The sequence below is a fragment of the Streptomyces yongxingensis genome (genome assembly GCF_055597465.1).
Genome location: NZ_CM145717.1, coordinates 4,590,736 through 4,703,697, shown reverse-complemented (window position 1 = coordinate 4,703,697; position 112,962 = coordinate 4,590,736). Strand labels below are relative to the sequence as shown.

The following is a 112,962-nucleotide window of genomic DNA, read 5'->3' as shown; positions in this document are numbered from 1 at the left end:
GCGGCAACCCCTCGTGTTCCCATTCCACCGGCCGTGGCACCAACGCCACACAGCGCAAGCACCCCAGTCTGGAATATCCCGCGTCCACCGCGCACCGGGGCGGCGATCCTCGCACCTGCCTACGATGCGGAGCCGTCCGCGAAGACCGGCAATACGGTCTGGAAACCACCCCGGAAGACTACGTCGATCACCTGCGGGCCGTCTTCGCCGAATTGCGCCGTGTGGTGGCCGCGACCGGAACGGTATGGCTGAACCTGGGCGACTCCTACAGCTCCACCCCGCCCGGGCACACCGACAACCCCATGGGCAAAAGCACCCTGGACGGTCGTCCCGCTGGCGCGCGGCTGCGGGACGCCGTCCAGCGCGCGGACGTGGACCGCACCGGCGTGATACCCCGGAAGAATCTCTTCGGTATGCCGTGGCGGGTCGCCTTCGCGTTGCAAGCCGACGGGTGGATCCTGCGCAACGCGATCATCTGGCACAAACCCAACGCCATGCCGGAATCGGTGCGGGATCGGCTGTCCAACCGCTACGAGATGCTGTTCCTCCTGGTGCAGCAGCCCCGCTACTTCTTCGACCTGGACCCGATCCGCGAACCACTCGCCCGGCCCGAAGCGCTCGGAGAAGGCATCGTGATCGGCGGGGCGAACAAGGGCCGCCGCGGCGGTATCGACGCCACCGCCCGCCGCCGCGGCAGCAGCACTTACGGACATGGCAAATACACCGACACAAGCCCCTTCCCCGGAGTCCCGCCTGGCGCCGCGTTGCGCCCCACCGGACGACAGCACACCGCTGCCCATCGGAAGGGGAAGAACCCGGGCGATGTATGGACGCTGGCCACTCGTCCGCTCCGAGCTGCACACTTCGCCACCTTTCCCATCGATATTCCGCTGCGGTGCATCGCTGCCGGATGCCCGCCCGGCGGGCAGGTGCTGGACCCGTTCAGCGGCGCCGCGACCACCGGACTGGCCGCACGCCAACTGGAACGTTCCTATCTCGGCATCGACCTCCGAACCACCTTCCACGACATCGGCCTGGACCGGCTTGGGTTGCCACGACCTGACCGCGATCCCCACGATCAGAGGGCAGCATGAACCGGCATCACCGCACTGTCGGCGCCCCACAGACACAGAGCGCCGCAGGATCCGTGGGCGCCGAATACGCCCCGGCAGCGACTGCCAAGCACCCCTGTCGCGGTGTCACCCTGCTGACTGGTGAGGCAGCCGAGGTCCTGAGGACTCTGCCCGCTGCTTCGGCGGACTGCGTCGTGACCTCCCCGCCGTACTGGCGGCTGCGCGACTACGAGACCGGCATCTGGACCGGAGGCAGCCCGCTCTGCGCCCACCCCGACGCTCCCGCCGCGAACAGCACCCCCGATCCGGCGAACAAAGCACACCATTGTCGGCGCTGCGGAGCTCGGTGGACCGATGAGCAGTACGGGCTGGAGCCCACGCCAGATCTGTATGTCAAGCACCTGCGGCAGGTATTCGCCGAACTGCGACGCGTCCTCGCACCAACGGGGACGGCCTGGCTCAACCTCGGCGACAGCTACGCCGCCAACAGCGACGGCTACTGGTGTACGCGTCCCGGCCAGTACCGCCAGCCCAGGATCCGGGCCACAGCCGACCTGCCGCACGAGAATCTGCTCGGCATGCCCTGGCGGGTGGCCCTCGCGTTACAGGCTGACGGGTGGATCCTGCGCAACGCGATCATCTGGCACAAGGCCAACGCGGCCCCCTTCCCCGTCCGCGACCGCCTCAGCTGCCACTACGAGTGGCTGTTCCTGCTGGTGAAACAGCCCCGGTACCACTTCGACCTTGATCCGATCCGCCAGGCCTACACCGGCGACCGATCCCTGCCCCGGCGCGCACACCGCTCCGCCACCAAGCCCCACACCGCCCGCGGCATCTGGCCCCCACCCCACGACTCCGGCCAAGACGGCATGCCCCGCGGACGCAACCCCGGCGACGTGTGGACGATCCCGGTAACCCCGCGACACCAGGCCGAACATCCTGCCGCCTTCCCCCTGGAACTCCCGCTGCGCTGCATCGCCGCCGGATGCCCACCCCACAGGGCCGTGCTCGACCCCTTCAGCGGCACCGGCACCACCGGGCAGGCCGCACGCCAATTGGGCCGCTCCTATCTCGGAATCGACCTTAACCCGGCCTTCCACACCGTCGCCGCAGCGCGACTACAGCGCATGACGCGACAACTTGCCGACACAGAAGATCCCGTCGACGAGCAACCGGAGTCAGCGTGAAACCGGCCGTTCCCCCTGTGGGTGCCGACCGCATTTCGTGTATCCAATCGGGGCCTCCATTTTTGTCCGGCCGGCGATACACTCCCAGGCCCGGCGTTGGGTCTGGCCAGATGTTTTGGGACTGCTCCGCCCCTGCGACGGACGGGTGCCAAATCTATGGAGAGGAGGTGGGGAAGGCCACACATGGTCCTTGCCCGGATGCGGAACGACGGGTGGGCATACCAGTGGGCTGTGCCCTCTCAGAAGCTGGGGTTTGCCCGCCTCTCCAGACAGTCACCCGTCACCGAATCAGCAGACGACACTCCTCGCTCTCGGCACTACTTCTCAGTGGCGTTGCGGGTGGTAGGTGCGGGATCACATCGCTCACTTCGCCATTTTTGTCTTGTCTCACCGGACTTGCCGTCCCTCACTGGGCTCGAGCCGATTGCCGCACACGGGTGGTCGACCGGGGGAGGCATAGCCGTGATTGACGATGCTGACCGGTCGGCGGAACACGCCCACCCCCCAGGGAGCCCTGAGTCTCTCCCGATGGAGTTTGAGGTCCGTTGCGTCGAGGGCGAGGAAGGCAGGCGGCTTCAACTGGAGCAGGCCCAGGTGATACGTGAGGTGGTGGAATGGGTAGTCCAGAGGCGATCCGGGCCTGGGCGGAAGAACGACGCCTAAACCGCAGCGCGCACTCCAGTGACCTCAGCGGAGACGTCCCGGAGGAGCCACGGCTGGTGCGGTTGGCCTTCGCTGGCCGCACATCCACCCGTGATAGGCAAGACCCCACACTGTCTGTGCCTCGCCAACTGCGGGCCTGCCAGGGAGCACTGCCCGAGGATGCGGTGATCGTCGCCCATTTCTACGACGTGGAGTCTGGGCGCACCGCACTTTCTGAACGCGGCCGCGGGAGTGCACACGAGCAGTTCCGAATCCCCGTTCCCAGGGACGGAGGTATCCAAGACCTACTGGATGAGTCCGAACGCCCGGACCGCCGCTTCGACGCAGTGATCTGCGACGCGATCGATCGAATTGCTCGGAACACCTATTTCGGCACCAAGATCGAGTACAAGCTGGAACAAGCTGGTGTTCCTTTGCTCGCTGCCGATGAACCGATCTACCTGGACGCCAGCGCCCGTAAGGCCAAAGCCGCCACCCAGGTCCTCACCCGCAGGGTTAAACAGGGCGTGGCCGAGTGGTACGTCACCGAAATGCTGGAGAAGTCCTGGGCAGGCTCCGAGATTCACACCGAGCACGGTTACAACATAGGAAAGCCCTGCTATGGATACCGCGCCCACCACGTACCACACCCGGTGCCCGCCAAGCGAGCCAAGGGGGTTAAAAAGACCCTGCTGGAGCCCCATCCCATTGAAAGCTCGGTCGTCACGAAGATGTTCACCTGGCGCGTTGTCGAGCACTTGGGCTATCAGTCGATCGCTGACCGCCTGAATCTGGACCTCGCCACCAACCCGCCCCCGACACCGGTCGACATAAGCCGAGCGGTGGGCTACTGGACGTACTCCAGTGTTCGCGACGTCCTCACCAATCCCAAATGCACCGGTCACATGGTATGGAACCGGCGTGCCCGTAAAGGCAAAGGCAAGAACCGGATCAACGCCGTCGAGGATTGGGTGTGGTCTCCCGAGCCGGTTCACGAGGTCCTGGTGGACCTGGAGACTTTCGTCCAGGCCCAACGGATCGCCGACCGCCGCGAACGCTCCCGCACCGCATCGGGGGCGAATAAACACCCCCAGACCAAGCGGACCTACCAGTTGCGTGGCTATGTGTTCTGCACCCTGTGTGGGCGTCGCATGTACGGAAAGACTAGGAAGAACATCGGTTACTACGTGTGTGCACCCAAGAAGCAATATCGACCGGAAGGCCACCCGCCGAGCGTCTGGGTGAGGGAGGACTCCCTCGTCGACGGCCTCACCGAATACCTGTCCGCCCAGGTATTCGGACAGTACCGATATTCCCTGCTCGATGCTCATCTCAAGACCATCGATGATGCCCAGCGGCACGAGCGAGAGGAACGTATCAAGACGCTACGCCAAGCCGTCTCAGACACTGAGACCAAGCGCAAGCGCCTGGTCCGCAACCTGGAACAGATCGACGAGCCAGACGAAGACCTCATCCGCGATGTGAACGAACGCCGTGCCGAGCTGCGTGCTCACCGGGACGACCTGGAACGCCAGCTCGAAGAGCTTGAGAACGAGGTTCACGCAGCGCCGAACCCCGCGCTCCTCAGCCGTCTGCCGATCTCTCCGATCGACCTGGCGGCGCTCCCCGACGAGCTCTCGCGGCGGCTTTTCGAATCTCTCTGCCTGGAACTGCGCTACGACGAAACCAACAACGTGGCCACCTGTTGCATCACCCTGACCGGTGAGACCATCGATGCCGTAGCTAGGGCCAGCGCTGAGGCAACGGTCACCCCGCTGGAACGTGGCAAGACGATCAAAAGCAGCAAGGAGCCCACGATGAAGACAGAGGATGACGCCCTCCGGCGTCATCCTTCTGTGTGGTGCCCCCGGCAGGATTCGAACCTGCGACACCCGCTTTAGGAGAGCGGTGCTCTATCCCCTGAGCTACGGAGGCCCGGCGTCAGGGCGGCATGGTGGTGCCGCCGCGGCGCGCCGTCACAGTGTAGCGGGTTGGGTACGGGGACGTTCGGGTGCTCCGGGGTGGTGGGCCCGGGTTCCCTCCTCGGGTCGGGGCGCCCCGGCCCGAGGAGGGAACCCGGGCCTCGTGGTCCCATCGGGTGGCTCAGGCGCCCGTCCCCAGTCCCGCGATCGGGTTCTTCAGCGTGCCGATCAGCTGGAGGGCACCGGCCGGGTCCTGGAGGTCCACCATTTCGCGGTTGTTGCGGAGCTGGAGGCGGTTGAGGCAGGAGAGGGCGAAGTCCTCGGCGAACATGTCGTACTGGGCGAATTTGTCCGCGAGGTGGGGGGCCGAGCGCTGGTAGGCGAGGACGCAGTCGGCGACCGTCCGCCAGAAGGTGTCTTCCTCCAGGAGGCCCTCGCTGACGAGGATGCCGTTGAGGAAGCGGAGGAAGCAGTCGAAGACGTCCGTGAAGATCGAGAGGAGTTTCTTGTCCTCGGGGACGTCGACACGGATGCGTTCCACGGTCGGGGGGAGGACCGCGGTGGGGTCCATGACCGCGATCTCCTCGGCGATGTCCTTGAAGATCACGCGCTGGACCGCGCCGTCCTCGATCACCAGGATGACGTTCTCGCCGTGCGGCATGAAGACCAGGTCGTAGGCGTAGAAGCTGTGCAGCACCGGGGTGAGGTAGGCGTCCAGGTAGCGGCGCAGCCACGCGGCGGGGGTGAGGCCGGACTCCTCGATGAGGGCGCTGACGAAGGACGCTCCGTCGGGGTCGGTGTGGAGGAGGGACGCCATCGTGGCCAGGCGCTGGCCGGGTTCCAGGGACGGGACGGGGCTCTCGCGCCACAGGGCCGCCAGCATCTTGCGGTACGGCGAGCCCTTCGCCGTGGCCGTCTCGTACTGGCGGTGGTGGTAGCCGATCGCGGCTCGTTCTCGGATGATGGAGAAGCCCTTCGACCGGAAGGTCTCGTCCGAGGCGATCAGATGTGCCAGCCAGTCGTTGATGGCCGGCGTCGCCTCCATGTACGCCGCCGACAGGCCCCGCATGAAGCCCATGTTCAGCACTGACAGCGCGGTCTTCACATAGTGCTTGGACGGGTCGCTCATGTTGAAGAACGTCCGGATCGACTGCTGGGCCAGGTACTCGTCGTCGCCGGAGCCCAGGTACACGAGGTGCTGCCGGGCGACCTCGGCGGCGAAGCTGACCGACAGCTTGTTCCACCACTGCCAGGGGTGCACCGGCAGCAGGTGGTAGTCGGCCGGGTCCAGGCCGAGGTCGGTGAGGGTCTGCGCGAAGCGGGCCCGGGTTTCCTCGCTCAGTTCGGAGTGGATCAGGGCGTCGTAGTCCAGGTCCGCGGAGGACGTGAAGGTGGAGCGGTCGCGGCGGGCGGCGAGCCAGATCAGGTGGACGGGGCTCGCGGTCTCGGGGGCGTACGAGAGGTATTCGTGGATGCCGAAGCCGAGGCGGCCGTTGTTGGCGACGAAGCAGGGGTGGCCCTCGGTCATCCCCGTCTCGATCTCCTGGAAGCCGGATTTGGCCAGCTGGGCGGCGGCCACCGGCTCGCCGGCCAGTTTGAAGGCCGTGCCGGAGAGGGTGGAGCTGATCTCCTCGAGGTAGACGGGGAGGATGTCCTCGCTCAGGCCGAGCCGCTCGCGCAGCTCGATGAAGAAGTCCAGTGCGTCCAAGGGGAGTTCGGTGCCGGTCCGGTCGTGGCGGGTGATGCTGTCCGGCTCGACCAGCCAGTGGTCCAGGGAGAGGACACGGGCGGCGAAGCGGTAGGTCACCGCCCCGTCGTCGCTGGTCACGGCGTAGCGGCCGTCGGGGCCGAGCTCGGGGGCGAGCAGGCGCTCGTGGGTGAACTCGGCGAGGGCCTTGCGGATGAGGAGGCGGCCCGCCCGGTCCCACAGGTCGGGGGTGAGGTGGGCGACGGCGTCGCGGGGGCTCATCGGGTCACTCCTTGGGCGTCGCGGGCGGTCCGGTCGGTCCGTGCGGCATCGGCGGCGAGGGCGGTGCGCGCGGTCTCGAACCGCGCGCGGGTGCAGATGCTGAGGTAGGCGTCCTTCTCGGGTTTGGCGAGCCGCTCGACGATCTCGAAGCCGACGGCCGCGTTGAGCGCGTGCACCGCGTCGTTGCCCACATCGGGCTCGACCACGACGCGCCGGACGGCCGGATCGGAGAAGCAGAACTCCATGACGGCGGTGATCACGGCGAGGGTGAAGCCGTGCACCGGAGTGTCGGTCGGCGCGCACAGGAAGTGCATGCCGACGTCGCCGGGCCGGGACGGGTAGAGACCGGCGAGCTCCACCCGCGACGGGTCGTACCGCTCGGCCAGGAACGCCGGACGCCCCTCGTGCAGGCCGATGAACGCGTCATGGTGCGGATGCTCGTGGATCCTGCGGTACTCGGCGGCGACCTCCGCCTCGTCCGCCTCCCGCATCATCCAGAACGACGCCTTGGGGTGGGTCACCCAGCCGTGCAGCAGCGCGGCGTCGGCCGCCGGGTCCAGGGCGCGCAGGGCGAAGGTGCCCAGGCGCGCGTCGGTGTGCCGGAAAAGCAGCGAGGATGTCATGACACGGCTTCTTCCGGCGCGCCGAACTCCTGGAAGGCGATGGACTTCTCCACCGGATAGTGCTCCCGCCCCAGCAGCTCACGGATGATCCACGAGTTGCGGTACGGGCCCATGCCCAGGTCCGGGGAGGTCAGGCTGTGGGCGTGGGTGGCGCCGTTCTGGAGGAAGATGCCGCGTCCGGTGGTGTCGATGCTGTAGTTGCGGGCGACGTCGAAGCGGCCGTGCCGGTCCCAGCGGATGCGGTCGCGCACCGGGTCCAGGAAGGCGGGCACCTGGTAGCGGTAGCCGGTGGCCAGGACGAGCCCCTGGGTGGTGAGCGAGAAGTCCCGCTCCTGCTCGGTATGGCGCAGCCCCAGGGTGTACGTGGCGGACTGCTCGTCGTACGCCGCGTCGGTGAGCGCGGTGTTGGTCAGCAGCCGCGTGGGCACCGGGCCGCTCACGCTCTTCTGGTACAGGAGGTCGAAGATGCCGTTGATGAGGTCGGCGTCGATCCCCTTGAACAGGCCCTTCTGCTCGCCCTCCAGCCGGTAGCGGGTGTCCTCGGGGAGCGCGTGGAAGTAGTCCACGTACTCGGGCGAGGTCATCTCCAGGGTGAGTTTGGTGTACTCCAGCGGGAAGAAGCGCGGGGAGCGGGTCACCCAGTTCAGCCGGTAGCCGTGAGTGTCGATGTCGGCGAGCAGGTCCTGGTAGATCTCGGCGGCGCTCTGGCCGCTGCCGACGACGGTGATGGACTCCTTGGACTGGAGCGCCTGCTTGTTCTCCAGGTAGTCCGTGTTGTGCAGCAGATCGCCGCCCAGGCCCCGGCACACCTCGGGCAGATACGGCGGGGTGCCGGTGCCCAGCACCAGACGGCGGGCGCGGTGCGTGGTGGTCTCGCCGCTTGCGGGACGCAGGGCGCGCACCGTGTAGAGGCCGTCGGCCTCGTCGTACTCGACGCTCATCACCTGGTGGCCGAAGCGGACGGACGGGAGTTTCGCGGCGGCCCAGCGGCAGTAGTCGTTGTACTCGGCGCGCAGCGGATAGAAGATCTCGCGGATGTAGAAGGAGTACAGCCGCCCCGATTCCTTGAGGTAGTTGAGGAAGGAGTACGGGGAGGTGGGGTCGGCCAGGGTCACCAGGTCGGCCATGAACGGGGTCTGGAGGGTGACGCCGTCCAGCAGCATGCCCGGATGCCAGTCGAAGTCGGGCTTGCTCTCCAGGAAGAGTCCGTCGAGTTCGTCGATCGGCTCGGTGAGGCAGGCAAGGCCCAGGTTGTAGGGGCCGAGCCCGACCGCGATGAAGTCGTGGGTGTGCGGGGTGGGCACGAGGGTCTCCGGCGGGTGAAGGGGCTCAACTGGCGCGCGAGTGGCGGGCGCCGGTGAGCTCGGGCTCGATGTGGAGGGCCAGGTACTGACCGGCGTGTTCGGCCAGCAGGTCGAGGACATACGCGATGTCGCTCAGCGAGGTCTCCGGGTTGAGCAGGGTGAACTTGAGGTGGTGACGGCCGTCGACGACCGTTCCGGCGACGACCGCCGCACCGGAGGCGGCCAGCGCCTCCCGGGCGTGCAGATTGGCGCGGTCGACGAGGTCCGGGTCGTACGGCCCGTCGGACGGCGGCACGTAGCGGAAGACCAGCGTGGACAGCTGGGGCTCGGTGACCACCTCGTAGCGCGGATCGGTGTCGAGCAGGGCCCATGCCTCGGCGGCCCGCTCCACCACCTCGTCGAAGAGCGCCCCGATGGCGTCCGCGCCCATGATCCGCAGCGTCAGCCACAGTTTGAGCGCGTCGAAGCGGCGGGTGGTCTGGATGGACTTGTCCACCTGGTTGGGGATCAGCTTGCGGGCGCTGTGCTCGGGGTTGAGATAGTCCGCGTGGTACGTGGCATGGCTGAGCGTGGCGCGGTCGCGGACCAGGACGGCGCTGGAGCTGACCGGCTGGAAGAAGGACTTGTGGTAGTCCACGGTCACCGAGTCGGCGCGCTCGATGCCGTCCAGGAGGTGGCGGCGGGTCGGGGAGGCCAGCAGTCCGCAGCCGTACGCGGCGTCCACGTGCAGCCAGGTGCCGTGCCGGGCGCACAGCTCGGCGATCTCGGGCAGCGGGTCGATGGAGCCGAAGTCGGTGGTGCCGGCGGTGGCCACGACGGCCATGACGATCAGGCCCTCGCGACGGCAGCGGTCCAGCTCATGGGCGAGGGAGACGGTCCGCATCCGGCGGTCCTGGTCGCAGGGGACCGGGATGACGGCCTCGTAGCCGAGCCCCAGGATGGCGGCGGCCTTCTGGATGGAGAAGTGGCTGACCTGGGAGGTGAGGATGCGCAGCCGGGGCAGGATCGCGGATTTGGCGATCGTCCCGCCGGCGGCGGTGGCCTCCTTCTCGACCAGGGCGCACGCCTCGTCGCGGGCGAGCAGCATCGCCTGGAGATTGGACTGGGTGCCGCCGCTGGTGAAGATGCCGTCCGCGGCCTCGCCGAGGCCGATGCGCTCGGCGGTCCAGTCGATCAGCCGGCGCTCGATCAGGGTGCCGCCGGCGCTCTGGTCCCAGGTGTCGAGCGAGGAGTTGACGGCGGAGAGGACGGCCTCGCCCAGCAGCGCGGGGATCACCACGGGGCAGTTGAGGTGGGCCAGGTAGCGCGGGTGGTGGAAGTAGACGGCGTCCTTGAGGTAGACGCTCTCCAGCTCCTGGAGCGCGGCGTCCGCGTCGCCGAGCGGGCGCTCCAGGTCGATTCCGGAGATCTCGGGGGCGAGCTCGGCGGGGGTGATGCCGGTGAAGGGGCGCTCGGCGCGGGCGACGGTGGCGGCCACCAGGCCGACGCCGTCGGTCACGGAGCGCCGATAGCGTTCCGCCGTACGGCCGTTGAAGAGGTGGGCCCTGCCATCCGCCGCCCCGGGTATCGGCTCCGGCGACGGGTCCTCAGCGGTCTGCGCGAGGAAACTCACGGTCTGTCCCTTCTGGAAACGGGCATGCGGGCGTGCGGAGGGCGCGGGCATGCGGCTGGGTGGGGGAGAGGGCGGCCCGCGGCCGGACGGCCTGGTGGGCGTGCGGGGGCGCTGGACGTGACGGCAGGGCGTGCGGGGGCGCGCCGAGCGGTCGGCCGCCTGGCGTCCAGCGGTCGGTCCTCCGCGGTCCTGTTGAAGGATTCAGTTGTGCGACGCCGCGGTGGTTTCAGCCGTGGGTCGCGGCGAGGGTCGCGGCGAGGGTCGCGGCTGTGGGGATGGCGAGCGGGTACGGCGACGGGGGTCAGCCGTCGGTCGCGGGGCCGGTGCCCGACACGGCCTCCTCGACGAGCTGCTCCTCACAGGCGCCCAGGCGCCAGTAGCCGGTGAAGGTGACCGCCTTACGGTCGAAGCCGCGCTCGCGCACCAGGTGGCGGCGCAGCTCCTTGACCGTCCCGGCCTCGCCCGCGATCCAGGCGTACGGCGTGCCGTGGGGCAGCTCGGCGGCGCCCACCGCGTTCAGCAGCGGGACGGAGCGCGGGGTGCCGGGGGCCACGGCGTCCCGGACCAGCCAGGTGATCTCGGCCTTCGCCTCGGTGCGCAGCTCCTGGATGTCCTCGGCGTGCTGGATCTCGAGCCACACCTTGACGGGGAAGTCGGCGGGCAGCCATTCGAGGATGCCCGCGATGGCGGGCAGCGCGGTCTCGTCGCCGGTGATCAGCGCCCAGTCGGTCCTGGACGGCGGCCGGAAGTCCACCCCGCCGTTGTCCTCCACCACCGGGCCCAGCAGGGTGACGCGGTCGCCGGCCTCGGCGCGCGCGGCCCAGCGGGCGGCCGGGCCGCTGTCGTGGTGCAGCGCGAAGTCCACGTCGATCTCGTCGGGGTCGCGGCGCTGCCGGCGCACCGTGTACGAGCGCATGATGCCGCGTTCGGCCGGGTCCATCGCCCGCCAGGCGGTGAACCAGCCCTCCCCGGCCTCGACCGGCACCACCGGGGCGGTCTGGCCGGGGTGCGGCAGGAAGAGTTTGAAGCGCTGGTCGCGGCCTCCGCTGGTGAAGTCCTTCAGACAGGCGCCGCCGAAGGTGACCCGCGCCATGGACGGTCCGAGCGAGCGGGTCCGTACGACCCGCGCGTCGAAGAACCGGAACGGAACGGCGGTGGTGGTGGCGGTTTTGGTGGCTGCGGTGGTCATGGGAGAGGGTCTTCCGTTCGCTTGCCGTGGGGGGCCGGGGCCAGCCGGTCGACTGGCCGTCAGCTCACCTTCTTCGCGTCCTGGATGGCCTTGGTGAGGGATTCGACGAGCGGGGCGGCGCCGGCGTACGAGAAGCGCGGCTCGCTGCTCCAGGGGGCGATCTGACCGGCCTTGACCGCGGGCAGCTTGGACCAGGTCGGCTTGGAGGTCAGGGCCCCCGGCTGGAGGGTCGCGGTGCGGTTGTCGAGGAAGAGCACATCGGCGTCGTACTTGTCGGCGTTCTCCCAGCTCAGGCTCTCGAAGTAGCCGCCCTTGTCAGGCTTTTCGGGGACGACGAAGTCGACGCCGAGCTCGCTGAAGTAGATCAGGTCGGCATTGATCTTCGGGTTGGAGACATAGAAGAGATCGGCGCTGGCGGAGCAGGCCATGACCTTGATCCTGTGCGATTTGACGGTTTTGCGCAGGGTCTCGGCGGCCTTCTCGAACCGCGCCTTGGCGTCGGTGACCTTCTTGGCCTTCGGATCGGCGCCGAGCGCCTCGGCCAGCGCGGCGTAGCGCTTGATGGGCTCGAGCATGGAGATCCGGCCGGTGGTGATGGCGGCGCTGGGGGCCAGCGAGAGGATCTTCTTCTTGCTGTCGTCCGGGATGTAGAAGAGCGCGCCCGGGTCGTACATGTTGGTGATCAGCAGATCGGGGCTGAGCGAGGCGTACTTCTCGACGTTGAACTGGCCCCAGGTGTTGCCCAGGGACGTGGCCTGGTCGACGGGGAAGTCGCCCGCCTGGACGTCGGGTTTGCCGTTCTTCAGCGTGGTCGGGCCGAAGACACCCGTGATCTGCTTCTCGATGCCGAAGTCGTAGAGCGCGGCCGCCGCGGCGATGTAGGCGACGATGTGCTGCGGCCGGCCGTCGAGGCTGATCTTCTTCTTGCGGTCATCGGTGAACGACCAGGAGCCGCCGCCGTCGTCGCCGCCGGAGCCCGAACCGCCCTTGTCTCCGCAGGCGGTGACCAGGGCTCCGAGCCCGAGGGCGCCGCCCGCGGTGAGCAGACCGCGACGGGAGAGGGGGAGTGCTCTGGCCTGGCGCATGATGGTGCTCTCTCTCGATGCGTACGGGGACGTGGTCACGGGACGGCAACCCGAGGACGTAGTTAGGTTAGCCTAACCAACCTGTTTGTCCAGTGGGCGGGGTCGTTCCGAACCTCACATCGAGGGGCTCATACGGCCGTTCAGGGCGGATTCACAGGTCCAGCACCAATCGCCGGCCACGGCAGCGCGAGACGCAGATCATCATCGTCTCGCCCGAGGCCCGCTCCTCGTCGGTGAGTACGGAGTCGTGGTGGTCCACCTCCCCCTCGACGACATCCGTCTCACACGTCCCACAAGTGCCCTCCTCGCAGGAGTACAAAACCGGTACCCCCGCCGCCTCGACCGTGCGCAGCACACTGCGCTCCGGCTCCACGGTGAGCGTCAGACCCGAGCGGGTGAGCACCAACTCGAAGGCCCGGCTTCCCGGTTCGGCGTCCGCGTCGTCCGTACGGGGCTGGAAGCGCTCGGTGCGCAGGGACCCCTCCGGCCAGTCGCGGCACGCCTCCTCGACGGCCTGGAGCAGCGGCTCGGGGCCGCAGCAGTAGACCAGGGTGCCGGGACCGGCCGGGGCGGTGAGATACGGCGCCAGGTCGAGCAGCCCCTCCTCGTCCTGCGGCACCAGGCGCACCTTGTCGCCGTAGGCGGAGGCGAGCCGGTCCGCGAAGGCCATCGATCCACGGGTGCGCCCGCCGTAGAGCAGCCGCCAGTCGGCGCCCGCGGCCTCGGCGGCCGCCGTCATGGGGAGGAGCGGCGTGATGCCGATGCCGCCCGCGATGAACAGATAACGGGCCGCCGGGCGCAGCGCGAAGTGGTTGCGCGGCCCGCGCACCCGCACCGTGCTGCCCTCGGTGAGGGCGTCGTGCACCCGGGCGGAGCCGCCGCGCCCGGCGGGGGCGCGGAGCACCGCGATCCGCCAGGAGGCGCGGTCGGCGGGGTCGCCGCACAGCGAGTACTGCCGGGTCAGGCCCGCGTCGAGGACGAGGTCGAGATGGGCGCCGGGCTCCCAGGCGGGGAGGTCACGGCCCGCCGGGTGGCGCAGCGTCAGCGCCACCACGTCCGAGGCCACCTCCTCCCTGCGGGCCACCAGCAGGGTGTCCTCGTACTCGCCGCCGGGGTTCATGAACGGGGCTCCTTCCGGTGGCCGGTGGGCTGGTGTTCGGAGGGATCTGCGGGATGGTGCCCGGCGGGGTAGTGCCCGGTGGGATGGTGCCCGGTGGGATGGGCGAGCATCCACTGCCACAGCTCGACCGGGTCCTCCGCGGTGCGCTCGGCGCCGCAGTGGCAGACCCCGTGCAGCACATCGGTGCCGGGCAGCCAGTCGATCCGGTACACCTCCGCCGTGGGCGTGCCGCTCGCCCACCCGTCGCCCGCCGCCCACCCGTCGCCCGCCGCCACCTTCAACGGAGGCGCCGCGCGCTGCTCGCGCCTCATTTCGCGGCCACCACGGGCGCGGTCTTCTCCCCTTCGGCGGCGAGGCGGGCGAGGATGCGGCGCGCGGCGAGACCGCCGGTGTCGATGTTGATGCTGAGCTCCTGATAGCCCTCGCGCTCGGTGTCCAGCGCCTTCTGGAGCACGTTCAGCGCCGCCACGTCCTGGAGCACCACGGTCCGGTTGAGGTCGTGGAGGAAGGTGGAGACCTCCTCGTCGTCCTGCGCGAAGTCCCGTGAGACGGCCCAGAAGTCGTACACATGGCGGTCGGTGGACGGGGTGATGGCGTAGGTGATCTCCACGTGGAAGGCGTTGGGATCGGAGCCGTCCGGCTCCGGGAGCACCCCGACCGGGGCGATCCGGCTGTGCAGCAGATACAGACAGGGCGCGTGGTACTCGATGTCCTGCCAGCGGGTGATGCGGCCCTCGATGCCGGTGGAGCGGGCGTAGAAGGGCGGGCACTCGGCGTCGTCCATGTGCCGGCTGACCCGGACGACGCCCGCGCCCTCGTCGACCTCCGTGGTGATCGGGGTCTCGGCGACCTCGGGGGTGCCGATGTAGCCGCCGTGCAGATACGTCTCGTGGGACAGGTCCAGCAGATTGTCCACGAGCAGGCCGTAGTCGGCGTCGATCGGCTCCATGCCGCCCACCGTCCTCCAGCGCGGATCGGCCAGCCAGGGAGCGCGCGGCACCGCGCCGGGGTCGGCGAGCGCCGGGTCCCCGATCCACACCCACACCAGCGAGTCCTGCTCGACGACGGGGTAGGAACGGACCCGGGCGGTGCGCGGGACGCGCTTCTGGCCCGGTACGAACACACAGGTGCCACCGGTGTCGTAGGTGAAGCCGTGGTAGCCGCAGACGACCGTGTCGCCGTCGAGACGGCCGACGGTGAGCGGATAGCGGCGGTGCACACAGCGGTCGGCGAGCGCGATGACCTTGTCGTCGGACTCGGCGCGGTAGAAGGCGATGGGCTCGTTGAGGATGGTGCGCCCCAGCAGCTCGCGGCCGATTTCGCGGCCGTAGGCGGCGACGTACCACTGGTTTTTCGCGAAGGCGGTCATGCGTGCCAGCGTGGTGACGCCCGTCACGCACGGGCAACGGCCCTTCCACTGAGTGGAAGGGCCGCGCGGGGAGGTGTGCCGCGGTGGACCGCCGGCGGTGTGCTGCCGGTGGACCACCGGGCGGGTCAGCCGCCGAACTGCCAGAAGACGGAGTGATTCAGCGTCAGGAGGACGATCAGCAGGACCACATCGGCGATGCCGAGGGTGAGTCCGAGCAGCGCCCGGCCCCTGCGGCGGGTGTCCCGGGCGATCGCGAGCGTCCCCAGGACGATCGCACAGGGCCCGAAGACCGCGTTGAACAGCAACAGACCGATCAGACCGAGCACGAAGGAGGCGACGGCCATGCCGTCGGCGTCCCGGCGCGCCCGGACCGGTGAGGTGCGGGACGGTGCGGTGAGTGCCATGGGTCTCAGCTCCCCTTGTGTCCGGTGCGTTCGCGGATGAAGAAGATCAGCAGCCAGGCGCCGATGGCGCCCGCGGCGGCGAGGAACAGGGGGAGCGGGGTGTGCGCCGCCGCCCCCAGAAGAACCCCCATCAGGGCGAGTGCCGCGACGATGAAGAGCATGTGTGCCTCTCTCGAAGTGACGATCCGGATGCGGTTGGCGTGCGGATGGTAATTGTTCGGTGAACAGTTGGAATCACAACTGTTCACTGAGTTCTAGAGTACCCCGCCGAGCCCTGGAAAAATTCAGCGAACGGCTGTTTACTGAATGATATGAGTCACACGCCCGGGGTCCGGCAGGCCCAGAAGGAGAAGACCCGGCGCGCGCTGATGGACGCGGCGTTGCGGCTGCTGGAGGACCAGAGCCTGAGCAGTCTGGGGCTGCGCGAGGTCACGCGGGCGGTGGGGGTGGCGCCGGCCGCGTTCTACCGGCACTTCCGGGATCTGAGCGATCTCGGTGTCGCGCTGGTCGAGGAGTGCCTGGGCAGCCTGCACCACATGATCGGCGCGATCCTCGCCGGTCAGGACGGTGACGAGGAGCGGATCGAGGCCACCGTCGACGCGGTCGCCGAGCATGTCCGCGGCTACCCCGCGCACATCCGCTTCATCGCGCGTGAGCGGCATGGCGGGGTGCGGCCCGTGCGCCAGGCCATAGCCGCCGAGCTGGACCGATTCGCGGACGAGGTGGCCACCGTCTTCTGTCCGCGGCTCCCGCCGGACGCCTGGCCGCCGGAAGATGTCCGGATGCTCGCGGAGCTGTATGTGGACCACATGGTGATGACGGCGACGGCGTTCCTGGAGGCGCAGGCCGATCATCCGGAGGCCGCGGACGAGCGGCGGGTGGCCGCCACGGCGCGCAAACAGATGCTGCTGATCAGCCTCGGGCGCCGCCACTGGCCCGACGCGTGATCCGCACGCCGTAGTCGCCGTCCGCGTCCCGGCCGGTGACGCGGACGCGTATCCGTATGCCGTTCGCCGCGGCGTCGAAGGTCTCGCCCGGCGCGTAGGCCGCGTCGCTGAGTCCGGGGTGGACATTGCGCTCCCGGGTGCAGCCGCGGCCGTGGGGGGTGGAGTCCACGATGGTGATGGGGCCGCCGCCGGAGTCGACACCGGTGTCCACCCGGGAGATCAGGACACCGGGCTTGCATATGGCCTCGTCGTTGCCGCCGGTCGCCCGCGCCTCGATGGCGTAGCCGGTGGACGGCGAGACGGGGACGAAGACCAGCTTGGTGCCCTCGGGGCGGCTCAGCGGGGACAGGGTGTGCGCGAAGACCCCGGAGCGGGCGGCACAGGCGATCTGCCGCGGGCCGAGCCAGCCCAGCTTCCACTTGTGCCAGGCCAGCAGGTCGTTGCCGGGGCCCCAGTCCTCGGACATCACGTCCCAGTGGCCGGCCTTGTCGCCGCCGCCCCGGGTGTAGAGGTCGGGCAGCCCGAAGACATGGCCGTTCTCGTGGGGCAGGACGCGGAAGCCGGTGCGGCGCAGCGAGCCGGAGCCGTCGTCCTGGCGGCTGTAGACGAAGGAGACATTGGCCAGCGGAACGCCGTCCGCGGTCGGGGCGTGCTGGTTGTCGGCGTAGGTGACGGACAGCACGGCATGCGCGGCCGGTGGCCCGGCGTTCGGGGTGACCAGGACGTTCACCAGGTCGTAGCGGCGGAAGTCGACCTTGGGGTCGGCGGCCTTGGCGATGTCTGCGACCAGTTTTCGATAGCCCGGGTCGAAGGGGCTGCCGCGCTTGATGCCGTAGGCGCGGAACGGGCGCGGCATCCGCAGCCAGTGGGTGATCGGCATCTCGGGGCGGTAGTCCAGCCGTCCGTACGAACTCCGCGCGAACCACCGGGAGGTCTGGGGGAAGAACTCCTCGAAGCGCTGGCGGGCGGTGCCCTGGCCGCGGACATCGGGGAAGTCGATCATGAGGTTGAGGGCGTGGACGGTGCCGGTGCTGCGGCTGTAGCCGCGGCCGGTGGGTATGCCGTCGGCCATCTGGAGCCCGGGTCCTGAGGCGAGGGCGCACGGCGCGAGCGAGCCGAAGGCCGGTCGGGCGGAGGGTGCCGGGGCCAGCTCGGGGGACGCGGGGGGCTCGGGACGCGGAGCCGCCGCCGGGGCGACCACAGCCACCGTGAGCACGGCGGCGGTGGCGAACGCGCTGCCTCTGCGGGGCCGGCGTATTCGTATGCGGGGGCGGGTGGTCCCAGGCGTCTGATCCATTGCCGACCACGGTGTGACGGCGCGGACCGGGGCGCCCGTGGGGTGCCGCCGAACGGGGGAATGACCTGCTCCGTCCGGGCGGCGTGAGGTGCCGGGCAGGTGTGAGGCAGGTCACCTACGGACGCAGAAATTCCGGGGACTCATTCCCCGTTTAACCGAGTGAACGCATAAACGGGGACTCACTCCCCGGAAAAGTTGAAGCTCGAACGTCAAGGCCGGGCACGGTGTCGCCGCCAAGCCGCCGGAGCACCGGCCACCGGAGAACTACCGTACGCGCGGAAGTCGTACGCAGAAGGGAGTGCTGTCATGGCCGCCGACACGATGACCGCGAAGTCCGCACAGCCCCGGCTGCGCGCGGACGCCCTGCGCAACCGGGAGCGCATTGTCGCGGCCGCCCGAGAGGTGATCGTCGAGTGCGGGGCACACATCCCCCTCGATGAAATCGCTCGACGGGCGGGGGTCGGCAATGCCACGATCTACCGGCACTTCACGGACCGCCGTGAGCTGATCCACCATGTGGCGCTCTCGGTGATGTCCCGTGTCGCCGACCAGGCCGAATCCGCCCTGGCCGAGGAGGTCGACACCTTCTCGGCGCTGCGGCGCTTCGTCCACGCCGCGGCGGACGAGCACATCGGCGCGCTGTGCCTGCTGCTCTCCGACGGCCTCGACAAGGAGCACCCTGATCTCATCGCCACCCGCGACCGTCTGGCGGACGGTGTCGAGGCCCTGATGGGGGCCGCGAAAACCGACGGCAAACTGCGCACCGACATCGGCGTCGGTGACCTGATGGTCGCGCTCAACCAGCTCACCCGGCCGCTGCCCGGCAGCGCCTGTGTGGACTTCGAGCCCTTTGTGCACCGGCATCTGCAACTGTTCCTGGACGGTCTGCAGACCCCGGCGCGCTCGGAACTACCCGGAAAGTCCGTGACCTTGGAGGATCTGCAGCACCGGCCGTGACAGTGACATAAATCGCACCGGCCGATCCCGGAGCACCGCTTATTCCGCGCACGTTCACACGTCTTCCTTACGTGCGTCGTCGCCTCTCGCTACCTCTTGTCCAACGGCCTGTGCCGGTCTGACCTCGACCGGCCCCTTACGTCCTATTTATCCTCTCCGCACCGCTAGGTAGGCCCATCCATGCCTGAAACGGCTCAATTCGTGGATCCCCGGCGCTGGAAAGCGCTGATATTCATCGCCCTCGCCCAGCTGATGGTCGTGCTCGACGCGACCATCGTGAACATCGCGCTGCCCAGCGCCCAGACCGACCTCGGCATCTCCGACGGCAACCGGCAGTGGGTCATCACCGCCTACGCCCTGGCCTTCGGTGGACTGCTGCTGTTCGGCGGCCGGATCGCCGACCTGTGGGGACGCAAGCAGACCTTCATCGTCGGTCTGATCGGCTTCGCCGCCGCCTCGGCCGTCGGCGGTGCCGCGCTGAACACCGGCATGCTGCTGGGCGCGCGTGCCCTCCAGGGTGTGTTCGGCGCGCTGCTCGCCCCCTCCGCGCTCTCGCTGCTCGCGGTGATGTTCACCGACCCCAAGGAGCGCGCCAAGGCGTTCGGTGTCTTCGGTGCCATCGCCGGTGGTGGCGGTGCCGTCGGTCTGATCCTCGGTGGCGTGCTCACCGAGTACATGGACTGGCGCTGGACCTTCTTCGTGAACATCCCGTTCGCCATCATCGCCGCGGTCGGCGCGGTCGCCGTGATCCGCGAGCCGGTGGAGAGCCACAACTCGTCCCGGCTGGACATCCCCGGTGTGGTCCTGGCCACCACCGGTCTGGTCTCGCTGGTCTACGGCTTCACCCGCGCCGAGTCCGACGGCTGGTCCGCGGCCCCGACCATCGGTCTGTTCGTCGCCGCGGCCGTGCTGCTGCTCGCCTTCGTGGTCGTCGAGTCGCGGGTGAAGGCGCCGCTGCTGCCGCTGCGCGTGGTCGCCGACCGCAACCGCGGCGGTGTCTACGCCTCGCTGGCCCTCGCCATCATCGGCATGTTCGGCCTGTTCCTCTTCCTCACCTACTACATGCAGGTCGTGAAGGGGTACAGCCCGGTCAGGACCGGCTTCGCCTTCCTGCCGATGGTCGCGGGCATGATCACCGGCTCGACGCAGATCGGCGCCCGGCTGATGACCCGTGTCCCGGCTCGGCTGCTGATGGGGCCGGGCTTCCTGGTCGCCTCGGTCGGCATGCTGCTGCTGACCCAGATCGACCTGGACACCTCGTACCCGGCGCTGATCCTGCCCGGGTTCCTGCTGCTCGGCCTCGGTATGGGTACCGCCTTCATGCCGGCGATGAGCCTGGCCACGCATGGTGTCGAGCCGCGTGACGCGGGTGTCGCCTCGGCGATGGTCAACACCTCGCAGCAGGTCGGCGGCGCCATCGGCACCGCGCTGCTGAACACGATCGCGGCGAGCGCCACCACCGAGTACGCGAAGTCGCATGCGGCGGGGGCCCCTTCCCGCACGGTGCTCCAGCTCCAGTCGATGGTGCACGGCTACAGCTCCGCCATCTGGTGGGCGGTCGGCATCCTGGTGCTGGCCGCGGTCATCGCCATCACGTTCGTCAACGCCGGGCAGCCGGAGGGTGGCGGCGCGGTCGCGGGCTCCGGTGACGGCGCGGCGGAGGACGCTGTTCCGGTGATGGCGCACTGATGCGCTGAGACGTCCGGCGGCTTGTCCGTCGGGGGTCCGTATCGAGGCGAAGGCCCCGCTCCTCCTCCAGTACTCGAAGAGGAGCGGGGCCTTCGTGCGTCGTTTCAGGGCTTTCAGGGCGTGGTGTCAGCGCAGCCAGGGCAGGTCGGCGCCCGCCGGCTGGAGGCCGTCCGCGATGATCCGGCACACGGCGCCGAACTGCTGGACCTGCTCGGGGGTGAGCCGGTCGAAGACGGCCGTCCGTACGGCGGTGACATGGCCGGGGGCGGTCTCCTGCAGCACCTTGAGCCCCTTGTCGGTCAGGACCGCGTTCTGTCCGCGCTTGTCGTCGGGGCAGTCCTCGCGCCGGACCCAGCCGTCCTTCTCCATGCGCGCGATGGCGTGGGACAGCCGGGAGCGGGTGATCTTGGCGGCCTCGGCCAGTTCGGTCATCCGCATCCGGTGGCGAGGGGCCCAGGAGAGCTTCACCAGCAGGCCGTAGTAGACGTGGGGCATGCCCGCGTCACGCTGCAACTGGCGGTCGAGGTGGTCCTCCAGGAGCATGCTCGCCTGGACATACGCCTGCCAGCTGCGCTGTTCGTCTTCGGTCAGCCAACGCGGCTCGTCGGCGTCTGAGGGGGTTTTCATGGCGTCGTCCACGCGTCCATTCTAGGGAATTCTCTTTGAAGCTTAAATAACTGTGCGCTACAGTGATAGGTACATGCTTGAGACTTCAAGCATTGTGGCGAGCTCTGTCGACTGACGAGGAGTCCTCATGTCCGCGCTCGACGGGCGCATGCCCGCGCTCTACCTCAGCCATGGTGCTCCGCCGCTCGCCGACGATCCGGTCTGGCCCGGACAGCTCGCCGCCTGGGCCGCCGGCCTGCCCCGGCCCAACGCCATTCTCATGATCTCCGCTCACTGGGAGGAGGCGCCCCTGGCGATCGGCGCCACCCAACAGGTGCCTCTGGTCTATGACTTCTGGGGCTTCCCTGAGCACTATTACCAGGTGCGGTACGCCGCGCCGGGCGCCCCCGAGCTCGCCGAGCGGATCCGCAAGACGCTGCGCACGGCGGGTACTCCGGTGCAGGACATCCCCGACCGGGGGCTGGACCACGGGGCGTATGTGCCCTTGGTCGAGATGTATCCGGAGGCCGACATCCCGGTTCTGCAGGTCTCGATGCCGACCCTCGACCCGCGGAAGCTGATGGAGATCGGCCGGAAGCTGGCGCCGCTGCGGGACGAGGGCGTCCTGATCGTCGGCAGCGGCTTCTTCACCCACAACCTGGCCGCGCTACGGCAGACGGGCCCGATGCCGCCCAGTTGGTCGGCCGAGTTCGACGACTGGGGGCAGCGAGCTCTGGACGCGCAGGACATCGACGCGCTGCTGGACTTCGAGCACACGGCCCCGGCGGCGGGGCTCGCCCATCCGCGCACCGAACACTTCGCGCCGCTGTTCGTCACGCTGGGCGCGGCGGAGGCGGAGCTGCGCAGCCAGCGGAGCGTGATCGACGGGTTCTGGATGGGGCTGGCGAAGCGGTCGTTGCAGTTCGGGTGAGGAGGAGCGGGGGCGGCTCAGTGGGTGTGGCCGAGCGGGTACGGCCCGGCTGGGGCTCTTGTCAGAGCACCGGGTCGATCATCGCGCAGGCGTGCAGTGCGGCGGCCAGGGCCGTCGGGTCCGTGCCCCGGGCGACATCGAGGGCGGTGTCGGTCAGCTTGATGGCGTGCTCATCGCCGTGCGCGGCGGCGCGGGCGAAGACCTCCTCGGGGGTGACGCCGTCCCCGTCCACGGACGGCAGCCGGTCGGCCGGGAGCGGCTCCCGCGGCGCGTACACCGCCGTGACCGCGGCGCTCGCCGCCCATGCCGCGTCCAGGCTCGGTGCCCACAGCTCGCGCGGCAGCGCGGGCAGGGTGCGCAGGACGGCGTTGGGCGCGGTCGCGGCGTGGACCAGCATGATCGGTTCGCCGTGGCCGTGGGTGGCGTAGCGGTGCGTCGCGGCCCGTACGAGCTCGGTCAGCCGTCGGCGCGCCTCCTCGGACTGGTCGGCTGGGTTGCCGGGGCCGGGGCCGGTCGTCCGGCTGGGCTGCGGGGCGGACGGCTGAGCGGACTGCGGGGCGGTGGGCGGCCAGGTGGGGAAGGCGGTGAGCCGGGCCAGCCGCTCCCGTATGCCACCGCTCCGGTCGGCGATCGGCTCCACGGCGGCCAGCGCGTCGGCCGCCGAGCCGGAGGCGGGGCCCGGCTGCCGGTGGAGCGGCGGCAGCGGGGCGTGGCGGGCGGCCCAGTAGCCGAGGGCGTGGGCCAGCTCGGCGGTGCGGGGAGCACTCGTGGTGCCCGGCTCGTCCAGGAGGGTCCGTACGGCGTGGCCGACCCGGATCACCGGATGCGTCGCGCCGCCGGCGATGCCCGGCAGCAGCCGCGGCCACCACACGGCGAGCACGTCCTGCCAGGGGCGGTCGGCGAGTTCCCGGTCGAAGTAGGCGGGCCAGTCGGCGAGACGGCGTGGATCGCCGAGCGCCTCGCGCCAGTTCCGCTCGGTGATCGCGGCGTACGAGCGCGGCATTTCCTCCAGCTTGTCGCGATAGCGGTCCAGCCAGCGGTGCACGGTGCGCCCCTGGCCGTGGCGCACCAGCGCCTCCACGGCCATCGGCGCGTGATTGCTCAGCCATCCGTGACGCTCGGGGCCGGAGGCGTGCAGCCGCTCGAGGGCTTCGTCGAGGGTTCCCCTCGTGTCGTCCGTCATGACCTCACGCTAGGGAGGGCGGGCCGGCCCCGGAACGGACCGGGGACGGAAGCGTGCGGGGACCAACGACCTAAGCCCGGCCGGGCCCGAGGGCCGGTCCTTGAAGGCTGACGGTTACTCCCGGGGGTGTTCCGCCCGTACATGGAAGACGTAGAACGATATGCCCACCATCACCAGCCCCGCCCCGAGCCCGATCCCCGCGGACCGGTACACCGAGCCTCCGCTCACGGAGTGCAGAAAGCCGATCGCACAGCCGAGTACCGTCCCGTAGAGCACGGCCCGGATCTCCGGCATCAGGCCCGGCGTCATCCTGCCGAGGGCGTAAGCGAGCGCCCCGACGACCGCCGCCGACACCACGCCGAAGATGGCGGCCGTGGGGATGGTGGAGCCCTGGTTGTGGGTCACGAACATCACCCAGCCGCCGTAGAGCACCGCCAGAACGGCCGGGACGCCCCAGGATGCGGAGGGGTGCGGCGGGAGCGGGAGCCGCGGATGGCGGTGGTGGCTCACGGGGGCAGTGGGGGCTGTGGGGGCATGCATGGCGGAACCTCCTCGTCGCCGCGTCCCCGCCCTGGCCTGTCACTTTCCAGCGCACACCCAGGCGGAGGGCCGGGCAACCCGGCGCGATGCGGCGTACGGGCAACCGGCAGCCCGCGAGATTCGTCTTGACAGATGGGAGAAGGGCGGGAGGACCGTGGGAGGTAGCCGCATACGGGGTCTGACCTGCGCTTCCCGGTGTCTCGGCAGTGCGCTGACCCGCGTGTGGGTGGACAGGGTACTGCATGATCGTAAAAACGTGGGGTCCTGATGGGAATTCTGTCCTGATTCCAGTCGTTGTTTCCTTCGGACGGGGCACCCGACACCGGAGAGTCCGTCCATAGTCCGCGCCCGATCCATCTGTAAGGGAGCACGCATGGCAACCCGTGCCGTCGCCCGTAATCAGTCCGCCGCCGGTGGTGGCGCTGATGGGGCCAACAGTGTTCGCGCCTCAGGCGGGGAGATCGCCGATCGCGACCTGGTCGGCATGTATCTCGACGAGATCGCCCGCACCCCGCTGCTGGACGCGGCGAAGGAGGTCGAGCTTTCCCAGTCCATCGAAGCGGGGGTGTACGCCCAGCAGATCCTGGACGGGGAGGTTGAGGACACCCCTGCCGCAGGTGCGAGCCGCGAGGAGCTGGAGGCGATAGCCGCCGAAGGTGCCCGCGCCAAGGACATCTTCATCCGCTCCAATCTGCGCCTCGTCGTGGCTGTGGCGCGCCGCTATCCGCGCAGTGGGCTGCCATTGCTCGACCTGATCCAGGAGGGCAACGCGGGCCTGGTGCGCGCGGTGGAGAAGTTCGACTACACGAAGGGCTTCAAGTTCTCGACCTATGCCACATGGTGGATCCGTCAGGCCATCACGCGCTCGATCGCGGATCAGTCCCGTACGATCCGGCTGCCCGTCCATCTGGTCGAGGAACTCGGCCGGATCCGCCGGGTGCAGCGGGAGTTCAACCGTGAGCACGGCCGCGAGCCGGAGCACGCCGAGATCGCCGAGGAGCTCGGCTCCACGATGGAGCGGGTCTCGGATGTGCTCGACTGGGCCCGCGACCCGGTCAGTCTGAACATGTCGGTCGACGACGAAGGGGAGACCCAGTTCGGCGATCTGCTGGAGGACACCTCGGCCGTCTCGCCCGAGCAGTCGGTGATGACGCTGCTGCGCAGCGAGGAGCTGGAGGACCTGATCGGCCGCCTCGACGACCGCACCGCCTCCATCATCAAGGCGCGGTACGGCATCGACGACGGCCGGGAGCGCACCCTGACCGAGGTCGGCAAGCAGCATGGCCTCACGCGTGAGCGGATCCGCCAGATCGAGAAGCACGCATTGCTTGAGCTGAAGAAGATGGCCCGCCAGACCGGTTTCGACGCAGCGGCTTGAGTTCTCAGGCCAGCAGACCCCAGCCACCAGATCCCCTCCAACCCCTGGACCGAGCCCCGGCGCCTCCCCCCCCGGCGTCGGGGCTCGCTTCTGTCTGTGGGGTTCCGGGGATCGAGGGAGCGACTGGTCAGACGGCGAAGCCGCCGTCCACGGCGATCGACGCCCCGGTGATGTAGCGGCCGCTGTCGCCCGCGAGATGGGCCACGGTCGCCGCGATCTCCGTGGTGCGGCCGTAGCGGCCGAGCGCGGTGAAGCCGCTCTGGAATGCGGCGTTCTCACCGTCGGCCGGGTTCATATCGGTGTCCACGGGGCCGGGGTGGATCAGGTTGGCCGTGATCCCGCGCGGGCCGAGCTCACGGGCCAGGGCCTTGGTGAGGCCGGTGAGCGCGGTCTTGCTGGTCGCGTAGAGGCTGCCGCCGGGGAAGGCGACCCGCTCGGCCATACAGCTGCCGATGTTGATGATCCGCCCGCCGTCGGCCATATGCGCGGTGGCCGCCTGCGCCAGGAGGAACGGCGCCCGGACATTCACGGCGAAGACCCGGTCCACATCGTCCAGCGACAGCTCGGCGATGGGGCCGAGGACGCCGACGCCCGCGTTGTTGACCAGGATGTCCAGGCGGCCGAACTCGGCGGCGGTCCCCTCCACGGCGGCCCGCACCGCCCGCGCGTCGGCACCGTCCGTCTGCACGGCCAGGCCGCGGCGGCCGAGCATCTTGATCCGGTCGACGACGTCCGCCGCGCGTTCGGCCTGGCTGTGGTAGGTCAGGGCGACATCGGCGCCCTCCTCGGCGAGCCGGATCGCCACGGCCTCGCCGATGCCCCGGCTGCCGCCGGTGACCAGGGCCGCCTTGCCGTCGAGTGTCATGACTTCTCCTCTATTCCTTGTATTTCTGTTATGCGATGAAGATTCCGCTATGTGGTGGTCCCTGAGGACATGACTCGATCCTGGCCGGGCGGGCCGCGGAAGTCCGGCGGGATTCGGACGGTGCGCTGCGGCGATGGGCGGGAGGCGGCGGTCAGAGGCAGCGGTCAGGGCCAGCGGCCAGGGGCGGGTCGGCCAGGGGCGGGGCGGCCAGGGCGTGAGGCGGCCGGGGGGCGCTGAGCGGTCGCGACCCACGAAACATGCCCGGTCGAGTTTGTTTCGTGCCCGAGTCTGTTTACTTTCCTGCATCGTCCACGTAATCTGGCCGCGAAATCACAGGTTCGGGCATGGAAGGGACGTAAACCCACATGTACGCACCGGAGCGTCAGCAGGAGATTCTCCGGCTCGCCCGCGAGAGCGGGCGGGTGGATGTCCTGTCCCTCGCCGAGGAGTTCCAGGTCACCGCCGAGACCGTACGGCGTGATCTGCGCGCCCTCGACCGGGCGGGGCTCGTCCGCCGTGTGCACGGGGGCGCCATCCCGGCCGGACGGCTGGACTTCGAGCCCGATCTCGCCGAGCGCGAGTCCACCGCCGCCGATGAGAAGGACCGCATCGCGCGGGCCGCCATCGCCGAGCTGCCGTCCGACGGCAGCGTGATCATCGACGCGGGCTCCACGGCGGCCCGGTTCGCCGCCGCCCTCCCGCTGGAGGCCAAGCTCACCGTCGTCACCCACGCCCTGCCGGTCGCCGCCCGCCTCGCCGACCACCCCGGTATCGCGCTGCACCTCGTCGGCGGGCGGGTCCGCCACCGCACCCGGGCCGCCGTGGACGCGTGGGCGCTGCGTGGCTACGGCGAGATCAAGGCCGATGTGGTCTTCCTCGCCACCAACGGCTTCTCCTTGGACGGCGGGCTCACCACGCCCGATCTCGCGGAGGGCGCGGTCAAGAGCGCCATGATCGCGGCGGCCCGGCGGGTGGTGCTGCTCGCGGACTCCGCCAAGTTCGGCCGGGAGCACTTCGCCCGGTTCGGCGGCCTGGACGATGTCGATCTGCTCATCACGGACACCGGGCTCAGCCCGCAGGACGCCCTGGCCATCGAGCGCCAGGGCACGGAAGTGGCACGCGCATGATTCTTACCGTCACCCCCAACCCCAGCCTGGACCGTACGTACGAGATCCCCGCGCTGGAGCGCGGCGCCGTGCTGCGGGCCACGGCCGACCGGGTCGACCCCGGCGGGAAGGGCGTCAATGTCTCGCGCGCCGTGGCCGCCGCGGGGCAGCGCACGGTGGCCGTGCTGCCGCTCGGCGGACCGGAGGGCGCGCTGCTCGCCCGGCTGCTGGAGGAGCTGGGCATCGAGGCGGCGGGCGTGCCCGTGGCGGGCTCGACGCGGGTCAACATCTCCGTGGCCGAACCGGACGGCACCCTCACCAAGCTCAACGCGAGCGGGCCCGAACTGAGCGACGCCGAGGCCGAGGCGGTGCTGGAGGCCGTCCGCACGAGGGTCGAGAGCGCCGACTGGATCGCCTGCTGCGGCAGCCTGCCCCGGGGGCTCGCCCCTGAGTGGTACGCCGAGCTGGTGGCACGGGCCCACCGGGCGGGCGCCCGGATCGCCCTCGACACCTCCGGCCCCTCGCTGACCGCCGCCCTGCGCGAGCGCCCCGATGTGGTGAAGCCCAACGCCGAGGAGCTGGCCCAGGCCGTGGGCCGTCCGCTGGTCACCGTGGGCGAGGCGGTCAAGGCAGCCGAGGAACTGCGCGGGCTGGGGGCCCGTGCCGTACTCGCCAGCCTGGGTGCCGACGGCCAACTGCTGGTCGACGAGACCGGCGCGTACTTCGGCACCGCACGGGTCACCACCGTGCGCAGCAACGTCGGCGCGGGCGACGCCTCGCTCGCCGGATTCCTCGCGGCGGGCGGCTCCGGGCCCGCCGCACTCGCCTCGGCCGTGGCCCATGGAGCGGCCGCGGTGCAGCTGCCGGGCAGTGCCATGCCGACCCCGGCCGACCTTGACCCGTCCGCCGTGGTCACCACGTCGGACATCCCGCTGGACCGTGTGCTCAAGGAGCCCGCGTGACCGGCCGACCCCACTCCCACCCCCCAATCCCCACTCCGTCCGCCCGCCTCCCCCAGGGCGGCACCGCACACAAGGGAGCCGCGAGATGAGTGAGCTGATCACCGCGGATCTGGTCGACCTTGACCTGTCCGCCGACACCAAGGAAGCCGCCGCCCGGTCGCTCGCCGAACGCATGGTCGAGGCCGGACGGGTCACCGACCTCGACGGCTTTCTCGCCGATGTGGCGGCGCGCGAGGAGCAGATGCCGACCGGCCTGGACGGCGGCATCGGCATACCCCACTGCCGCAGCGCCCATGTCACCGAGCCGACCCTGGCCTTCGGGCGCAGCGCGGCCCGGATCGACTTCGGCGCGGCGGACGGGCCGGCCGATCTGGTCTTCCTGATCGCCGCCCCGGCGGGCGCGGACAGCGACCATCTGACGATCCTGTCGAGCCTGGCGCGGCAGCTGATGAACGCCGACTTCACCGCTGCGCTGCGCTCGGCCGATCAGCCCGAACGGGTGGCCGCCCTGATCCGCGGCGATGAGACCGCTGCTGCTGAGCCTGCCGCGGCTGAGTCCGCTACGGCTGGGCCCGCCGCTGTGGAGCCGGCTCCGGCTGAGCCTGCCGCCTCCGGCTCGGCCGCGGCCTCCGCTGCCTCCCAGACCGTGTCGGAGCCGGTGGCCCCCTTCCGGATCGTGGCCGTCACGTCCTGTCCCACCGGTATCGCCCACACCTATATGGCCGCCGAGTCGCTGGAGAACGCCGCTCGCGAGGCCGGGGTCGAGCTGGTGGTCGAGACCCAGGGCTCGGCCGGATTCGACAAGCTTCCCGCCGCCACCATCGCCGCCGCCGACGCGGTGGTCTTCGCGCACGATGTGGAGGTGCGGGAGAAGGCCCGCTTCGCGGGCAAGCCGACGGTGGACGTCGGGGTGAAGGCGGCCATCAACCGCCCCGCCGAGCTCATCGCCGAGGCGCGCGGGAAGGCCGCGCGGGGTGAGATCGCCGCACCGGCCGACGGCGCGGCGGAGGGCTCCGCGCCGATGGACGCGGACGGTGCCGCCGGTGACGGCTTCGGCACCCGGCTGCGCAAGTGGCTGATGACGGGCGTCAGTTACATGGTCCCGTTCGTCGCCGCGGGCGGTCTGCTGATCGCGCTCGCCTTCGCGATCGGCGGCTACGAGATCGCGAGCGCCAAGTCCGTGGCGGATCACTTCGTCTGGACCGAGACCAGCAGCTGGGCGGCGCTGCTCTTCCAGATCGGCAGTGCGGCGTTCACCTTCCTGGTGCCGGTCCTGGCGGGCTATATCGCCTACGGCATGGCCGACCGGCCCGGTCTGGTCCCCGGCTTCGTGGGCGGCTACATCGCGACCACCATCAAGGCCGGATTCCTCGGCGGTCTGGTCGCGGGTCTGATCGCGGGCGCGGTCGTCATGGCCATCCAGCGGTTCAAGGTCCCGGCGTCGCTGCGCGGCATCATGCCGGTGGTGGTGATCCCGCTGGTCTCCTCCGCGATCGTCGGTGTCCTGATGTTCGTGGTGATCGGCAAGCCCATCGCCTCCGCACAGTCGGCGATGACCGACTGGCTCAACGGCCTCTCCGGCGCCAACGCCATCGGTCTCGGCGTCCTCCTCGGCCTGATGATGTGCTTCGACCTGGGTGGCCCGGTGAACAAGGTGGCCTACGCCTTCGCGACCGGCGGTATCGCGGTGTCGGACCCCTCCACCGGAAGCCTCAAGATCATGGCCGCGGTGATGGCCGCCGGTATGGTCCCGCCGCTGGCGATGGCCCTCGCCACCACCGTGCGCGGACGGCTGTTCACCAAGACCGAGCGGGAGAACGGCAAGGCCGCCTGGGTGCTGGGTGCCTCCTTCATCAGTGAAGGTGCCATTCCGTTCGCCGCGGCGGATCCGCTGCGGGTGATCCCCTCCTCGATGGTGGGCGGTGCCGTCACCGGCGCGCTGTCGATGGCGTTCGACTGCACGCTGCGCGCCCCGCACGGCGGCATCTTCGTGGTCCCGCTGATCGGCCAGCCGTTCCTCTACCTGCTGGCCATCGTGGCGGGCACGGTGGTCTCGACCGGTCTTGTGGTCTTCCTCAAGGGGCTGCGGAAGACGGCGGAGCCGGAGGCCACCGGCCAGGCGGGCGGCGGCACCGCGGGCGGCACCACCGAGGACGAGTCGAAGGTGGCGGTGGCGGTCTGACCGCATCTCAGCCACCCCCTGTCGGGCCCGGCGGCCTGCCCACGTCCGTGGGCGGGCCGCCGGTCTCCGTGGGCAGACCGCGCGAGGCGTAATAGGCGCCGAGCGCGGCCTCGCCACCCGAGCCCATGGCGGTCACGATCCGCTGGAAGCGGACCGACCGCAGATCACCGGCGGTGAAGACCCGGGGATGCTGGCTCGCGGGAGGGCAGTATCCGGACCGGTCGGTGGCCACGTCCCCGGCCGGGGGCGCCGGGGCGCTGCCCAGGTTGAGGAAGGCGAGATCGGCCGTGAGGACCCGCCGCTCGCCCTCCACCGTCTCGACCTCGGCGGTGACCGGTGCCGACGCGGGCCCAGGCCCCAACTCCAGCCGCCGCACGGGCACCAACTCCACCCGGGGGTCCCGCCGGATCTCCTCGGTCTTGTAGGCGTCCTCGGGCGGATACACCACCACAAGGCGGGCCTTGAGCGCCGGATGGGCCCGCGCCACGGTCCCCAGGGGCCGGTCCGCCCCCAGGACCAGCACCGTCCGGTCGTCGATCGCCGCCGGATCCGCCTCCCACAGCTGCGGCAGCGCCCGGCCCGCCACGCCCCCGAGCCATCCCGCGCCCCCGGGTCCCAACGGCCCGACCCCCGTGGCGACGACCACATAGGGAGCGGTCAGCCGCGAGCCAGGAGCCCGATCGGACCCCGCAGCCTCCACGGTTTCCACAGGCTCCACGGACTCCACAGGCTCGACCGTGACCTCGACGCGGTCGTCGAAGGCATCGATCAACGTGGCACGGCGGCCCAGCTCCACCCGGCACAGGTCACAGCGCGCCAGGTCGGCCTCGATCGCCGCCGCCAGATCCGGGCCGTTGGTGACGGTGAGGACATTGCGCACCACCGGGATGCGCCGCAGCGCCCCGCACAGGGCGTCGCCCGACTCGATCAGCACCGAGCGCATCCCCACGCTCGCCGCCATCACGGCGGCGGCGCAACCCGCCGGGCCACCGCCGACGATCAGCAGATCCGTATCCATCCGAAGCCCCCCTTCTCTTCGTCGCTCCCGCCGCTTCTCCCGGCCGGACGCTTCCTTCCCCCGGCCCCCGCGGATCAGAGGCCGTACAGATCCCGGTACGCGGGGAAGACACCGCCCGGGCCGTCCACGGTCTCCGCCGCGAGCACCGCCTTGACCACCGCCCGGGTCAGCACATCCGCCCCGGCCGCCAGCACCTCGTTCAGCGCGCCGCTCTCCCGGTGCACCCCGAACGCCGGATCGCCGGCGTCCTCGGGGCGGCCCTCCGGTATCAGCGGGCGCCCGCAGGTGGCCAGGGCGAAGACCGTGTCGCCGTCGGAGAGCAGATGCACCGGCCGGACGGCCCGCGCCAGACCGTCGTGTGCCGTCCCCGCGAGCTTCTGCGCCTGGGCCCGGGTGAGCACGGCGTCGGTGGCGACCACGGCCAGCGTGGTGTTCAGCGGAGGCCGCACCGACGCGGCCTGCCGCCGCTCCGATTCGGCCCGCGCGGCGGTCAGCCGGCGCATCGCCTCCACGTGCACGGCCGCGCCGGGCCGGTGCGGCTCGCCCTCCTCCGACGGCCCGTAGTGCTCCCCGTACAGCGCACCCGTACCGGGGTCGACGACCGATCCCGCGGCGTTGACCGCCACGAGCGCGGCCACCGTGACGCCGGACGGCAGCACTGTGGAGGCCGAACCGGTGCCGCCCTTGAGCCCACCGGCCACCGCGCCCGTGCCCGCCCCCACATTGCCCTGCGCGACCGGAGCCCCCGTTTCCGAGCCGGCCGCCGCCCCGATCGCCTCGCGCCCCAGCGCGGCGTCCGGGCGGGCCCGCCAATCGCCGCCCCGGCCCAGGTCGAACAGGGCGGCGGCCGGGACCACGGGAACAACCTGCGCCGGATCGGGGCCGACCCGGAAGCCCCGGCCGTGGTCCTCCAGCCAGGAGGCCACCCCCGAGGCGCTGTCGAGCCCGAAGGCGCTGCCGCCGGTCAGCACGACGGCATCGATGCGCTGGACCAGATTGCGCGGATCGAGGGCATCGGTCTCCCGGGTGCCGGGGCCACCGCCGCGCACATCGACGGCGGCGACCGCACCGCCCTCGGGGGCCAGCACCACGGTCGTCCCGGTGAGCCGGCCGCCGCCGGACCGCTGGGCATGGCCCACCCGCAGTCCGCGGACGTCCGTCAGGCCGTCGGCCGGACCGGTGGGAGTTGATTCGGGGTTTGTCCGCTCGGCATCCATGGAAGCTATGCGTAGCACGGGAAGCCGTGGCATGGTCGAGTAGCGAGGCGCGTACCACCCCCGTATGCGCATTCCCGCGATCGCCGCCGAAGCGCGCCGGACGGGTTGAGGACCCCTCATATAGAGGGCGTTCATCAGACGTTGATGGCCTGACAGCAATCTGAGCTGTATGCCGTTCGCCCCCGTCCGAAAGAAGACCGCCGTGCCCCGTAGCTCTCGGACGGAGGAGCTCCCGACACTGGCCGCCGACCCTCGGCGGGCCGCCCGGGTGGCCCTCCGCTGGATCAGTGAGCCCGACTGCACCGAGGAGCTCACCCATGCCGAGCTGCTCGACCAGGCTGCCCGGGCCGCCGCCGCGCTCACCCGGCTCGGCGTCCGTGCCGGGGACCGGGTGGCGGTCCATCTGCCGCTGGTGCCCGAGTCCGTGATCGCCACGCTCGCCTGCGGCCGGCTCGACGTCGTCCGCGCCAGCCTGCCCGTGGGGCTGCGCCCCCATGAGTTGCGCGACCGGATCAGGGAGGTCGGCGCCAAGGTCGTCATCACCGCGGACGCCGGGCAGCACGGCGGGGAGACACAGCCGCTCAAGCGCCACGTCGACCGGGCGCTGACCGGCTGCCCCGAGGTGCGCTCCGTGCTGGTGGTCCACCGGCTGGCCTGCCCGGTGTCCTGGAGGCCCGGGCGTGACCTGTGGTGGCACGACGAGCTCGGCCGGTACACCGAGCCGCTGCCCGGGCCGTACTCTTGAGGCATGAGCACCGCCCCTGCCCCTGGACCGCGCGATCCGGCCGCCGCGCTGAGCTTCGACGATCCCTTCGCGCAGCGGTCATCGGACGATACGGACCACGGGTGGGGTGAGCGGGTTCCCGGCGGCGACAGTGCCGACGATGCCGCTGATCTGGCCCGGTTCCTCGACGAGAAGCCGCCCCACCACCTCTGACGGATTCCTAGGCGCTGGAGCCGCTGCCGCCACCGCCGCTGACGGCCGCGCGCTGTGCCACCAGCTCGTCGCGGATCTCGCGCAGCAGAATGATCTCCTCGGCGTCCGCGACGGCCTGCTCCTCCTCCGCCTTCGCCTCCTTGGCGGCCTTCCGCGCCAGATAGCGTGACATCGGCAGCACCATCAGGAAGTACACCACCGCCGCGGTGATCAGGAAGGTCAGCACGGCGGAGAGCACGCTTCCCCAGAGGATCGGGATGCCGTGGACGATATCGCCCGTGGCGTTGGTCTCGCAGGGCGCCTTGAGGCAGGAGCGGTACTTCTCGAGGTCCTTCGTGCCGAAGGCTCCGACTATGGGGTTGATGAGGCCCTTCACTATCGAATTCACGACGGCGGTGAAAGCGGCTCCGATGACGACCGCGACGGCCAGGTCGATCACATTGCCGCGCATCAGGAAGGCTTTGAACCCTTCCATGACGCTCTTCTTCTCCTCGGTCACCTTCTCCTGGCTCAACCCACTGCCTCTCTTTCGCCGCGTCGGTGCTTGAGCGGACGGTTCCGCAACCTACACCCGCAGGTGAGAGGGGCATCAGGGGAGTCGGGGGAGTCAGCAGCGGCATAGCGTCACCGTCAGTCGGGAGTCGGCCGCGGCCCCGGCCAGCGCGGTGGCGCCCGCTCGCGGAACCGTCAGCACCACCAGCGCCCCGTCGCCGTCCACCGCGCCGTCGAGCGCGCCGCCGTCCAGCGCCTCGTCGCCGCTCGCATCCGCGTCCGGATCGGCCTCCGGTGCGCCGCCGTCGCCTCGGCCGCCCGTCGCGCGGGCGTTCCGGGACCCCGGCACCTCGGCCACCCGGACCCCACGCGCGACCACCCGCGCCGTAGTACCGGACGACCGGGCCCGTGTGGCGTCCGGAAGCGGTGTCGCCAGCACATCCACCCGGTCGCCGGGGTGCAGCAGCCGTACCGCCGCCGCGTCGGCGATCCGGATCGGCGCCGAGACCATGGCGGGGCGCGGGCCGCCCCGCCGCTCCTCACCCGCGGGGGCGGGCGCCCGCGAGGTCACCGCATCCGTGTGCCCCCGGCCGGACGGTGCAGCGGCCGCGAGTGCGGCGGCCGTCAGCGCCAGCCCGACCGCCATCGCGCGGCGGCGGCGCCGCACGACCCGCCGCAGCCCGAATCCGCCGGCGCGCCCGGTGCGCACCGGATCGAAGCGGGGCACGGCACGGGTCGGGGGAGCGGAGCGGGGTAACGCGAGGGTGGGGGACGGATGGGACATGGCACATCACCGCCTGCCGTGAGGGTCCGGGTGCTTCTGGCCCCCTCACCATGCCCGCCCCCGCCCGATCCCGCTGGGGCCTGTGGATGGCCACCGGCCTGTGGACAACTCGGTCACCCGCGCGAGCGATGCCCGCCCCACGGTGAGCGCGATGCCCGCCCCACAGTGAGCGCGATGCCCGCCCCATGACGGGCCCGATACCCGCCCCGCAGCGGGCGAGAACCGGCCCTGAGCGTTGCGCGCGGGCACCCGCCGCGCCCCGCACCGGCTGGGCGCGGCGGGTCACACAGCCGCCCGCTTCAAACGGCGCCAGTGTCGTCGTCCGGCTGCCCCGCGCCGCGCCTACGGAAGTTCGATCCCCAGGTCCCAGCCGTCGTGGGCGTGAGTGCACAGGCAGTCCCGTGCGGAGGTCTCCGGCAGCCTGCCCACCGCGTCGAAGAGCACCTCGCGCAGTCGGCCCACGTTCTCCCCGAAGACCTTCAGCACTTCGGTGTGGGTGACGCCCTCGCCGGTCTCGACCCCCGCGTCCAGATCGGTGACCAGCGTCAACGACGTGTAGCAGAGGCCCAGTTCACGGGCGAGCACCGCCTCCGGGTGGCCCGTCATGCCGACCACCGACCAGCCCTGCGCCGCATGCCAGCGCGATTCGGCGCGAGTGGAGAAGCGCGGCCCCTCGATCACGCACATCGTCCCGCCGTCCACCGGCTCCCAGCCGCGTCCGCGCGCCGCGTCCACGGCCGCCTTCCGCCCCACCGGGCAGTACGGGTCGGCGAACGTGGTGTGCACCACGTTCGGAATCCGGCCGTCCGGCAGCTGCTCGCCGTCGAAGTAGGTCTGTGTACGCCCCTTCGTGCGGTCCACCAGCTGGTCCGGGACGAGCAGCGTGCCAGGTCCGTACTCCGGCTGCAGCCCGCCGACCGCGCATGGGCCGAAAACCTGTCGTACGCCGAGCGAACGCAGGGCCCAGAGGTTGGCGCGGTAGTTGATGCGGTGCGGCGGCAGATGGTGCTTGCGGCCGTGCCGAGGGAGGAAGGCGACCCGCCGTCCCTTGATGTCGCCGAGGACGAGCGAGTCGCTCGGCGCCCCATAGGGAGTCTCCATGGTGATCTCGGTCACGTCGTCGAGGAACGTGTAGAACCCCGATCCCCCGATGACCCCTATGTCTGCTTGCCTGCTGGTCTCGACCATGTGATCACCCTAGCCACCCGCGCCCACGCGAACGACACCCCGCCGCCTCCCGGTGGAGGTGACAGGGTGTCGATGAAGCCGAAGAACCAGGCGGCCCGATCAGGCGGCCGAGCTCGACGTCGAGGACGACGAAGACGACGAGGTCGACGCCGACGACGAAGACGTCGAGGAGGAGGACGAGGACGACGAGTCCGAGGACGAGGAGTCCGAGGATGAAGAGGACGACGAGCCGGAGCCCTCGCTCTTCGCCGCCGCCTTGCTGGAGCCGCCGCTCGAGGTGCTGGAGGAGGAGCGGCTGTCGTTCCGGTAGAAGCCGGAGCCCTTGAACACGATGCCGACCGCCGAGAACACCTTCTTCAGGCGTCCCTTGCAGTTCGGGCAGTCGGTGAGCGCGTCGTCGGTGAACTTCTGCACCGCCTCGAGGCCCTCGCCGCACTCGGTGCACTGGTACTGGTAGGTCGGCACGTTCTTCCTCCTGGCACTCTCACTCAATGAGTGCTAACGACGCTCCATAGTGCAGTATTCCCGCCCGTCAGTCCACTGGGACGAGACATACGGTGATCGAACACACCGCCTGAGGCAGCCTCCGGCAGGCCCCCTCAACCCGCTCCCGTGCCCAGCCAGCCCGCCAGCTTGCCGCCCCGGCCCACCGCCCGCAGCCGCCGCTCCGCCGCGTCGCGCACCGGGTCCGTGGCCACCACCAGCAGCTCGTCGCCGCGCCGCAGCACGGTCGAGGGCAGCGGTACGAAGCTGGTCTCGTCCCGGACCACCAGGGTGACCGCGGCCCCCGGGGGCAGCCGCAGCTCGCCGACCTCGACGCCGTGCATCTTGGACGACTGGGGGATCGACACCGACAGCAGATGGCCGCGCAGCCGCTCCAGTGGCGCCGACTCGATGCCGAGGTCGGCCGGCTCGGGCTCCTCGAGCCGCAGCCGGGGGGCGAGCCAGGGCAGCGTCGGCCCCTGGATCAGGGTGTAGACGATCACCAGCACGAAGACGATGTTGAAGATCCGGCGGCTGTCGGGCACATCGCTGACCATCGGGATGGTCGCCAGCACGATCGGCACCGCCCCGCGCAGCCCCGCCCAGGACAGCAGCGCCTTCTCCCGCCAGGGCAGCCGGAACGGCGCCGTGCTGAGCAGGACCGACACCGGACGGGCCACCACGGTCAGCACCAGCCCCACCGCGAGGGCGGGCAGGATGTCGTCGCCCAGTTCGTGCGGGGTGACCAGCAGCCCCAGCAGGACGAACATCCCGATCTGGGCGAGCCAGCCCAGCCCCTCGGCGAAGCCGCGCGTCGCCGGCCAGTGCGGCAGCCGTGCGTTGCCCATGATGAGCGAGGCGAGGTAGACGGCGAGGAAGCCGGACCCGTGCGCCAGCGAACCCTCCGCGTAGGCGGTCACCGCGATGGCGATCACCGCGATCGGGTACAGACCCGAGGCGGGCAGCGCCACATGCCGCAGGCCGTAGGCGCCCAGCCAGCCGACCGCGATGCCGATCACCGCGCCGATCGCCAGCTCCAGGGCGATCGTGCCGATCAGGGCGTACCAGGACTCCATGGGGCCCTGGGTGGAGAAGGCGACCACCAGGATCACCACAGGGGCGTCGTTGAAGCCTGACTCGGCCTCCAGGACGCCCGTGAGCCGCTTGGGCAGCGGCACCGTGCGCAGCACCGAGAAGACCGCCGCCGCGTCCGTGGACGACACCACCGCGCCGATGATCAGCGCCTGCCGCCAGTCCAGTCCCACCACATAGTGCCCTGCCGCCGCGGTGATCCCCACGCTGACCGCGACGCCCACGGTGGACAGGACGGCGGCCACCGGCAGGGCGGGTTTGATCTCGCCCCACTTCGTGCCCAGACCGCCTTCGGCCAGGATGACGACCAGCGCGGTGTAGCCGAGGATCTGCGTCAGCTCGGCGTCGTTGAAGGTGACGCCGATCCCGTCCGTGCCGATGGCGACGCCGATCCCGAGATAGATCAGCAGCGTGGGCAGTCCGCTGCGCGATGACACCCTTACGGCCGCCACCGCGAAGAGCAGGACGAGGGCACAGATCAACAGCAGTTCATTGAGGTGGTGAACAGTCAGGGGCCGACCCTTTCTCGCGGGAGCGGAGGGAACGCTGCGAAGGGGTCCCCGCCGACCGGAACTTCATTGCCTTACCTAACATTTTACGGGATCTTGACGCGAGCCTCCCACGAGAAGGCTTCACCGAGGTGTACGAGCCCGGGCGGTGGCCGGTGCAGGGCGTCAGTCATGACTCCGCGTAGGGGCGGCGACAGCGCTGCGCCTATGGTTGCTCCAGCACTCCAGGTTCACCCTGCCCCTCGAAGGACAGCGATGCCCGCCAACACAACCGGCTCTTCTCCCAAAAAGAAGAAGAGCCGACGTCTCCGCCTGATCGTGATCGCAGTCGTGCTGCTGCTCGTCGGGGGCGTCGGCTACGGCGCGTACTGGAGCATCAGTACAGTTCGAGCCTCATTCCCGGAGACCACGGGATCGCTGCAGCTGAAGGGGTTGTCCGGCCCCGTGCAGGTCAAACGTGACGGCTATGGGATACCTCAGATCTACGCCGGCACCCCCGAGGACCTCTTCCGCGCCCAGGGCTTCGTGCAGGCCCAGGACCGCTTCTGGGAGATGGATGTCCGCCGCCATATGACCGCGGGCCGGCTCTCGGAGATGTTCGGTTCCGGCCAGGTGGAGACCGACGCGTTCCTGCGTACCATGGGCTGGCACCGGGTGGCCCAGCAGGAGTACGACACCAAGGTGTCGGCCGCCACCAAGAAGTATCTGCGGGCCTACTCCGACGGCGTCAACGCCTACCTCAAGGACCACCAAGGGGACGCGCTGTCCGTCGAGTACGCGGCCCTGGACTTCAAGAACGACGGCTACAAGCCGGAGAAGTGGACCCCGGTCGACTCGTTGGCGTGGCTGAAGGCGATGGCCTGGGACCTGCGCGGCAACATGCAGGACGAGGTGGACCGCGCCCTGGCCTCCAACCGGCTCAGCGCCAAGCAGATAGACCAGCTCTACCCGTCCTACCCGTACAGCCGGAACAAGCCGATCGTCCAGGGCGGCGCCGTCAACGAGGTCACGGACGAGTTCGACCCCAAGGGCACCCCGGCCGGCTCCACGGGCGGCACGGGCGGCACCGGCACGGTGGGCGGAGGGGTCACCGGAGCCACTCAGGGGCTGCAGACGCAGCTGTCCTCGCTCTCCAAGACCCTGGACGACGTCCCGGCGCTGCTGGGCCCGAACGGGACCGGTATCGGCTCCAACTCATGGGTGGTCTCCGGCAAGTACACGACCACCGGCAAGCCGCTGCTCGCCAACGACCCGCACCTGGCGCCCCAGCTGCCGTCCGTCTGGTACCAGATGGGGCTGCACTGCAAGCAGGTCAGCAGCGCGTGTCCGTACGACACGGCGGGCTTCACCTTCGCCGGTCTGCCCGGTGTGGTCATAGGTCACAATCAGGACATCAGCTGGGGCATGACCAACCTCGGCGCCGATGTGAGCGACCTGTACCTGGAGAAGGTCACCTCCGACGGTTATCTCTACGACGGCAAGCAGGTCCCCTTCACCACCCGCGAGGAGACCATCAAGGTCGCGGGCGGCGCGAGCCGTAAGATCACCGTCCGCACCACCAACAACGGACCGATCGTCTCCGACCGCGACGACGAGCTCGCCGACGTCGGCAAGAGCGCCCCGGTGGGCACCGGCGCCGATGACGTGGCCCCCGACCGCGGCGACGGCTACGCGGTGGCGCTGAAGTGGACCGCGCTCACCCCGTCCAACACCATGGACTCGGTCTTCAAGCTCAACACGGCCAAGAACTTCAGCGACTTCCGTAAGGCGGCCCGCGACTTCGCGGTCCCCTCCCAGAACCTCATCTACGCCGACACCAAGGGCAACATCGGATACCAGGCGCCCGGCCGGATCCCGGTGCGCTCCAAGGGCGACGGCCGCTACCCGGCGCCCGGCTGGGACTCGCGCTACAAGTGGAGCAAGTACATCCCGCAGTCGGCGCTGCCCTGGGAGCTCAACCCGGATCGCGGCTATATCGTCACCGCCAACCAGGCCGTCATAGACAAGAAGAACTACCCGTATCTGCTGACCGACGACTGGGGCTACGGTGCGCGGAGCCAGCGCATCACCGACCTCATCGAGTCGAAGGTCAAGGACGGCGGGAAGATCTCCACGGACGACATGCAGTCCCTGCAGATGGACAACAGCAGCGAGGTCGCCAAGCTGCTGACGCCCTATCTGCTGAAGATCGACGTCAAGGACGACTACGTACGCCAGGCCCAGAAGCTGCTGGAGAGCTGGGACTACACCCAGGACTCGGACTCGGCGGCCGCCGCGTACTTCAACGCCGTCTGGCGCAACACCCTCAAGCTGGCCTTCGGCGACAAGCTCCCCAAGGAGCTGCGGGTCAAGGGGGAGTGCCTGCGGGTGCGCCCGGCCGACGACTCGGGCCCGCTGGAGGACCTGAACGGCAACGCCCGGCTGGTGCGCGAATGCGGTAAGCGCGACCCGGACATGGCCCAGCCCGACGGCGGCGACCGCTGGTACGAGGTCGTGCGCACCATCATCAAGGACCCGAAGAACGACTGGTGGAAGACGGCGGGCACCCGCAACAAGCCCGGCGCCACCAACCGTGACGAGCTGCTGGCGCAGGCCATGCGGGCCGCGCGCTCGGAGCTCACCGCCAAGCTGGGCAAGGACATCAACAGCTGGAGCTGGGGGCGTCTGCACCGGCTGACGCTGAAGAACCAGACCCTGGGCACCGACGGCCCCGGCGTGGTGCAGTGGCTCCTCAACCGGGGCCCGTGGAACCTCTCCGGCGGCGAGGCGGCGGTCAACGCCACCGGCTGGAACGCGGCGGGCGGCTACGACGTCACCTGGGTCCCCTCGATGCGGATGGTCGTCAACCTCGACAACCTCGACAAGTCGCGCTGGATCAACCTCACCGGCGCCTCCGGCCACGCCTACAACGCGCACTACACGGACCAGACCGAGAAGTGGGCGAAGGGTGAGCTGCTGCCCTGGGCGTTCAGCAAGAGCGCCGTGGACAAGTCGACGGAGGACGAGCTGGCGCTCACCCCGTAGTGCCCCACATGGAGCACCCGGGCCCCGCACGGGGCCCCGAAGGGCCCGGCGGCCGTCTGAGGGGCGTTTCCGCCCCCGGCGGTCCCCGGGCCCGTCCGACCCTCGCGGCCCCGCCGACAGGCGCCTCCGGGCGCCTTCAGCGGGGCCGCGGCGTGAAGCGGTGGAGGCCCGACGGCGTCACCGCCGCGTGCACCGGACGGTCGTGGGCCTCCCCGGGCACCTCGTCCAGCAGTTCGCCGTCGTACAGCAGCACCACCAGCGCCGGATCGGCCCCCGCCGCCGCCAGCCGGGCCAGCACCCGGTCGTACGAGCCGCCGCCGCGGCCCAGCCGCATCCCGCGCCGGTCCACTGCGAGCCCGGGCAGCAGCACCACGTCCGCCCCGGTCACCGCCTCGGGCCCGAGCCGCGGCCCCTGGGGCTCCAGCAGGCCGCGCCGGGCGGGCGCCAGCCGCCCGGGCCCCGCGTCCTCGCCCCAGTCGAGATCGTCGTCCTCGAGCAGCACCGGAAGCAGCACCCGGACCCCGCGGGCGCGCAGAGCCTCCCTCACGGCGTGCGTACCGGGCTCGCTGCCCACGGACACATAGGCCGCCACCGTGGCCGCCCCGGCGAGCTCGGGAAGCTCCAGTGCACGACACGCCAGAGCGGCGCCGGCCGTCTCGATGTCATCCGCCGTCAACCTGGACCTCATCGTCAGGTGACGTCTCCGCAATGCACGCTTACTAGCGTCGGTGTTGATCACTGGGTGCGCAATCTCCCTGTCTCATGCCATATTCACCGAATACTCATCATCTGCCCCAAAGGCACCGGATAGGGTTCGGTACATGACTCAATCGCGTACTCGGATCAGCAAGGCTGTCATCCCTGCCGCGGGACTCGGAACCCGCTTTCTTCCGGCCACCAAGGCCACCCCCAAGGAGATGCTGCCGGTCGTCGACAAGCCGGCGATCCAGTACGTCGTCGAGGAAGCAGTCACCGCCGGACTGTCCGACGTCCTCATGATCACCGGTCGTAACAAGCGACCCCTGGAAGACCACTTCGACCGCAACTACGAGCTCGAAGAGGCCCTGACCCGCAAGGGCGACGAGACCCGACTCGCCCGCGTCCAGGAGTCCAGCGACCTGGCGACCATGCACTACGTCCGCCAGGGAGCCCCCAGGGGTCTCGGCCACGCCGTGCTCTGTGCCGCCCCGCACGTCGGTGACCAGCCCTTTGCCGTCCTCCTCGGCGACGACCTCATCGATGCCCGCGACCCGCTCCTGGCCCGCATGGTCGACGTCCAGGAGCGGCACGGTGGCAGCGTCATCGCCCTGATGGAGGTGGACCCGGCACAGATCCACCTCTATGGCTGCGCGGCCGTCAAGCCGACCGTGGACGACGACGTCGTCCAGGTCACCGGCCTGGTCGAGAAGCCCGACCCCGCGGACGCGCCCAGCAACTACGCCGTCATCGGCCGCTATGTGCTCGACCCGGCCGTCTTCGGGGTGCTGCGCGAGACCGAGCCGGGCCGCGGTGGCGAGATCCAGCTCACCGACGCCCTGCAGGCGCTAGCCTCCAGTCCGGACCTCGGCGGCCCGGTGCACGGCGTCGTCTTCAAGGGGCGCCGCTACGACACAGGCGACCGTGGCGACTATCTGCGTGCCATTGTCAGACTCGCGTGCGAACGTGAAGACCTGGGCCCGGAGTTCCGGGAATGGCTTCGCAGTTACGTCACCGAGGAGATGTAGCACCTTGAGCAGCACCGCAGAACGGGCCGCCGACCGCGGCCCGGACCAGGACCGGGTCTGGACGGTGGCCGAGCACCTCGACGACATCCTCGGGCACGTCCATCCGCTGGAGCCGATCGAGCTGCAGTTGCTCGAGGCCCAGGGCTGCGTCCTGGTGGAGGACGTCACCGTCCCCGGCGCGCTTCCGCCGTTCGACAACAGCTCCATGGACGGCTATGCGGTCCGTACGGCTGACGTCGCGGCCGCGACCGAGGACCATCCCGCGGTGCTGACCGTCGTCGGCGACATCGCGGCGGGCAGCGGTGACCTGCCCGCCGTGGGCCCGGGCGAGGCGGCCCGGATCATGACCGGCGCCCCGGTCCCGCCCGGCGGTCAGGCCATCGTCCCCGTCGAGTGGACCGACGGCGGCCTCGACAGCGGACCGGTGACCCATATGCCCGCGCGGGGCTCGGACCCCCACGGCGGAAGCGGCAGGGTGCGCGTCTTCCGCCCGGTGCGGGAGGGCCAGCATGTGCGCACCCGGGGCAGCGACGCGGACGCGGGCGAGCTCGCGCTGCGCGCCGGCACGGTCCTGGGCGCCTCGCAGCTCGGGCTGCTGGCCGCGCTCGGCCGCGCCACCGTGATGGTGCGGCCCCGGCCGCGGGTGGTGGTGCTCTCCACCGGCAGCGAGCTGGTCCAGCCCGGTGAGGAGGCGGGCCCCGGCCGGATCCACGACTCCAACAGCTTCCAGCTCACGGCCGCCGCCAGGGAGGCCGGCGCGATCGCCTACCGGGTGGGCGCGGTGGCCGACGACGCCGCCACGCTGCGCGCCGCCGTCGAGGACCAGCTGGTCCGCGCCGACGTCGTCGTCACCAGCGGCGGGGTCAGCGTCGGCGCCTATGACGTGGTCAAGGAGGCGATGCACGAGGTGCACTTCCGCAAGCTGGCCATGCAGCCCGGCAAGCCCCAGGGCTTCGGCCGCGTCGGCCCGGAGAACACCCCGCTGATGGCCCTGCCCGGCAACCCGGTGAGCTCGTACGTCTCCTTCGAGCTCTTCGTACGCCCCGTGATCCGCACCATGCTGGGGAGCACCGACGTCCACCGCACCATCGCCCAGGCGGTCTGCCCCGAGGGCGTCGCCTCCTCGCCCAAGGACAGGCGCCAGTTCCTGCGCGGCTGGTACGAGCCGGCCACGCTCGACGGGCCGGCCACCGTCAGCCCGGTGGGCGGCGCGGGATCGCACCTGATCAAGGCCATGGCGCACGCCAACGCGCTGATCGTCGTCCCCGAGGACGTCACCGAGGTCGCCCCCGGCGCCGAGGTTGACGTCGTCCTGCTGGCCTAGCCGCCGACCGCGGCGGGTACGGTGTCGTCCCACACAGGAGCCACCTGGCCCGGACCGGGAGAACGATGAGCAGCGCCCAGGACCATCTCACCCACCTCGACCCGTCGGGCGCCGCCCGCATGGTCGACGTCTCGGCCAAGGACGTCACCGCGCGCACCGCCCGGGCGAGCGGCCGCGTGCGCGTCGCGCCGCGCGTCGTGGAACTGCTGCGCGGCGAGGGCCTCCCCAAGGGCGACGCCCTCGCCACCGCCCGGATCGCGGGCATCATGGGCGCCAAGCGCACCCCGGACCTGATCCCGCTGTGCCATCCGCTCGCGGTGTCGGGCGTCACGGTGGACCTCGAGGTCGCCGACGACGCCGTCGAGATCACCGCCACCGTGAAGACCACGGATCGCACGGGCGTGGAGATGGAGGCCCTGACGGCCGTCTCGGTCGCCGCCCTGACCGTGATCGACATGGTCAAGGCCGTCGACAAGGGAGCCGTCATCACCGACGTCCGGGTGGAGGAGAAGACCGGCGGCAAATCCGGCGACTGGAGCCGGGCATGAGCGGCTCGGCGGAGCCACGCCGCGCCCTGGTCGTCACCGCCTCCAACCGCGCCGCCGCCGGGGTCTACGCCGACACCGGCGGCCCGCTGATCGCCGAGGGGCTGGACGGGCTCGGCTTCGCCGTGGACGGTCCGCGCGTGGTGCCCGACGGCGATCCGGTGGAGGCCGCCCTGCGGGACGCCGTGGCCGCCTCGTACGACGTCGTGGTGACCACCGGCGGCACCGGTCTCACCCCCACCGACCGCACCCCGGAGGCCACCCGCCGGGTCCTGGACTACGAGATCCCGGGGATCGCGGAGGCCATCCGCGCCGAGGGGCTCGCCAAGGTGCCCACCGCCGCGCTCTCCCGGGGGCTGGCCGGGGTCGCCGGCACGACCCTGGTCGTCAATCTGCCCGGCTCCACCGGAGGGGTGCGTGACGGCCTTAAGGTGCTCGGCCGCCTCCTGGTCCACGCGGTCGACCAGATCCACGGCGGGGACCACCGCAGACCCGCCGATTCCGCCGCCCCCGCCGATGATCCTGCCGATCCCGCGGGGCAGGCCGGGAGCGCGCGCTGAACGCCCCCTGGCCGGTCGTGCTGGCGGACGGCGACACCGTCCTCCGCCCCATAAAGCTGCGCGACCAGCGCGCCTGGCGCGAGGTCAACCAACGCAACCGGGAGTGGCTGCGGCGCTGGGAGGCGACCATCCCGCCGCCCTCGCCGGGCGGCCCCGTGACCCACCGGCCCACCTACCGGCAGATGGTCCGCCATCTGCGGGCGGAGGCGCACGCGGGGCGGATGCTGCCGTTCATCATCGAGTACCAGGGGCGGCTGGCCGGGCAGTTGACGGTCGCCGGGATCACCTGGGGGTCGATGTGCTCGGGCCATGTCGGCTATTGGATCGACCAGGCGGTGGCCGGGCGCGGAGTGATGCCGACCGCGGTCGCGCTCGCCGTCGACCATTGCTTCCGCACTGTCGGACTGCACCGCATCGAGGTGTGTATCCGGCCGGAGAACCTGCCCAGCCGCCGGGTGGTGGAGAAACTCGGATTCCGGCAGGAAGGTCTGCGGCCGCGCTATCTCCACATCGACGGCGCATGGCGCGACCACCTGGTCTACGCGCTCACGGTGGAGGAACTGTCCGAGGGGCTGCTGAACCGGTGGCACAGGACCCGACCAGGCGCATCGCAGAAATGAAATATCTGTTCGAATAGCGGGAGAACATTTCCAACCTGGTCATCCCAACAATCACAAAAAACTTTCGAGATATCAGCCAGATCGTGCGACACACCGCGCCAATTGGCAGATGGCCTCATGCGGACCCCTCTACCGTGTGAGCGTGAGCAGCAGTGGCCTCATCTACGCAGTCATCGTCGGGGCCTGGGCCGCCTATTTGGTGCCGATGTGGCTTCGTAGGCAGGACGAGCTCAATGAGGCCCGTCCGACGGAACGCTTCAGCACCGCCATCCGGCTGCTGTCCGGACGGGCGGGCATGGAGCGCCGTTACGCCAAGAGCCGCGCGGACCTCGAGCGCCCCGGGGACCCGGCGGACGACCCCGCCGAGCGCACCGCCGAGGACGCGGACGCCCCCGCCACGGGTGGCGCCCCCGTCGAGCCGGGGCGCTACGTGGCCGACCCGGAAGCGGTGACCGACGCGGTCGACGTCCGGGCCTTCGCCGAGCCCGTGACCCTGCGCGCCCCCGCCCCCACGGGCGCCGACGCCCCCGCCGAGGGCGCGTCGGCACCGGCGGCCGGGGGCGGGAGCGGCGCGCGGGGCGCGGGCGCCGGAGGTGCGAGCGGTGCGCGGGGCGCGGGCGCCGGGGGTGCGAGCGGTGCGCGCGGCGCGAACGGCGGAGGCTGGAGCGCGCTGGACCGTGGACGGCGCGCCCGAGTGCTCGCGCGCCGCCGCCGCACCACCGTGATCCTCTTCGTCGCCTTCACCCTCGGCGCGATCGTCGCGGCCGTCGGCGGCCTCGCTTTCCTGTGGGTCCCGGGCATCCCGGCCATACTGCTCAGCGCCTATATCGCCTACCTCCGCGCCCAGGAGCGCCGCCGCTTCGCCTTCACCATGGACCAGCGCCACGCCGAGCAGGCCGCGCAGCGGCTGCGTGAGCGCCGTCGGCGGGCCCATCCGCCCGCCGAGGGCCCCTCCGCCGAGGACTGCCCCGCAGGCCCTGCCGCCCCCGCCGAGGCCGAGCCCGCCCCCGTAAAGGCGCCCTCGCCGCACGCGGCCGGGCGCCGGGCGCTGGTGGAGCAGACCGATCACGCCGAGTGGGTGGACCAGGAGCGCGAGCGCGAGCGGGGCCCGGCCGCCGGGGAGGGCTGGGAGCCGGTGCCCGTCCCGCTGCCCACCTACGTCACCGCCCCGGTCGCCCCGCGCGCCACCGGAAGCGTCGACCTGGCCGCCCCCGACGCCTGGAGCTCCGCCCGCTCCAGCACCGTGGACCCCGCCTCCGCTCATGACCCCGCCCCGGCCCCGGATCCGGTCGCCGCCCCACCCCGCGGCACCCGCGACCGCGGCCGCACCCCCCTCTTCGACCAGTACGCCGACGAGGACCGGCCGCGTGCTGCCAACGAGTGACAGGCCCTTCACTGACCAGCGGGGAACGGATTACCAAGCACCCCGGAGGGGATGCTAGAGTTTCACTCGTTGCAAGGGCCTGTGGCGCAGACTGGTAGCGCACCTCGTTCGCATCGAGGGGGTCAGGGGTTCAAATCCCCTCAGGTCCACCGCAGCTCAAAGCCTCCGCCGGGGAAACCTGGCGGGGGCTTTTTCGTGCCGTACAGCAGCGAAGTACAGCAACCGCTTCCGACTACTTCCGGTCTTGCTTGCCCAGGTGCTTGCCGAGCCTCCGCAGCGCCTTACGGGTGGCCTCGGACGGGACGTGCGTGTAGATCTCCATGGTCACCGCGATCTTGCTGTGCCGGAGGTTCTCGGCGTGACGGGGCGGCGGCTAGGAGGAGGCTTGCGCGGGCGGGCCGGTGAGGTGGGTGCGGGCCGACCGCCGGAACGCCGCGAGCAACCGGTTGGGGTCGGCGGCGCGGGTGGCCAGCACGACGTGACCGGGATCGACGCCGCGCAGGGGGATCGTGGTGATGTCGGGGCGCAGGCGGGCGGTGGCCGGCATGATGGCCACCGCCTGTCCCGAAGCGACGAATTCCAGCTTGTCCTCGGCCACTTGGGCCAGCGGACCGCCGGGGGCGGGGCGTCCGTCGGGGCGGGGGTCGATGCGCCAGTAGGCGTTCCATGCCGGGTCGGGCACCCGGGGCAGGGGCTCGTCAGCGATGTCGTCGAGTGTGACCGATTCCCTGCCGGCCAAGGAGTGGTCGAGGGGGACCGCCAGCACGCGGGCCTCGTCGTACAGGGTGGTGACCGCCAGGCCGTCGGTGGTCAGTGGCAGCCGGGTGACCACAGCGTCGACACGGTGATCAAGCAGTGCCTCGCGTGGGCTGTCCCAGCTGAGGTACGAGGTGTGGATGTCGGCGTCCGGGTGGTGGTGGCGCATGTGGCGTACGGCGGCGGTGATGAGCAGGTCCGCGGTGTAGCCGATGGTGATGCGCTGCGGTTGTGCCGCTGTGCGGGCAGCGGCCGCGGCGTGAGCGGCCGAGCGGAGCAACGCCTTGGCGCGGGGCAGGAACGCTTCGCCCGCTTCGGTGAGTCGGCTGCCCCGGGCGGTTCGTTCAAGCAGCCGGGCGCCGACCTGCGTCTCCAGCTTGCTGATCTGCCGGCTCAGTGAGGGCTGTGTGATGCGCAGCTGCTCGGCGGCGCTGACGAACCGCCGGTGTTCCGCGAGCACGGTGAAGTACCGCACCAGGCGCAGGTCGAGGTCCGCCGACGGTTTGGGCATGGAAGAAGCGTATCGCGGCACCATGGCGCCGCTCGGTACGGGAAAAGCCGCGACGTGCAGGTATGCCTGTTTCGTATAGCTCGATACGGATCAGGGCTTGGACATGGGGAGGGGGGTCGCCGCAATATCGGCGACACGGAGCGGGTGTGCGGGGTGGCTGCACCGGCTCGCTCTCGTTTTTGCGCTCCGGCGGGTTTTCGGGACGCCGCTCGCGTCGCATCGTTCCCCGTCGACCTCGTGGAAGGGTTCTTCATGTGCCAGGACTTCGCCGGTCAGACCGTGCTGATCACCGGTTCGACAAGCGGTATCGGCCGCGAGACGGCGCGGCGGTTCGCTGCCTGCGGTGCCCGCGTCATCATCACCGGCCGGGACAGGGCCCGTGGGGAGGAAGCGGTCGCCGTGATCGCCCAGGACGGCGGTCGTGCCCACTTCGTCGCTGCGGACCTGGCCGATGCCGATAGCGTGCTCCGGCTCGCCCATCAGGCACTCGACCTCGGCGGTGGGCATGTGGATGTGCTGGTCAACAATGCCGGCCTGCTCTCCTATGCGGCCACCGTGGACGTCAAGGTCGATGAGTTCGACACCGTCATGGCGGTCAACGTCCGCGCCGCGCTGTTGCTGGTGGGCGCACTGGCGCCGAGGATGGCCGAGCGTGGTGACGGCGCGATCGTCAACGTCACGACGATCGTGGCCAACCGGGGTATCCCCGGGTTTTCTCTGTACGGTTCCAGCAAGGCGGCGTTGCAGATGCTCACCAAGTCCTGGGCGGCGGAGTTCGGTTCCGCCGGGGTGCGGGTCAACGCCGTCAGCCCCGGTCCCACCCGCACGGAGGGCATGGCGGGCTATGACGACATGCTGGAGGCGACGGCCGCGCAAGCACCGGCCAACCAGGTCGGCACGCCGCAGGACGTCGCTCGCGCGATCGTCTTCCTCGCGTCACCCGACGCCGGGATGATCCACGGCGCCGTCCTGCCCGTCGACGGTGGGCGGCTCGCTGTCTGATGACAGCGCCGCCCCGCACCCTGCCGTATCACCGCGTTGTGGCCTGAACCAGTGAATATGTGACGTCCCGGTCAGAATGTCGCCTCTGCGCGGGACGGAAATCCGGCGGGGGCTTTCTGGTTTTGTATGGCGGGGATCAGGGGGAGCGGTTTTCCACGCTGACCATCCAGGCATGCTTTTCCAGGGAGTCGATGATCGCATGCAGTAGGTCGGCCGTGGAGGGGTCCTCGCTGTCGACCTGGTCGTGGAGAGTGCGGAGGGTGTCGACGGTGGCGCGCAGGCGGGCGGTGACGAGGTCGACGACGGCGCTCACGCTCACCTCGCCCGCCGGGAACGCGGGGAGTGTGGTGGTCGCCGCCACGGTGTCGGAGCGGCCGTCCGGGATGGCCGCCAGGGCGCGCATGCGTTCGGCGATGGTGTCGGCCGACTCGCGGGCGTCGTCCACGATCTGATCCAGTTGAAGGTGCAGGTCCCGGAAGTTGTGGCCGACCACGTTCCAGTGGGCCTGCTTGCCCTGGAGATGCAGTTCGACGAGGTCCACCACGATCTGCTGCAACGCTTGGGCGAGCTGCGGCGAGGCCGTGAATCCGGCGACATCGCTCTCCGGACGTCGGGAACCCCCAGAAGAGGCCATGGCGTGTCTCCTTCGAAAGCGCCGCAGAGCAGACCCCTGGCACAGGGGCCCGTGTTCGTATGCGATCAAGCCTTGAGGAGGTCTCTCCGCGCCGCCACCGCGCTTGATCCGCTCGGGTGGACATCCGGCCGCCGGCGCGGGGCACGGGCGGATCAGCTCCCTACCCAAGGGAAATGAGTACCTGGCGCGATCCGCGGGCGGCCCGTGCACGGTTGGGTGGCGTGAACGAGACAGCTTCCGCGGGAACGGGTGCCGACGAGGCGGCCGGTGCCGCGCATGACCGGAGAGTCTCGGCTGCCCTCGGGAGCGGCTGCCGTTTCCCTCGGCGCGGTCGTGGGCGGTCAAGCTGCAGGGGGCCGCTCAGGTGACGATGGCGATGCTGCTGCTGGCCTCTCCCTGAGCGTTCGGGAGGGCGCGCGGGAGGGCGCGATGTCATGGAATCGTGCTCACCGCGTTCGTGTTTGGTGCGGGCCGGGGGACAGGTGATGGCGCAGGCCAGGGGCACGGGCATAGTAGGTGCCCGGTCCTGCGGCTCCATGGCGTGAAAGCGCCGTAGGGCAGAGGGCGGCACATCACAGCACAGCACAACAACTGCACCACAACAGGGGGATAAGGCTCCATGCCACTCATACGCCGTTCCACCGTGGCGGCCGCGGCCATGACCGCGCTGCTGGTGGTCTCCGCTTCGGCCTGCGGGCCCGGTGACGACGAGGCGGCTTCCTCGCCGAACTCCTCGGCCGCGTCCACCGGGCAGCAGGCCAAGGACGGGATCCAGCTTCCCGAAGGCGTCCCGACGAGTCTGGACGACCTGAAGAAGTGGAAGGAGGGCGGCTGGAAGGACTGGGACAAGTGGGCCCGCAAGGCATCGGAATTCGCCAATCCGATCATCAAGGACTTCTGGCAGCCGTCCAGGATGGCCAAGGCGAAGGACTCGTCGCGCACCGTCTCCACGCAGAGCACCGGCCAGGACCAGGCGGCCACCGACCCCGAGCCGCCCGCCGTGCCGGCCAAGCAGGTATCGCGGCCGTACCACCAGAACATGGCGCCGGTCGGGAAGGTGTTCTTCGACAGCCCCGAGGGGCCGATGGTCTGCTCCGGGACGGTCATCGACGACCCGGCCCACCCGGGGAAGTCCAACCTGGTGTGGACCGCGGGCCACTGTGTGCACTCCGGCAAGCAGGGCGGCTGGATGCGCAATATCGTGTTCGTGCCCTCGTACAACGACAACGGACTGCCGGCCGAGCAGACCCAGACGGCGGCGCAGAACGAGGTCAACCCCTACGGCGTGTGGTGGGCGGACTGGTCGCAGACCTCGTCCGAGTGGATCGCGAACGGCGGTAAGACCGGCGGGGTGGGGTCGGCGTACGACTTCGCGGTGCTGCATGTGAAGCCCGAGAACGGCGGCGGCAAGTCGCTGCAGGAGACGGTCGGGGCCTCGGTGCCGGTGTGGTTCGGGGCGCCGTCGGCGGACCAGGTGAGCTCGATCGGCGCGTACGGCTATCCGCAGGCCCCGCCGTACGACGGGGCGAAGATGTTCAACTGCACCAGCAGGCCGGGCCGGCTGTCGTTCTCGCCCACCTCGCCCACGATGTACCGGATCGGCTGCTCGATGACCGGGGGTACCTCGGGCGGTGGCTGGTTCGTCAACCACGGCGGTAAGACGGTGCTGGTGTCCAACAGTTCGATCGGCTCGTACGGGCACACCTGGCTCGCCGGGCCGCATCTGGGGGCCGAGGCCAAGGGCGTGTTCCAGGCCATCAGCAAGAAGTTCGCCGGTCAGGGCTGACCGGCTGGCTCGCAGAGGTGCGAGGGGGCCCGCTCCACATCCGGAGCGGACCCCTCGTCATGGCCTTACGGATGGCCTTACGGGCGCGTCCGTAAGGTCCGCCGCACCCGCCGCACCCGTCGCGTCCGCCGCACCCGTCGCGTCCGTAAGGAGCTTGGCGTAGCAGCGGCTGGTCTCCTCGAAGCGGTAGAGCCCGAACTTCGTCACCGGTGCGTAGCCGGACGAGGTGTACAGCGCGATGGCCTCGGGCTGCTCGGTGCCGGTCTCCAGGACCATCCGCACCCGCCCCGCCTCCCGCGCGCTGTCCTCCAGCGCCGCGAGGATCCGCCGGGCCAGCCCCCGCCCGCGCGCCGCGCGCACCACGAACATCCGCTTGATCTCGGCGTCCCCGTCCTCGTAGCCTTCCTCGCTCCGCTCCTGGCTGCGCCAGCCGCCGCTCGCGACCGGGGTGCCGTCCGTGTCGTAGACGATGAGGTAGAGGCCGCGCGGCGGGTCGAAGTGGGCCGCGTCCATATGCGTCAGATCGCCCTCGCCGTAGCGCTCGGCGTACTCGACCTGCACTTCCTCGTCGAGCTTGCGGGCGTCGGGGTGGTCATAGCGAACGCGTCGAACATCCATGCGGCGGATCGTACTTCTATGCCGTGGGCGGGCCGTAGTTTTTTGTCGCGTATCGTGCCGGGCGTGCTCACCGTGACGACCGTGAATGTAAATGGGCTGCGCGCCGCCGCCAAGAAGGGCTTCGTCTCCTGGCTGGACGGTACCGCGGCCGATGTGGTGTGCCTCCAGGAGGTGCGCGCCGAGCCCAAGGAGCTGCCCGAGGCGGTCCGCGAACCCGACGGCTGGCATGTGGTGCACGCCCCCGCGGCGGCCAAGGGCCGGGCCGGGGTGTCGGTGTACGCCCGGCGCGAGCTGGAGGGCGTCCGGGTCGGCTTCGGGTCGTCCGAGTTCGACGGCAGCGGCCGCTATGTGGAGGTCGATCTGCCGGGGCTGACCGTCGGCAGCCTGTACCTCCCTTCGGGTGAGGTCGGCACGGACCGCCAGGACGAGAAGGAGCGCTTCATGGCGGAGTTCCTTCCGTATCTGAAGGAGCTGCGCGAGCGGGCGGCGGCCGGTGGGCGCGAGGCGCTGGTGTGCGGCGACTGGAACATCGCCCACCAGGAGGCCGACCTCAAGAACTGGAAGGCCAACCAGAAGAAGTCCGGCTTCCTGCCGGAGGAGCGCGCCTGGCTGACCAGCGTCTTCGAGGAGGCGGCGTACGTGGACGTGGTGCGCGCCCTGCACCCGGACGTCGCCGGTCCGTACTCGTGGTGGTCCTACCGCGGCCGGGCCTTCGACAACGACGCGGGCTGGCGCATCGACTACCAGATCGCCACCCCGGGACTCGCCGGGCGCGCGGTCAAGGCGGTCGTGGAGCGGGCGGCCGCATACGACCAGCGGTGGAGCGACCACGCCCCGGTGACGGTGGCCTACGGCCCGGCTCACTGAGGTCGCGGCTCCCGCGAGCTGAGCTCACTGGCCCCCGGAGTGGCCCCTGGGCGGGGCCTCGCCCAACTCCGCCCGCATCCGGCGGTTCATGGCCATCGTCAGCTCGGCGTCCACCACGCTCGTGGCCAGTGGCCGCAGCCGCTCCACGGTCTCGCCGACGTCCTCGCCGCGCTCCACGGCGTCCGCCAGCACATGGACGCGCAGCAGTGTGACGAAGGTCTCGGCGATCGCGTCCACATGCTCACGCACCTCGCGCGCCGCGCCGAGCACGGCGGCCAGCGGGACGCCCTGTTCGACCAGGGTGTGTGAGACGTCCAGCAGACGGCGGCTGAGGTGGACGATCTCGTCGCCGTCGACGGCCAGATAGCCGAGGTCGAGGGAGGTGCTGAGGTTCTCCGGGGTGACCTCGCCCTGGAAGTAGTCCGCGAGCGCCTCGGGCCTGAGCCGGACCGGGGTCTCCGCGGGCCAGGAGGCGGCCGCGTCGGGCAGTCCGAGCAGCTCGCCGACGTCCCGGCGGCCGCTTTCGAAGGCGGCGAGCAGTTCGGCGATCCCGCCGAGGGTGTGGCCGCGCTCCAGCAGTGCCGCGATCGTCCGCAGCCGGGCCAGATGGTGGTCGTTGTACCAGGCGATCCGGCCCTCGCGGCGCGGCGGTGGGAGCAGCTTGCGCTCCCGGTAGAAGCGCAGGGTGCGCACGGTGATCCCGGCCTTCTCGGCCAGTTCCGCCATGCGGTACTCGCGTACCTCGTCCGCTTCGCTCGTCGCCACGAGGGAAGCCTATGCCGCGGCCGGCCGGGTGCGACCGCCGGTAACTTCGTTATCCACAGCCCCTACCGCTTGGTTGATCCCTGTCCTACGCTCCCATCGTGCCAGTGATTGCTGGCACGGTCGTATTCGCGTTCGTGGAAGGCGGCGGCATGGCTGGGCTGACGCATGAGCATGTGCGGGTGGCGGTGATCGGGGCCGGATTCGGCGGGCTGGGAGCGGCGGTGCGGCTGCGCCGCGCGGGCGTCACGGACTTCGTGGTGCTGGAGCGCGCGGACGCGGTCGGCGGCGCCTGGCGGGACAACACCTATCCGGGCTGTGCCTGCGATGTCCCGTCGCATCTGTACTCCTTCTCCTTCGCGCCCAACCCCGACTGGCCCCGGAACTTCTCCGGTCAGCCCCATATCCGCGCCTATCTGGAGCGGGTCGCCGACACCTTCGGGCTGCGGCCGCACCTGCGCTTCGGCGCTGAGGTGCGGTCCCTGCGCTGGGACTCCGAGGCGGTGCACTGGGAGGTGGAGACGGCGCGGGGTTCGCTGACCGCCGATGTGGTGGTGAGCGCCACCGGTCCGCTCGCCGACCCCCGGATCCCGGACATCCCGGGCCTCGACGGCTTCCCCGGCGCCGTCTTCCACTCCGCGCGCTGGGACCACACCACCGATCTGCGCGGCAAGCGGGTGGCGATGATCGGCACCGGTGCCTCGGCCATCCAGATCGTCCCCGCCATCCAGCGCGAGGTCGGCAGGCTCACGCTGTTCCAGCGCACCCCGCCCTGGGTGCTGCCGCGGATGGACCGCCGGATCAGCGGACTCGAGCGATGGCTGCACTCGAAGATCCCGGCCACCCGGTCGCTGCGCCGCGGGGTGCTGTGGGGCATCCGGGAGCTGCAGGTCGGGGCCTTCACCAAGCGGCCGGGCGAGATGCGGTTCGTGGAGCGGCTGGCCGGTGCCCATATGCGACGGGCCATCAAGGACCCGGCGCTGCGGGCGGCGCTGACCCCCGACTACCGCATCGGCTGCAAGCGCATCCTGCTCTCCAACGACTACTATCCGGCGCTCGCCCAGCCGCATGTGGACGTGGTCCCGTCGGGGTTGAAGGAGGTACGCGGCAGCACTCTGGTCGGTGCCGACGGGACCGAGACCGAGGCCGACGTGATCATCTTCGGCACCGGCTTCCATGTGACCGACGTCCCCATAGCCCAGCGGGTGACCGGGGCGCGCGGGACGACGCTCGCGGAGGAGTGGAAGGGCGGGATGGAGGCGCTGCGCGGCACCAGCCCGGCGGGCTTCCCCAACTTCCTGACCATCATCGGGCCCAACACCGGCCTCGGGAACAGCTCGATGATCCTCGTCATCGAGGCGCAGCTGGCCTATATGGCCGACTATCTGCACCAGTTGGACACGCTCGGCGGCAAGGTCGCGCTGGACGCCCGGCCGTCGGCGGTGCGCGCCTACACCGACATGATCCAGGAAAGGATGGAACGCACGGTGTGGAACACCGGAGGTTGCGACAGCTGGTACCTCGACAACGGCCGCAACACCACCCTGTGGCCGGGGACGACGTCCGAGCTGCGGAGGGTCACCCGGCGCGTGGACCTCGCCGAGTACACGGTGGTGCGGCCGCGTACCGGGCCGGTCAAGGCCACGGTGTCCACGGCCGGTGCGGGGAGGGGATCGCGGTGAGGCGGCTTCCTTCCCTGCCCTCGGGGCCGTACGCCCCGCCCGTCCCGGAGCGTGAGCTGACGGTCGTCTCGGCCGACGGGAGCCGGATCCACACGGAGCTGCACGGCCCCGAGGACGCCCCGGCCGTCGTGCTCGCGCACGGCTGGGTCTGCTCCACGGCCTTCTGGGCGCCGGTGCTGCGCGCCCTCTCGGCCGACCACCGGGTGATCGTCTACGACCAGCGCGGCCATGGCCGCAGCCCGGCCCCGGGACCCGGCGGCTACAGCACCGAGGCCCTGGCCGACGATCTGGTGGCGGTGGTCGAAGCGACCCTTCCGCCCGGTCGGCGGGCCGTGCTGGCGGGCCACTCCATGGGTGCGATGACGCTGATGGCCGCGGCCGGCCGTCCCCTGCTGCGCGAGCGCGCGGCCGCCGCGGTGCTGTGCAGCACCGGCGCCTCGCGGCTGGTGGACCGGGCGCGGGTGGTGCCGCTGCGCTCCCCGCGGGCGCGGTCGCGGGTGCACCGTCTGCTCCTCGGCTCACGCGCCCCGCTGGGCCCGGTCAGCCCGCTCTCCAAGCGGCTGGTGCGGTACGTCACGATGGGCCCCGGCACCGACCCGGCCACGGTGGAGGTGGGCGCGCGGATCCTGCACGCCTGCCCCCGCGTCGTGCGCGCCGGATGGGGCGGGGTCCTGCTCGACCTCGAACTGGACGCGCGGGTCGGCCGGCTGACCATGCCCACGGCCGTCATCGTCGGCACCGCAGACCGGCTCACCCCGCCCGAGCACGCCCACGCCCTCGCCGCCGCGCTGCCGCATTGCACCGGGCTGACCGAGCTCCCGGGGCTCGGCCATATGACCCCGCTGGAGGATCCCGAGGCGGTCACCGGAGTGATACGCGGCCTGGTCGAGGAGTACGGGACATCCCGGGAAACTGATTTCACGATCTCCCAGGAATCCCACCCCACCTCCCAGGAATCCCACACTCAGGAATCCCACCCCACAACGGCGACGGAAGCCGGGCACACGGCAGTGGAAGCGAAGGAGCAGACGGCATGAGTGCGCGCAGGGGCCTTGAGGGCCAGGTCGCGGTGGTGACGGGCGCGGCGCGGGGCGTCGGCGAGCTGCTCGCCCGCAAGCTCTCCGCACGTGGCGCGAAGGTCGCGCTGGTGGGCCTGGAGCCCGAGGAGCTGAAGCGGGTTTCGGAGCGGCTTCCCACCGACTCCGCCTACTGGCACGCCGATGTCACCGACGCCGAGGCGATGGCGCGGGTGGCGGAGGAGGTCGTGGAGCGGTTCGGCGCGGTGGACATCGTCTGTGCCAACGCGGGCGTGGCCCAGGCCGGTCCGTTCCTCGACACCGATGAGACGGCCTGGCGGCGGGTGATCGAGGTCAATCTGCTGGGCAGCGCCACCACGGCCCGCGCCTTCCTGCCCGCGCTGACCGCCAGCCGCGGCTATCTGCTGCAGATCGCCTCGCTCGCCGCGATCGCGCCCGCGCCGATGATGACGGCGTACTGCGCGTCCAAATCCGGGGTCGAGGCGTTCGCCCACAGTCTGCGGGCCGAGGTGGGCCACCGTGGGGTGCGGGTCGGCGTGGGCTATCTGAGCTGGACGGACACCGATATGGTGCGCGGCGCCGACCGGGACGAGGTGATGCGCGAGCTGCGGCAGCGGCTGCCCTGGCCCGCGGGCCGTACCTATCCGCTGGGCCCGGCTGTGGACCGGCTGGTGGCGGGCATCGAGCGCCGGTCGGCGCATGTGTACGCGCAGTGGTGGCTGCGCGGTATGCAGTCGATGCGCGGTTATCTGCCCGCGTTCATCCACGCCGTGGGGCGGCGCGAGATGCGCCGCGCCGAGCCGCGGCTGGCGGCGACCCGGGAGGAGCGGGGCGGTCTGGTGGGCGAGGGCGGCGCGGCGGACGAGAAGGCGCGCACGTCGGGCAGCGTGGGCACGGAGCGTCACCGGTAACGCTCCGTCAACCGTCCTGACCTGCGCATTCTTCGGTTCCTCCGGTCCGGAATGCGGAGAAAGTCGGCACGTGTAACTCTTGTCGGGCCCGACGCCATTCATCCGATGAGGAGTGACACATGGGCCCCAAGGACCAGTCGAACGAGAAGGCTCAGCAGGCCAAGCGGAAGCCGCAGGGCGGGCGGAGCCAGGAGCCGCGGCGCGGTCAGCAGACGCAGTCCGGTGAGCGCATGCAGTCGGCCGAGCGCATGCGGCCCGGTGAGGGCATGGAGGAGCGCTCCCGCCGGGAGCCGGGGCAGGAGCAGCGCCGTGGCCGGCAGGAGCGGCCGGAGGCCCGCGGGCAGTCCCAGCGGATGGACCGTGAGCGCCGTCAGCCGGGCATGGGCGACGAGATGATGGACCAGGAGCCCTTCGAAGAGATGTGACGCACAGAGCGCGGCACATAGGGCGGGAGGGGTGTATCCCCGTGGTCGGCCATGGGGATACACCCCTAGCGCGTCACCCGTGCCCGCCCCTGCGTGCCACCCGTGCCTGCCCCTGTACCCCACCCGCGCCCGCGCCCACTCGCGCCCGCCCGCCCCTGCGCGGGGCCGGGGGCCGCGCTCAGTTCCCGTTGCGCGGCGGCAGTTGGGGGCGGCGCAGGTCGGGGACGCCCGAGTAGTCCGGCGGGGTCGCGGCCGGATGCCGCTCCAGCAGATCGAGCGCCGTACGGACGGCGACCCCCAACTGTGGATGGCGGCCCTCCGCCCAGTCCACGGGGGAGCGCGGCGCCTCGATGTCCGGCTCCACACCGTGGTTCTCCACGCCCCAGCGGTAGGCGTCGAACCACGCGGCGTTCATCGGCACCGTGATCGACGTGCCGTCGCCGAGGCGGTGACGGCCGGTCATCCCGACCACCCCGCCCCAGGTGCGCAGCCCCACCACCGGCCCGATGCCCTGGATCTTGAAGGCCGCGGTGATCATGTCGCCGTCGGAGGAGGTCGCCTCGTCGGCGACCGCGACGATCGGCCCGCGCGGCGCGTTGCTGGAGTACGACACGGGCTGGGCGTTGCGGGTCAGGTCCCAGCCCATGACCTTGCGGGTGAGCTTCTCCACCACCAGCTCGCTGATGTTGCCCCCCGCGTTGCCCCGGACGTCCACGATCAGCGCGGGCAGCGACATCTCGCGGCGCAGATCGCGGTTGAACTGCGCCCAGCCGGAACCGCCCATGTCGGGGATGTGGAGATAGCCGCACCGCCCGTCGCTCAACTTCCGCACCACGGAACGGCGCTGGGCGACCCAGTCCTGGTAGCGCAGCGGCCGGTCGTCGATCAGCGGGGAGACCGCGACCCGGCGCGGCGGCCCCTCGCCGTCCGGCGGCTCGAAGGTCAGTTCCACCGTCGTGCCGCCCGCGGCCGTCAGCAGCGGATACGGACCGGCCACCGGGTCCACCGGGCGCCCGTCGACATGGGTGAGCACGGCGCCGTCCCGGATGCCCAGACCGGCCAGCGGCGAGCGGGCCCGGGAGTCGGAGGACTCACCGGGCAGGATGCGGGCCACCGCCCACCGCCCGTCCTTGGCGCGGGTGAGGTTGGCGCCGAGCAGTCCGATGGGGCGCTGGTAGTGGGACGGCCCCTCGTTGCGGCGCGCGGCGCTGACGTAGGCGTGCGAGGTGCCCAGCTCGCCGAGGGTCTCGCGGAGCAGATCGGCGAACTCGTCGGGCGAGGCGACCCGTTCGACCAGCGGACGGTACTGGTCGAGCACCCCGTCCCAGTCGACCCCGCACATCCCCGGGTCCCAGTAGTAGTGCCGGGTGATGCGCCCGGCCTCGTCGTACGCCTGCCGCCACTCGGCCGCCGGATCGGCGGTGTGCTGGATCCGCCGCATGTCGAGGTGGACGGTGGAGTCGCTGTCGCCGGACTCGGTGGCGGGCATCGCGCTCAGATCGCCGTCGTCGTAGGCCACCAGCCGGGTGCCGTCGCCGCTGACCACGAACCAGTCCAGCTCACTGGTGAGTTCGGTGCGCTTGGCCTTCGCCAGGTCGAAGTGTTCCAGGGTGGGGCGGCTCGAGGTCTCGGCCGGGTTGGCGAACGTCTCGCCGAGCACGCCCGAGATCGGCCAGCGCAGCCACACCAGCCCGCCGCCGCTGACCGGCCTCAGCGAGGAGTACTTGGACGCGGCGACGGGGAAGGCCGTGACCCGGCTGGCCAGCCCCTCCACCTCGACCGTCACCGTGCCGTCGCCGTCGCCCTCGCCCCCGCTGACGTCCGGGTCGAGACCGCCCGCCGCCGGGCGCCCCTCGGGGGACAGCGCGAAGGGCGAGGGGGTGGCGGAGGACAGCGGTACGAGATAGGGGCGGCAGCCCAGCGGGAAGGAGAGGTCGCCGGTGTGCACGTCGTAGACCGGGTCGAAGCCGCGCCAGGAGAGGAAGGCGAGATAGCGGCCGTCGCTGGTGAAGACCGGCTCCTCGTCCTCGAACCGCCCATTGGTCACATCAACGGTGGTCCGGTCGGCCAGCCGCGCGATCTTGATCGAGCGCAGGGTGCGCCCTATTCCGGGGTGGGACCAGGCGAGCCAGGCCGAGTCGGGGGCGAAGGCCAGGTCGCCCACCGGGCCGTTGTCCGACCGGATCAGCTCGGTGACCTCGCCGTCCCCGTCGGGGGAGGTGTCCACCAGGAGCAGCCGCCCGTCGCCCGCGGCGACCGCGAGCAGGTCGCCGTCCGGTGAGGGCTCCAGCTCGTGCACCCGGCCCAGCTGACCGGCGGCCAGCCGGCGCGGCTCGGTGGGGCCGGCGGCCCGGGGCAGATGCGCTATCTCGATGGCGTCCTCGCCCTCCGCGTCGGTGAGGTAGGCGACCCGGCCGGTCGAGCCCAGCATCACGGGCAGCCGCACCCGGACCCCCGGGGTGTCGGCGAGGGTGCGGGCGGGTCCGTCGCGGTGGGTGAGCCAGTACAGGCTGCCGCGGACGCACACCGCGCTGGCCCGGCCGGTGGTGTCCACCGACAGCGAGTCGATGTGCGAGGCGGCGGGCACCTGGTAGGGCCGCCGCCCGGTGCGCGCCCCGCCGAGCCGCACGTCCAGCTTGCGCGGCCGGCCGTCCAGGCTCAGATCGTCCACCAGCCACAGCTCGCCCGCGCACTGGTAGACGACGCGGGAGCCGTCGGTCGAGGCGTGCCGGGCGTAGAAGTCGGCGTGGTCGGTGTGGCGGCGCAGATCGGTGCCGTCGGGCAGACAGGAGTAGAGGTTGCCGATGCCCTCGTGGTCGGAGAGGAAGGCGATCCGGCCGCCGACGAACATCGCCGCGTCCAGATGGCCGTTCAGCTTCTCCGCGAGCCGGGTGCCGTGCAGCCACAGCCGGCCCATCGCCCCGCCCCGGTAGCGCTTCCAGGTGGCGGGCTCGTGCGGCGGCTTGCCGGTGAGCAGCAGGGTGCGGCGCTCGCCGTCGAGGTCGGCCACCGCGATGTCGGCCACCGGCCCCCAGGGCAGCCGCCCGCCGGGGCTGCCGTCGGTGGGCAGGCTGTAGGCCCAGGAGAAGTGGGAGAACGGCTGCTCATGGGAGGAGACCGCGAGGATCTGGGAGGCGCCGTCCTGGTCCGGCGGGGTCCAGCCGCACACCGTGGTGTCCGTACTGCCCCAGTAGGTCAGCCGGCGGGCCGGGCCGCCGGCCGAGGGGACGAGGTAGATCTCCGGGTCGAGGCTGCGCCAGGTGGTGAACGCGATCTGGGAGCCGTCGGGGGAGAAGCGGGGAGGTCCGACGCGGGTACGGTCCACGGTCAGCCGCCACGCTCGCCCGGGTGGCTCACCCGGGGCGGTCAGTGGGGCGACCCACAGATCGTCTTCGGCCGCGAAGCACAGCAAGTCGCCGTGCAGATGCGGAAATCGCAGGTACGCCAGGTCGTCGTCGCATGCGTAAGGCTCCACCCACCCATGTTTTCGAGCTACGCCATTCGGAGCAACTCGGTTGTGTGACCGAGACCACGAGCGAAACGGCGTAGTTTCGATAGAGTCGGGCTTATGCTGGAGGAGTACGAAACCGTTTCGTTCGGAAGTTCGGAGGGAGGCGACACCCCATGCGGACCACGGATCAGCCGACGACGGAGGACCGCGACACCGCCCGGGTGCGCCGCAGCAGACTCTCCCCCGAGCGCGAGCGGGAGCTGTACGAGGCGGTGGTCGAGCTGCTGGGCGAGGTCGGGTACGACGGTCTGACGATGGACGCCGTCGCGGCCCGCACCCGATCCAGCAAGGCCACGCTCTACCGCCAGTGGAAAGGCAAGCCGCAGCTGGTCGCGACCGCGCTGCGGCACACCAAGCCCGTTCTGCTCGAAGGCGTCGACACCGGATCGCTCCGCGGGGACCTGCGGGAGATCGCGCGGTGTTCGGAGACCGCCCATGAGCGGGACGCCGCGCTGATGAGGGGACTCGCCCACGCAAGCCATGACAACCCGGACCTCCATCAGGCCCTGCGAGAGTTGTTGATCTTCCCCGAGATCGACGCGCTCCACGCGCTGCTGAGGCGCGCCGTCGACCGCGGCGAAGTCGCCCCGGACCGGCCCGCCTTGAACTACGTCGTGCACATGATGTGCGGCGCGTTCATCACCCGACCGCTCGTCGAGGGCAAGCAGCCGGACCAGACGTATCTCCTGGAGTACATCGACGCCGTGATCCTCCCCGCGCTCGGCGCCGCGTAGCCCTTCCCTCCCCACTCCTGGATCTCCCCGCACAACCACATAAGGTCCCGGCCGGCGCGCCGCTCTCGTCGCCGGTTCGGTCACCCATCCCTGCCCTGCCAGACAACCCGACGGGAGCACTCCTTCTCGTGGCCACCTTCCTCTATAAACTCGGCCGGTTCGCCTTCCGGCGACGCGGCTTCGTCGCGCTGATATGGGTGGCGCTGCTCGCGGTCGCGGGCGTCGGCGCCGCCACCGCCTCCCAGCCCGCCAACGACAGCTTCTCCATTCCGGGCACCGAGGCCCAGAAGGCGTTCGACCTGCTGGAACAGCGGTTCCCCGGGGGTAACGCGGACGGTGCCACCGCCCGTGTGGTCTTCCGCGCCCCGAGCGGCGAGAAGATGACCGACCCGGACAACAAGGCGGTGGTCACCAAGACCGTCGCCGAGCTCAAGGCCAGCTCGCCGCAGGTCGCCTCGGTCGCCGACCCCTACCAGACCCGGGCCGTCAGCAAGGACGGCACCACGGCGTACATCCTGACCAGCTACAAGGTCAACGCCATGGAGCTGGAGGACCCCGCCAAGGACGGTCTGAAGGAGGTGGGGGAGAAGGCCCAGAAGTCGGGGCTGACGGTGCAGATCGGCGGTGACGCGCTCCAGGAGATGCCGGAGACCGGCTCCACCGAGATCATCGGTATCGCGATCTCCGCGGTCGTCCTCGCCATCACCTTCGGCTCGCTGGTGGCGGCCGGACTGCCACTGCTGACCGCGCTCATCGGCGTCGGCATCGGCATCTCGTCGATCACCGCGCTCGCCACCACGCTGGGGCTGTCCACCACCACCTCCACACTGGCGATGATGATTGGCCTCGCGGTCGGCATCGACTACGCGCTGTTCATCGTCTCCCGCTACCGCGCGGAGCTGGCCGAGGGACGGGACCGGGAGGAAGCCGCCGGACGGGCTGTCGGCACCGCGGGCTCGGCGGTCGTCTTCGCCGGCCTTACGGTCGTCATCGCGCTGGTCGGCCTCGCCGTCGTCAACATCCCGATGCTGACCAAGATGGGCTTCGCCGCGGCCGGTACGGTCGTCATCGCGGTCCTCATCGCGATCAGCCTCATCCCGGCGGTGCTGGGCTTCGCGGGCAAGCGGGTGTTCGGGCGCAAGGCGCGCCGGCGGATGGAGGAGCGTGCCGCGGCGGTCGCCGCGAGCGGCGCGGACGCCCCCGAGGAGAAGCCCAACATGGGCACCCGCTGGGCCCGCTTCGTGCTGCGCCGTCCGTTGATGGTGCTCCTGGTGGCCGTGCTCGGCCTCGGCGCGGCCGCCGTGCCCGCCGTCAGCCTGGAACTCGGTTTGCCGGACGATGGTTCGCAGCCGGTCAGCAGCCAGAAGCGCCAGGCGTACGACATGATCTCCAAGGGCTTCGGCCCCGGCTACAACGGTCCGCTGATGGTGGTCGTCGACGCCAAGGGCAGCGATGACGCCAAGGGCGCGGCCCAGCAGGTCGTCAAGACCATCACCGGTCTGGACGGGGTGGCGGGGGTCAGCCCGGCCACGTTCAACAAGGCCGGTGACACCGCGACCCTCACCGTCCTCTCCAAGTACAAGCCGAGCAGCATCGACACCGAGAACCTGGTCGGTGACATCCGGGACAAGGCGAGCGGCTTGAGGTCCGACACCGGCGCCGAGGTGCTGGTGACCGGCCAGACGGCGATGAACATCGACATCTCGCAGAAGCTCAACGACGCGCTGGTGCCCTATCTGGTGCTCGTCGTCGGACTGGCCTTCCTGCTGCTGATGGTGGTCTTCCGGTCCGTCCTGGTCCCGCTCAAGGCGGCGCTCGGCTTCCTGCTCTCCGTCGTCGCGGCGCTCGGCGCGGTGGTCGCGGTCTTCCAGTGGGGCTGGCTGGCGGACCTGTTCGGGGTCGAGGAGACCGGCCCGATCATGAGCATGATGCCGATCTTCATGATCGGCGTGGTGTTCGGTCTGGCGATGGACTACGAGGTCTTCCTGGTGACCCGGATGCGGGAGGCGTACGTCCACGGCGAGCGCCCCGGCCAGGCCGTCGTCACCGGCTTCCGGCACGGCGCCCGGGTGGTCACCGCGGCCGCGGTCATCATGATCAGCGTCTTCGCGGGATTCATCGGCTCGTCCGAGTCGATGATCAAGATGATCGGCTTCGGCCTCGCCACCGCCGTTCTCTTCGACGCCTTCGTGGTCCGCATGGCCATCGTCCCGGCGGTCCTGGCGCTGCTCGGCAAGGCGGCCTGGTGGCTGCCGCGCTGGCTGGACCGGGCGCTGCCCAACGTGGACGTGGAGGGCGAGGGCCTGCGCAAGCAGCTCGAGCAGCCCTCCGCGGCCCAGCAGCGCGACCGGGACTCCGACCCCGACGCCGAGCTGACCCGCGTCTGACCCCCGTCTGAACACCTGGCGTCACGCTCCGGCCCGACGGCGGCCTTCCGATCCCGGAAGGCCGCCGTTCGGCGTTTCCACGAGCTTGCGCGATCCCGCGACGTCGGCGCTCTTGCGAACGACTTGCAGGTACGGGCTACCATCGGGCCGATAGCTGCAGCTCAGGAGCGGAGTCCCGCCATGCATGTGCCCGACGGATTCATCGACGCACCGGTGTCGGTGGCGACCGGTGTGGTCGCGGCCGGGGCCGTCGCGGTCAGTTTGCGCGGTGCCCGGCGGGAGCTCGACGAGCGGACCGCGCCGCTGGCCGGGCTGGTCGCGGCGTTCATCTTCGCCGTGCAGATGCTGAACTTCCCCGTGGCCGCCGGGACCAGCGGCCACCTGCTGGGCGGGGCGCTGGCCGCGATACTCGTGGGGCCGTACACGGGGGTGTTGTGCGTCTCCGTGGTGCTGCTGATGCAGAGCGTGCTGTTCGCGGACGGCGGGCTCACCGCGCTCGGCGTCAACATCACCGACATGGCCCTGGTCACCACGGTCGTGGCGTACGCGCTCTTCCGCGCGATCGTGAAGCTGGCCCCGCATCGCCGCCGTACGGTCACCGTCGCGTCCTTCGTGGCGGCGCTGATCTCCGTGCCCGCCGCCGCGGTGGCCTTCACGGCGATCTACGCGCTGGGCGGCACGGCCGATGTGGCGATCGGTAAGGTCTTCGCGGCGATGGTCGGTGTGCATGTGCTGATCGGCATCGGCGAGGCGGCGATCACCGCGCTGACGGTCGGCGCCGTCGTGGCCGTACGGCCGGATCTGGTGTACGGGGCGCGGGGGGTGACCGCACGTCCGCTGGAGATCCGCAGCAGCCCGCTGGCCCCGGCCGCCCCGGGAGCGGTGGCACGGGCCGCGGGCCCGGCGGCCGAGCCCGCCGCGGCGACCTCCGAGATCCCCGAGCCCACCGGGACCCCCGAGCCCGCCGCCGCGCCGCGGCGGTCGGCGCGGCGCGTGTGGTGGGCCGGGCTCGCGGCCGCGCTGTTGTGCGCCGGGGTCGTCAGCTTCTACGCCTCCGCCAGCCCCGACGGGCTGGAGAAGGTCGCCCATGACAAGGGGATCGACAAGAAGACCGAGGACCACGCCGCCAAGGACTCCCCGCTCGCCGACTACGGCGTCAAGGACATCTCCGACGCCCGGCTCTCCGGCGGGCTCGCCGGGGTGATCGGGGTCGGGGCCACGCTCGCCGTCGGCTCCGGGATCTTCGTCGTCGTACGGCGGCGCAGGGCGACGGCCGAGAGCGAGCGGGGCTGACCGTGGGTGCGGGACACGCGCACAAGCTCTACCGGGAGGGCCGGTCGCCCGTCCACGCCCTCCCCCCGCACTGCAAGATCGCCGCCGTCTTCTGCTTCGTGCTGGTGGTCGTCTCCACGCCCCGCGAGGCCGTCTGGGCCTTCGGGGCGTACGCGGTGCTGCTGGCCGGAGTGGCGGCGGCGGCCCGGATTCCGGGCGGGTACGTACTGCGGCGGCTGCTGATCGAGGTCCCGTTCGTGGCGTTCGCCGTGCTGATGCCGTTCATCGCGGAGGGCCCGCGGGTGGCGGTACTGGGGATGTCGCTCAGCGAGTCCGGGCTGTGGAGCGCCTGGAACATCCTCGCCAAGGGCACCCTCGGCGTCGCCGCCTCCGTCCTCCTGGCGTCCACGACCGAGCTGCGCGCCCTGCTGCTGGGGTTGCAGCGGCTGCGGATGCCCTCGCTGCTGGTGCAGATCGCCTCGTTCATGATCCGCTACGGGGACGTCATCTCCGACGAGATGCGCCGGATGCGGATCGCCCGCCAGTCGCGCGGCTTCGAGGCGCGCGGGGTGCGGCACTGGGGTGTGCTCGCCTCCTCGGCCGGGGCGCTGTTCATCCGCTCCTACGAACGGGGCGAACGGGTCCACCTGGCGATGGTCAGCCGGGGCTATACGGGCACCATGCCGGTGATCGACGATGTGACGGCCTCCCGTACCCAGTGGATGTACGCCGCCGCCCTCCCGCTGACCGCGCTGGCGGTCTGCCTGACCGGATGGATGCTGCCTTGACCGACCCCGCCGCCACCCCGCCGTCCCTCCAGGTGTCCGGTCTGGCCTACGCCTACCCCGACGGCCATCAGGCCCTCTTCGGCGTCGATCTGACCGTGGCCCGCGGTGAGCGGGTGGCGCTCCTCGGGCCCAACGGCGCGGGCAAGACCACGCTCGTGCTGCACCTCAACGGCATCCTTACGGCGGGCGCCGGGACGGTCACGGTCGTGGGGCTGCCCGTGGCGAAGGCGCATCTGGCCGAGATCCGCCGCCGGGTGGGCATCGTCTTCCAGGACCCGGACGACCAGCTTTTCATGCCGACCGTGCGCGAGGACGTGGCCTTCGGCCCGGCCGCGGCGGGGCTGCGCGGCGCGGAGCTGGAGGAGCGGGTGCGCCGCGCGCTGGAGCGGGTCGGGATGGCGGAGTTCGCCGACCGGCCGCCGCACCACCTCTCCTTCGGGCAGCGGCGGCGGGTGGCCGTGGCGACGGTACTGGCCATGGAGCCGGAGATCCTGGTCCTGGACGAGCCCTCGTCCAACCTCGACCCGGCCTCGCGCCGTGAACTCGCCGACATCCTGCGGTCCCTGGAGGTGACCGTGCTGATGGTCACCCACGATCTGCCGTACGCGCTGGAGTTGTGCCCGCGCTCGGTGGTGCTCAGCGGCGGGGTGATCGCGGCGGACGGCGGAACGCAGGAGCTGCTGTGCGACGAGGAGCTGATGCGCGAGCACCGGCTGGAACTCCCCTTCGGCTTCGATCCGCGCTCGGTGACGGTGCCGGTGAGGTGACAAACCATCAATTCCTGCGGCCCCTGACCACTCGGCAGGGGCCGTCGCGCTGCCCCGGTACGGCTCGTGCCGCCATGGGATCGCACGGTTCGGCGCGCACGCTGTAACGCCACCTCTGTGGCGCCGCCCGGCCGGTGCGGCACCTCGGGCCGTTACGCCTCCCGCGCCGCCAGGCTGGTCCGCACCGCGCGCACGAGCGCCTGCGCACGCGGATCGGCGGTGACGCCGCGCCGCATACCGTTGGTGACGTAGGCAAAGCCGATGCGCGCCTCCGGGTCGGCGAAGGCGAGGGAGCCACCGCGCCCCGGGTGGCCGAAGGAGCCCGGCCCCAGCAACGGGCAGGCCGGGCCGTGCAGCATGTAGCCGAGGCCGAAGCGGGTGCCGACGACCAGGACCCGGTCCGGCCCCGCGGACTCCTCGGTACGGGCCATCGTCAGCGTCGCCGGGGCGAACAGCCTGCCCCCCGAGCGGGCCGTACGGGCCGAGGGCAGCGGGCCGATCAGCGCCGCGTAGAAGCGGGCCAGGGCCTCGGCGGTCGCCACCCCGCCCGAGGCGGGCAACTCGGCGGCCAGATACGCGGGGTCGTTCTCGTCCGGCAGCGGGGTGATCGCGGCGAACGCCCGCCGGGTCAGCGACTCGGGGTCCCGATACGCCTCGGCGACCGACCGCTTGGGGCGCAGCCGCGGCCCCTGGGCGGCGGGCGCGGAGAGCGCCTCCACCGCCGCGATCCGGCCCACCCGGCCCCGCTGCTCCTCGGGCAGCCCGAGCCACAGGTCGAGCCCCAGCGGCCGGGCGATCTCCTCGGCGATCCAGCGCCCGATGGTCCGCCCGGTGACCCTGCGCACCAGCTCGCCCAGCAGCCAGCTGTACGTCTGGGCGTGGTAGCCGTGGGCCGTACCGGGCTCCCACACGGGCTGCTGGGCGGCGACGGCCCGCGGCCCGGATATGCCGTCGATGGCCTCGGCGGGGGTCAGCGGGGTGTCGAGCACGGGCACGCCGGTGCGGTGTGCCAGCAGATGCCGCACCAGCACCCGCTCCTTGCCGGCCGCCTTGAACTCCGGCCAGTAGGTGCTGACCCGGCCGTCCAGGTCCAGTTGGCCGCGCTGGTGCAGCAGCAGCGGCACGGCGGCGGCGACGCCCTTGGTGACCGACCGGACGACCTGGGCGGTGTCCTGGGTCCAGGGCTCGGGGCCGTCGTCGGACCCCTCACGGCCATCGGAGTCCTCACGGTCCGCGGACTCCTTACGGTCACCGGAGTCCTGGCCGCCGTCGGAGTCCTGGCCGCCGTCGGGCGTCTTCGTACCGCCCCACAGATCGACGACCTTCTCGCCCTCCCGGTACAGGACCACGGCCGCGCCGCGCTCGCCGTGCCGGGCGAAGTTCGCCGCGAAGGCGTCCCGGACCGGTTCGAAACCGTCCGCCACCGTGCCCTGGACGTCCACCACTGTCCGACTCCCGCCATGCCGACCCGAGCGTGTGTGCTGTGTTTCTCTTATGGTGCAACGCCGCGCGCGGGAGGATCATGCCGGGGCCGGGCATGATCCCGGCGGACCCGCCGCGATGGGGCGGCGGCGGTCCCGGAGCCGACGAGAAGGGGCACACGGTGCGGAGATTCGAGGGCTACGCGGTCATGCTCACCGGCGCGGGGCGCGGGATCGGGGAGGCGACCGCCCGCCGGTTCGCCGACGAGGGCGCCCGCGTGCTGATCACCGACCAGGACGGCGAACGGGCCGCGAAGGCCGCCGCGTCCATACGGGCCGACGGCGGCGAGGCCGAGTCGCTGGGCTGCGACGTGGCCCGGCGGGCGGACGTCGAGGCGGCGGTCGCGCACGCCGTAAGGAGCTTCGGAAGGCTGGACGTCCTGGTCAACAGCGCCCACTCGTGCCACGTCGACACCCCGCTGTTCGAGGACCAGGCGGACGACGAGTGGCAGCAGGACATCGATGTCACCCTCGGCGGCGCGTTCCGCTGTTCCCGCGCCGCGCTGCCGCATCTGGCCGCCGCGGACGGCCGGGGCGCCATCGTCAACGTCGGCTCGGTCAACGGCCTCCAGGACTTCGGCAACCACGCCTACAGCGCCGCCAAGGCCGGCCTGGGCAGCCTCACCCGCACCCTGGCCGCCCACGCCGCCGGCCGGGGCGTCCGCGTCAACCTCGTGGCCCCCGGCACGATCCGCACCCCCGGCTGGGACGGCCGGGAGGACACCCTGCGCCGCGCCGCCGAGGTCTACCCCCTCGGCCGGGTCGGCGAACCCACCGACATCGCCGCCGCCATCACCTTCCTCGCCTCCTCCGACGCCGCATGGATCACCGGGACCACCCTCCCCGTGGACGGCGGCATCACGACCACGAACGTGGCGGTGCGCAGGGCCTTCGGTCACTCGGAGACGCCCAGCGAGACACAGTCGTAGCCGCCTTGCCAGGGGTCGCTCGTATAGACGCGGAGTACGGGGCACACGCGACGGAGTGCGCGGTCAACCCGCGTGCAGCATCAGCCCGATGCCCGCCACCATCAGCCCCGCCGCCGCGATCCTCGGACCGCCGAACCGCTCCTTGAAGAACAGCGCCCCGATCGCCGCGCCCACGATGATCGACGATTCGCGCAGCGCCGCGATCGGGGCGAGCTCGGCCCGGGTCTGGGCCCACAGGACCAGACCGTAGGCGGCGACCGACAGCAGCCCGCCGAGCAGTCCGCGCGCCGCCACCGGCCGCAGTTGCCGCAGGAGCGCACCGCGCCGGATCGCCAGGGCGCAGACGGGGATGGCGAAGCCCTCCAGGATCATCAGCCAGGCGATGTAGGCGGGCGGACTGCCGGAGGCACGCACCCCCAGACCGTCCACGACGGTGTACGCGGCGATGGACAGACCGGTGGCGATGGCGGCCGTAAGGGCGAGCCACTGCGGCGCGCCCCCGCCGTTCTCCCCGTTCTCCCCGCGCTCAGCGTGCCGCGGCCCCTTGATGCCCCACAGCGCCACGCCCACCAGCCCCGCCGAGGCCAGCGCGATCCCCGCCGCCTGCCAGCGGTCCGGCCGCTCGCCGACGAAGACCGCGGCGGCCACGGTCACCACCAGCGGGGCGGTGCCGCGCGCGATGGGGTACATCTGGCCGAAGTCGCCCAGGTGGAACGAGCGCATGAGCAGCAGTTGATAGACCACATGGATGGCCGCGGAGGCCAGCAGATACGGCCAGGCGTCCGCCGCGGGCAGCGGGGTGAACGGCAGCAGTGCCAGTCCGCACAGCGCCCCGCCGCCGCCCACCAGGGTGAAGGCGAGCAGTTGGTCCCTGATGCCGTGCGCGATGGCGTTCCAACTGGCGTGGGTGACGGCCGCGATCAGCACCGCGGCCGCGACCAGCGGGGTCACGCGGACCGCTCGCGCACATCCACCAGCGTGCCCCCGGCGTGCGCGATCAGGGTCTTGGGGTCGAGCGGGAAGACGGTGTGCGGATTGCCCGCCGCGGCCCATACGGTCTCGTGGTCCAGCAGCCGGCGGTCGGCGAGGACGCGGGTGCGGGTGCGGTGGCCGAAGGGCGGCACCCCGCCGATGGCGTAGCCGGTGGTCTCCCGCACCAGCGCCGCGTCCGCCCGGCGGACGCTCCCGGCGCCCAGTTCACGCCGTACCAGCTCGACGTCGACGCGTGACGCCCCGTCCATCAGTACCACCACCGGCTGTCCGTCCGCCTCGAAGACCAGCGACTTGACGATCTGGCCCAGCGCACAGCCGATCGCCGCGGCGGCCTCGGCGGCGGTACGGGTGGCGTCGGGGAACCGGCGCACCTCGACGTCCAGGCCGAGCTCGCGCAGGGCGTCGGCGAAGCGGGGGTGGGCGGCGGTGTCAGGAGTGGAGTCGACCATGGAACGACGCTATCGACGCCCCCGCGCCCCCCGCCAGGACTTTTCCCGACGGTGGCCTCCGGGCCCCGCTGACCGGCCGGCCGGCTGAACACGAAGGAGATGGGCCGGCCGGCCGAACACGAAGGAGCCGGGCGGGCGCTCGATGCGCCCGCCCGGCTCCCGTGCCGTCACGCCGGTGGAACCGGCGGCTCAGCCGCCCGCGCGCAGCAGCGCCGCCACGATCGGGCCCGCCGTGTCGCCGCCGTGGCCGCCCTCGGGGACCACGCCCGCGGCCGCAACGTCGTCGCGGTACGCGCTGAACCAGCCGTTCGGCTTCTCCTGGTTGTCCACCTCGGCCGAGCCGGTCTTGGCGCCGAAGTCACCGCTCATCCCGGCCATCGCCTCGGCGGCGGTGCCCGAGGTGGCCGTCAGCTTCATCAGCTTCTTGAGCTGGTCGTGGGTGCTGGACTTCATCGTCCTGCTCGCCTTGGCCAGCGTCCGGTCGTCCAGCGACGGCGAGACCAGGTACGGCTGGCGGAAGGTGCCGGTGGAGGCGGTGGCCGCGACCGACGCCATGTTGAGCGGGTTCATCCGCACGCCGCCCTGGCCGATCAGCGAGGCGGCCTTGGAGGCCGCGGACTGCACCGGCACCGAGCCGTCGAAGGTGGGCACGCCGGTCTGCCAGTTGAGCCCGATGCCGAAGACGTCCCGGGCCTCCTTGCTCAGGTCGTCGTCCTTCAGCTTCCCCGCCTGGCTGATGAAGGCCGTGTTGCAGGAGCGGGCGAAGCTCTGCTCGAAGGTGCCGTTCTTGATCTCGAACTTCTTGTCGTTCTGGAACTTCCAGCCGCCGTAACTGAAGTACTTCGGGCACGGATGCGGCTTGCCGTACGCCGCCAGACCCTTGTCCATCAGCGTCGTCGAGGTGATGATCTTCATCGTCGAGCCGGGTGCGTACGAGCCCTGGAGGGCGGTGTTGAAGCCGCTCGCGGGGGAGTTGGCCAGTGCGAGGATCTCACCGGTGCTGGGCTTGACCGCGACCACCGACGCCTTGGTGCGCTTGCTCACCTGCTGCTCGGCGGTGCGCTGGAGCGATGCGTCGATCGTGGTGCGGAGCGTGCCCGGGGTGCCCTTGGAGAGCACCTTGAGGGTCTTGTCGGGGGACTTGGAGCCCTTGGCGCGCTGGATCCAGGTCTCCACGCCCGCCTCGCCGCCCGCCTTCTTGCCGTACCGCTCGCGCAGCGCGGCCAGGACGGTCTTGAGGGTCGGGTGCTCGGAGGCGGTCAGCTCCTTGCCGTCGCGGTCCACCGCCTTGATCGGCGGCGCCTCGGACGCGCCGGTCTTGAGCGTGTCGCCCTCGGCGAGGTCGGGGTGCACCACGGAGGGCTTCCAGGCGACGACCGGCTTGCCGGTCTTGGTGTCGCGGGTCACGGTCAGCGAGGATTCATACGTCCAGGGGACGCTCTCACCGCCGGAGGAGAGCTGGGCGTTGACCGAGAACGGCACCTTGGCGCCGCTCGCCCGCCCCGCGTCCAGCGCCACCTTGGCCACCTTGGCCTTCGTGCGGTAGCCGCTCAGCGCCGTGGTGGCCGCGCCGCTGTCGTCCGTCAGGGCGGCTGCCTTCGCCGTCTCGCCCGCCGACCAGGCCGCCAGGAACGCGTGGGCGGTGGTCTTGACCTCGGCCGCGCTGGGCGGGCCGGTCTTCACCTTCTTCAGGGACGGCTTGTCGTCACCCGAGCCGGCGCTCGCACCGTCCTTCGGGCCGGCTGAATCGTCCTGGCCGCTGCCGCAACCGGCCACACCGACCATGGCGGCGAACACCGCACCGACGATCGCGGCTCTCGCGCCACTCCGCATTTCAGAACCCCCACACTTGTGTTCTCGGTTCCCCCCATCAGTCGATGGGGGTCGCGGTGCCCGGCACTCTACCGGCACCACGTGAAGCCCCCGCGCCCTCACCGTAGGGGGCGCGGGGGCCGTGGCCGGATCCATGCGGTGGGCCGGGGGCCGAGCCGGGGTCAGATCCAGGTGTCGAGCCACATCCGGGCGCGCCAGGCGTCCATGGGGATCGTCTGGCCGGTGTAGAGCGGGAAGAAGTAGATGAAGTTCCAGATGATCAGCAGGACCAGCGCGCCCGAGCCGACCGCGCCGATCACCCGGCGGGTCTCGCTCGCGCCCGGTGGCCCCAGCAGCGCGCCGATCATCATCGCCACCCCGAGGCACAGGAAGGGCACGAAGACGACGGCGTAGAAGGAGAAGATCGTCCGGTCCTGGTAGAGGAACCACGGCAGATAGCCCGCGGCGATCCCGCACAGGATCGCGCCCGCCCGCCAGTCGCGCCGCAGCGCCCACCGGAACAGCAGGTACAGCAGTGCGAAACAGGCCGTCCACCACAGCAGCGGAGTGCCGATGGCCAGCACCTCGCGGGCGCACTTCTCGGCGGCGTCCTTGGGGCAGCCCTCCTGGCCGGCCCGCGGGGACTCGTAGAAGTACGAGACCGGGCGGGACTGGACCAGCCAGCTCCACGGGTTGGACTGGTAGACATGCGGCGAGTCGAGGTTGACGTGGAACTTGTAGACCTCGGACTCGTAGTGCCACAGGCTGCGCAGCGGGTTGAGCAGCCAGTCGAAGGCGCCGCCGGTGCCGTAGCCGCCGCCGTCGGGTTTGGCGGACTCGGCCCAGTGGCGGAAGTAGCCGCTGTGCCGCCAGCCGCGGCCCCGGTCGTAGCTGCCGCTCGCGGTGAACCAGCCCGACCAGGAGGCGATGTACGTGAGGATCGCCACAGGCACCAGCGAGACGAAGGCCCAGCCCAGATCGCGCCGCAGCACCGCCCGGTAGGGGCGGAGGGCGCCCGCGGTGCGGCGGCTGCCCACGTCCCACAGGACGGTCATCAGGCCGAAGGCCGCCAGCACGTACAGCCCGTTCCACTTGGTGCCGATGGCCAGGCCCAGCAGCACCCCGGCCGCGATCCGCCACGGCCGCGCGCCCAGCCTCAGGCCCCGGGCGACCGCCGGGTCCGGCCGCGCGGTGCCGTCCTCACCGGCCGGCAGCGCCGCCGCCAGCCTGGCGCGCGCCCGGTCCCGGTCGACGAGCAGACAGCCGAAGGCGGCCAGCACGAAGAACATCACGACCAGGTCGAGCAGCGCCGTGCGGCTCATCACGTAGTGCAGCCCGTCCACGGCCATCAGCGCGCCCGCGAGGCAGCCGAGGAACGTCGACCGGAACAGCCGCCGCCCGATCCGGCACAGCATCAGCACCGAGAGGGTGCCGAGCACCGCGACCATGAACCGCCAGCCGAACGGATGCAGCCCGAAGAACTGCTCGCCGAGCCCGATGACCCACTTGCCCACCGGCGGGTGCACCACATACGAGGCCGCGTCGCTGAGCGGGATGTGCTGCGGGACGTCGAGGATCCGGTCGTTGGCGGATTTCGGCCAGGTGCCCTCGTAGCCGTACTCCCAGATCGACCAGGCGTCCTTGGCGTAGTACGTCTCGTCGAATATGACGTTGTCCGGGCTGCCCAGATGCCAGAAGCGGGTCAGCCCGGCGCACAGCGCGACGAGCAGCGGACCACCCCAGCCGCTCCAGCGGGCGATTCTGGCCGCCGCCGAGGGGGTCGCGCCGAGGATCTCCCAGAGCCGGGTGCCCGGCTCCGCGTACGGCGGGACCAGCCGCTCCCGTACGCCGGGCCTGGTCCGGCCCGCGTATCCGAAACGGCGCAGCCGGCGTTGCCAGGCCGGCGGCTGCTGGCCGGTGGCTTTGCCCGGCTGGGCGTGGGTCGCGGTGTCACTGCTCACCGGGCCATCGTAGGGAAGCGGTCTGTGAGTGGGGCGGGGAAAGGCGGCGAACGGGGATTCGTGCCCGGGGCGGCGGCCTCGGGGCCGAGTCCGCCGCCCCGCCGCGGGGCCGGCCCCGCGGCCGACCCCGTGACCGGTCGTGGCCGGTCGTGGCCGGTCGCGGGGCCCGCCGCGCCCGGCTGCGAGGATGGGGGCGTGACTGGAACGCTCGTACTGGCAGGGACCCCCATCGGCGACACGGCGGACGCGCCCCCGAGGCTGGCCGCCGAGCTCATGGCCGCCGATGTGATCGCCGCCGAGGACACCCGGCGGCTGCGCCGCCTCACCCAGGCCCTGGACGTGCGCCCGGCCGGCCGGGTGGTGTCCTACTTCGAGGGCAACGAGTCGGCCCGCACGCCCGAGCTGGTCGAATCGCTGGCCGGGGGCGCCCGGGTGCTGCTGGTCACCGACGCGGGCATGCCGTCGGTCTCCGACCCCGGCTACCGGCTGGTGGCCGCCGCCGTGGAGCGCGGGATCACCGTCACCGCCGTGCCCGGCCCGTCCGCGGTGCTCACCGCCCTGGCCGTGTCCGGGCTGCCGGTGGACCGCTTCTGCTTCGAGGGGTTCCCGCCGCGCAAGGCGGGGGAGCGGCTGACGCGGCTGCGCGAGGTCGCCGACGAGCGCCGCACCCTGGTCTGGTTCGAGGCCCCGCACCGGCTGGACGACACGCTCGCGGCCATGGCCGAGGTGTTCGGCCAGGACCGGCGCGCCGCGGTGTGCCGGGAGCTGACCAAGACCTACGAGGAGGTGCGGCGCGGCCCGCTGGCCGAGCTGGCCGCCTGGGCGGCGGAGGGCGTGCGCGGCGAGATCACCATCGTGGTCGAGGGGGCCCCCGCGCCCGGCCCCGAGGAGGCGGGCCCCGCCGAGCTGGCCCGCCGGGTCGCGGTGCGCGAGGAGGCCGGTGAGCGCCGTAAGGAGGCCATCGCGGCGGTGGCGCAGGAGGCCGGGGTGCCCAAGCGGCAGGTGTTCGACGCGGTGGTGGCGGCGAAGAACGCGACAGGAAGCGCGCCACGCGGAGGTAAAGCCCCGTAGCGAAATGCAAAGCCCAGGTTAGTAGCCGGGCAGTTGCTCGCCAGTTTCTCCATGGCCGTTGCCAAATCTCGCTCAAAGAGAGGGAAGAGCCCGTGCGGTGGCGCCGGAAAAGGCGTCCACTGGTTGTGGAAGACCTGGGGCGATCCCATCCCGGAAGACTTGTCCTGTGTGACAAGAGGAGCTGCCATGAGCGATATAGCGGGAACTTCGAGCGGTGCTCATCCGATAGCCGCCCACACCCCCTCCGACCAGTCCGGCGAGGTGGCCCACGAGGCGTACGCCTTCGCCTGCATGAAGTGCGGGCACGGCTGGGAGCGGGCGTACGACATCGAACACCACGTGGACGGCGAGGGCCGGGAATTCGTGGTCTACTTCACCGGCGGCCAGCGCGTCCCGTCCCCGCTGACGAGCCCCGACTGCGTCAACTGCGGTGCGCATCTGGTGCGGATCATGCGCTCGGGTCAGGTCTCCTCCGTCCTGGAGAGTGCGCGGCGCGGGAGGCCGCACACCACCCGGGACCGGGAGGACGGCACCGGCGCGCCGGACGCCGAGGCGGACGCCGCACCGGACCGAGCACCGGAAAACGAGGGCCCCGCGCGACGCCGTGGGCACCATTGGCACCTTCCGAATCTGCTGCATCCCTTTCAGCACCACCGCGATTGAGTACGATCCGGTTCATATGAGCTGTTTCACATGGGCCGGTTCTGCGGTCGGTTCACAGTCGGTTCACATGAGCCCGTTCGAGTGGGTTCGCGGGAGCCGGTTCACCTGAGCCGGACGCGGGTCAACTGAGCGGCCGGGTGTGATTCACCGGACATTCACCGGGATTCATAGAATCGCGCCCATGGCGAAAACAGCATCGACCCCCGGCGGCAGTGGCAAGGCGAGTGGCGCGCAAAAGGAAAAGGACGCGCCCCCGCCGCCGCCGGAGCCCCTGCGGGTCCCGGTCGCCGATTCCCACACCCACCTGGACATGCAGTCGGGCACCGTCGAGGAGGCACTGGCCAAGGCCGCCTCGGTCGGCGTGACGACCGTCGTCCAGGTGGGGTGCGACCTCGCCGGGTCCCGGTGGGCGGCCGAGACCGCGGCGGCGCACGAGAGCGTCTGGGCCACCGTGGCCCTGCACCCCAACGAGGCGCCGCGCATCGTCCTCGGCGACCCTGATGGCTGGTCCCGGCAGGGGGCCAGGGAGCCCGGCGGCGATGCCGCCCTGGACGCGGCGCTCGACCGGATAGCGGCCCTCGCCGCGCTGCCCCAGGTGCGGGGCGTGGGCGAGACCGGTCTGGACTACTTCCGCACCGGCCCGGAGGGCATGGCCGCCCAGGAGCGCTCGTTCCGCCGCCACATCGCCATCGCCAAGGAGCACGGCAAGGCGCTGGTCATCCACGACCGGGAGGCCCATGACGACGTGCTGCGGGTGCTCGCCGAGGAGGGCGCGCCCGAGACCGTCGTCTTCCACTGCTACTCCGGTGACGCGGCCATGGCGAAGATCTGCGCCGAGCGCGGCTACTACATGTCGTTCGCGGGCAACGTCACCTTCAAGAACGCCCAGCCGCTGCGCGACGCCCTCGCCGTCGCCCCGCTCGATCTCGTCCTCGTCGAGACCGACGCCCCGTTCCTGACCCCCGTCCCCTACCGCGGACGGCCCAACGCTCCGTATCTGATTCCGCTCACCCTGCGGGCCATGGCCGAGGTCAAGGGCGTCCCCGAGGACACCCTGGCGACCGCCGTGGCAGCCAATACGGCACGCGTCTTCGGCTATTGAGGGGCGGTGGCGATCCGAGGCGGGTGATCACACTGCGTGATGATCTTCCTTTGGAGAGTCACCCCCACTCCGCTACAGTCCCGGACCCAACGCCCTGACCAGTGGACTTGTGGAGTGTTACCGGAGTGTTGTCGTGAGCCGTAGGGCCAGCCACCGCGTCCCGGGCGGCCGTGCCGCCGCCCGCCGAGCCGCCCGGCGCGGCACCACCGGCCGGACCGATCCGATGCGCCGGCTGCTGCCACAGGCGATGGTGGTCGCCGCCCTGGCCGGCGGCACCTCCGCCTTCGTCGCCCAGGACAAGGCCGTACGGCTCAGCGTCGACGGCGACGCGCGCACGTTGCACACCTACGCCGACGACGTGGGCGAGCTGCTGGCGGACCAGGACGTCCACGTCGGCGCGCACGACATCGTCGCCCCCGCGCCCGGGGAGCGGCTCGGCGACGGTGACGAGATCGCCGTCCGCTACGGCCGCCCCGTCACCCTCACCCTCGACGGGGAGCGCCGCCGGGTGTGGACCACCGCCCGCACGGTTGACGGCGCACTGCGCCAACTGGGCGTACGTGCCGAGGGCGCGTATCTGTCCGCCTCCCGCTCCGCGGCCATCACCAGCCGCGGGCTGCTCCTGCACGTCCGCACCGAGCGCACCGTCACCTTCCTCGCCGACGGACGCCCCCACACCGTCCGCACGAACGCGGCCACCGTCGGCGAGGCCCTCGCCGCCGCCGGGCTCACCCTGCGCGGCCAGGACACCACCTCCGTCCCGCGGGACAGCTTCCCGCGCGACGGCCAGACGGTGACGGTGATGCGGATCACCGGCGGCAAGGAGGTCCGGGACCACCCGGTGCCCTTCACCACCGTCCGCCGCGCCGACCCCACCCTCCCCAAGGGCACCGAGCTCGTGGCCCGGCCCGGCGAGCCGGGGACCCTGCGCATCACCTACCGGGTGCGCAGCGTCAACGGCGTACGGCAGCGGCCGCGGAAGGTCGGCAGCGAGATCGTCAAGGCGCCCGTGGCCCGGATCGTCCGGGTCGGCACCATGACCGTGCCCACCGGCGTCGGCGGCCCGGCGGACGGGCTCAACTGGCGGGCGATGGCCCGCTGCGAATCGGGCGGCCGGCCCGACGCGGTCGACGGCTCCGGCCGTTACGGCGGCCTCTACCAGCTCGACCAGGGCACCTGGCACGCCCTGGGCGGCCACGGCCGCCCCCAGGACGCACCCCCGTCCGAGCAGACCTACCGCGCGAAGAAGCTCTACCAACAACGCGGCACCAGCCCCTGGCCCAGCTGCGGCTCCAAGCTTCACCGGTGATGGGCCCCGGTCGGGTGGCCCGGCCCCCGGGGTGCTCGGGTCCTCCGGCCGGGGCGCACCGCCCAGCGGTAGCCGGGGGAGGCCGAGGCGCCGGGGGAGGCTGAGAGAACCGAGGCCCGAAAAAGGGGGCCTAAACTTCCTGGGTGAGCTCCACCGACTCCGACGTCCTGCTCGGCCCGGCCGACGTCCGCGAACTCGCGGCGCGGCTCGGCGTACGTCCGACCAAGCAGCGCGGCCAGAACTTCGTCATCGACGCCAATACGGTCCGCCGGATCGTCCGGACCGCCGGGGTGCGCCCGGACGACGTGGTCGTCGAGGTCGGCCCGGGGCTCGGGTCGCTGACCCTCGCGCTGCTGGAGGCCGCCGACCGGGTCACCGCCGTCGAGATCGACGACGTCCTCGCGGCGGCCCTCCCCGCGACCGTCGAGGCCCGGCTGCCGCACCGCGCCGACCGCTTCGCGCTGGTGCACAGCGACGCCCTGCGGGTGACCGAGCTGCCGGGCCCGGCCCCCACCGCCCTGGTCGCCAACCTGCCCTACAACGTCGCCGTGCCCGTGCTGCTCCATATGCTCCGGGGCTTCCCGACCATCGAGCGGACGCTGGTCATGGTGCAGTCCGAGGTCGCCGACCGGCTCGCCGCCCCGCCCGGCTCCAAGGTCTACGGCGTCCCCTCCGTGAAGGCCGCCTGGTACGCCCACGTCAAGCGCGCGGGCGCGATCGGCCGCAATGTCTTCTGGCCCGCCCCGAACGTCGACTCCGGCCTGGTCTCGCTGATACGCCGGGACGAGCCCCCGCGCACCACGGCCACCCGGGAAGAGGTCTTCGCGGTGGTGGACGCGGCGTTCGCCCAGCGCCGCAAGACCCTCAGGGCGGCGCTCGCGGGCTGGGCCGGTTCGGCGGGGGCCGCGGAGGAGGCACTGAAGGCCGCCGGGGTCTCGCCGCAGGCGCGCGGCGAGTCGCTGACGGTGGAGGACTTCGCCGCGATCGCCGAGCACGGACCCACGGCCTGACCACACGACGCGCCTGCGCGCGGACTTGCTCCCCACCCCGCCCCTTCCCGCAACCGGGGGCAAGCCCCCCGGCCCCCACTCCGGGGCTCCGCCCCCGCACCCCGCCGGGGCTCTGCCTCCGCATCCCTGCTGGGGCTCTGTCCCCCGTGCCCCCGCTGGGGCTCTGTCCCCCGTGCCCCCGCTGGGGCTCTGACTCCGTACCCCCGCCGGGGCTCTGCCCCCGCATCCCCGCCGGGGCTCTGCCCCCGCATCCCCGCCGGGGCTCCTCCCCGTACCCCCGCTGGGGCTCCGCCCCGGGTCCCCCTTCGAGCTCAGGGGGCTTTGCCCCCGGCGGCTCCGCCCCGGGCCTCGCCTCGGACGTACACCGGCCGGGGCTGCGCCTCCGGGTCTCTGCGGGGTCCGCCCCGGGCCCTGCTGCGGTCGTACACCGGCCGGGGCTGCGCCCCGCTGAGCGGGGCTGGACGGGGCCTGGGGCGGAGGCACCGCCCCAGCACCTCCGGCGTTCGAGGTGCGGGGCCCAGAGGCGGAGCCCCCGAGGACGGGGCCTGGCGCGGAGGCGCCCCACTACCCAGCCTCTCCGGCGTTCGAGGTGCGGGGTCTGGGGCGGAGATGCCCCATCACCCAGCCTCTCCGGCGTTTGAGGAGCGGGGTCCAGGGGCGGAGCCCCGGCGGGGGTGTGGGGGCAAGCCCCCGGAGCGGGGGCCGGGGGCTTGCCCCCGGTTCGGGAAGGGGCGGGGTGGGGAACAAGCCCGCCGCAGGCCCACCCCCGCAGGCGGGACAATGGCCGCACCGGAACACCCGAACCCCACCAAGGAGCCCCGTGAGCCGCCCCGTGACCGCCCGTGTGCCCGCCAAGGTCAACGTCCAGCTCGCGGTCGGCGGGCTGCGCCCCGACGGGTTCCACGACCTCGCCAACGTCTTCCTCGCCGTCGGGCTCCACGACGAGGTCACCGCCACCCCCGCCGACGCCCTCCGGATCACCGTCGAGGGCGCCGACGCCGGCCAGGTGCCGCTGGACCGCACCAACCTCGCCGCCCGCGCCGCCCTCGCGCTCGCCGAACGGCACGGCATCGCGCCCGGCGTGCACCTCCACATCGCCAAGGACATTCCCGTGGCCGGCGGCATGGCGGGCGGCAGCGCGGACGCCGCCGGGGCGCTGCTGGCCTGCGACGCGCTGTGGGGCACCCAGGCGACCCGGGCCGAACTCCTCGAGATCTGCGCCGAGTTGGGCAGCGACATCCCCTTCAGCCTCGTCGGCGGCGTGGCCCTCGGCCGCGGCCGGGGCGAGCTGCTGACCCCGCTGGAGACCGGCGGCACCTTCCACTGGGTGTTCGCCGTGGCCGACGGCGGACTGTCCACCCCCGCCGTCTACCGCGAATGCGACCGGCTGCGCGAGGCGTCCGGCGCGGGCGCGAGCGCCGCCGACGTGCCCGACCCCGAGCCCTCCCAGGCGCTGCTGGACGCGCTGCGCACCGGCGACGCCACCGCGCTGGCCGCCGCCGTCTCCAACGATCTGCAGCCCGCCGCCCTCTCGCTGCGCCCCGCGCTCGCCGACACGCTGCGCGCCGGCGCGGACGCGGGCGCGCTCGCCTCCCTCGTCTCCGGCTCCGGCCCGACCTGCGCCTTCCTGGCCAAGGACACCGAGGCCGCACAGGCGGTGGCGACCGGGCTGGCCGCCTCGGGCACCTGCCGCACGGTCCGGGTCACCTCCGGCCCGGTCCCCGGGGCACGGCTGGTCGACGCTTGAGCGGCTGGTCGACGCTTGAGCGGTTGGTCGGCGCCTAAGCGGTCGGTCGGCCCTTGAGCGGTTGGTCGGCCCTTGAGCGGCTGGTCCGCGCCTGGGCGGCTGGTCCGCGCCTGAGCGGCTGGCCGACGCCTGGGCGTGTGGTCGGCGCTGAGCGTGTAGTCCGCGCCTCAGCATGTGGTCGGCGCATGAGAGTGTGGTCCGCGCCTCAACGTGTGATCGACGCCCGAGCGGCTGGTCGGCGCCTCCGCATGTGGTCCGCGCCTCAGTCAGTGGCCGGTGCCTGAGCCAGGCGCCCCGCGCGGCGACTACCCTGGGACGCCGATCGATCCGCGTAATGGAGTGTGATGGCGACCAACCTGGTCAACGTTGAATCCGTCGGCAAGGTGTACGGCACCCGTGCCCTGCTGGACGGCGTCTCCCTCGGGGTGAACGAGGGCGACCGCATCGGCGTCGTCGGCCGCAACGGCGACGGCAAGACCACGCTCATCCGGATCCTCGCCAAACTGGAGCCCGCCGACGACGGCCGCGTCACCCACGCCGGTGATCTGCGGCTCGGCGTGCTCACCCAGCACGACTCGCTCGACCCCGCGGCCACCATCCGCCATGAGGTGATCGGCGACCTCGCCGACCACGAGTGGGCCGGTGTCGCCAAGATCCGGGACGTGCTCACCGGGCTGTTCGGCGGGCTGGACCTGCCCGGCTTCCCCCAGGGGCTCGACACGGTCATCGGCCCGCTGTCCGGCGGTGAGCGCCGGCGTATCGCGCTCGCCCAGTTGCTGATCGCCGAGCAGGACCTGATCGTCCTCGACGAGCCCACCAACCACCTCGACGTCGAGGGCATCTCCTGGCTGGCCGGGCATCTGCGCGCCCGCCGCTCGGGCCTGGTGGTGGTCACCCACGACCGCTGGTTCCTCGACCAGGTCTGCACCCGGATGTGGGACGTCCAGCGCGGCGCCGTCCACGAGTACGAGGGCGGCTACAGCGACTACGTCTTCGCCCGCGCCGAGCGCGAGCGCATCGCCGCCAGCGAGGAGGCCAAGCGGCAGAACCTGATGCGCAAGGAGCTCGCCTGGCTGCGGCGCGGCGCCCCCGCCCGCACCAGCAAGCCCCGCTTCCGCATCGAGGCGGCCAACGCGCTGATCGAGGACGTCCCGCCGCCCCGCGACAGCGCCGAGCTGATGAAGTTCGCCAACTCCCGGCTCGGCAAGACCGTCTTCGACCTGGAGGACGTGACCGTCACCGCCGGGTCCAAGGTGCTGCTCACCCATCTGACCTGGCAGCTCGGGCCCGGCGACCGGATCGGCCTGGTGGGGGTGAACGGCGCGGGCAAGACCTCGCTGCTGCGGGCTCTCGCCGAGGCCGCCCGCAGCGAGGGCGAACAGCAGCCCGCCGGGGGCCGGATCGTGGTCGGCAAGACCGTAAGGCTCGCGTATCTGTCCCAGGAGGTCGCCGAACTCGACCGGAACCTGCGGGTCCTGGAGGCCGTCGAGCAGGTGCGGCAGCGCGTCGACCTCGGCAAGGGCCGGGAGATGACCGCCTCCCAGCTGTGCGAGAAGTTCGGCTTCACCAAGGAGAAGCAGTGGACCCCGGTCGGCGATCTCTCCGGCGGTGAGCGGCGCCGGCTCCAGATCCTGCGGCTGCTGATGGACGAGCCCAATGTGCTCTTCCTGGACGAGCCCACCAACGACCTGGACATCGAGACCCTGACCCAGCTCGAGGACCTGCTCGACGGCTGGCCCGGCTCGCTCGTGGTCATCAGCCACGACCGCTACTTCATCGAGCGCACCACCGACCGGGTGCTCGCGCTGCTGGGCGACGCCACCCTGCGGATGCTGCCGCGCGGCGTGGACGAGTACCTGGAGCGGCGGCAGCGCGCCCTGGCCGCGGCCGCCCCGGCCGCCGCCGCGCCCGCCAAGCAGAAGACCGGCGAACAGGCCGCCCGGCAGCGGTCGGCGGCCGAGCAGCGCGCCGCCAAGAAGGAACTCCAGCGCATCGAGCGGCGGCTGGACCGGATCAGCGAGCAGGAGTCCGAGCTGCACGCGCGGATCGCCGAGCACGCCACGGACTTCGCCAAGGTCGCGGAGCTCGACACCCAGCTGCGCGAGCTGACGGGGGAGCGGGACGAGCTGGAGACCCGCTGGCTGGAGCTGGCCGACGACGCCTGATGTGAGTGGCCTGAAAGCATCGTGTGAAGAGGTTGTGCGGTGGTGGCGCGCGCCCTGGCAACGGTCGCGTCACAGGCCGGTCTCAGCTGATCGATGACCTGGACACCGGTCCCTATTGCGCCCCTTACGGGTGATACAAAGAACTCCCGCCTTCCTTCCGCTCAATGGCGGGGTGCCCTGTCCGATTCGCTCCTTCCCGGAGGGTTTTGACCACCGGGATCGCGGGGGAGGCCGGTCGGACGACGGGTCCCGCATCTGAAGGATTTCGCATGTCACAGCCGCCTCCGCCGCCCAACCAGCCGCCGCAGGGCGGCTTCGGCGCGCCGCAGGAACCTGGTTACGGCTATCCACAGCAGCCGCCCACACCGCCTCCGGGCCAGCAGGGCTACGGCTATCCGCAGGCCCCCGGCCAGCCGCCGCAGACCCCGCCTCCGCCGCCGTCGGCACCGCCGCAGACGCCCCCGCAGGGCGCCGGCGGCTACGGCTACCCGGAGCAGCCGGTGCACGGCCAGCCGACCCAGGCCGGCCCGTCGCCGTACGGATCCGGCCAGCAGCCTTACGGTCAGCCCCAGTACGGCCAGCAGCCTTACGGACAGCCGCAATTCGGCCAGCCGCAGTACGGCCAGCCGCCGCAGGCCCAGTACCCCGGCGGCCCCGGTCCGGGCGGCCCCGGTGGCTCCGGCCAGTCCAAGCAGCGCATGGCGATCATCGTCAGCGCCGTGGTCGCGGTCGCGCTGATCATCGGTGGCGGCATCTGGTTCGCCACCAAGGACGACGGCGGCGGCAGCGAGGCCAAGGGCAAGGACAAGCAGTCCAGCCAGGGCGCCTCCAGCGGCACCACGGGCGGCGGGGACAAGCCCGCCAAGGCCGTGGACGCCAAGCTGCTCAGCAAGATCCCGATGCCCAAGGTCTCCGACCAGGTCACCGTCGAGGGCATGTGGGCCACCGACGACACCTTCGTGAAGGCCGGTGTCTACAAGATCGTCGGCTATCCGCTGAGCGGCGGCGACGCCAAGTGGACGATCCCGCTGGACGGCGCGGTCTGCTGGTCCTCGGACCACCTCACCAAGGACGGCCTGACCACGGTCCTCTACCAGGAGGCCAAGCCGTCGGCCGAGGACAAGTACCCCAGCTGCACCGAGATCGGGCTGCTGGACCTCAAGAACGGCAAGATGCTGTGGCACCGGAACGTCAAGGAGGGTGACGAGAAGGTCTCCTTCGACGAGGTCACCATCGGCGGCGGCACCGTGGCCGCGGGCGGCACCAGCGGCGGCGCCGCCTGGTCCACCTCGGGTCAGGCCCTGTGGAAGCCCAAGTCGGGCGAGCAGTGCTCGGACGACGGCTACGCGGGCGGCGAGGACAAGCTGGTCGCGGTGCGCCGCTGCGGCGACTACGACAACCCGCAGATCCAGGTCCAGACGCTGAACCCGAAGACGGGCGCGGTGAAGTCGGCCTACAAGGTCTCGCAGGGCATCGACTACGTCCACGTCGCCTCCACCGACCCGCTGGTGATCGGCCTGGACGCCGGTGACTCCACCGGCTCGGCGGTCTCGGACTTCCTGGCCATCGACGACAGCGCCAAGACCGGCAAGGTGCTCGGCAAGATCGGCACCGAGAACGGCAAGTACGACGCCAAGTGCGAGTCGACCAATGTCGAGGGCTGCCGGAAGCTCGCCGTCTCCAAGTCGGCGAACACCCTCTTCCTCGGCTCCGAGGACCGCACCGACTCCAGCGCCGCGACGGCCAACGAGGTCGTGGCCTTCGACCTGAAGACCGGCAAGCCGGTCGGGAAGACCGACGGGGTCAAGGGCGCCGCCCTCACCCCGCTCGGGCTGGACGAGGACGGCTCCGTGCTCGCCTACCAGGAGAGCACCTGGGAGACCGGCGGCGCGGTCTGGCGGATCGACCCCAAGTCGTACGCCAAGACCAAGCTGCTGCAGAACCCCGTCGCCAGCCATGAGATGGAGCAGAATTTCAGCCCCAGCTACTCGGAGATCATCTACTCCGGGGGGCACCTCTACATGAGCGACGTCTACGCCAGCAAGCCCTCGGGCACCTACGACCGGGACGACCCGCTGGCGATCATCTTCGGCGCGAGCTGACGTTCCGGCGTCCGCCCGGCCTACTCCACGGCGGCCCCGCCCGTACGACACCGTACGGACGGGGCCGCCGCCTGTGCGCTCCGGCGGTGCGCCGGGGTGCGCGCCCCGGGAACCCGGCCGCATCGATCGGATTGGGACGTCAACCGGACGTCAAGTAGGCACGAATGGCCGGGATTTCGGCATTCCGAGGGGCTTCTGCCCGGTAAGGGGCGCGCAACGTCGAACAAGCGTGTAGCTTCCCCCCTGAGCGAATGGGGGGAGCTCATGGGCGTGCGACTCATGGTGGTCGACGATCACCGTCTGCTCGCGGAGGCGCTCGCCTCGGCGCTGAAGCTGCGCGGGCACCGGGTGCTCGCCGCGGCGGCGCCGAGCGCGGGCGCGGCGGACCTGGTGGTGAGCCGGGCACCTGAGGTGTGCCTGCTGGGCACGGCGGCACCCGCCGAGCCGGGGGTGTTCGACCCGGTGGTGCGGATCAAGAAGGAGCGGCCGCAGGTCGCGGTCGTGGTGCTCGGCCCGGTGCCGAGCCCGCGCGGCATAGCCGCCGCCTTCGCCGCCGGGGCGTCCGGCTATGTGCGCCACGACGAGCGGATCGAGGGCGTCGAACGCGCCATGATGAAGGCGCGCGCGGGCGAGGCGGCCGTGGCGCCCCAACTGCTCCAGGGGGCGTTCGCGGAGCTGCTCAACCCCTCGGCCCAGCCCGACGACGAGGGCGCCCGGCTGCTGCGGATGCTGACCCCGCGCGAGGTGGAGGTGCTGGTGCGGGTCGCCGAGGGCGAGGACACCCGGCTGATCGCGGCGGGCATGGGGATCGCCCCCAGCACGGCCCGCACCCATGTGCAGCGGGTGCTGATGAAGCTCGGGGTGGGCTCGCGGCTGGAGGCGGCGGCGCTGGCGGCGCGTACGGGGCTGCTGGACCGCGCGGCGACGCGCCGGACCGCGCCGCCCCCGCCCCAGCCGCCTCCCGCGCCGCAGCCGCCCGCGTCGGCGCCGTAGGCCGTACCGGGCGCGGTGGCCACGTGCCCGCGTTTCTCAGCCCGCTCCGGCCCCGGGCTCGCGGCCCCCGGGCTCTCCGGCCCCGGGACCGTCCCCGGGCCCAGAGGGCTCCGGCTTGGGCTCGGCCCCGGGCGCGGACAGCGGCCTGAGCTTCATCCAGAGCAGGAAGAGCAGGCCGACCGCGAGCATGCACGACCCCGTCCAGAGGTTGATGTTGATGCCCGACGCCTTCTTCACATCCGCGTCCGAGGCGGTGAACCCGGCGATGAGGACGATGATCCCGTAGATCGCGAACAGCCCGCCGATGATCCGCCGCACATCGAACAGCCGGGCCGCGGTCGCCGACTTCTGCTGCAGGTCCTCGACCTCGTGCCGGTATTCGTACTCCTCACTCATGGCGCACGCTCCTTAATCCCGGAAGGGTCACAGGGAGAACGGGATGTAGCACAGGGCCGCGAGGATCAGCGCGCCCCAGCCCAGCACGGCCGGACGGCGGTACCACGCCTCGTCGCCCGGCGCCGGCGGCTCGGCCACCCCGGGCGCGGTGGTGCCGTAGACCAGACCGGCCAGCGACTCCACCGGCCTGGGCTTGGTGAACGGGGTCACCGCGACCATCACCACCCCGCCGACCACGAACGCCACGATGGCCGAGACGAAGTTGGCGCCCTGGTCGCTGGGGATGGCGATGACATCCCCCAGGTAGAGCCAGAAGTAGTTGATCATCGCGGCCACCGTGCCGCACAGCAGCCCCCAGAACCCGGCCGCGGCGGTGGCCCGCTTCCAGAACATCCCGATGATGAAGACGCAGAACAGCGGCACATTGAAGAACGAGAACAGGGTCTGGAGGTAGTTCATGATGTTGCTGAACGAGGAGGCGATGAAGGCCGTGCCCATGCCGGCCAGCACCCCGATCGCCGTCACCACCCGCCCGGTGAGCAGGTAGTACCCGTCCGGCCGGCCCTTCATGACGTACGCCCGCCAGATGTCGTTGGTGAAGACCGTGTTGAACGAGGACACATTGGCCGCCATGCCCGCCATGAAGGCGGCCAGCAGCCCGGTCACCGCGAGCCCCAGCACCCCGTTCGGCAGCAGCTCGCTCATCAGCAGCGGAATCGCGTCGTTGTACTGCAGCCCGCTCTTCTTCGAGCCGATGTCCGGCCGCATGACCAGGGCGATCAGCCCGGGCACCACCACGATCAGCGGGATGAACATCTTGGGGAACGCGGCGATCAGCGGGGTGCGCTGGGCGGCCGAGAGGTTCTTGGCCGACAGGGCGCGCTGCACCTCGGCGAAGTTGGTCGTCCAGTAGCCGAAGCTCAGACAGAAGCCGAGGCCCAGCACGATGGTCAGCCAGTTGGCCCCCAGCGGGTTGGACGAGCCGATGCCGGTGCCGCCCCAGGCGGAGACGAAATGGGGGCCGTGGGAGTCGGTGAGCGCGTCCTTGAGGCCGCCGAAGCCGCCGATCCGCCGGAGGCCGACGACGGTGAGCGGGACGAGGGCGGCCAGGATCACGAAGAACTGCAGCACCTCGTTGTAGATAGCCGAGGAGAGTCCGCCGAGGGTGATGTACGCGAGCACGAAGAGCCCCGCGACCACGATGGCCACCCACTGCGGCCAGCCCAGCAGCGCCTCCACCACGATCGCCATCGCGTAGAGGTTCACCCCGGCGATCAGCACGGACGCGACCGAGAAGATGATCGAACTGAGCAGGTGCGAGGACGGTCCATAGCGGTGCAGCAGGAACTCGGGGACGGACCGTACCTTGGAACCGTAGTAGAACGGCATCATCACCAGGCCGAGGAAGACCATGGCCGGAATCGCCCCGACCCAGTACCAGTGCACGGTGTACACCCCGTACTGCGCGCCGTTGGCGGCCATCCCCAGGATCTCCAGGGCACCCAGATTCGCGGCGACGAAGGCCAGACCGGTGACCCACGCGGGCAGCGACCGGCCGGAGAGAAAGAAGTCGAGGCTGGTCTTGACGCTCGCTCTGGCGGCGAATCCCACGCCGAGGACGACGGCGAAATAGAGGATCAGGATCGTGTAGTCGAGTGCGTTGGTGGGCAGCCGTAGCCCTTCGGCCAGATAGTGCATGGTCTCGCCTCATCGCCTGAACGGAATGCACCAGAAACGTTCGGTGAACGTATCCGAATTCTTGTGGTTTGTCCGAGCACCTACACCGCGCATTGACGGCACTGTTGGCTTGTGGTTCATTATGTTGAGTTGTGTTGGGTGCACCTGACAGGAGCTGGCGGAGTGAAGAAGACGGCGACGCGGCTCGCGGACGGACGCGAGCTGATCTATTACGACGCGCGCGACGACGCGGTGCGCGACGCCGTCGACCAGCGGCCGCTCGACCCCATCGCGACCCGCTCGGAGGTCCGGCACGACCGCCTGCTCGGCGACCAGGTGGCGATCGCCTCCCATCGCCAGGCCCGCACCTACCACCCGCCGGCCGACGAATGCCCGCTGTGCCCCTCCCGCGAGGGGCGGCACAGCGAGATCCCCGCCTCCGACTACGACGTCGTGGTCTTCGAGAACCGCTTCCCGTCGCTGGCCGGGGACTCGGGCCGGTGCGAGGTCGTGTGCTTCACCTCCGACCACGACGCCTCCTTCGCCGACCTCGACGTCGAACAGGCCGCTCTGGTGCTCGACGCCTGGACCGACCGCACCGCCGAGCTGGCCCAACACCCCGCCGTCGAACAGGTCTTCTGCTTCGAGAACCGCGGCAAGGAGATCGGCGTCACCCTCGGCCATCCGCACGGCCAGATCTACGGGTATCCCTTTGTGACCCCTCGTACACGGCTGATGCTCCGTTCGCTCGGCGAGCACCGTGAGGCCACTGGTCGGAATCTGTTCGATGATGTGGTCGCCGATGAGCTGGCCGACGGGCGCCGGGTGGTGCTCGACGGCGAGCACTGGGTCGCGTTCGTCCCCTACGCCGCCCACTGGCCCTACGAGGTGCACCTCTACCCGAAGCGGCGGGTCCCGGACCTGCCGTCGCTGGACGAGGCCGCGCGCACAGAGTTTCCACAGATGTATCTGGAACTCTTGAAGCGCTTCGACCGGATTTTCGGCGAGGGTGAGCCGCCCACGCCCTACATCTCCGCCTGGCACCAGGCGCCGTACCACATGACCGACCGCGGTGAATTCGCACTTCACCTCGAGCTTTTCACCATCCGCCGCACTTCCGGCAAGCTGAAGTTTCTCGCGGGTTCCGAATCCGGCATGAATGTGTTCATCAACGATGTGCCGCCGGAGGCCGCGGCCGAGCGACTGCGAGAGGTAGCGAGCAAGTGAGCAATGCGCAGCAGAAGAAGTACCTGGTCACCGGCGGTGCCGGCTATGTCGGCAGCGTGGTCGCGGCGCATCTGCTCGAAGCCGGGCACCGGGTGACGGTGCTGGACGACCTGTCCACCGGGCACCGCGCCGGGGTCCCCGAGGGCGCGGAGTTCGTCGAGGGCCGCATCCAGGACGCCGCCAAGTGGCTCGACCCCTCCTACGACGGCGTGCTGCACTTCGCGGCGTTCTCCCAGGTCGGCGAGTCCGTCGTCAACCCCGAGAAGTACTGGGTCAACAATGTGGGCGGCACCACCGAGCTGCTCGCCGCGATGCGCGGCGCCGGGGTGCGCACCCTCGTCTTCTCCTCCACCGCCGCCACCTACGGCGAGCCCGACCAGGTCCCGATCACCGAGGACCTCCCGACCGCGCCCACCAACCCCTACGGGGCCAGCAAGCTCGCCGTCGACCACATGATCAGCGGTGAGTGCGCCGCCCACGGCCTGGCCGCGGTCTCGCTGCGCTACTTCAACGTCGCGGGCGCCTACGGGGCGTACGGCGAGCGCCATGACCCCGAGTCGCACCTCATCCCCCTGGTGCTCCAGGTCGCCCAGGGCAAGCGCGAGGCCATCTCCGTCTTCGGCGACGACTACGCCACCCCCGACGGCACCTGCGTCCGCGACTACATCCACGTCGCAGACCTCGCCGACGCCCATCTGCTCGCCCTCGGCGCCGCGTCCTCCGGCGAACACCTGATCTGCAACCTCGGCAACGGCAACGGCTTCTCCGTCCGCGAGGTCATCAAGACGGTGCGCCAGGTCACCGGCCACCCCATCCCGGAGATCGCCGCCCCGCGCCGCGGCGGCGACCCGGCGGTCCTGGTGGCCTCCGCCGAGCGTGCCAAGGAGCGCCTGGGCTGGCGCCCGACCCGCGCCGACCTGGCCGGAATCGTCGCGGACGCATGGGAGTTCGCGCAGCGGAGGGAGAGTCAGTGACGGACGAGCACGGCCCCGGGCGGGCCACGGCGGGGTTCCGCGAGGTCTACGGCACCGAGCCCGGAGGCGTCTGGGCGGCGCCGGGCCGGGTCAATCTGATCGGCGAGCACACCGACTACAACGACGGCTTCGTGATGCCGCTCGCCCTGCCCCACACCTGTCTGGCCGCCGCCTCCCCGCGCACCGACGGGGTGCTGCGGCTGCACTCGGGCGATGTCCAGGGCGGGGTGGTCGAGCTGCGGGTCGAGGAGCTTTCGCCGGTCGCGGGCGGCGCCGGCGGCGGCGACCGCGGCGGCTGGGCGGCCTATCCGGCCGGAGTGGTCTGGGCGCTGCGCGAGGCGGGGCTGCTGACGGGCGGGGCCGGTGGTGCGGAGCTGCACTTCGAGTCCACCGTGCCCACCGGCGCCGGGCTGTCCTCGTCCGCCGCGCTGGAGGTCGTCACGGCCACCGCGCTCAACGACCTGTACGGGCTGGGGCTCACCCCGCCGCGCATCGCCCAGCTGTGCCAGCGCGCGGAGAACGCCTTCGTGGGCGTGCCCTGCGGGATCATGGACCAGATGGCGTCGGCGTGCTGCACCGAGGGGCACGCCCTCTTCCTCGACGCCCGCGATCTCACCCAGCGCCAGGTGCCGTTCGACCTGGCGGCCGAGGGGTTGCGGCTGCTGGTCGTGGACACCCGCGTCAAGCACGAGCTGGGCGACGGCGCCTATGCGAGCCGGCGCGCCGCGTGCGAGGCGGCCGCGCGGGCGCTCGGGGTGCGGGCGCTGCGGGACGTCCCCTTCGAGGGGCTGGACGCCACGCTCACCGAGCTGGAGCGGCTGGGCTGCGACACGGCCACCCGGCGGCGGGTGCGCCATGTGGTGACCGAGGACCGGCGGGTGGAGGAGGTCATCGAGCGGCTCGACGCGGGGGACACCCGGTCCATCGGGCCGGTGCTGACCGCCGGGCACGCCTCCTGCCGCGACGACTTCGAGATCTCCTGCGACGAGCTCGACCTCGTCGTGGAGACGGCGAACGAGGCGGGGGCGCTCGGGGCGCGGATGACCGGTGGCGGCTTCGGCGGTTCGGCCATCGTGCTGGTGGCGGAGGCGGACGCGGAGGCGGTGAGCAAGGCGGTGACCGAGGCGTTCGGCGCGGCCGGGCACCGGGCGCCGCGGATCTTCCCGGCGGTGCCCAGTGCGGGGGCGCGACGGCTGTAGGGGGCCGTACCCACCGGCTTCTTGATCGCCTCTCGATAAATTCTCGCCGCTCGTGGGCCCCTAGTCCCCAAGAGCGAACAAGAAACCCACAGTGAACAGCCGAGAGCAGTCAGTTTCGCTAATCCGCTTCCTATATGAGACCACGGCCTTACTCTGAGTACAGCGTCGGTGGGGGCCGACGCTTATCAGGGGGCGAGACAGTCAGGTACGACGCCCGGGGTGGGGTAGCAATCACGGCACGGCGGCGGCCGTGCGGGTTGTGGTGACCTCGCGCCGGGCGCCGTACCCGCACTGTTTCTCGGTGTATCCGGGATCTTTCATCCGGCGACGTGGGGGGTTGTCCGTGGCACGTATTCGGGTTCTCGTGGTCGACGATCATCGTATTTTCGCCGAGTCCTTAGCGGCCGCCCTCGCGGCGGAGCAGGACGTGGACGTGGCGGCGGCCGGAAGCGGTCCGGCGGCGTTGCGCTGTCTGGAGCGTGGAGCTGCGGAGGGGCGCCGCTTCGACGTCCTGCTGGTCGACGCCGACTTGGGCACGGCCGCCGACGGTGTGGGGCCACCGCTTGTGGCGCCGGCCGAGCTGCCGTACGGCGGGGTGAACGGCACGGCGCACAGCGGCATCCATGGCGGGGCGCATGTCGGCGCGCACAGCGGGCCGCACGGTGGGGCCCATGGCGGACCGCATGGTGGGGCCCATGGCGGGTCGCACGGTGGGGCCCATGGCGGCCCCGCCCGGGCGGTGAACGGCCGGGCGGCCGACGGCATATCGCTCGTCGGCGCCGTCCGCTCCGCCCAGCCGGGGGTGCGCACCGTGGTGCTGGCCGAGCGCGACGATCCGCGCCGCGCGGCGGCGGCGCTGCAGGCCGGGGCGTCCGGCTGGGTCGCCAAGGACTGCTCACTGGTCCGGCTGCTCGCGGTCATCCGGGGGGTGCTGCGGGAGGAGACCCATCTGCCGCCCGCTCTGCTCACGGGCGTCCTGCGGGAGTTGACGGCCGCCCGTAAGCACCGCACCGAAAGCGAGCGTCTGGTCGAGTCGCTGACGCCGCGTGAGCGGGAGGTGCTGCGCTGCATGGTGGCCGGGCTCGGCCGTAAGGCCGTCGCCGAGCGGCTCTTCCTCTCCCCGCACACCGTCCGCACCCATATGCAGAATGTGCTGGGCAAGCTGGGTGTGCACTCCACGCTCGCGGCCGTGGCGCTGGCCCGGCGGGCCGGCGTGGGCCCGGTCGACCTAGCCGGGGAGATTGTCGAACGGGGCGGTCAGCTGGCGTAGCAGCGCGGCCAGTTCGGCGCGCTGGGCCTGGGAGAGCTCGGCCAGGATGGCGTGCTCATGGTCCAGCAGCCCGGCCAGTGCCTGATCGGCGCGGTCACGCCCTTCGGCGGTCAGCCGGACCAGCACACCGCGCCGGTCACTGGGGTCGGGCCCCCGCTCGACCAGCCCCTTCTTGGCGAGCCGGTCGATGCGGTTGGTCATGGTGCCCGAGGTGACCAGAGTCTGGGTCAGCAGTTGCCCGGGGGAGAGCTGATACGGGGGCCCGGCCCGGCGCAGCGAGGTCAGGACGTCGAACTCCCAGGGCTCCAGATTGTGCTCGGCGAAGGCGATCCGCCGTGCCCGGTCCAGATGGCGGGCGAGCCGGCTGACCCGGCTGAGCACTTCGAGCGGTTCCACATCGAGGTCGGGGCGTTCCCGCCGCCACGCCGCGACCAGCCGATCGACCTCGTCCTCCATGGCGATCAGTGTAGTGGGTCTGTCGACATGAAGTCTCTTGACATCAAGAGATAATGTGGAGCACGGTAAGGCGCCGTGACGCGCAGGAGCGACCACGGCGGCCCGTACCCGACCGTACCCGCAGGGGGACCGACCATGACCACCGCGCCCAACTGGGACCCTCGGCAGTATCTGCGCCACGCCGGCCACCGCACCCGCCCCTTCCTGGACCTGCTGGCCCGCGTCCCCGAGCTGCCCACCGACCCCGGCCGCCCGCCCCGCATAGCCGACCTGGGCTGCGGCGCGGGCAACGTCACCGCGCTGCTCTTCGACCGCTGGCCCGACGCCCGGGTCACCGGCCTGGACAGCTCCGCCGAGATGCTCGCCGAGGCCCAGCCCCTCGCGGGCCCCACCACCGGCGGCGGCCGCCTCGACCTCCGGCAGGCCGATGTGCGGAACTGGGCGCCGGACGACACCTACGACCTGATCGTCTCCAACGCCGCCCTCCAGTGGGTCCCCGGCCACCCCGACGCCTTCCCCACCTGGCTGGCCGGACTGCGCCCCGGCGGCACCTTCGCCTTCCAGGTCCCCGGCAACTTCACCGCCCCCAGCCACACCCTGCTGCGCGACCTGTGCAACGCACCCGAGTGGCGCGATCGCCTCGCCGACCGCGTCCGCGACCCCGGTGGCGTCCTGGAGCCCACCGAGTACCTGGTGCGCCTGGCCGCGCTCGGCTGCGAGGTCGACGCCTGGGAGACCACCTATGTGCAGATCCTGACCGGCCCGGACCCCGTCCTCGACTGGGTCAAGGGCACCGCCCTGCGCCCGGTCCTGACCGCCCTCGCCGACGACCCGCCCGCCCGCGACCGCTTCCTGGCCACCTACGCCGCCCTCCTCCGCGACGCCTACCCCTCCACCCCCCACGGCACGGCCTTCCCCTTCCGCCGCATCTTCATCGTCGCCCACAAGGCCCAGCGGTGATCGCCGCTTCTACTCCGAGGACCCGGTGGGGAACCGGCTGGAGTTCCTGGAGCCGATTGGGGGATACCACCCGATCGGATGATCGGCTCGGGGTTTGCCGTAATGAGGCTTCATGGACGCATAGCGTCACGGTGTCGCTTGCGCCGCAGTGGCGCCAGCGCCCGGACTGAATGGAAGGCGATCGGCTGTGTGCGCGTGCTCGACCGCGGGGTATGAGACCACGTCCCTGGACGAGGTGCTGTGGCAGGCGTGGAAGGCCATGGAACTCCCCGAGGGCTACCGGGCCGAGATCATCGAGGGGTTCATCGAGGTGTCGCCCATCGGCCGTCGCCGCCATGGAGTGATCGCCAATCGTCTCCGCCAGGCCCTGACCCTCCATCTGGCGGACGGCCGCTATGCCGCCTACCAAGGCGGAGACGTTATCCACCGCCGCAAGGTGTGGATCCCCGACCTCTTCATCGCCCCCGAAGACCTCGACGAGATCCCCGACGAGGAAGATCTCGGAGTGGACGCGAGCGGCGTCCGGGCCGTCTTCGAGGTGGTCTCGCCCGGTCACGAGGCCCGCTCCCGCGACAGAGAGCGCAAGCGCCGGGCGTACGCCCGTGCGGGCATCCCGCTCTACGTCCTGATCGACGACTTCGACGGTGACGGCACGGTCGTCATCCTCACGGCACCCGACCCCGACAAGGCCGTCTACGCCGACGAGCATCGCGTCCCGTACGGCACCGACGCCGTCATTCCCGACGGCCCCGCGAAGGGCTTCGTCATCGGCGAGGCCATCGTCCGGCCGTAGCGGCACGGCCCGCCTGCCGTCAGTTCTTGCGGTGGCCTATCAGGCGGGGCTTCTGCTCCAGGCCGTCCAGGCCGTGCCAGGCCAGGTTCACCAGGTGGGCCGCGACCTCGGCCTTCTTGGGTTTGCGGACGTCCAGCCACCACTGGCCGGTCAGGGCCACCATGCCCACCAGGGCCTGGGCGTAGAGCGGGGCCAGTTTGGGGTCGAAGCCGCGGGCCTTGAATTCCAGGCCCAGGATGTCCTCCACCTGGGTGGCGATATCGCTGATCAGGGAGGCGAAGGTGCCCGTCGACTGGGCGACGGGGGAGTCGCGGACGAGGATGCGGAAGCCGTCCGTGTACTCCTCGATGTAGTCCAGGAGGGCGAAGGTGGCCTGCTCGCACAGCTCGCGCGGATGGCCCGCGGTGAGGGATGTGGTGACCATGTCCAGCATCCGGCGCATCTCGCGGTCCACCACCACCGCGTACAGCCCCTCCTTGCCGCCGAAGTGCTCGTACACCACCGGTTTGGAGACTCCGGCCTTCGCCGCGATCTCCTCCACCGAGGTGCCCTCGAAGCCGCGCTCGGCGAAGAGCGTGCGACCGATGTCCAGCAGCTGCTCCCGGCGCTCCTTGCCGGTCATCCGGACCCGGCGGGGCCGCCGGGTCCCGGATCCGGAGGACCGGCCGGCCCGGCGCTGCCGGTCCTCTTCACCGCTGGTATTACTGTCGGTCGCCACGCCCTCCATCATGCCGCTCCGGCGGTCTCCTTCTGACGGCGGGCATCGATACGGTCCTGGCTCGGCCACCGGACGTCATACGCCCAGCCCGCCTTCTCGAACCAGCGGATGAGCCGGGCACTGGAGTCCAACTGCCCCCGCATCACCCCGTGCCGGGCACAGGTCGGGTCCGCGTGGTGCAGGTTGTGCCAGGACTCACCGCACGAGAGCACCGCGAGCCACCACACATTGCCGGAGCGGTCCCGCGACTTGAACGGGCGCTTGCCCACCGCGTGGCAGATCGAGTTGATCGACCAGGTCACATGGTGCAGCAAAGCCACCCGGACGAGTGACCCCCAGAAGAAGGCGGTCGCCGCGCCCTGCCAGGACCAGGTCACCAGTCCGCCGATCACCGGCGGCACCATCAGCGAGACCACGGTCCACACCACGAACTGCCGGGAGATCGCCCGGGTGACGCCGTCCTTGATCAGATCCGGTGCGTATTTGTACTGCGGCGTCTGCTCCTCATCGAACATCCAGCCGATATGGGCCCACCACAACCCCTTCAGCAGGGCCGGCACGGTCTCGCCGTACCGCCACGGGGAGTGCGGGTCGCCCTCCGCGTCGGAGAACTTGTGGTGCTTGCGGTGATCGGCCACCCAGCGGACCAGCGGTCCCTCCACGGCCAGCGACCCCGCGATCGCCAGCGCGATCCGCAGCGGCCGCTTCGCCTTGAACGAGCCATGGGTGAAGTAGCGGTGGAAGCCGATCGTGATGCCGTGGCAGCCGATGTAGTACATCGACACCAGCAGCGCCAGATCCAGCCAGGTGACCCCCCAGCCCCAGGCCAGGGGGACCGCCGCGACCAGCGCGACGAAGGGGACGGTGATGAACAGGAGAAGGGTGATCTGTTCGATGGAGCGCTTGCTGTCCCCGCCGAGCGTGGCGGAGGAGAGCGGGGCCTCCTGGGCCTTCGGCGTGTCGTTGACCACGTCGGGGCTTGCAGTCATGGGATCCCTCGTGGGGCTCGGGGGCATGGCTACGGATCCGTAACCTACGGCGTCGTAAGTATGGCAGGGCCGGGAAGCGGGGCAATAGGGCTCTGGTCCCACCCGGGGTCGTGCCGCCTATCCTGGTGAGCGTCGGACAGCGCGGTCCGCACATGGCCGAAAGCACCGGGTCAGCAGCCCGCGGCGTCCGCCGCGCACGCATTGATGCCGCGCTTCGAACCCCGTTCACTGCAAGGAGCCCGCACCTGTGAGCAGTGCCGACCACACCAACGCCGCCCTGCGCGCCGATATCCGCCGTCTGGGCGATCTGCTCGGCGAGACCCTCGTCCGGCAGGAGGGACCCGACCTCCTCGAACTCGTCGAGCGTGTGCGTGCCCTCACCCGCAGTGACGGCGAGGCCGCGGCCGACCTGCTCGGCTCCACCGACCTCGAGACCGCCGCGAAGCTGGTCCGCGCCTTCTCCACCTACTTCCACCTGGCCAACGTCACCGAGCAGGTGCACCGCGGCCGCGAGCTCCGGGCCCGCCGCGCCGCCGAGGGCGGCATCCTCGCCCGCACCGCCGACCAGCTCAAGGACGCCGACCCCGAGCACCTCCGGGAGACCGTCGCCAACCTCGGCGTGCGGCCCGTCTTCACCGCCCACCCCACTGAGGCCGCCCGCCGCACGGTCCTCACCAAGCTCCGACGCATCGCCGAGCTGCTCGACACGCTCGCCGTCGGCGGCGACGCCCGCCGCGCCGACCTGCGACTCGCCGAGAGCATCGACCTGCTCTGGCAGACCGACGAGCTGCGCGTCGTCCGCCCCGAGCCCGCCGACGAGGCCCGTAACGCCATCTACTACCTCGACGAGCTGCATGCCGGAGCCGTCGGGGACGTCCTCGAAGACCTCACCGCGGAGCTCGAGCGCGTCGGCGTCGAGCTGCCCGCCACCACCCGCCCGCTCACCTTCGGCACCTGGATCGGCGGCGACCGTGACGGCAACCCCAACGTCACCCCCGAGGTCACCCGCGACGTCCTGATCCTCCAGCACGAGCACGGCATCACCGACGCGCTGGAGATCATCGACGAGCTGCGCGCCGCGCTCTCCAGCTCCATCCGCAACACCGGCGCCTCCGAGGAGCTGCTCGCCTCCCTCCAGCGCGACCTCGAACTGCTGCCCGAGATCAGCCCGCGCTACAAGCGGCTCAACGCCGAGGAGCCCTACCGGCTCAAGGCCACCTGCATGCGGCAGAAGCTCGTCAACACCCGCGAGCGGCTCGCCGGGGACACCCCCCACCAGCCCGGCCGCGACTACCTCGGCTCCGGCGAGCTCCTCGCCGACCTCCACCTCGTCCAGGACTCCCTGCGCGCCCACCGCGGCCAGCTCATCGCCGACGGCCGGCTCGAGCGCTCCATCCGCACCCTGGCCGCCTTCGGCCTCCAGCTCGCCACCATGGACGTCCGCGAGCACGCCGACGCCCACCACCACGCCCTCGGCCAGCTCTTCGACCGGCTCGGCGAGGAGTCCTGGCGCTACGCCGACATGCCGCGCGACTACCGCCGCAAGCTGCTCGCCAAGGAGCTGCGCTCCCGGCGTCCCCTCGCCCCCACCCCGGCGCCGCTCGACGCGGCCGGTGCCAAGACCCTCGGCGTCTTCCACACCATCCGCGAGTCCTTCGAGCGCTTCGGCCCCGAGATCGTCGAGTCCTACATCATCTCCATGTGCCAGGGCTCCGACGACGTCTTCGCCGCCGCGGTCCTCGCCCGCGAGGCCGGGCTGATCGACCTCCACGCGGGCTGGGCGAAGATCGGCATCGTTCCGCTGCTGGAGACCACCGAAGAGCTGAAGATCGCCGACAAGCTCCTCGACGAGATGCTCGCCGACCCCTCCTACCGGCGGCTCGTCGCCCTCCGCGGCGACGTCCAGGAGGTCATGCTCGGCTACTCCGACTCCTCCAAGTTCGGGGGCATCACCACCTCCCAGTGGGAGATCCACCGCGCCCAGCGACTGCTGCGCGACGTCGCCCACCGGCACGGCGTACGGCTGCGGCTGTTCCACGGCCGCGGCGGCACCGTCGGCCGCGGCGGCGGCCCCACCCACGACGCGATCCTCGCGCAGCCGTGGGGCACCCTCGAGGGCGAGATCAAGGTCACCGAGCAGGGCGAGGTCATCTCCGACAAGTACCTCGTGCCCTCGCTGGCCCGCGAGAACCTGGAGCTGACGGTGGCCGCCACGCTGCAGGCGTCCGCCCTGCACACCGCGCCGCGCCAGTCGGACGAGGCGCTCGCCCGCTGGGACGCGGCCATGGAAACCGTCTCCGAAGCCGCGCACGGCGCCTACCGCGAGCTCGTCGAAGACCCCGACCTGCCCGCGTACTTCTTCGCCTCCACGCCGGTGGACCAGCTCGCCGAGCTCCACCTCGGCTCCCGGCCCTCCCGCCGCCCCGACTCCGGCGCCGGCCTCGACGGACTGCGGGCCATCCCGTGGGTGTTCGGCTGGACCCAGTCCCGGCAGATCGTCCCCGGCTGGTTCGGCGTCGGCTCCGGCCTCAAGGCCGCCCGCGAGGCCGGGCTCGACAGCGTCCTCGACGAAATGCACCAGCACTGGCACTTCTTCCGCAACTTCCTGTCCAACGTCGAGATGACGCTGGCCAAGACGGACCTGCGGATCGCCCGGCACTACGTCGACACGCTGGTGCCGGATGAGCTGAAGCACGTCTTCGATGTGATCCAGGAGGAGCACGAGCTGACGGTGCGGGAGGTGCTGCGGATCACCGGTGAGCGGGAACTCCTCGACTCCAACCCGGTGCTGAAGCAGACGTTCCACGTCCGGGACGCCTACCTCGACCCGATCTCGTATCTGCAGGTGACGCTGCTCCACCGGCAGCGCACCGCGCACGAGCGGGGCGAGGACCCGGACCCCCTGCTCGCCCGTGCCCTCCTCCTCACGGTCAACGGCGTGGCGGCGGGCCTCCGCAACACGGGCTGACGACGGCGCTGCACCGGGCGGGGCCCCGCTCCCAGGGGGAGCGGGGCCCCGCCCCGTAGGTTGTGGAGTTCAGTTCCCGGGGGCTCCGCCCCCGGCCCCCGCCGGCCACCAGGCTCCGCCGCTGCCACGTGCGGTCCCCTGGGTGGGCACGCCGTGCCTTGCTTCGCCGCTCGTCGGTGCGGCTCCGGCGGTCCACCGCGCCTGGCGCACGCCCTCTTCCCCGCCGCGACGGCGAGGACCCCCGGCGGTGGTGTCCGGCGGTGCCGAACTGCCCAAGCCGCCGGGGCGGTCGCGCCACGACGGCGGGGTGGTCCCGGGACGAAGAGCGAGCCAAGACCCAGCGGGGGCACCCGGTGAGCGCTACAGCGTAAGTGTGGCGAAGGAGGCGCCCAGCAGGGCCGCGCCCAACAGGCCCATGGCCCAGCCCGTGCGGCGTAGGCCGAGGCCGCCCGCGACGATCAGGGAGGTGAGGAGGAGGGAGCCGCCGAAGGGGACCCAGGCGTGGAGGACGCCGGCGGCGCCGGTGCGGACGGCGTGGTCCGTGCCGGGCTTGAGGACCACCGGCACCCGGTCGCCCGTCCCGTTCGTGACCGCCTCGTCGATCCGCACCCGGCCACGGGACTTGCCGCCCTCCTGGGCCGGGGTGAACGAGCCGGTGCACCATTCGTCGCCGCAGTCGGAGACCGTGACGGTGCCGTGCTCAAGCCCCTTGGTCAGCATCGACGGCTTGGCATCGCCCCAGGAGGACCACACCCCGGCGACCAGGACCAGCAGCGCGACGAGCGCCATTGCCACGTTCTTCGCCAGCAACAGAAACCCGTACGCGCTCTCGCCCGCCCGCCGCGTACGGCTGCGCTTGGTCACACCGGTGGAAGCCATGGCGGCGATCCTCGCCATCCCCGCGCCGCCGGTCAACCTTCCGCCGAACAAACGGGCGAACGGCGTTTTTCAGGAGTTGTACGTTCCCTGCGCGCGCTCCAGCCCGTCCGCGATGAGCGTCTCCACCGCGTCCGCCGCGCGGTCCACGAAGTAGTCCAACTCCCGGCGCTCCGCGGCGGAAAAGTCCTTCAGGACGAACGCCGCGACATCCATCCGGCCCGGCGGGCGGCCGATTCCGAAGCGCACCCGGCAGTAGTCCGCACCCAGCGATTTGGTGATCGACTTCAGCCCGTTGTGGCCATTGTCACCCCCGCCGATCTTCAACCGCAGCGCGCCGTAATCGATGTCCAATTCGTCATGGACGGCCACGACATGACCGACCGGCACCTTGTAGAAGTCGCGCAGCGCGGTCACCGGACCGCCCGAGAGGTTCATGAAGGACATCGGCTTGGCGATCACGACCCGGCGGCTCGCCGGTCCGGGCGGACCCACCCGGCCCTCGACGACCTGGGCCCGCGACTTGTGCGCCTTGAAACGGGCGCCCATCCGCTCCGCCAGCAGATCGGCCACCATGAAGCCGACGTTGTGGCGGTTGCCCGCGTAACTGCCACCGGGGTTGCCGAGGCCCACCACAAGCCAGGGGCTCGTGTCGTCCGTCATCTGGATGTCTCTCCTTGAGGACGGCCGCCGCCCCGCACCCCAAGGGGCGGGACGGCGGCCGGAGAAGCGGAAAGGGAGCAGCCGCAGATTACGCCTCGGCGCCCTCGGCCGCGCCCTCGGCGCCCTCCTCGGCCGGGGCCTCGGCCTGGGCGGCGACCACCTGCAGCACGGCCACGTCCTCCTCGACGGCCAGCGAGGTACCCGCCGGGAGGGTGATGTCCTTGGCGTGGATGGTGGCACCCGCGTCCAGGCCCGCGATGGAGACGGTGACCGACTCCGGGATGTGGGTCGCCTCGGTCTCGACCGGCAGGGCGTTCAGCAGGTGCTCGAGCAGGTTGCCACCCGGGGCCAGGTCACCCTCGGTGTGGATCGGCACCTCGACGGTGACCTTCTCGCCCTTCTGCACCAGCAGCAGGTCGACGTGCTCCAGCACGCCGATCTTGATGGGGTGACGCTGCACGGCCTTCGGGATGACCAGCTCGTCCTTGCCGCCCTCGACGTCCAGACGGATCAGCACGTTCGAGTTCTTCAGCGCCATCAGCAGGTCGTGTGCCGGCAGCGTGACGTGCAGCGGCTCGACGCCGTGGCCGTAGACCACGCCGGGCACGCGGTCGGCGGCACGGGTACGGCGGGCGGCGCCCTTGCCGAACTCGGTGCGGGGCTTAGCGGAGATCTTGACCTCGGCCATGGGGCACTCCTCGTAGATCGTTTACGGTGTGTGGGCGTCACCCGGCCCACGACAGACCTGCTACGAAGAGCGCGTCGATAACGGACAGCCGCGGTAAGAAGCGGCCTCCCTCGCCGAGCAACCCCACGATTCTACCAATGGCCGAGGGCGCCTGGAGCCAACGGCTGAGGCCACCCCCTGACGGGAGTGGCCTCTACGTCCGGTCCGGGGAGGTTAAGCCGCTCACGCCTGCTCCTCGAACAGGCTGGTCACCGAGCCGTCCTCGAAGACCTCCTGGACCGCGCGGGCGATCGTCGGCGCCATCGACAGCACGGTCACCTTGTCCAGCTCCACCTCGTTGGGGGTCGGCAGGGTGTTGGTGAAGACGAACTCACTGACCTTGGAGTTCTTCAGCCGGTCCGCGGCCGGACCCGACAGCACACCGTGGGTGGCGGTCACGATCACGTCCTCCGCGCCGTTCGCGAACAGCGCCTCCGCCGCCGCACAGATGGTGCCACCGGTGTCGATCATGTCGTCGACCAGCACACACACCCGGCCCCGCACATCGCCGACCACCTCGTGCACCGTGACCTGGTTGGCCACGTCCGGGTCCCGCCGCTTGTGCACGATCGCCAGCGGCGCGCCCAGCCGGTCGCACCAGCGGTCCGCGACCCGCACCCGGCCGGCGTCCGGCGACACCACGGTGAGCTTGGCCTTGTCGACCTTGGCGCCCACGTAGTCCGCGAGCACCGGCAGCGCGAAGAGGTGGTCCACCGGGCCGTCGAAGAAGCCCTGGATCTGGTCGGTGTGCAGATCGACCGTGAGGATCCGGTCGGCACCCGCCGTCTTCAGCATGTCGGCGACCAGCCGCGCCGAGATCGGCTCACGGCCTCGGTGCTTCTTGTCCTGACGGGCATAGCCGTAGAACGGAACGATCACCGTGATCGAGCGCGCGGAGGCCCGCTTCAGCGCATCGATCATGATGAGCTGCTCCATGATCCACTTATTGATCGGAGTCGTGTGGCTCTGGATCAAAAAGCAGTCGGCACCGCGCGCCGACTCCTGGAAGCGGACGTAGATCTCGCCGTTGGCGAAGTCGAATGCCTTGGTCGGGACCAAGCTGACGCCCAGCTCATGGGCGACCTCCTCGGCCAGCTCGGGGTGGGCGCGGCCGGAGAAGAGCATCAGCTTCTTCTCGCCGGTCGTCTTGATCCCGGTCACAACAAGTCTCCTTGGATGTCACTTTGGTGCACTTCTCACCGTACGCCCCGCACGGTGTACCTGTGCACATGTCACTGCCGGCCCTCGTCCTCCCGACGAGCGGCCTCGGCGGCTCGCGCCGCGGCGCTTCCGGGGCGCTTGCGGGCGACCCAGCCCTCGATGTTCCGCTGCTGTCCGCGTGCGACGGCGAGCGAGCCCGGGGGCACATCCTTGGTGATGACCGATCCGGCGGCGGTGTAAGCGCCGTCCCCGATCGTGACGGGAGCCACAAGCATGTTGTCGGCCCCGGTCCGGCAGTGGCTGCCGATGGTGGTGTGGTGCTTGTTCACGCCGTCGTAGTTCACGAAGACACTGGCGGCGCCGATGTTGGTCTGCTCGCCGATCGTCGCGTCGCCCACATAGGACAGATGCGGCACCTTGGTGCCCTCACCGATCGTGGCGTTCTTCATCTCCACATACGTACCCGCCTTGGCCTTGGACCCAAGCCGGGTCCCGGGGCGCAGATACGCGTACGGCCCCACGCTCGCCCCCGCGCCGATCTCCGCGCCCGCCGCGACGGTGAACGAGACGACCGCGCCCTGGCCGACGGTGGTGTCGGTGAGCCGGGAGTTCGGCCCGACCTCGGCGTCCGCGGCCAGGTGGGTGGCCCCCAGCAGCTGGGTGCCCGGGTGGACCAGCGCGTCCGGCTCGAAGGTGACGGTCACGTCGATCCAGGTGGTGGCGGGGTCGACGACGGTCACCCCGCTCAGCATCGCCCGCTCCAGCAGTCGCTCGTTCAGCAGCCTGCGGGCCTCGGCCAGCTGGACGCGGTTGTTGATCCCGACGATCTCACGGTGGTCGCCCGCCACGCACGCGCCCACCCGGTGCCCGGCCTCGCGCAGGATACCGAGCACATCGGTGAGGTACTCCTCGCCCTGGCTGTTGTCGGTGCGCACCTTGCCGAGGGCGTCGGTGAGCAGCTGGGCGTCGAAGGCGAAGACCCCGGAGTTGATCTCACGGATCGCACGCTGCGCGTCGGTGGCGTCCTTGTGCTCCACGATCGCGGTGACGGCGCCGGTCGCGTCCTCCCGCACGATCCGGCCGTAGCCGGTGGCGTCGGGGACCTCGGCGGACAGCACGGTCACGGCGTTGCCGTCGGCGTCGTGGGCCGCGGCGAGCCGCTGGAGCGTCGCGCCGGTCAGCAGCGGGGTGTCGCCGCAGACGACGATCACGGTGCCGTCGAGGGCGACCCCGCTGTCGGACAGCTCCTCCAGGCCCATCCGGACGGCGTGCCCGGTGCCGTTCTGCTCGTGCTGGACGGCGGTGCGCACCTCGGCGTCGATCTCGGCGAGATGCGCGGAGACCTGCTCCCGGGCGTGGCCGACCACGACCACGAGATGCTCGGGGGAGAGTTCACGGGAGGCGGCGACGACGTGCCCGACGAGGGAGCGGCCGCAGAGGGCGTGCAGAACCTTCGGGGTCGCCGATTTCATGCGGGTGCCCTCACCCGCTGCGAGGACGACGACGGCTGCCGGGCGGTTGGCGCTCACGGGTGTGCCCTTCGGCTTCGGGGGTGGACACCCGCAGGATACCGAGAGGTTTCCGGGCGGAAAGGAAGGAGGGTCCCGAGCCGGGCGGTCGGGGCCCCGGGAAAGCGGAATGTGAGGCTCCCCCGCCAGGACTCGAACCTGGAACAACCGGACCAAAACCGGACGTGTTGCCAATTACACCACAGGGGAGGGCATAGAGCGCCAAATCGGACAACCTGCTAGATCGTCGACCTGGCCCCCACCACTATGCCGTACCACCAGCCTTCGATGCGACGGTATAGGTCAGCGCTCTTCAGGACGCGGACCACCAGGCAGCCTCGGTAGCCTTCGCCTGTGTTCTTGCGGACGGTCTTGGGGTTGTGCTTCTTCAGCGTCGTCCTCTCGAGCGTGGTGACGTCCACTCCGATGATCTCTGACCAGTATCGTTCCGCGTCGGCGACCTGGGCGGATTCGTGGATCGTCACGCGATAGCGCAGCCGTTCGGGCTCGACGCCGAGCAGGGACAGCCATGCGAGATAGAGCTGGATCATGTCGGGGTCGCTATTGATGAACATGGCCCTTTCGGCGGGGTTGTGGGGCTTGCTCTTCGCCCCCTCTGACCAGTACAGCCCTACGCCGACGAGGAACAGCTCCCGGTCCGTCATCGCGCCGATCTCCCGCGCCGCCGAGAGCTTCGTCCGCTGCCGCTCGATCTCCCGCTGCCGCATCGTCGCCTCCCACCCCCGCTTGGCGATCGCCGACGCCTCCTCGCGGGTGCGGGGCGGGCGGTCCGGTTTGGGCAGGTCGCGGGTCCAGAGGGAGATGGAGCTCTTGGAGCAGCCGAGCTCCAGTTGGATCCTGTCGTAGGTCATCCCCTGGAGCCGCATCTCGCGGGCCCTGGCCCGTAGGTCGTCCTTGGCGTTGGGGCGCTTGGTCCAGTCGGGCGGCGGCTCGCCCTCCAGGAGGCGGTTCAGGATGTCGTTGTTGCTCACCTTCAGCCGGTCGCGGATCTGTCTGCGGCTCAGCCCCTCCCTCCGTAATGCGATCGCCCGTTCTCTGAGTTCTTCGAACGTGGTCGTCCCGTCGAGCAGGCCGCCCACGCTGTCGCCGTCGCGGCGCCGTGGTTCGTTCATGACCGCAGGGTCGTTCGCTGTCCGGGTGCGTGGGGCGAAAATGTGAGCGATTCATTCGTTCGAGTTAAATGGGTGGTTTTACCTGATGTTCGAGTCTCTTGTGCGCCGCCGTGTCACCGGGAAAAGCGCTGGCGCCCGGCCGTAGGCTGGTCGCTATGAGTTCGACGGGGGAAGAAGCCGCGGGCGCGCGGGGCGCGCCCGCGGGGCCGTGGTGGTGGGCGCGGCGGCGGAGTATGGGGCTCGATGTCCTGCTCGCCGTGGCGTCGTCGATCGAATGCGCGGCGGAGGGCGTCGGTTTCGCCCACGATGCCCGGATTCCGGTGGCCGCCGGGGTGCTGATCGGGGTGCTCGTCGGCGCCACGCTGCTGTTGCGGCGCCGCTGGGCGATCGCCGTGGTGCTGATATCGATCGCGGTCACCCCCGCCGAAATGGGTCTGCTGCTCGGCGTCGTGGGGCTCTACACCCTCGCCTCGTCCGAGGTGCCGCGCCGGATCACGGCGGTGCTGGCCGGGATGGCGGCGATGGGCAGCTTCCTCGTCACGGTGATCGGCCTCCGCCGGGACAATCCGCAGAGCGGTCTGGGGACGTCCGTGTGGGAGGCCCCGATGTTCGCCATGGTGCTCACCCTGGGGCTGACCGCCCCGCCCGTGTTGCTGGGGCTGTACGTCCGGGCCCGGCGGCGGCTGGTGGAGAGCCTGCGGGAGCGGGCGGACGGTCTGGAGCGGGAGCTCTCGCTGCTCGCGGAGCGGGCGGAGGAACGGGCCGAGTGGGCCCGTAACGAGGAGCGGACCCGGATCGCCCGGGAGATGCACGACGTGGTGGCGCACCGGGTGAGCCTGATGGTGGTGCACGCGGCGGCGCTGCAGGCGGTGGCGCTCAAGGATCCGGAGAAGGCGTCGAAGAACGCGGCGCTGGTGGGCGACATGGGACGGCAGGCGCTGACGGAGCTCCGGCAGATGCTGGGGGTGCTGCGGTCCGAGGACGGTCTGCGGGCCCCGGCGGGTGCGGGCTCGGCCGCCGCCGCTGCGGGGTCCGCGTCCGCACCCGCCGGGGCCTCGGCCGCCGATGCCGCGGATGCCGCCGGGGCCGCCGGGGCCTCCGCCGAGGAGAGGCCGCTGGCGGCGGTGGCGGCGGCTGCCTCGGCCGCCGCGGAGGCCGCGGGGGCGGCCGGGAAGGGCGTGGAGGTGGCCGGGGGGCCGCGGCTGGCGGAGTTGGAAGCGCTGGTCGGGCAGTCCCGGGCGGCGGGGATGGCCGTGGAGCTCTCGGTCGAGGGCGAGGAGCGGCGGTACGCGGCTCCGGTGGAGCAGACGGCCTACCGGGTGGTCCAGGAGGCGCTCACCAACGTCCACAAGCACGCCCCGGGCGCGAGCGCCCGGGTCCGGGTGGCGCATCGCACCGCCGAGATCGCGGTCCTGGTGGAGAACGGGCCGTCGGAGCGCGGCGCGGCGGACGCGGGGCTGCCGAGCGGGGGGAACGGCCTGGTCGGGATGCGGGAGCGGGTCTCGACGCTCGGCGGGGGTTTTGTGTCGGGGGCCACGGACGCGGGTGGCTTCCGGGTGTCGGCGGTCATCCCGGACGGGACGGACGGCCCGGGCGGCCCCGACCGTACGGATGAGACGGATCACACGGACCGGGCGTCTCGTGGGGAACAGCCCGCCGACCGTTCGGCGGACCGCACCGCGGCCGAGGGCCGCGGCGGGGGCGGGGGCGTGGAGCGGGCGAAGAGCGCCTAGGGGACGCCTAGGGGGCATCCGGCGGGTCTTGGCGCCTGCGGCGGGTTGCTCCCCTCCCCGCCCTTCCCGAACCTGGGGCTGCGCCCCAGACCCCGGAGGGCCGGGGCTGCGTCCCGGGTCCCGGGGGAGCGGGGCTGTGCCCCAGGTCTCGGAGGGCCGGGGCTGTGCCCCAGGTTCCGGAGGGCCGGGCTGTGCCTCAGGTTCCGGAGGCCGGGGGCTGTGCCTCAGGTCCCGGAGGGCCGGGCTGCGCGTCCCGGAGGGCCGGGCTGTGCCTCAGGCCCCGGGGTCTGGGGGCGGAGCCGCCGCGTGGTCCGCCGGACACCCCGCAAGCGCTCCGCTGCAAGTGCCCTGAGCCGCCGTCGCTCGTCCGCTGCGCCGTCGTGGCTGGTCGCGGCCACGCTCCGGGGGCCGTGGCGCCCGAGGCGATGGCGTCCAGGCCGCTCAGCAGCCCGTCCCGGTCGCCGCTCATGAGCACGGCGCGGTGGTCGAAGACGGACCGGGTGGCCGCCGACGAGTTCAAGGCCCTCGGCTTCAGCTCGCTGACCGCCGTCGAGTTCCGTGACCGGGTGAGCAAGGCCACGGTGCGGAGCCGCACCTCGACACGGCCCCGCGCCCCTTCAGAGCGCCTCCACCCGGGCCCGGCACAGCGCGGCCGGGGCGCTGTGCCGGGCGGCGCGGGCCCGCGACGGTCCGCTGGACAGGGCCTGGCGCCGACGCCCGATCGGCCTGTGCGCGGTACGCGCGTTACGCACGCGTCAGCCTGGCCGGGAGCGCGCCCGTGACGAGGGTGCTGAGGGCGGCGTCCAGGGTGGGGCCGAGGTACCAGTCCCCGGTGTGGTCGAGGCTGTAGACCCGTCCTTCCGCGTCGATGGTCAACACCGCCTGCCCGTCGGCCTCTTCGCCCAGCGGGCTGAGCTCGGTCTCCAGGGCCCGGCCCAGGTCGCCGAGGGTGCGGGCGAGATGGATGCCGTGCAGGGGATCGATGCGGAACGGGGTCGGGGCGATCTCGCGCCCCGCCCCGGGCGGCTGGATGTGCAGCCCGCCGAACTCCGCCCACGCCTCGACCGCCGCCGGGAAGACGGCGTGCCGGTGGCCCGCGGGGGAGGTGTGGGCGCGCAGGGTGTCGGCCCAGACCTCGGCGCGCCGCATGTCCCAGCGGCCGGGCCGCCAGCCCGCCTCGCGCAGGGCGGCGTCGACGGCGACGGAGAAGCGGGTGACGTCCATGCGGTCGATCGGCTGCCGCGCCGGGCGGGTCGGCTGCCGTGTCGGCGCTCCCGGCGGGGCCGGGGCCGTCTGTGGTGCCTGTGGTGCCTGTGGTGCCTGATGTGCTTGGCTCACGTGCTCTCACCCACCACCCGTACGCCGAAATGGGCCAGCAGCGCGGCGCAGGACAGACAGGGCGGGGCGTAGCTGCCGTGCTGCGGGTCGCCCGCCTCCCGGATCCGGCGGGTGGTGAGCTTGGCCTGTTTCAGGGAGCGGCGGGCCTCACCCTGGGTGAGCGGTTTGCGGGAGGCGCGCTTGGAGCGGCCGGCCTCGACGTTCGCCAGGTGGCGGGAGAGCAGGATCACCTCGGGGCAGCGGCCGGTGAATCGTTCACGCTGGCCGCTGGCGAGCGCGTCGAGGAATTCCCGCACCAGCGGATGGAGCGTCGGCGGCTGGTCGGCCTTGCCCCCGGTGCAGGTCAGCGTCTCGCCGCGGACGGACAGCGCGGCCGCGACGGCGGGCAGGATGCCGTCCCGGCGGCGGTGGAGTGGCGGTGGGCCGGCGTCGGGGTCGACGCTGCTCCATCTCAGCCGGGGGTCGCCGGCCGCGGGGGTGGCACCGTCGCCGCCTCCGTTGCTCTGCGTGATGTGCATGTGGTGGATCCCTCCCTGTGCAATCCCCCGGTTGCAATGATCAGATTGCCAAATCCCGCGGGCGCTGCGGTAGTCCGGGCCTGAACGACCTGGTGGGGAGCGAGGGGCCCCTGGGGGCGGGTGGCCGCCCGGTTCGGCCGGTTGCGTCACCGCATAGGCTGTGCCCAGTAGCCAGCATCAGCAGGGGGCAACCGCCATGACGACAGGTCGGCTCGGGCAGCATGCCGCGCCACCGAACACGGCCTACGCCGGGCAGGTCGTGCACTTCCCGGATCCCGTCCGGGCCGCTCGCCACCCCAAGGGTGTCCGCGTGGACGAAAACGGCTTTCCGGACTTCTCGCCGTATGCGCGCGCGGCCGCCGAAATCGCCGAGCCCCCGGAGGGGTTCGGCGTCGACGAGCTTCGGCTGACGGACTACGTCTCGGCGAACGCGGCGCTGCACGCCGCCGGCCACGAGCTGTGGAACGAGGCGTCGGCGGTGGCCACCCCGCACGGCTGGACCTGGCACCACGTCGTCGGCACCCGGCGCATGGAGCTGATTCCGGTCGAGGTCAAGGCGCTGCTGCGGCACCACGGCGGGCTCGCCACGGCGCAGGTCGACCAGGAGAAGCGGGGCACCCGCCCGCTGCAGGAGACCCGGCCGATGCATGTGGGCCTGCCGCTGCGGGGCATCTCCGTCACCGAGGAGCAGGTGCTCGGCGTCGAGGAGGACCTCGGCTACCGGCTGCCCGAGTCGTACCGCGCCTTCCTCAAGGCGGCGGGCGGCTGCGCACCGGTCGGCACGGCGCTGGACCCGGAGCTGGGGCTGCTGATCGACCAGCCCTTCTTCACGGTGCGCGACGAGGCGGCGGTCAATGACCTCGTCTATATCAACAAGTGTCTGCGGGACCACTTCACCAAGGACTATCTGGGCGTGGGCTTCGTCCAGGGCGGGGTGATCGCGGTCAAGGTGAAGGGTGACGCGATCGGCTCGGTGTGGTTCTGCGCGTACGACGACGCGCGGGACCGTGACGGCTGGACGGTCCAGGAGCGGGTGGAGCGGCTGATGCTGCCGTGCGGCGACGACTTCGACGCCTTCCTGCTCCGGCTGGCGGGCAATCCGCCGGAGCTCGAGACCGTGGCGAACCTGATGGTGGACGGCGGATTCGCGTACGCCGTCCCGGTGGAGGGGTGAGCGCGATGGTGACCTTCGCACAGGCGCAGGAGCGCGCGGAACTCTGGATCAACGGCGATGTACCGGCCTATCAGCAGCGCGAGGCGCGGGTCCGGGAGTTCGACCTGGGCTTCGTGGTCTGGGCCGAGGACCGCCCGGACGGACCGGTCTCGGGACGCGGGGCCGAGGGCACGCGGATGGTGATCGCCCGCGACAGCGGCGAGACCACGCTGTGGCCGGGGCTGCCGGTGGGCGAGGTGATCCGCCGTTACGAGGAGCGGTACGGCACGACCGACGGCTCCCGCGACGAGTCCACCACCGGGCGGCAGCAGCGCATCGACTTGAACGCGACGTCCTTCCTGCTGACTCCGCCGGAGTGGCTGCAGGAGGCGGCGGACGCGATGAACAGCCGGTCCGAGGGGCGGCTGGACCTTCCCGAGCAGCGGGCGGGGGCGGAGCCGGGTGGGGGCGGGTCCGATGCCGCCGCCGCGTCTGCTGGTTCCGCTTCGGTTTCGGGTTCTTCCGCGCCTCCGGCTCCGCCTGCCCCGTCGGCCGCCGGCGCCGCTTCGCCTCCTTTGCCGCCCGAGGACAACTGGCCGTCGGCCGGTGGGCCGGGGGCCGGGGCCGCCGGGCCCGGGGCGCCGGGCCACGGGGCCCCGGGCGCGGACGACTGGCCGTCGGACGGCGGAGCGCGGAGCGCCGGGCCGGACGCGCCGCACAGCGTGCCGGGCGCGCCGCCCGCGCCCGTGCCGGGTGCGCCCGCTCCACCTGGGCCCGTGCCGGGTGCGCCTGCTCACGGTGGGCCTGCTCCGGGTGCGCCCCGGGACCGGGGCGGGGCCGTGGACGACTGGCCGTCCGACGGAGTCGCGCGCCCGCTCGCGGCCGACCGGCCGCAGGACGGCCCGCCCGCGCCGGGTGCTCCTTCCGCGCCCGGTGGCCCGTCCGGCGGTGACGGTTGGCGGAACGCGCCGCCCCCGCCCGGTGGCGGCAGCCCGTGGGCCCCGCCCGCGCCGGGCGCCGGTACGCCCTCCTCGGGGGGCCAGGCCGACAACGCGGCCACGCCCGGCGGCGGTACGCCGTGGGCCGGTACGGACATCAAGGGCGACGATGACGACGACCGCTCGGTCGCCCCGCCCGCCACGGTCTTCGCCCCGCCGCTCGCGGGCTCCGACGACGAGGACACCCCGGCGCCGGGCGTACGGCCGGACGCCAAGACCGAGTTGATGTCCGGCGGCAGCGCGCTGC

99 protein-coding genes, 3 tRNA genes and 1 pseudogene (2 of these 103 cut by a window edge) are annotated in these 112,962 nt (G+C 71.4%); 53 read left to right on the top strand and 50 right to left on the bottom strand.

Going from position 1 to position 112,962, the window contains the following annotated elements; genetic code table 11:
- The 3 genes and pseudogenes from ACZ6TD_RS19880 to ACZ6TD_RS19870 all read left to right on the top strand — a co-directional run.
- Window positions 1–1,094 carry the 3' portion of a DNA-methyltransferase gene (locus ACZ6TD_RS19880; protein WP_471355818.1) on the top strand. It extends 94 nt beyond the left edge of the window, so the window shows 1,094 of its 1,188 coding nt (coding positions 95–1,188); its start codon lies beyond the left edge, outside the window; the stop codon is at window positions 1,092–1,094.
- 173 nt (window positions 1,095–1,267) lie between these two features.
- Window positions 1,268–2,260: a DNA-methyltransferase gene (locus ACZ6TD_RS19875; RefSeq protein ID WP_471355816.1), complete on the top strand. Its 993-nt coding sequence runs from the start codon at window positions 1,268–1,270 to the stop codon at window positions 2,258–2,260.
- A 614-nt stretch (window positions 2,261–2,874) separates the two neighbouring features.
- Window positions 2,875–4,104: pseudogene (locus tag ACZ6TD_RS19870) on the top strand (recombinase family protein); the annotation flags it as partial.
- 198 nt (window positions 4,105–4,302) lie between these two features.
- On the opposite strand, the gene ACZ6TD_RS19865 reads toward ACZ6TD_RS19870, so the two are convergent.
- From ACZ6TD_RS19865 to ACZ6TD_RS19805, 13 genes are all read right to left on the bottom strand, one after another.
- Window positions 4,303–4,752 carry a hypothetical protein gene (locus ACZ6TD_RS19865; RefSeq protein ID WP_471355815.1) on the bottom strand — a complete coding sequence of 150 codons (450 nt, stop codon included), beginning with the start codon at window positions 4,750–4,752 and terminating at the stop codon, window positions 4,303–4,305.
- 9 nt (window positions 4,753–4,761) lie between these two features.
- Window positions 4,762–4,837 (bottom strand) — tRNA-Arg (locus tag ACZ6TD_RS19860).
- Between the two features lie 168 nt (window positions 4,838–5,005).
- A complete protein-coding gene (locus tag ACZ6TD_RS19855) occupies window positions 5,006–6,793 on the bottom strand; it encodes an IucA/IucC family protein (RefSeq protein ID WP_471355813.1) in 1,788 nt (595 codons plus the stop codon).
- Entirely contained in the window at window positions 6,790–7,416 is a 627-nt protein-coding gene (locus ACZ6TD_RS19850) for a GNAT family N-acetyltransferase (RefSeq protein ID WP_471355811.1), read from the bottom strand. The genes ACZ6TD_RS19855 and ACZ6TD_RS19850 overlap by 4 nt, the downstream gene beginning before the upstream one ends.
- On the bottom strand, window positions 7,413–8,720 hold the full coding sequence (locus ACZ6TD_RS19845) for a lysine N(6)-hydroxylase/L-ornithine N(5)-oxygenase family protein (protein WP_471355809.1): 1,308 nt from the start codon (window positions 8,718–8,720) through the stop codon (window positions 7,413–7,415). The genes ACZ6TD_RS19850 and ACZ6TD_RS19845 overlap by 4 nt, the downstream gene beginning before the upstream one ends.
- A gap of 25 nt (window positions 8,721–8,745) precedes the next feature.
- The gene (locus ACZ6TD_RS19840; RefSeq protein WP_471355807.1) at window positions 8,746–10,332 is read right to left on the bottom strand and encodes a pyridoxal phosphate-dependent decarboxylase family protein; all 1,587 of its coding nucleotides are present in this window, start codon (window positions 10,330–10,332) and stop codon (window positions 8,746–8,748) included.
- A gap of 301 nt (window positions 10,333–10,633) precedes the next feature.
- Window positions 10,634–11,521, bottom strand: coding sequence for a siderophore-interacting protein (locus tag ACZ6TD_RS19835; protein ID WP_471355806.1), 888 nt, complete (start codon window positions 11,519–11,521; stop codon window positions 10,634–10,636).
- 59 nt (window positions 11,522–11,580) lie between these two features.
- Window positions 11,581–12,606, bottom strand: a complete 1,026-nt coding sequence (locus ACZ6TD_RS19830; RefSeq protein ID WP_471355804.1) for an ABC transporter substrate-binding protein — start codon at window positions 12,604–12,606, stop codon at window positions 11,581–11,583.
- Window positions 12,607–12,757: 151 nt separating this feature from the next.
- Complete coding sequence (locus ACZ6TD_RS19825) at window positions 12,758–13,726, bottom strand: PDR/VanB family oxidoreductase (RefSeq protein ID WP_471355802.1); 969 nt, start codon at window positions 13,724–13,726, stop codon at window positions 12,758–12,760.
- A complete protein-coding gene (locus tag ACZ6TD_RS19820; RefSeq protein ID WP_471357903.1) occupies window positions 13,723–13,938 on the bottom strand; it encodes a hypothetical protein in 216 nt (71 codons plus the stop codon). Before ACZ6TD_RS19820 ends, ACZ6TD_RS19825 begins: the two co-directional genes overlap by 4 nt.
- A gap of 95 nt (window positions 13,939–14,033) precedes the next feature.
- Complete coding sequence (locus ACZ6TD_RS19815; RefSeq protein WP_471355800.1) at window positions 14,034–15,095, bottom strand: Rieske 2Fe-2S domain-containing protein; 1,062 nt, start codon at window positions 15,093–15,095, stop codon at window positions 14,034–14,036.
- A 125-nt stretch (window positions 15,096–15,220) separates the two neighbouring features.
- Window positions 15,221–15,499, bottom strand: a complete 279-nt coding sequence (locus ACZ6TD_RS19810) for a DUF4190 domain-containing protein (RefSeq protein WP_020868993.1) — start codon at window positions 15,497–15,499, stop codon at window positions 15,221–15,223.
- Between the two features lie 5 nt (window positions 15,500–15,504).
- Window positions 15,505–15,660, bottom strand: a complete 156-nt coding sequence (locus ACZ6TD_RS19805; protein WP_014054348.1) for a hypothetical protein — start codon at window positions 15,658–15,660, stop codon at window positions 15,505–15,507.
- 150 nt (window positions 15,661–15,810) lie between these two features.
- Between ACZ6TD_RS19805 and ACZ6TD_RS19800 the strand changes: the two genes are divergently transcribed.
- Window positions 15,811–16,446 (top strand): TetR family transcriptional regulator, encoded by a 636-nt coding sequence (locus ACZ6TD_RS19800; RefSeq protein ID WP_471355798.1) that lies wholly within the window; start codon window positions 15,811–15,813, stop codon window positions 16,444–16,446.
- On the opposite strand, the gene ACZ6TD_RS19795 is transcribed toward ACZ6TD_RS19800, so the two are convergent.
- On the bottom strand, window positions 16,412–17,743 hold the full coding sequence (locus ACZ6TD_RS19795) for a M6 family metalloprotease domain-containing protein (protein ID WP_471355796.1): 1,332 nt from the start codon (window positions 17,741–17,743) through the stop codon (window positions 16,412–16,414). The genes ACZ6TD_RS19800 and ACZ6TD_RS19795 overlap by 35 nt on opposite strands.
- Window positions 17,744–18,049: 306 nt before the next feature.
- On the opposite strand from ACZ6TD_RS19795, the gene ACZ6TD_RS19790 reads away from it, so the two are divergent.
- Window positions 18,050–18,700 (top strand): TetR/AcrR family transcriptional regulator, encoded by a 651-nt coding sequence (locus tag ACZ6TD_RS19790; RefSeq protein WP_471355794.1) that lies wholly within the window; start codon window positions 18,050–18,052, stop codon window positions 18,698–18,700.
- Window positions 18,701–18,880: 180 nt separating this feature from the next.
- A complete protein-coding gene (locus ACZ6TD_RS19785; RefSeq protein ID WP_471355792.1) occupies window positions 18,881–20,389 on the top strand; it encodes an MFS transporter in 1,509 nt (502 codons plus the stop codon).
- 126 nt (window positions 20,390–20,515) lie between these two features.
- On the opposite strand, the gene ACZ6TD_RS19780 is transcribed toward ACZ6TD_RS19785, so the two are convergent.
- Window positions 20,516–21,016, bottom strand: a complete 501-nt coding sequence (locus tag ACZ6TD_RS19780) for a MarR family winged helix-turn-helix transcriptional regulator (protein ID WP_471355790.1) — start codon at window positions 21,014–21,016, stop codon at window positions 20,516–20,518.
- 127 nt (window positions 21,017–21,143) lie between these two features.
- On the opposite strand from ACZ6TD_RS19780, the gene ACZ6TD_RS19775 reads away from it, so the two are divergent.
- The gene (locus tag ACZ6TD_RS19775; protein ID WP_471355788.1) at window positions 21,144–21,926 is read left to right on the top strand and encodes a dioxygenase family protein; all 783 of its coding nucleotides are present in this window, start codon (window positions 21,144–21,146) and stop codon (window positions 21,924–21,926) included.
- Between the two features lie 61 nt (window positions 21,927–21,987).
- On the opposite strand, the gene ACZ6TD_RS19770 is transcribed toward ACZ6TD_RS19775, so the two are convergent.
- On the bottom strand, window positions 21,988–23,109 hold the full coding sequence (locus ACZ6TD_RS19770) for a questin oxidase family protein (RefSeq protein ID WP_471355786.1): 1,122 nt from the start codon (window positions 23,107–23,109) through the stop codon (window positions 21,988–21,990).
- 114 nt (window positions 23,110–23,223) lie between these two features.
- The gene (locus ACZ6TD_RS19765; protein ID WP_471355784.1) at window positions 23,224–23,649 is read right to left on the bottom strand and encodes a hypothetical protein; all 426 of its coding nucleotides are present in this window, start codon (window positions 23,647–23,649) and stop codon (window positions 23,224–23,226) included.
- 373 nt (window positions 23,650–24,022) lie between these two features.
- Between ACZ6TD_RS19765 and ACZ6TD_RS19760 the strand changes: the two genes are divergently transcribed.
- Window positions 24,023–25,027: a sigma-70 family RNA polymerase sigma factor gene (locus ACZ6TD_RS19760; RefSeq protein ID WP_210951328.1), complete on the top strand. Its 1,005-nt coding sequence runs from the start codon at window positions 24,023–24,025 to the stop codon at window positions 25,025–25,027.
- Between the two features lie 127 nt (window positions 25,028–25,154).
- Here ACZ6TD_RS19760 and ACZ6TD_RS19755 read toward each other — a convergent pair whose 3' ends face one another.
- Window positions 25,155–25,892 carry an SDR family NAD(P)-dependent oxidoreductase gene (locus ACZ6TD_RS19755; RefSeq protein ID WP_471355782.1) on the bottom strand — a complete coding sequence of 246 codons (738 nt, stop codon included), beginning with the start codon at window positions 25,890–25,892 and terminating at the stop codon, window positions 25,155–25,157.
- A 365-nt stretch (window positions 25,893–26,257) separates the two neighbouring features.
- On the opposite strand from ACZ6TD_RS19755, the gene ACZ6TD_RS19750 reads away from it, so the two are divergent.
- The 3 genes from ACZ6TD_RS19750 to ACZ6TD_RS19740 all read left to right on the top strand — a co-directional run bounded on the left by ACZ6TD_RS19750 (window position 26,258) and on the right by ACZ6TD_RS19740 (window position 30,142).
- Window positions 26,258–27,019 carry a DeoR/GlpR family DNA-binding transcription regulator gene (locus tag ACZ6TD_RS19750; RefSeq protein ID WP_137979202.1) on the top strand — a complete coding sequence of 254 codons (762 nt, stop codon included), beginning with the start codon at window positions 26,258–26,260 and terminating at the stop codon, window positions 27,017–27,019.
- A complete protein-coding gene (pfkB, locus tag ACZ6TD_RS19745) occupies window positions 27,016–27,960 on the top strand; it encodes a 1-phosphofructokinase (RefSeq protein WP_471355780.1) in 945 nt (314 codons plus the stop codon). The genes ACZ6TD_RS19750 and pfkB overlap by 4 nt, the downstream gene beginning before the upstream one ends.
- Before the next feature lie 85 nt (window positions 27,961–28,045).
- Window positions 28,046–30,142, top strand: coding sequence for a PTS fructose transporter subunit IIABC (locus ACZ6TD_RS19740; RefSeq protein WP_471355778.1), 2,097 nt, complete (start codon window positions 28,046–28,048; stop codon window positions 30,140–30,142).
- A 7-nt stretch (window positions 30,143–30,149) separates the two neighbouring features.
- Here the strand turns inward: ACZ6TD_RS19740 and ACZ6TD_RS19735 are convergent, their stop codons facing one another.
- Both ACZ6TD_RS19735 and ACZ6TD_RS19730 read right to left on the bottom strand, forming a co-directional pair.
- Entirely contained in the window at window positions 30,150–31,160 is a 1,011-nt protein-coding gene (locus ACZ6TD_RS19735; protein ID WP_471355776.1) for an FAD-dependent oxidoreductase, read from the bottom strand.
- 74 nt (window positions 31,161–31,234) lie between these two features.
- Window positions 31,235–32,377, bottom strand: a complete 1,143-nt coding sequence (locus tag ACZ6TD_RS19730) for a P1 family peptidase (protein WP_471355774.1) — start codon at window positions 32,375–32,377, stop codon at window positions 31,235–31,237.
- 202 nt (window positions 32,378–32,579) lie between these two features.
- On the opposite strand from ACZ6TD_RS19730, the gene ACZ6TD_RS19725 reads away from it, so the two are divergent.
- A complete protein-coding gene (locus ACZ6TD_RS19725; RefSeq protein WP_471355771.1) occupies window positions 32,580–33,122 on the top strand; it encodes an AMP-binding protein in 543 nt (180 codons plus the stop codon).
- Between the two features lie 3 nt (window positions 33,123–33,125).
- Entirely contained in the window at window positions 33,126–33,314 is a 189-nt protein-coding gene (locus ACZ6TD_RS19720) for a hypothetical protein (protein ID WP_078559050.1), read from the top strand.
- Window positions 33,315–33,321: 7 nt separating this feature from the next.
- On the opposite strand, the gene mscL is transcribed toward ACZ6TD_RS19720, so the two are convergent.
- The 5 genes from mscL to ACZ6TD_RS19695 form a co-directional block, all read right to left on the bottom strand.
- Window positions 33,322–33,813, bottom strand: a complete 492-nt coding sequence (mscL, locus tag ACZ6TD_RS19715) for a large conductance mechanosensitive channel protein MscL (protein WP_471357900.1) — start codon at window positions 33,811–33,813, stop codon at window positions 33,322–33,324.
- Between the two features lie 108 nt (window positions 33,814–33,921).
- Entirely contained in the window at window positions 33,922–34,590 is a 669-nt protein-coding gene (locus ACZ6TD_RS19710) for an RcpC/CpaB family pilus assembly protein (RefSeq protein WP_471355769.1), read from the bottom strand.
- Between the two features lie 342 nt (window positions 34,591–34,932).
- Entirely contained in the window at window positions 34,933–35,778 is an 846-nt protein-coding gene (locus ACZ6TD_RS19705) for an S-methyl-5'-thioadenosine phosphorylase (protein WP_471355767.1), read from the bottom strand.
- A 99-nt stretch (window positions 35,779–35,877) separates the two neighbouring features.
- Window positions 35,878–36,243 (bottom strand): FmdB family zinc ribbon protein, encoded by a 366-nt coding sequence (locus tag ACZ6TD_RS19700; protein ID WP_471355765.1) that lies wholly within the window; start codon window positions 36,241–36,243, stop codon window positions 35,878–35,880.
- Between the two features lie 134 nt (window positions 36,244–36,377).
- Window positions 36,378–37,841, bottom strand: coding sequence for a potassium/proton antiporter (locus tag ACZ6TD_RS19695; protein ID WP_471357897.1), 1,464 nt, complete (start codon window positions 37,839–37,841; stop codon window positions 36,378–36,380).
- A gap of 276 nt (window positions 37,842–38,117) precedes the next feature.
- On the opposite strand from ACZ6TD_RS19695, the gene ACZ6TD_RS19690 reads away from it, so the two are divergent.
- Window positions 38,118–40,886, top strand: a complete 2,769-nt coding sequence (locus ACZ6TD_RS19690; protein WP_471355763.1) for a penicillin acylase family protein — start codon at window positions 38,118–38,120, stop codon at window positions 40,884–40,886.
- Window positions 40,887–41,022: 136 nt separating this feature from the next.
- On the opposite strand, the gene ACZ6TD_RS19685 is transcribed toward ACZ6TD_RS19690, so the two are convergent.
- Window positions 41,023–41,574 (bottom strand): 5-formyltetrahydrofolate cyclo-ligase, encoded by a 552-nt coding sequence (locus ACZ6TD_RS19685; protein WP_471355761.1) that lies wholly within the window; start codon window positions 41,572–41,574, stop codon window positions 41,023–41,025.
- 133 nt (window positions 41,575–41,707) lie between these two features.
- Between ACZ6TD_RS19685 and galU the strand changes: the two genes are divergently transcribed.
- From galU to ACZ6TD_RS19650, 7 genes are all read left to right on the top strand, one after another.
- Window positions 41,708–42,610, top strand: a complete 903-nt coding sequence (gene galU / locus ACZ6TD_RS19680; RefSeq protein WP_471355759.1) for a UTP--glucose-1-phosphate uridylyltransferase GalU — start codon at window positions 41,708–41,710, stop codon at window positions 42,608–42,610.
- Between the two features lie 4 nt (window positions 42,611–42,614).
- Window positions 42,615–43,934: a molybdotransferase-like divisome protein Glp gene (gene glp, locus ACZ6TD_RS19675; RefSeq protein WP_471355758.1), complete on the top strand. Its 1,320-nt coding sequence runs from the start codon at window positions 42,615–42,617 to the stop codon at window positions 43,932–43,934.
- Window positions 43,935–43,999: 65 nt separating this feature from the next.
- Window positions 44,000–44,482, top strand: a complete 483-nt coding sequence (gene moaC, locus ACZ6TD_RS19670; protein WP_138914182.1) for a cyclic pyranopterin monophosphate synthase MoaC — start codon at window positions 44,000–44,002, stop codon at window positions 44,480–44,482.
- A complete protein-coding gene (locus ACZ6TD_RS19665; RefSeq protein WP_471355756.1) occupies window positions 44,479–45,039 on the top strand; it encodes a MogA/MoaB family molybdenum cofactor biosynthesis protein in 561 nt (186 codons plus the stop codon). Before moaC ends, ACZ6TD_RS19665 begins: the two co-directional genes overlap by 4 nt.
- Window positions 45,036–45,659, top strand: a complete 624-nt coding sequence (locus ACZ6TD_RS19660) for a GNAT family N-acetyltransferase (RefSeq protein WP_471357894.1) — start codon at window positions 45,036–45,038, stop codon at window positions 45,657–45,659. Before ACZ6TD_RS19665 ends, ACZ6TD_RS19660 begins: the two co-directional genes overlap by 4 nt.
- A gap of 142 nt (window positions 45,660–45,801) precedes the next feature.
- A complete protein-coding gene (sepX, locus tag ACZ6TD_RS19655) occupies window positions 45,802–47,043 on the top strand; it encodes a divisome protein SepX/GlpR (protein ID WP_471355753.1) in 1,242 nt (413 codons plus the stop codon).
- Between the two features lie 75 nt (window positions 47,044–47,118).
- Window positions 47,119–47,192, top strand: a tRNA-Ala gene (locus tag ACZ6TD_RS19650).
- 224 nt (window positions 47,193–47,416) lie between these two features.
- Here ACZ6TD_RS19650 and ACZ6TD_RS19645 read toward each other — a convergent pair.
- Entirely contained in the window at window positions 47,417–48,310 is an 894-nt protein-coding gene (locus tag ACZ6TD_RS19645) for a LysR family transcriptional regulator (RefSeq protein WP_471355750.1), read from the bottom strand.
- Window positions 48,311–48,463: 153 nt separating this feature from the next.
- Here ACZ6TD_RS19645 and ACZ6TD_RS19640 point away from each other — a divergent pair, with 153 nt between their 5' ends.
- Entirely contained in the window at window positions 48,464–49,312 is an 849-nt protein-coding gene (locus ACZ6TD_RS19640; protein ID WP_471355749.1) for an SDR family NAD(P)-dependent oxidoreductase, read from the top strand.
- Window positions 49,313–49,448: 136 nt separating this feature from the next.
- Here the strand turns inward: ACZ6TD_RS19640 and ACZ6TD_RS19635 are convergent, their stop codons facing one another.
- The gene (locus tag ACZ6TD_RS19635; RefSeq protein WP_471355747.1) at window positions 49,449–49,946 is read right to left on the bottom strand and encodes a Dps family protein; all 498 of its coding nucleotides are present in this window, start codon (window positions 49,944–49,946) and stop codon (window positions 49,449–49,451) included.
- Window positions 49,947–50,565: 619 nt separating this feature from the next.
- Here ACZ6TD_RS19635 and ACZ6TD_RS19630 point away from each other — a divergent pair.
- Window positions 50,566–51,732, top strand: a complete 1,167-nt coding sequence (locus ACZ6TD_RS19630; RefSeq protein ID WP_471355744.1) for a trypsin-like serine peptidase — start codon at window positions 50,566–50,568, stop codon at window positions 51,730–51,732.
- A gap of 57 nt (window positions 51,733–51,789) precedes the next feature.
- Here the strand turns inward: ACZ6TD_RS19630 and ACZ6TD_RS19625 are convergent, their stop codons facing one another.
- Window positions 51,790–52,350 carry a GNAT family N-acetyltransferase gene (locus ACZ6TD_RS19625; RefSeq protein ID WP_471355742.1) on the bottom strand — a complete coding sequence of 187 codons (561 nt, stop codon included), beginning with the start codon at window positions 52,348–52,350 and terminating at the stop codon, window positions 51,790–51,792.
- A gap of 63 nt (window positions 52,351–52,413) precedes the next feature.
- Here ACZ6TD_RS19625 and ACZ6TD_RS19620 point away from each other — a divergent pair, with 63 nt between their 5' ends.
- The gene (locus ACZ6TD_RS19620; RefSeq protein ID WP_471355740.1) at window positions 52,414–53,217 is read left to right on the top strand and encodes an exodeoxyribonuclease III; all 804 of its coding nucleotides are present in this window, start codon (window positions 52,414–52,416) and stop codon (window positions 53,215–53,217) included.
- Window positions 53,218–53,241: 24 nt separating this feature from the next.
- Here ACZ6TD_RS19620 and ACZ6TD_RS19615 read toward each other — a convergent pair whose 3' ends face one another.
- Complete coding sequence (locus ACZ6TD_RS19615; RefSeq protein WP_471357891.1) at window positions 53,242–53,943, bottom strand: MerR family transcriptional regulator; 702 nt, start codon at window positions 53,941–53,943, stop codon at window positions 53,242–53,244.
- Window positions 53,944–54,131: 188 nt separating this feature from the next.
- Here ACZ6TD_RS19615 and ACZ6TD_RS19610 point away from each other — a divergent pair, with 188 nt between their 5' ends.
- The 4 genes from ACZ6TD_RS19610 to ACZ6TD_RS19595 all read left to right on the top strand — a co-directional run bounded on the left by ACZ6TD_RS19610 (window position 54,132) and on the right by ACZ6TD_RS19595 (window position 58,034).
- Window positions 54,132–55,661, top strand: coding sequence for a flavin-containing monooxygenase (locus ACZ6TD_RS19610; protein WP_471357889.1), 1,530 nt, complete (start codon window positions 54,132–54,134; stop codon window positions 55,659–55,661).
- Entirely contained in the window at window positions 55,658–56,698 is a 1,041-nt protein-coding gene (locus tag ACZ6TD_RS19605) for an alpha/beta fold hydrolase (protein ID WP_471355738.1), read from the top strand. The genes ACZ6TD_RS19610 and ACZ6TD_RS19605 overlap by 4 nt, the downstream gene beginning before the upstream one ends.
- Window positions 56,695–57,609 carry an SDR family oxidoreductase gene (locus ACZ6TD_RS19600; protein ID WP_471355735.1) on the top strand — a complete coding sequence of 305 codons (915 nt, stop codon included), beginning with the start codon at window positions 56,695–56,697 and terminating at the stop codon, window positions 57,607–57,609. The genes ACZ6TD_RS19605 and ACZ6TD_RS19600 overlap by 4 nt, the downstream gene beginning before the upstream one ends.
- Before the next feature lie 119 nt (window positions 57,610–57,728).
- Entirely contained in the window at window positions 57,729–58,034 is a 306-nt protein-coding gene (locus ACZ6TD_RS19595) for a hypothetical protein (protein WP_471355733.1), read from the top strand.
- 178 nt (window positions 58,035–58,212) lie between these two features.
- Here ACZ6TD_RS19595 and ACZ6TD_RS19590 read toward each other — a convergent pair whose 3' ends face one another.
- Window positions 58,213–61,509, bottom strand: coding sequence for a S41 family peptidase (locus tag ACZ6TD_RS19590; RefSeq protein WP_471355730.1), 3,297 nt, complete (start codon window positions 61,507–61,509; stop codon window positions 58,213–58,215).
- A 197-nt stretch (window positions 61,510–61,706) separates the two neighbouring features.
- Here ACZ6TD_RS19590 and ACZ6TD_RS19585 point away from each other — a divergent pair, with 197 nt between their 5' ends.
- The 5 genes from ACZ6TD_RS19585 (at window position 61,707) to ACZ6TD_RS19565 (ending at window position 67,493) form a co-directional block, all read left to right on the top strand.
- Complete coding sequence (locus ACZ6TD_RS19585) at window positions 61,707–62,279, top strand: TetR/AcrR family transcriptional regulator (protein ID WP_044581522.1); 573 nt, start codon at window positions 61,707–61,709, stop codon at window positions 62,277–62,279.
- Window positions 62,280–62,407: 128 nt separating this feature from the next.
- Window positions 62,408–64,666 (top strand): MMPL family transporter, encoded by a 2,259-nt coding sequence (locus ACZ6TD_RS19580; protein WP_471355728.1) that lies wholly within the window; start codon window positions 62,408–62,410, stop codon window positions 64,664–64,666.
- A gap of 180 nt (window positions 64,667–64,846) precedes the next feature.
- Window positions 64,847–65,959 carry an energy-coupling factor ABC transporter permease gene (locus ACZ6TD_RS19575; RefSeq protein WP_471355726.1) on the top strand — a complete coding sequence of 371 codons (1,113 nt, stop codon included), beginning with the start codon at window positions 64,847–64,849 and terminating at the stop codon, window positions 65,957–65,959.
- A gap of 2 nt (window positions 65,960–65,961) precedes the next feature.
- Window positions 65,962–66,726: a cobalt ECF transporter T component CbiQ gene (gene cbiQ, locus ACZ6TD_RS19570; protein ID WP_471355724.1), complete on the top strand. Its 765-nt coding sequence runs from the start codon at window positions 65,962–65,964 to the stop codon at window positions 66,724–66,726.
- Window positions 66,711–67,493 carry an energy-coupling factor ABC transporter ATP-binding protein gene (locus tag ACZ6TD_RS19565; protein WP_471355722.1) on the top strand — a complete coding sequence of 261 codons (783 nt, stop codon included), beginning with the start codon at window positions 66,711–66,713 and terminating at the stop codon, window positions 67,491–67,493. The genes cbiQ and ACZ6TD_RS19565 overlap by 16 nt, the downstream gene beginning before the upstream one ends.
- 152 nt (window positions 67,494–67,645) lie before the next feature.
- Here the strand turns inward: ACZ6TD_RS19565 and ACZ6TD_RS19560 are convergent, their stop codons facing one another.
- Entirely contained in the window at window positions 67,646–68,938 is a 1,293-nt protein-coding gene (locus ACZ6TD_RS19560) for a serine hydrolase domain-containing protein (RefSeq protein WP_471355720.1), read from the bottom strand.
- A gap of 158 nt (window positions 68,939–69,096) precedes the next feature.
- Between ACZ6TD_RS19560 and ACZ6TD_RS19555 the strand changes: the two genes are divergently transcribed.
- Window positions 69,097–69,903: an SDR family NAD(P)-dependent oxidoreductase gene (locus ACZ6TD_RS19555; RefSeq protein ID WP_471357886.1), complete on the top strand. Its 807-nt coding sequence runs from the start codon at window positions 69,097–69,099 to the stop codon at window positions 69,901–69,903.
- A gap of 63 nt (window positions 69,904–69,966) precedes the next feature.
- Here ACZ6TD_RS19555 and ACZ6TD_RS19550 read toward each other — a convergent pair whose 3' ends face one another.
- The 4 genes from ACZ6TD_RS19550 to ACZ6TD_RS19535 form a co-directional block, all read right to left on the bottom strand.
- Window positions 69,967–70,854 carry an EamA family transporter gene (locus ACZ6TD_RS19550; RefSeq protein ID WP_471355718.1) on the bottom strand — a complete coding sequence of 296 codons (888 nt, stop codon included), beginning with the start codon at window positions 70,852–70,854 and terminating at the stop codon, window positions 69,967–69,969.
- Window positions 70,851–71,345: a YbaK/EbsC family protein gene (locus ACZ6TD_RS19545; RefSeq protein WP_471355716.1), complete on the bottom strand. Its 495-nt coding sequence runs from the start codon at window positions 71,343–71,345 to the stop codon at window positions 70,851–70,853. The genes ACZ6TD_RS19550 and ACZ6TD_RS19545 overlap by 4 nt, the downstream gene beginning before the upstream one ends.
- Before the next feature lie 189 nt (window positions 71,346–71,534).
- Window positions 71,535–73,178, bottom strand: a complete 1,644-nt coding sequence (locus ACZ6TD_RS19540) for a penicillin-binding transpeptidase domain-containing protein (protein ID WP_471355714.1) — start codon at window positions 73,176–73,178, stop codon at window positions 71,535–71,537.
- A gap of 161 nt (window positions 73,179–73,339) precedes the next feature.
- Complete coding sequence (locus ACZ6TD_RS19535; RefSeq protein ID WP_471355712.1) at window positions 73,340–75,118, bottom strand: dolichyl-phosphate-mannose--protein mannosyltransferase; 1,779 nt, start codon at window positions 75,116–75,118, stop codon at window positions 73,340–73,342.
- A gap of 195 nt (window positions 75,119–75,313) precedes the next feature.
- Here ACZ6TD_RS19535 and rsmI point away from each other — a divergent pair, with 195 nt between their 5' ends.
- The 9 genes from rsmI to ACZ6TD_RS19490 all read left to right on the top strand — a co-directional run bounded on the left by rsmI (window position 75,314) and on the right by ACZ6TD_RS19490 (window position 87,280).
- Window positions 75,314–76,189: a 16S rRNA (cytidine(1402)-2'-O)-methyltransferase gene (gene rsmI, locus ACZ6TD_RS19530; RefSeq protein ID WP_471355710.1), complete on the top strand. Its 876-nt coding sequence runs from the start codon at window positions 75,314–75,316 to the stop codon at window positions 76,187–76,189.
- A 186-nt stretch (window positions 76,190–76,375) separates the two neighbouring features.
- Window positions 76,376–76,852: a hypothetical protein gene (locus tag ACZ6TD_RS19525; protein ID WP_471355708.1), complete on the top strand. Its 477-nt coding sequence runs from the start codon at window positions 76,376–76,378 to the stop codon at window positions 76,850–76,852.
- Between the two features lie 181 nt (window positions 76,853–77,033).
- On the top strand, window positions 77,034–77,954 hold the full coding sequence (locus tag ACZ6TD_RS19520) for a TatD family hydrolase (protein WP_471355706.1): 921 nt from the start codon (window positions 77,034–77,036) through the stop codon (window positions 77,952–77,954).
- A 109-nt stretch (window positions 77,955–78,063) separates the two neighbouring features.
- The gene (locus tag ACZ6TD_RS19515) at window positions 78,064–79,263 is read left to right on the top strand and encodes a ubiquitin-like domain-containing protein (RefSeq protein WP_471355703.1); all 1,200 of its coding nucleotides are present in this window, start codon (window positions 78,064–78,066) and stop codon (window positions 79,261–79,263) included.
- A 143-nt stretch (window positions 79,264–79,406) separates the two neighbouring features.
- A complete protein-coding gene (gene rsmA / locus ACZ6TD_RS19510; RefSeq protein ID WP_471355701.1) occupies window positions 79,407–80,273 on the top strand; it encodes a 16S rRNA (adenine(1518)-N(6)/adenine(1519)-N(6))-dimethyltransferase RsmA in 867 nt (288 codons plus the stop codon).
- An 820-nt stretch (window positions 80,274–81,093) separates the two neighbouring features.
- On the top strand, window positions 81,094–82,020 hold the full coding sequence (locus tag ACZ6TD_RS19505) for a 4-(cytidine 5'-diphospho)-2-C-methyl-D-erythritol kinase (protein ID WP_471355698.1): 927 nt from the start codon (window positions 81,094–81,096) through the stop codon (window positions 82,018–82,020).
- A gap of 344 nt (window positions 82,021–82,364) precedes the next feature.
- Window positions 82,365–84,185 (top strand): ABC-F family ATP-binding cassette domain-containing protein, encoded by a 1,821-nt coding sequence (locus ACZ6TD_RS19500; protein WP_471355696.1) that lies wholly within the window; start codon window positions 82,365–82,367, stop codon window positions 84,183–84,185.
- Window positions 84,186–84,454: 269 nt separating this feature from the next.
- On the top strand, window positions 84,455–86,287 hold the full coding sequence (locus tag ACZ6TD_RS19495; RefSeq protein WP_471355693.1) for a hypothetical protein: 1,833 nt from the start codon (window positions 84,455–84,457) through the stop codon (window positions 86,285–86,287).
- Window positions 86,288–86,551: 264 nt separating this feature from the next.
- On the top strand, window positions 86,552–87,280 hold the full coding sequence (locus ACZ6TD_RS19490; RefSeq protein WP_471355691.1) for a response regulator transcription factor: 729 nt from the start codon (window positions 86,552–86,554) through the stop codon (window positions 87,278–87,280).
- A 36-nt stretch (window positions 87,281–87,316) separates the two neighbouring features.
- Here the strand turns inward: ACZ6TD_RS19490 and ACZ6TD_RS19485 are convergent, their stop codons facing one another.
- Entirely contained in the window at window positions 87,317–87,676 is a 360-nt protein-coding gene (locus ACZ6TD_RS19485; protein ID WP_471355689.1) for a hypothetical protein, read from the bottom strand.
- Between the two features lie 27 nt (window positions 87,677–87,703).
- Entirely contained in the window at window positions 87,704–89,374 is a 1,671-nt protein-coding gene (locus tag ACZ6TD_RS19480; protein WP_471355687.1) for a sodium:solute symporter family protein, read from the bottom strand.
- A gap of 162 nt (window positions 89,375–89,536) precedes the next feature.
- Between ACZ6TD_RS19480 and galT the strand changes: the two genes are divergently transcribed.
- The 4 genes from galT (at window position 89,537) to ACZ6TD_RS19460 (ending at window position 94,023) form a co-directional block, all read left to right on the top strand.
- Complete coding sequence (galT, locus tag ACZ6TD_RS19475; RefSeq protein ID WP_471355684.1) at window positions 89,537–90,580, top strand: galactose-1-phosphate uridylyltransferase; 1,044 nt, start codon at window positions 89,537–89,539, stop codon at window positions 90,578–90,580.
- The gene (galE, locus tag ACZ6TD_RS19470) at window positions 90,577–91,554 is read left to right on the top strand and encodes a UDP-glucose 4-epimerase GalE (protein ID WP_471355682.1); all 978 of its coding nucleotides are present in this window, start codon (window positions 90,577–90,579) and stop codon (window positions 91,552–91,554) included. Before galT ends, galE begins: the two co-directional genes overlap by 4 nt.
- Window positions 91,551–92,753 (top strand): galactokinase, encoded by a 1,203-nt coding sequence (gene galK / locus ACZ6TD_RS19465; RefSeq protein ID WP_471355680.1) that lies wholly within the window; start codon window positions 91,551–91,553, stop codon window positions 92,751–92,753. The genes galE and galK overlap by 4 nt, the downstream gene beginning before the upstream one ends.
- A gap of 343 nt (window positions 92,754–93,096) precedes the next feature.
- The gene (locus ACZ6TD_RS19460) at window positions 93,097–94,023 is read left to right on the top strand and encodes a LuxR C-terminal-related transcriptional regulator (RefSeq protein ID WP_471355678.1); all 927 of its coding nucleotides are present in this window, start codon (window positions 93,097–93,099) and stop codon (window positions 94,021–94,023) included.
- Here ACZ6TD_RS19460 and ACZ6TD_RS19455 read toward each other — a convergent pair.
- Window positions 93,982–94,479, bottom strand: a complete 498-nt coding sequence (locus tag ACZ6TD_RS19455) for a MarR family winged helix-turn-helix transcriptional regulator (protein WP_014054422.1) — start codon at window positions 94,477–94,479, stop codon at window positions 93,982–93,984. The genes ACZ6TD_RS19460 and ACZ6TD_RS19455 overlap by 42 nt on opposite strands.
- 135 nt (window positions 94,480–94,614) lie before the next feature.
- Here ACZ6TD_RS19455 and ACZ6TD_RS19450 point away from each other — a divergent pair, with 135 nt between their 5' ends.
- Together ACZ6TD_RS19450 and ACZ6TD_RS19445 are read left to right on the top strand one after the other, a co-directional pair.
- Entirely contained in the window at window positions 94,615–95,439 is an 825-nt protein-coding gene (locus tag ACZ6TD_RS19450) for a trans-aconitate 2-methyltransferase (RefSeq protein ID WP_471355675.1), read from the top strand.
- A gap of 187 nt (window positions 95,440–95,626) precedes the next feature.
- Window positions 95,627–96,232 (top strand): Uma2 family endonuclease, encoded by a 606-nt coding sequence (locus ACZ6TD_RS19445; protein ID WP_471355673.1) that lies wholly within the window; start codon window positions 95,627–95,629, stop codon window positions 96,230–96,232.
- A 19-nt stretch (window positions 96,233–96,251) separates the two neighbouring features.
- Here ACZ6TD_RS19445 and ACZ6TD_RS19440 read toward each other — a convergent pair whose 3' ends face one another.
- Together ACZ6TD_RS19440 and ACZ6TD_RS19435 are read right to left on the bottom strand one after the other, a co-directional pair.
- Window positions 96,252–96,959 carry a TetR family transcriptional regulator gene (locus ACZ6TD_RS19440; RefSeq protein WP_471357883.1) on the bottom strand — a complete coding sequence of 236 codons (708 nt, stop codon included), beginning with the start codon at window positions 96,957–96,959 and terminating at the stop codon, window positions 96,252–96,254.
- Window positions 96,959–97,939: an acyl-CoA desaturase gene (locus ACZ6TD_RS19435; protein ID WP_471355671.1), complete on the bottom strand. Its 981-nt coding sequence runs from the start codon at window positions 97,937–97,939 to the stop codon at window positions 96,959–96,961. Before ACZ6TD_RS19435 ends, ACZ6TD_RS19440 begins: the two co-directional genes overlap by 1 nt.
- A gap of 247 nt (window positions 97,940–98,186) precedes the next feature.
- On the opposite strand from ACZ6TD_RS19435, the gene ppc reads away from it, so the two are divergent.
- Window positions 98,187–100,907 (top strand): phosphoenolpyruvate carboxylase, encoded by a 2,721-nt coding sequence (ppc, locus tag ACZ6TD_RS19430; RefSeq protein WP_471355669.1) that lies wholly within the window; start codon window positions 98,187–98,189, stop codon window positions 100,905–100,907.
- Between the two features lie 360 nt (window positions 100,908–101,267).
- On the opposite strand, the gene ACZ6TD_RS19425 is transcribed toward ppc, so the two are convergent.
- The 7 genes from ACZ6TD_RS19425 to ACZ6TD_RS19395 form a co-directional block, all read right to left on the bottom strand.
- The gene (locus ACZ6TD_RS19425) at window positions 101,268–101,786 is read right to left on the bottom strand and encodes a hypothetical protein (RefSeq protein ID WP_471355666.1); all 519 of its coding nucleotides are present in this window, start codon (window positions 101,784–101,786) and stop codon (window positions 101,268–101,270) included.
- 69 nt (window positions 101,787–101,855) lie between these two features.
- A complete protein-coding gene (pth, locus tag ACZ6TD_RS19420) occupies window positions 101,856–102,446 on the bottom strand; it encodes an aminoacyl-tRNA hydrolase (RefSeq protein WP_471355664.1) in 591 nt (196 codons plus the stop codon).
- 88 nt (window positions 102,447–102,534) lie between these two features.
- The gene (locus ACZ6TD_RS19415; RefSeq protein WP_471355661.1) at window positions 102,535–103,134 is read right to left on the bottom strand and encodes a 50S ribosomal protein L25/general stress protein Ctc; all 600 of its coding nucleotides are present in this window, start codon (window positions 103,132–103,134) and stop codon (window positions 102,535–102,537) included.
- Between the two features lie 222 nt (window positions 103,135–103,356).
- A complete protein-coding gene (locus tag ACZ6TD_RS19410) occupies window positions 103,357–104,334 on the bottom strand; it encodes a ribose-phosphate diphosphokinase (RefSeq protein WP_471355659.1) in 978 nt (325 codons plus the stop codon).
- Window positions 104,335–104,405: 71 nt separating this feature from the next.
- Window positions 104,406–105,863, bottom strand: coding sequence for a bifunctional UDP-N-acetylglucosamine diphosphorylase/glucosamine-1-phosphate N-acetyltransferase GlmU (gene glmU / locus ACZ6TD_RS19405; protein ID WP_471355657.1), 1,458 nt, complete (start codon window positions 105,861–105,863; stop codon window positions 104,406–104,408).
- A 117-nt stretch (window positions 105,864–105,980) separates the two neighbouring features.
- Window positions 105,981–106,052 (bottom strand) — tRNA-Gln (locus tag ACZ6TD_RS19400).
- A 29-nt stretch (window positions 106,053–106,081) separates the two neighbouring features.
- Window positions 106,082–106,975: a hypothetical protein gene (locus ACZ6TD_RS19395; RefSeq protein ID WP_471355655.1), complete on the bottom strand. Its 894-nt coding sequence runs from the start codon at window positions 106,973–106,975 to the stop codon at window positions 106,082–106,084.
- A 155-nt stretch (window positions 106,976–107,130) separates the two neighbouring features.
- Between ACZ6TD_RS19395 and ACZ6TD_RS19390 the strand changes: the two genes are divergently transcribed.
- Entirely contained in the window at window positions 107,131–108,708 is a 1,578-nt protein-coding gene (locus ACZ6TD_RS19390) for a sensor histidine kinase (protein ID WP_471355652.1), read from the top strand.
- A 744-nt stretch (window positions 108,709–109,452) separates the two neighbouring features.
- Here the strand turns inward: ACZ6TD_RS19390 and ACZ6TD_RS19385 are convergent.
- A complete protein-coding gene (locus ACZ6TD_RS19385; RefSeq protein ID WP_471355649.1) occupies window positions 109,453–109,932 on the bottom strand; it encodes an SUKH-3 domain-containing protein in 480 nt (159 codons plus the stop codon).
- Window positions 109,933–110,042: 110 nt separating this feature from the next.
- Window positions 110,043–110,564: a YwqJ-related putative deaminase gene (locus ACZ6TD_RS19380; RefSeq protein WP_413807544.1), complete on the bottom strand. Its 522-nt coding sequence runs from the start codon at window positions 110,562–110,564 to the stop codon at window positions 110,043–110,045.
- A gap of 196 nt (window positions 110,565–110,760) precedes the next feature.
- Between ACZ6TD_RS19380 and ACZ6TD_RS19375 the strand changes: the two genes are divergently transcribed.
- Both ACZ6TD_RS19375 and ACZ6TD_RS19370 read left to right on the top strand, forming a co-directional pair.
- Window positions 110,761–111,738: an HNH endonuclease gene (locus ACZ6TD_RS19375; protein ID WP_471355646.1), complete on the top strand. Its 978-nt coding sequence runs from the start codon at window positions 110,761–110,763 to the stop codon at window positions 111,736–111,738.
- Window positions 111,739–111,743: 5 nt separating this feature from the next.
- Window positions 111,744–112,962, top strand: partial view of an SUKH-4 family immunity protein gene (locus tag ACZ6TD_RS19370; protein WP_471355643.1) — the start only. It continues 1,793 nt past the right edge of the window; 1,219 of the gene's 3,012 nt are visible here — the first part of the coding sequence; its start codon is at window positions 111,744–111,746; its stop codon lies beyond the right edge, outside the window.

Excerpts from the sequence above, each read along its gene's own strand:
- ACZ6TD_RS19710 (WP_471355769.1), bottom strand. The coding sequence starts at position 34,590 with ATGTCCCATCCGTCCCCCACCCTCGCGTTACCCCGCTCCGCTCCCCCG.
- ACZ6TD_RS19595 (WP_471355733.1), top strand. The coding sequence starts at position 57,729 with ATGGGCCCCAAGGACCAGTCGAACGAGAAGGCTCAGCAGGCCAAGCGG.
- ACZ6TD_RS19730 (WP_471355774.1), bottom strand. The coding sequence starts at position 32,377 with ATGGATGCCGAGCGGACAAACCCCGAATCAACTCCCACCGGTCCGGCC.
- ACZ6TD_RS19545 (WP_471355716.1), bottom strand. The coding sequence starts at position 71,345 with ATGGTCGACTCCACTCCTGACACCGCCGCCCACCCCCGCTTCGCCGAC.
- ACZ6TD_RS19565 (WP_471355722.1), top strand. The coding sequence starts at position 66,711 with ATGGATGCTGCCTTGACCGACCCCGCCGCCACCCCGCCGTCCCTCCAG.
- ACZ6TD_RS19575 (WP_471355726.1), top strand. The coding sequence starts at position 64,847 with ATGCATGTGCCCGACGGATTCATCGACGCACCGGTGTCGGTGGCGACC.
- ACZ6TD_RS19480 (WP_471355687.1), bottom strand. The coding sequence starts at position 89,374 with ATGCACTATCTGGCCGAAGGGCTACGGCTGCCCACCAACGCACTCGAC.
- ACZ6TD_RS19720 (WP_078559050.1), top strand. The coding sequence starts at position 33,126 with ATGAGCACCGCCCCTGCCCCTGGACCGCGCGATCCGGCCGCCGCGCTG.
- ACZ6TD_RS19780 (WP_471355790.1), bottom strand. The coding sequence starts at position 21,016 with ATGAAAACCCCCTCAGACGCCGACGAGCCGCGTTGGCTGACCGAAGAC.
- ACZ6TD_RS19810 (WP_020868993.1), bottom strand. The coding sequence starts at position 15,499 with ATGGCACTCACCGCACCGTCCCGCACCTCACCGGTCCGGGCGCGCCGG.
- ACZ6TD_RS19615 (WP_471357891.1), bottom strand. The coding sequence starts at position 53,943 with ATGGCGGAACTGGCCGAGAAGGCCGGGATCACCGTGCGCACCCTGCGC.
- ACZ6TD_RS19665 (WP_471355756.1), top strand. The coding sequence starts at position 44,479 with ATGAGCGGCTCGGCGGAGCCACGCCGCGCCCTGGTCGTCACCGCCTCC.
- ACZ6TD_RS19390 (WP_471355652.1), top strand. The coding sequence starts at position 107,131 with ATGAGTTCGACGGGGGAAGAAGCCGCGGGCGCGCGGGGCGCGCCCGCG.
- galU (WP_471355759.1), top strand. The coding sequence starts at position 41,708 with ATGACTCAATCGCGTACTCGGATCAGCAAGGCTGTCATCCCTGCCGCG.
- ACZ6TD_RS19755 (WP_471355782.1), bottom strand. The coding sequence starts at position 25,892 with ATGACACTCGACGGCAAGGCGGCCCTGGTCACCGGCGGCAGCCGGGGC.
- ACZ6TD_RS19520 (WP_471355706.1), top strand. The coding sequence starts at position 77,034 with ATGGCGAAAACAGCATCGACCCCCGGCGGCAGTGGCAAGGCGAGTGGC.
- ACZ6TD_RS19705 (WP_471355767.1), bottom strand. The coding sequence starts at position 35,778 with ATGGTCGAGACCAGCAGGCAAGCAGACATAGGGGTCATCGGGGGATCG.
- ACZ6TD_RS19800 (WP_471355798.1), top strand. The coding sequence starts at position 15,811 with ATGAGTCACACGCCCGGGGTCCGGCAGGCCCAGAAGGAGAAGACCCGG.
- ACZ6TD_RS19830 (WP_471355804.1), bottom strand. The coding sequence starts at position 12,606 with ATGCGCCAGGCCAGAGCACTCCCCCTCTCCCGTCGCGGTCTGCTCACC.
- ACZ6TD_RS19490 (WP_471355691.1), top strand. The coding sequence starts at position 86,552 with ATGGGCGTGCGACTCATGGTGGTCGACGATCACCGTCTGCTCGCGGAG.
- ACZ6TD_RS19750 (WP_137979202.1), top strand. The coding sequence starts at position 26,258 with ATGTACGCACCGGAGCGTCAGCAGGAGATTCTCCGGCTCGCCCGCGAG.
- ACZ6TD_RS19435 (WP_471355671.1), bottom strand. The coding sequence starts at position 97,939 with ATGACTGCAAGCCCCGACGTGGTCAACGACACGCCGAAGGCCCAGGAG.
- ACZ6TD_RS19690 (WP_471355763.1), top strand. The coding sequence starts at position 38,118 with ATGCCCGCCAACACAACCGGCTCTTCTCCCAAAAAGAAGAAGAGCCGA.
- ACZ6TD_RS19450 (WP_471355675.1), top strand. The coding sequence starts at position 94,615 with ATGACCACCGCGCCCAACTGGGACCCTCGGCAGTATCTGCGCCACGCC.
- ACZ6TD_RS19735 (WP_471355776.1), bottom strand. The coding sequence starts at position 31,160 with ATGGATACGGATCTGCTGATCGTCGGCGGTGGCCCGGCGGGTTGCGCC.
- ACZ6TD_RS19835 (WP_471355806.1), bottom strand. The coding sequence starts at position 11,521 with ATGACCACCGCAGCCACCAAAACCGCCACCACCACCGCCGTTCCGTTC.
- ACZ6TD_RS19815 (WP_471355800.1), bottom strand. The coding sequence starts at position 15,095 with ATGACCGCCTTCGCGAAAAACCAGTGGTACGTCGCCGCCTACGGCCGC.
- ACZ6TD_RS19540 (WP_471355714.1), bottom strand. The coding sequence starts at position 73,178 with ATGCGGAGTGGCGCGAGAGCCGCGATCGTCGGTGCGGTGTTCGCCGCC.
- ACZ6TD_RS19625 (WP_471355742.1), bottom strand. The coding sequence starts at position 52,350 with ATGGATGTTCGACGCGTTCGCTATGACCACCCCGACGCCCGCAAGCTC.
- ACZ6TD_RS19415 (WP_471355661.1), bottom strand. The coding sequence starts at position 103,134 with ATGGCCGAGGTCAAGATCTCCGCTAAGCCCCGCACCGAGTTCGGCAAG.
- ACZ6TD_RS19610 (WP_471357889.1), top strand. The coding sequence starts at position 54,132 with ATGGCTGGGCTGACGCATGAGCATGTGCGGGTGGCGGTGATCGGGGCC.
- ACZ6TD_RS19525 (WP_471355708.1), top strand. The coding sequence starts at position 76,376 with ATGAGCGATATAGCGGGAACTTCGAGCGGTGCTCATCCGATAGCCGCC.
- ACZ6TD_RS19630 (WP_471355744.1), top strand. The coding sequence starts at position 50,566 with ATGCCACTCATACGCCGTTCCACCGTGGCGGCCGCGGCCATGACCGCG.
- ACZ6TD_RS19635 (WP_471355747.1), bottom strand. The coding sequence starts at position 49,946 with ATGGCCTCTTCTGGGGGTTCCCGACGTCCGGAGAGCGATGTCGCCGGA.
- ACZ6TD_RS19495 (WP_471355693.1), top strand. The coding sequence starts at position 84,455 with ATGTCACAGCCGCCTCCGCCGCCCAACCAGCCGCCGCAGGGCGGCTTC.
- ACZ6TD_RS19785 (WP_471355792.1), top strand. The coding sequence starts at position 18,881 with ATGCCTGAAACGGCTCAATTCGTGGATCCCCGGCGCTGGAAAGCGCTG.
- ACZ6TD_RS19760 (WP_210951328.1), top strand. The coding sequence starts at position 24,023 with ATGGCAACCCGTGCCGTCGCCCGTAATCAGTCCGCCGCCGGTGGTGGC.
- ACZ6TD_RS19865 (WP_471355815.1), bottom strand. The coding sequence starts at position 4,752 with ATGACGCCGGAGGGCGTCATCCTCTGTCTTCATCGTGGGCTCCTTGCT.
- ACZ6TD_RS19855 (WP_471355813.1), bottom strand. The coding sequence starts at position 6,793 with ATGAGCCCCCGCGACGCCGTCGCCCACCTCACCCCCGACCTGTGGGAC.
- ACZ6TD_RS19770 (WP_471355786.1), bottom strand. The coding sequence starts at position 23,109 with ATGACGGACGACACGAGGGGAACCCTCGACGAAGCCCTCGAGCGGCTG.
- ACZ6TD_RS19765 (WP_471355784.1), bottom strand. The coding sequence starts at position 23,649 with ATGCATGCCCCCACAGCCCCCACTGCCCCCGTGAGCCACCACCGCCAT.
- ACZ6TD_RS19485 (WP_471355689.1), bottom strand. The coding sequence starts at position 87,676 with ATGAGTGAGGAGTACGAATACCGGCACGAGGTCGAGGACCTGCAGCAG.
- ACZ6TD_RS19825 (WP_471355802.1), bottom strand. The coding sequence starts at position 13,726 with ATGAACCCCGGCGGCGAGTACGAGGACACCCTGCTGGTGGCCCGCAGG.
- moaC (WP_138914182.1), top strand. The coding sequence starts at position 44,000 with ATGAGCAGCGCCCAGGACCATCTCACCCACCTCGACCCGTCGGGCGCC.
- ACZ6TD_RS19380 (WP_413807544.1), bottom strand. The coding sequence starts at position 110,564 with ATGCACATCACGCAGAGCAACGGAGGCGGCGACGGTGCCACCCCCGCG.
- ACZ6TD_RS19425 (WP_471355666.1), bottom strand. The coding sequence starts at position 101,786 with ATGGCTTCCACCGGTGTGACCAAGCGCAGCCGTACGCGGCGGGCGGGC.
- ACZ6TD_RS19740 (WP_471355778.1), top strand. The coding sequence starts at position 28,046 with ATGAGTGAGCTGATCACCGCGGATCTGGTCGACCTTGACCTGTCCGCC.
- ACZ6TD_RS19645 (WP_471355750.1), bottom strand. The coding sequence starts at position 48,310 with ATGCCCAAACCGTCGGCGGACCTCGACCTGCGCCTGGTGCGGTACTTC.
- ACZ6TD_RS19500 (WP_471355696.1), top strand. The coding sequence starts at position 82,365 with ATGGCGACCAACCTGGTCAACGTTGAATCCGTCGGCAAGGTGTACGGC.
- pfkB (WP_471355780.1), top strand. The coding sequence starts at position 27,016 with ATGATTCTTACCGTCACCCCCAACCCCAGCCTGGACCGTACGTACGAG.
- ACZ6TD_RS19600 (WP_471355735.1), top strand. The coding sequence starts at position 56,695 with ATGAGTGCGCGCAGGGGCCTTGAGGGCCAGGTCGCGGTGGTGACGGGC.
- ACZ6TD_RS19375 (WP_471355646.1), top strand. The coding sequence starts at position 110,761 with ATGACGACAGGTCGGCTCGGGCAGCATGCCGCGCCACCGAACACGGCC.
- ACZ6TD_RS19790 (WP_471355794.1), top strand. The coding sequence starts at position 18,050 with ATGGCCGCCGACACGATGACCGCGAAGTCCGCACAGCCCCGGCTGCGC.
- ACZ6TD_RS19775 (WP_471355788.1), top strand. The coding sequence starts at position 21,144 with ATGTCCGCGCTCGACGGGCGCATGCCCGCGCTCTACCTCAGCCATGGT.
- ACZ6TD_RS19440 (WP_471357883.1), bottom strand. The coding sequence starts at position 96,959 with ATGGAGGGCGTGGCGACCGACAGTAATACCAGCGGTGAAGAGGACCGG.
- ACZ6TD_RS19385 (WP_471355649.1), bottom strand. The coding sequence starts at position 109,932 with ATGGACGTCACCCGCTTCTCCGTCGCCGTCGACGCCGCCCTGCGCGAG.
- ACZ6TD_RS19455 (WP_014054422.1), bottom strand. The coding sequence starts at position 94,479 with ATGGAGGACGAGGTCGATCGGCTGGTCGCGGCGTGGCGGCGGGAACGC.
- ACZ6TD_RS19395 (WP_471355655.1), bottom strand. The coding sequence starts at position 106,975 with ATGAACGAACCACGGCGCCGCGACGGCGACAGCGTGGGCGGCCTGCTC.
- ACZ6TD_RS19685 (WP_471355761.1), bottom strand. The coding sequence starts at position 41,574 with ATGAGGTCCAGGTTGACGGCGGATGACATCGAGACGGCCGGCGCCGCT.
- ACZ6TD_RS19850 (WP_471355811.1), bottom strand. The coding sequence starts at position 7,416 with ATGACATCCTCGCTGCTTTTCCGGCACACCGACGCGCGCCTGGGCACC.
- ACZ6TD_RS19805 (WP_014054348.1), bottom strand. The coding sequence starts at position 15,660 with ATGCTCTTCATCGTCGCGGCACTCGCCCTGATGGGGGTTCTTCTGGGG.
- ACZ6TD_RS19795 (WP_471355796.1), bottom strand. The coding sequence starts at position 17,743 with ATGGATCAGACGCCTGGGACCACCCGCCCCCGCATACGAATACGCCGG.
- pth (WP_471355664.1), bottom strand. The coding sequence starts at position 102,446 with ATGACGGACGACACGAGCCCCTGGCTTGTGGTGGGCCTCGGCAACCCC.